The sequence below is a fragment of the Vibrio sp. MM46 genome (genome assembly GCF_027587135.1).
Lineage (GTDB): Bacteria > Pseudomonadota > Gammaproteobacteria > Enterobacterales > Vibrionaceae > Vibrio > Vibrio harveyi.
In genome coordinates, this window is sequence record NZ_JAPPTO010000003.1 from 230687 (window position 1) to 345333 (window position 114647).

A 114647-nucleotide genomic window follows, 5' to 3' on the forward strand; every position below is an offset into this window, starting at 1 on the left:
GTAGATGTAGAACGGGATCATTGGTAGATCGTTCGTGCTGTATGACGTTGCTGCTGCAACCCATGAAGCCATTGAACCTAGTTCGTTGATACCTTCTTGTAGAACCTGACCTGAAGTTGCTTCTTTGTAGTAAGAAACGATGTCGCGATCTTGAGGTGTGTAGTTCTGACCGTGCGGGTTGTAAATACCGATCTGACGGAATAAACCTTCCATACCGAACGTACGAGCTTCGTCACAGATGATAGGAACGATGTTCTTACCAATATTCTTGTTCTTAAGCAGGATATTAAGAGTACGAACGTAAGCCATTGTTGTAGAGATATCACGCTTCTGCTCACTTAGTAGCGGAGCGAACTCTTCTAGCTCAGGTGTTTTGAATTCTTGAGTGAACTTAGGTAGACGCTGTGGCGTGTAACCTTTTAGTTCTTTACGACGAGCGTGTAGGTATTCGTACTCCGCTGTACCTTCTTCAAGTTTCAGGTATGGAAGTTCTTTCACTGCTTCGTCAGTTAGGATGTCTTGAAGACCTAGACGATCACGTAGGTGTAGTACGTGAGTCATATCCATCTTCTTAACTTGGTGCGCGATGTTCTTACCTTCAGCGGCTTCACCCATGCCGTAACCTTTAACAGTCTTCGCTAGGATTACTGTTGGACGACCTTTAGTTTCTGCTGCGTTTTTGTAAGCTGCGTACAGTTTAGAAGACTCGTGACCACCGCGCTTAAGTGCGAAGATTTCGTCATCAGTCATGTCTGCAACTAGTGCAGCAGTCTCTGGGTACTTACCAAAGAAGTGTTCACGTACGTAAGCACCGTCTTTAGATTTAAATGTTTGGTAGTCACCATCTACAGTTTCGTTCATCAACTGTAGAAGCTTGCCTGTTGTATCTTTAGCAAGTAGAGCATCCCAGTTGCTACCCCAGATAACTTTAACAACGTTCCAGCCAGCGCCTTTGAATAGACCTTCTAGCTCTTGGATGATGCTACCGTTACCCATTACAGGACCGTCTAGACGCTGTAGGTTACAGTTGATTAGGAATGTTAGGTTGTCTAGCTTCTCACGCGCAGCGAAAGAAAGTGAACCACGTGATTCTGGCTCATCCATTTCACCGTCACCTAGGAACGCGTATACACGCTGTGCAGACGTGTCTTTCAGACCACGACCGTCTAGGTACTTAAGGAAACGCGCTTGGTAGATCGCAGAAATTGGACCAAGACCCATAGATACTGTTGGGAACTGCCAGAACTCAGGCATCAATTTAGGGTGCGGGTATGATGGGATACCTTTACCGTCTACTTCTTGACGGAAGTTGTCTAGCTGCTCTTCAGTTAGACGACCTTCAACGAATGCACGAGCGTAGATGCCCGGAGAGATGTGACCTTGGTAGTAAACTAGATCGCCACCGTCCGTCTCGTTTGGAGCACGGAAGAAGTGGTTGAAACAAACTTCGTAGAACGCCGCTGCTGACTGGTAAGAAGCCATGTGACCACCTAGGTCTAGGTCTTTCTTAGAAGCACGCAATACGATCATGATTGCGTTCCAGCGAATAATCGAACGAATACGACGCTCAAGAGTTACGTCACCAGGGTAAGCTGGTTCTTGTGCTGCTGGAATAGTGTTGATGTAGTTTGTGTTGATGCCAGTTGGCATATCAACGCCGTCTAGACGTGCTTTTTCTAGAACGGTTTCTAGTAGAAACTGTGCACGTTCTACACCTTCTTCACGAACAACTGATTCAAGGGCTTGTAGCCAATCTTGAGTTTCCAGTGCATCTACGTCATGCTTCATGTCAGACATGGCGATCTATCCTTCTGTTGGTTGGATCTACTTATTTAAGTAAGCGGTTCTTGTATTAAGAATCGTTACCTTGCTGAATTCGACGCAGAGAACGCTCTCGTCGAGACTCTTCTCGAGTCAAATCCAACAATGTTTCTTCAATATAAGCTAAATGTGAGTGAGACATTTCACGTGCCTTTTCAGGCTGACCAGAAACAATCGCATCCACGATATTAGCTCTGTGTTTACTTACTTTATCGACCACTTCATCGCGGCGATGTAAGAGCTTTAGATTCTGTAGAACATTTTGCTCAAGCAAAGGCGCAAGGCTGCGAACAATATGAAGCAGGACGACATTGTGTGCCGCTTCAGTCAAAGCAATCAGAAACTGCATCACTGCAGCGGCTTCTGCCTCAACGTTATCGCCTTTTTGCTCTTCGCTAATTTGATTCAAACAAGCTTGAATGCGTGCAAAATCTTCATCGGTACCACGCAAAGCTGCAAAGTACGCTGAAATCCCCTCCATCGCATGGCGCGATTCAAGTAGGTCTAACTGCGTTTCTGAGTGAGTCGACAACAAGTTCAACAACGGATCTGAAAAGCTTTTCCAGATGTTTTCACTAACGAATGTGCCACCGCCTTGACGACGAGTAAGCAAACGCTTTGCTTCTAAGCGTTGAATGGCTTCACGGACAGATGGACGAGACACATCGAACTGCTTAGCGAGTTCGCGCTCTGGTGGCAACTGCTGCCCCGGAGACAATGTTCCTTCCACAATCAACCTTTCTAGCTCTTGTTCAATAACATCAGAGAGCTTTGGCTGACGAATCCTTTGATAAGCCATAATTTATTGTTCTTCTACTCTTGCAGGTAATTGGTAATACCAATTTTAAGATGGTGCAGAAATTAACATAATTAAAACGCCACTGTCCAGCCAAAAATTGACCTAAATCATAGAATGGACTTACAACCAACACTCTGATAACAATCGACTATTAAAACAGCAATAAAATTGGTCTTACCAATTACATAAACAAAACAGATGGGAGCTCTGCGTGCTAGTAATTTTGATCAACAAAAACAAAAAATGACAAAATTATCCGTACATTTTTTCACCAACCGCTGTTTTGAGCGTTCAAAATGTAGTTAACTTTTAACAAGCATTCATATTTCTCGTATCAAAAAAAGGCATACTTGAGTGTATGCCTTATTTATTTCTGTTTTTTGAATTTACACTTTCGCTACAAGTTAGCGTTGTATTTGTTGCCTGAACTTGACCCAGTCAAAGCTTAGACCAGGATCGGCTTTTCTCAAGGGAGCGATATACTGATGCCCCGTGATTCGGGGTAAGGTGATTTTGGGGTAAGAATGCATGACCGCATGAGCCAAAGCTGTAAGTGATTGATATTGCTCTTCTGTATAAGCCACAAACTCAGTGCCTTCTAACTCAATACCAATCGAATAGTCATTGCAACGTTCACGACCAGCAAAGCTAGATTGCCCTGCATGCCAAGCTCTATCTAAAAACGAAACAAACTGAACAATTTCGCCATTACGCTTTATTAAGCAATGTGCCGAAACGCCCATTTTGTGAATTACTTCAAAAAATGGATGTGCTTTAGGATCGAGATTGCCAGTAAAAAAGTCCTCTATATATGAACCACCAAACTGGCCTGGCGGCAAACTGATGTTGTGAACCACCAGCAGAGAGATGTCATCTTTGTCTGAACGAGCATCAAAGAATGGCGATGGAACATGCTTTGCTTGCGTCAACCAACCATTCTCGATTTTTAGGCACATATCAACCTCTCTACTTTGCAAATTAACTGCTGAAATTATTGACACCGGAGAGTATCATTCGTTGCCATCTCCCTTTCAAGACAAGATTTGCGATGAAGAACACACACAACAGCCAAGAACGCCTAGAATACCTTAAGCAACAGCTTCCATTAGAAATCACTCGCGCCGTAGCCGATACCCTAAAAGAAGACCTAGGTGGCACATTGGATGCAGACAAAGACGTCACCGCATCGCTTATCCCAGCAGACGCTATTAACACAGCAACCATCATTACTCGTGAACACGGTGTATTTTGTGGTCAAGCATGGGCAGATGAAGTATTTAAACAACTGGGTGGCAAAGTCGCGATCGAATGGCATGTAAAAGATGGCGACAAGGTTGAACCAAACCAAACACTTTGCACACTGACTGGTCCTGCTCGTGATTTGCTCACTGGCGAGCGCAACGCAATGAACTTTATTCAAACCCTTTCAGGTTGCGCGACTATTACCGCTGAGTACGCAGAGAAAATTGCTCACACTGAGTGCCGTCTATTAGATACTCGTAAAACCATTCCGGGCTTACGTAGTGCGCTAAAATACGCAGTAGCCTGTGGCGGTGGTTTCAACCACCGTATCGGTGTATTCGATGCCTACCTTATTAAAGAAAACCACATCATTGCATGTGGCGGGATCACTCAAGCGATTACCACAGCAAAATCATTGAACCCAGGTAAACCAGTTGAAGTGGAAACGGAAAGCTTGGACGAGCTAAAAGAAGCGATTGAAGCAGGTGCAGATATCATCATGCTCGATAACTTCACCACAGATATGATGCGTGAAGCAGTCGCTATCAACGCAGGACGCGCTGCGTTAGAAAACTCTGGCAACGTGACTCTAGAAACCATCGCTGAATACGCAGAAACGGGCGTAGATTACATCTCGGTGGGCGCTTTAACTAAGCACCTAAAAGCGATGGATCTTTCGATGCGCTTCAAGTAATCCAAACTAAATAAGCAAAAGTAATTCTCGTTAACTCATAGAGTTACTCCATTAAACACCAACAAAGAGCCGCACGGCTCTTTATTTTTATCCACATAAAAAATAACACCACTCGCAAAACCTTGCATGCAATATGCAACTTGAGTGTAAAGATTTTTATCTCAGTCGAGAGCTTCTCCCTTCCCAGTTTTCTCTTTCCCCTACTCTTTTTACTCTTCTGCCCCATGCATAAGCATTAACTAAATTTATCTTAAGGAAACAAGATGAAAACGAATAAACAGAAGAAGCAGCAGGGTTTTACTCTAATTGAATTGATGATCGTGGTAGCGGTTATTGGTGTTTTAGCAGCGATTGCTATTCCACAGTATCAGAATTATGTAAAAAAATCAGAGGCTGCAGCTGGGCTTGCAACTCTTCGTTCACTAACTACAAATATTGATACCTTCATTGCTGATACTGGCACCTTTCCTGCTGATGCCGACGCACCCACGTTAGGTGCTGCTGTTGATATGAACAAACTTGGAACAATTTCTTTTGCAGATAGTGGTGCATCGGGAGCGACAGCAACGTTTACTTTTGATGGTACAGCTAGCGCACTAGCTTCTACTGATACCGTTGTCCTTGCGAAGGATGCAACTACCGGACTTTGGACCTGCTCTCATAGTACTGGCGTAACTCTAAAAGGCTGTTAATGCTAACCAACCTCTCAACGGTTCTTCGTCAAGCGGGAATACTGACCTTTTCCCAAGAAGAATCGTTACTTGAGCAAGCAAAAGCTTCTGGCATTTCGATGCCGGAGGCTTTACTCAGTTCTGGCTTTTTCCAATCACATGAATTGACTGAGCACCTTAGCTCCATCTTTGGGCTTTCCTGCACATCACTCAGTCAGTATGAGTACTCGTCGCTGTGTCAAAAGCTTGGCTTGCGCGATCTGATCACTCGACATAATGCCTTGCCACTCAATCGCACATCTTCGACATTAATACTCGCAGTTGCAGACCCAACTAACTTGCAAGCGGAAGATGACTTTCGTTTTGCTACCGGTTTACAAGTCGAGCTTGTTCTGGCGGACTTTAAAGAACTCACCGCAGCCATTCGTCGTTTATATGGTCGTGCACTCGGTCAAGAAAAGTCCGGTCTTAAAGAAATCAACCAAGATGAACTGGCAGGTCTCGTTGATATTGGTGAGGACGAAATTGAGAACATTGAAGATCTCAGCCAAGATGAATCGCCTGTCAGTCGTTATATTAACCAAATTCTGCTCGATGCCGTTCGTAAAGGGGCTTCTGATATTCACTTCGAGCCCTATGAAAACATGTATCGAGTGCGTTTGCGTTGCGATGGCATCTTGATCGAAATTCAACAGCCTCCGAGCCATTTAAGCCGTCGCCTCTCAGCCCGAATAAAGATCCTATCTAAGCTTGATATCGCTGAGCGCCGTTTACCACAGGATGGTCGTATCAAGCTCAAATTAAACCAAGACACCGCGATTGACATGCGAGTCTCCACGCTGCCAACTCTGTTTGGGGAGAAAATCGTACTGCGTTTGCTCGACAGCAGTTCTACAGCATTAGATATCAATAAACTCGGATACAGCGATCATCAAAAGCAATTGTATTTAGAAGCACTGCGCCGCCCACAAGGCATGATCCTAATGACGGGACCAACGGGCAGCGGCAAAACGGTTTCTCTTTACACTGGTTTGAGCATCCTCAATAAAACCGAGATCAACATTTCCACCGCTGAAGACCCCGTTGAGATCAACTTACCCGGCATTAACCAAGTTCAAGTTCAACCTAAGATCGGCTTTGGCTTTGCAGAAGCGCTTCGCTCTTTCTTACGTCAAGATCCCGATGTAGTCATGGTGGGTGAGATCCGAGATCTCGACACGGCAGAAATCGCGATCAAAGCGTCACAAACCGGACACTTAGTCCTTTCTACCCTGCACACCAACTCCGCCGCCGAGACGGTCATTCGCTTATCAAATATGGGGGTAGAAAGCTTTAACCTCGCATCCTCTCTTAGCTTGATCATCGCTCAGCGTTTAGCACGAAAGCTTTGTCCACATTGCAGACAACCTCAAGAACCTAACAGCCAACTTCAACATATTGGAATTACCAGCACTGAAGATATCTTCCAAGCGAATCCTGATGGTTGTAACGAATGCACCCAAGGATACTCTGGCCGCACTGGCATTTACGAAGTGATGAAGTTTGATGAATCCCTATCAAATGCGCTCATCAAAGGCGCTTCAGTACACGAATTAGAAAAGCTAGCGATTGCCAATGGTATGCAGACTCTACAAATGTCCGGCATTGAAAAGCTCAAACAAGGTGTCACCAGCTTTAGTGAGCTGCAACGTGTTCTCTATTTTTAACTTCTCAGATTTTATTAGGCAGTTACTTACACTATGAAAACCATCGCTCCACAACTTAAGAACTACCGTTGGAAAGGCATTAATAGCTCGGGTAAAAAAACCTCTGGTAATGTGCTCGCAATGACAGAAGTCGAGGTAAGAGAGCGCCTTGATGCTCAGCACATCAAGATAAAAAAACTCAAAAAAGGCAGTATTTCTTTTATCACCAAGATAAGTCATCGAGTAAAAGGCAAAGACATTACGGTGTTTACTCGTCAAATCGCCACCATGTTGATGACTGGCGTCCCTATTGTTCAGGCACTCAAGTTAGTTTCAGAGAACCATAAAAAAGCTGAAATGAAGTCGATTCTAATGAGTGTGACGCGAGCGGTAGAAGCAGGGACACCGATGTCGAAAGCCATGCGTACCGCTAGCACGCACTTTGATCCACTTTACACCGACTTAATAGCAACAGGTGAGCAGTCCGGTAACTTATCCCAAGTCTTTGAGCGTCTGGCAACCTACCGAGAAAAAAGCGAGCAGTTGCGTGCAAAGGTTATTAAAGCGCTCATTTACCCGGCGATGGTGGTATTAGTAGCACTTGGGGTTTCTTATTTAATGCTGACAAAGGTTATTCCTGAGTTTGAAAAAATGTTTACAGGTTTTGGTGCCGAATTACCCGCCTTCACCCAGATGGTACTCAACCTTTCTGCTTGGACCCAAAATTGGGGTCCCTTCATTGGGCTGAGCTTTGTGAGCTTACTCATTTCTGGCAAAATCATGTCACAACGCTCCGACTCATTTCGTCTTTTGACTGCACGGTCGAGTTTAAGAGTACCTATTTTAGGACCAGTTTTATCCAAAGCTGCCATTGCGAAGTTTAGCCGTACTTTGGCGACCAGTTTTAGCGCAGGTATTCCTATCCTAACCGCCTTGAAAACTACCTCAAAAACCTCTGGTAACATGCACTATCAATTGGCAATCGAAGAGGTATATCGAGATACTGCCGCTGGTATGCCAATGTACATTGCCATGCGTAACTGTAACGTCTTCCCAGAATTGGTATTGCAAATGGTCATGATTGGTGAAGAGTCAGGTCGCTTAGATGACATGCTCAACAAGATAGCCGCTATTTATGAGTTCGAAGTCGATAACACCGTCGACAACCTAAGTAAGATTTTGGAACCGTTGATCATTGTTTTTCTGGGTGTCGTTGTCGGTGGTTTGGTGACAGCAATGTACTTACCAATCTTTAACTTGATGAGCGTATTGGGATAGAATGATCCTTTAGCAAATTAATTCTATCAAAACAGCACCTTGCTCGTTTGATTTACCGCTCAAGAGACTGATATGGAAGTATTCCAGTACTACCCATGGCTATTCGTTGTATTTACCGCTATTTTTGGTTTGATCGTGGGTAGTTTCCTCAACGTAGTTATTTACCGTTTACCTAAGATCATGGAACTAGAATGGCGACGCGAGTGCGCTGAATCATTCCCTGAATACAAGATCGAGCCACCAAAAGAGACATTAACCTTAAGCGTGCCACGTTCATCTTGTCAGCAATGCGGTACACATATCCGCATTAGAGACAATATCCCTGTTATTAGTTGGCTATTACTAAAAGGTAAATGCCACAACTGCCAATCACCTATCAGTGCCCGTTACCCTCTTATCGAACTGCTTACTGCTTTTTGTTCGGGTTTTATCGCTTTTCATTTCGGTTTTAGCTACTTCACTGTGGCGCTGGTTTTCTTTACCTTTGTATTGATTGCTGCCACATTTATCGACCTTGATACCATGTTGCTGCCAGACCAACTCACACTGCCATTGATGTGGGCGGGTATTGCTCTTGCTCTTGCCGGTATCAGCCCTGTGAGTCTTCAAGATTCTATTATTGGAGCAATGGCAGGCTACTTATGTCTTTGGAGTGTTTATTGGTTATTCAAACTCCTCACAGGCAAAGAGGGAATGGGCTATGGTGACTTTAAACTCCTTGCTGCATTAGGAGCTTGGCTGGGCTGGCAATCTCTGCCGATGATCATTTTACTTTCTTCGGTAGTAGGCGTCATTTTTGGTCTTATCCAGCTGCGCTTGCAAAAGCAAGGTATCGAAAAAGCCTTTCCTTTTGGTCCTTACCTTGCAATTGCAGGATGGGTGAGCCTAATTTGGGGCAATCAAATCCTCAACTGGTACTTTACGTCGATTCTAGGAGTGTAAATGGCTTTTGTTATTGGCCTAACCGGCGGTATTGCGAGCGGCAAAACCACCGTGGCAAACCTATTCAAACAACAGTTCAAAATAGACATCGTTGACGCTGATATTGTGGCTCGTGAAGTCGTAGAGCCAGGCACACCTGGACTTAATGCCATCATTGAGCACTTTGGCACTGATATTGTCCGAGATGATCAAACACTTGATAGAGCCAAATTGAGAGAAAAAATCTTCTCTAACCCAGAGGAGAAAGCATGGGTGAATGGGTTATTGCACCCAATGATTCGCGAAAAGATGATCGAAGACTTGGAGCAAGTCACATCAGACTACGCTCTTTTAGTTGTACCTTTATTGGTAGAAAACAAGCTCGATAGTTTGTGCGATCGTGTACTTGTTGTTGATGTCGAGTCACAAACCCAGATCTCAAGGACGGTGAAACGCGATAACGTGAGCGAAGAGCAAGCAAAAGCTATCTTGGCATCTCAAGCATCTCGTGAACAACGACTTGCTCTGGCTGATGATGTGGTTAAGAATAATCCAAATGACCCAGATCTTTTGCTTCAAATCACAGATTTACACGAAAAGTACCTAGCCATGTGTAAGAAAAATCTGCGAAAATAGGAATGAAACTCACCAAGGCTACTGTCGATGACCACGCACAAATTTGAACATCCGCTAAATGAAAAAACTCGTATTTATTTAAGAGTTGAGTCTTTGTTGCGTCAGACTCATCTAGCCTCTGGTTTTGCTGACAATCATCAGTATCAACTGTTCTTCCGTGCACTCTTCGATATGGTCGAGATCTTTGAGCAAATTCAATTAAAAAGCGAACTGGCAAAAGATCTTGAAAAGCAACGTTTAGCTTATCGCAATTGGCTTAATGTCGATGGTGTCGATCAGCAAGCCCTTAGCGAACTCTTAAAAGAGATCGACGTGGTCCATAGCCAACTGATGACTGCTGAGCGTTTTGGTCAGGCACTTAAAGAAGATCGCTTCTTAAGTTCAATTCGCCAACGCTTTAACTTACCTGGAGGGTCATGTTGTTTTGATCTTCCTGCGTTGCACTACTGGCTTCATTTACCTATTGAGCGTAAAAAACACGATGCAGAACAGTGGCAAGCGAGTTTAAAACCTTTGTCTGATGCCTTAGCACTCTGGCTCAAGCTGACTCGCGAAACAGGACATTTCAAAGCACAAATCGCTCGCACTGGATTCTTCCAAAGCGATGCGGACGAAGCCAACATCCTGCGTTTACACATTCCAATGGAATACGGTGTCTACCCGATGATCTCGGGTCATAAAAACCGTTTTGCCATCAAATTCATGGCTTTTGAAAGCGGTCAAGCTTGTACTCAAGACGTTGAGTTTGAACTCGCTGTTTGTAGCTAAGCGCAACTCGCACTACTATTGCCATAACACCTTTGAACACCGAATAAATAGGACGAATGACGATGTCTAAAATTACAGTCGTTCCATGCCCACAATGTGGTGCCGACGTAGAGTGGGGAGAGCAAAGTCCTCACCGCCCTTTCTGTAGCAAACAGTGCCAAATGATTGATTTTGGCGAATGGGCTGACGAAGAAAATACCATTCCTGGCGCACCAGATATGTCGGACAGTGATGGTTGGTCTGAAGACCAATACTAAGAAGCTAGAACTCAGAAACGAGAGCACCACGCTTCGAGAATAAAAAGAAGGGTTGATGTGAGAACATCGGCCCTTTTTGTTTTTTATTACGCCGAAAGAGAGATTCCGACAATGCGCATTCGTCGCTTTCGGGAATGACACCGTTTGAGTTCATTTGTTTTTTATTCGTCATCCTCAAGAGGGAGGAACGAGCGAGTTGGGGATCCCTTTTTTACTCTCTCGCAGGACAAATGCCGCTCACTAACCGAAGCACTCCACTATATCAGAGCAAGTATTCCTGATTCTCGAAGCATAACGTCCTTTTTCGCGCATAAAAAAACGGAGCCCAAATGGGCTCCGTTTACTATGAGAACGCTAGTTATAGCATTACTTCTTAGCAAGTTTCTCTTTGATACGAGCAGACTTACCAGAACGCTCACGTAGGTAGTACAACTTGGCACGACGTACTGCACCACGGCGTTTAACTTCGATGCTATCAACGATTGGAGAGTGTGTTTGGAACGTACGCTCAACACCTTCACCGTTAGAGATCTTACGTACAGTGAAAGCAGAGTGAAGACCACGGTTACGGATTGCGATTACAACGCCTTCGAAAGCCTGTAGACGCTCACGGTCACCTTCTTTAACTTTAACCTGAACTACAACAGTGTCACCTGGTGCAAATTTAGGTAGGTCTGATTTCATTTGCTCTTCTTCAAGAGCCTTGATGATGTTACTCATTTTTTAAATTCCTAGAATAAACTGATACTAAATAAATTAGGTTACTTTGCACTATGTTCACTAATGAACTCAGCAAGTAATTGTTCCTGTTCGTCAGTCAGAGCTAGGTTTTCCAGGAGCTCTGGTCTTCTAAGCCAAGTTCGGCCCAGCGACTGTTTTAGTCGCCATTGACGAATGTCCTTGTGATTGCCTGACATCAGTACCGCTGGTACTTCTTTGTCATCCAATACTTCTGGACGCGTATAGTGAGGGCAATCTAACAAACCATTTGCAAAAGAATCTTCTTCTGCTGACGCGAAATCCCCTAGTACACCCGGAACAAACCGAGAGACAGAATCGATTAACGTCATGGCAGGTATCTCACCACCCGTCATCACAAAATCCCCAATCGACCATTCTTCGTCGACTTCAGATTGAATGATGCGCTCATCTACCCCTTCGTAACGACCACAAATCAGAAGTAAATTCTCATTCGTTGCCAGTTCTTCAACGCCTTTCTGGTCGAGCTTACGACCTTGAGGAGAAAGGTAAATGACTTTCGTCTTACCCGGTGAGGCTGCTTTCGCGGTATGAATGGCATCGCGCAAAGGCTGAACCATCATTAACATACCAGGACCACCACCGTAAGGTCGGTCATCGACAGTGCGATGTTTGTCATGAGTGAAATCACGAGGATTCCAAGTCTCAATCGACAAAAGACCTTTTTTAACCGCTTGACCTGTTACCCCAAAATCAGTAACAGAACGGAACATTTCAGGAAAAAGGCTAATAACGCCAACCCACATGTTTATCTCGCTCTGTAATTTTGGAGATTAGAATCCAGGATCCCAGTCAACTTCGATCCGTTGAGCTTCGCGATCAACTTTGATGATCACTTGCTCTTCAAGGAACGGGATTAATCGTTCCTTTTGCCCGAAAGCATCTTTTAGATTTGCTTTAACAACCAGAACATCGTTTGAGCCAGTTTCTAGAATGTCAGATACGACACCGAGATCGTAACCTTTAGTGGTTACTACTTGCATCCCAAACAATTCACGCCAGTAGAACTCATCTTCTGACAATTCAGGTAGTACCGCAGGGTCAATAGCAATCTCAAAGTTCGTCAGTAAGTGTGCGTCTTCACGAACTTCCAGACCTTCAAGCTTAGCCACCATACCTTTGTTATGGCGCTTCCAGCTTTCTACTTTGAACTCAACCCACGTACCCTTTTGGTTAATAAACCAAGGGCTGTAATCGAAAATGCTTTCAGCATTGTCTGTGTAGGAAAAAACTTTAAGCCAACCACGAATGCCGTAAGTAGCACCAAACTTGCCTACAACAATCTTTTCGTTGCTCATTGTTTCTTTACCTTTCATCGACATAAACTAGTTTCTACTTCTAAAGTAAAAATTAAGCCGCTTTTTGAGCGTCTTTAACTAGCTTAGCAACGCGGTCAGATAGAGACGCGCCTTGACCAACCCAGTGGTTAACGCGGTCTAGGTCTAGACGTAGACCTTCTTCTTGACCTTGTGCAGTTGGGTTAAAGAAACCAACTTTCTCGATGAAACGGCCAGTTGCAGCGTTGCGGCTGTCCGCTACTACGATTTGATAAAATGGACGCTTCTTAGCGCCGTGACGTGCCAAACGAATGGTTACCATGTCGTCCTCTTTGCTTTCTCAAAAATAAAATTAACCCCAACAATCATCCAAAAAACTGAATAATCTGGGGTCTCGTGCCAAAATAAAGCTCCGGAATTTTACTCTTATCCCGGAGCAATGCAAGGGGTTTAGTTATTTTTTCACCAACATAAATTGAAATCCAAGTTTGTGACGTAGCTAACACCCTGAAACTAAAGTCTAGGCAATCGTTTAACGACCAAATGGGTTGAAGCCACCGCCTCCGCCCATGCCACCCATCATGCCTTGCATGTTACGCATCATGCCTTTCATGCCGCCCTTCTGCATTTTCTTCATCATCTTCTGCATTTGGGTGAACTGTTTCAGCAGACGGTTAACGTCTTGAACCTGAACACCAGAACCCGCAGCGATACGTTTCTTGCGCGACCCTTTGATGATTTCTGGGCGTTGACGTTCTTTCATTGTCATTGAGCTGATGATCGCTTCCATTTGCTTGAACATCTTGTCATCAACTTTGTCTTTCACGTCTGATGGTAACTGAGACATGCCTGGAAGCTTGTCTAGCATGCCCATCATGCCACCCATGTTTTGCATTTGACCCAGCTGTTCACGGAAGTCTTCAAGGTCGAAGCCTTTCTTCTCTTTGAACTTCTTCGCTAGCTTCTCTGCTTTGTCTTGGTCAACATTGCGTTGTAGGTCTTCAATCAGTGACAGTACATCACCCATGCCTAGAATACGCGATGCAACACGATCAGGGTGGAATGGTTCTAGTGCGTCGGTTTTCTCACCCACACCGAGGAATTTGATTGGCTTACCCGTAATGTGACGAACTGATAGCGCTGCACCACCACGTGCATCACCATCCACTTTAGTCAGAATCACACCAGTTAGTGGTAGTGCATCACCGAATGCTTTTGCTGTGTTCGCCGCATCTTGACCTGTCATTGCATCAACAACGAACAGTGTTTCAACCGGGTTAATCGCTGAGTGAAGATCTTTAATCTCACCCATCATTTCTTCATCGATAGCCAAACGACCAGCGGTATCGACAATTAATACGTCGTAGAATTTCTTCTTTGCGTGGTCAATTGCTGCATTAGCAATATCAAGTGGTTTTTGATCTGGTGAAGATGGGAAGAAATCGACACCGATGTCTGATGCTAGGGTTTCTAGCTGCTTGATCGCTGCAGGACGGTAAACGTCGGCAGACACAACCAAAACTTTCTTCTTATCACGCTCTTTTAGAAGCTTAGATAGCTTACCTACCGATGTAGTTTTACCCGCACCTTGTAGACCCGCCATCAAAAGCACTGCTGGCGGCTGCGCTGCTAGGTTCAGTGCTTCATTAGATTCACCCATTACCGCTTCAAGCTCAGCTTGAACGATCTTGATGAACTCTTGACCCGGCGTTAGGGATTTAGAAACTTCTACACCTACCGCTTTTTCTTTAACGCGGTTTACAAATTCACGTACAACAGGAAGCGCAACGTCCGCTTCCAATAGTGCCATGCGTACTTCACGTAGGGTTTCTTTAATGTTGTCTTCGGTCAGACGACCTTTACCACTGATATTCTTCAGCGTTTTGGATAATCGATCCGTTAAATTCTCAAACATCTTTGTCTCTTCGCTAAAATGGCGATTAATTAGTGTGAGTATACCTTAGCCAACGTCACAGTCATACCCGAACACGGCTCTTATCCTTAACTTGAGGGCTAACTCGTTAATTTCAATATCTCATCTCTCGTGATTGATGAGGCATAGCCCATAGCCCCAAAGAGTAATGCAAGGTATAATTTTCACCATTGTGCACAATAACTCTTAAGATTCATGGATAGCTTAATTGCCATCGCAGCCGCCATTCTTTACGTTCTGGCAATTGCGACCATCATTCCCGGACTCTCTCAACAGTCAGGAATTAAAGCGAAAACCGTATTTGCCAGCGCGGCATGTGCGTTGGTTTTTCACGCTTGGATTCTGAGTGATCTGATTTTCGACGGTTCAGGGCAAAATCTCAGCATTCTTAATGTCGCCTCTCTTATCAGCTTTATTATCTCACTGGTGATGAGCGTTGCGATGTTGAAGAACCGCTTGTGGTTCCTTCTTCCTGTGGTTTATAGCTTTGCTGCCATCAATTTAACTGCTGCTACTTTCTTACCAAGCACTTTTATTAAGCATTTAGAGAACGACCCTAAGCTACTTATACACATTTCATTTGCGCTCTTTTCCTACGCAACTTTAACTATCGGTGCCCTATACGCACTGCAACTTGCGTGGCTCGACCACAAACTAAAAACCAAGAAGTCGTTAGCAATTAATCCGAATTTGCCACCTTTGATGATGGTAGAGCGTCAACTGTTCAAGATTATTTTGATTGGTAACTTGCTCCTAACGGGAACCTTGATTACTGGTTTTGTTTTTGTACAAGACATGTTTGCTCAAGGAAAAGCTCATAAAGGTATCCTTTCTTTCATCGCTTGGGTTGTGTACTCAATTCTACTTTGGGGGCATTACCAGAAAGGCTGGCGAGGCAAGAAAGTGACATGGTTCGCGGTAGCAGGGGCGACCTTGTTAACCTTAGCGTACTTCGGTAGTCGCTTTGTGAAAGAAATCATCTTAAGTTGATGTTCTCCATCTATAAAATGCAATTAATAAGGAGCCTAGGGCTCCTTATCCTTTATATTAAAGGGCAAATAAAATAGAGTAACCCTTATTGCATTGACTTAATGGCCAAGCTCGGTCATAAATTAACCAAACACATACAAGGAACAGCAGCGTTTTGGACGACATATCTACGGGTATCTTATTTGCGCTACTCGCGTGTCTTATCGTCATATCAGGTTACTTCTCCGGTTCAGAAACAGGGATGATGTCTTTGAACCGATACCGCTTAAAGCACTTAGCCAATAATGGGCATAAAGGGGCGAAGCGAGTCGAAAAACTACTAGACCGCCCAGATCGACTGATTGGTCTTATTCTTATCGGTAACAACCTCGTCAATATTCTCGCGTCTGCCATCGCGACCATTTTAGGTATGCGGTTATACGGAGACTTAGGGGTTGCGATTGCCACTGGCGCACTCACCATGGTTGTCCTTGTGTTTGCAGAAGTCACACCGAAGACCATCGCCTCGCTTTACCCTGAGCGCGTCTCTTACGCGAGCAGCATTCTCCTCACCATTCTAATGAAAATTCTGTCACCTTTGGTGAGGTTAGTTAACTTCATTACTAACGGCTTTATCCGTTTGATTGGTGTGAAAGCCGATCACACCACAGAAGATCATTTAAGCTCAGAAGAACTGCGCACCGTCGTTAACGAAGCAGGCGGTCTTATCCCTCGTCGTCACCAAGACATGCTCGTATCGATTCTGGATCTAGAACACGTCACCGTTAACGACATCATGGTGCCACGCAATGAGATCACAGGGATCGACATCAATGATGATTGGAAATCTATCGTCCGTCAGCTGACTCACTCTCCTCATGGTCGCATTGTGTTGTACCGTGATCAGATTGATGAAGTCGTTGGTATGCTGCGCCTACGTGAAGCATACCGATTAATGCTAGAGAAGAATGAATTCAACAAAGAAACACTACTGCGCGCTGCTGATGAGGTGTACTACATCCCAGAAGGTACGCCACTGAATGTGCAGATGTTGAAATTCCAGCGTAACAAGCAGCGTATCGGTTTGATTGTCGATGAGTATGGTGACATTAATGGTCTCGTCACTTTGGAAGATATCTTAGAAGAGATTGTTGGTGAATTTACGACTTCCATTGCACCAAGCTTGTCAGAAGAGATTACTCCTCAAGGTGACGGCAGCTTCCTGATTGAAGGTAGCGCCAACATTCGTGACATCAACAAAGGCTTGAAATGGAAACTACCAACCGATGGTCCACGCACTTTGAATGGTCTGATTCTAGAGCATTTAGAAGACATTCCTGAAAGCCACTTGAGTGTGCAAGTTGCCGGACATCCAATGGAAATTGTCGATATTGAAGAGAACCGCATCAAGCTGGTGAAGGTGTACCCAAAGCTCAAGAAGAGCGGTTAACTTCACCACTTTGAATATTCTAATCAACAAAAAAATAGCCTGACAGTGTCAGGCTATTTTTTTGTTTTCAGAGATCTAAACTCAACGCTAAGTTAGTCGATACGTAACTCTTTCAGCATAGATTCTGGCAGTGCCAAATCATCATTCTTATTGACTGCAACGCCCGCTTCTAGAATGTTTTTCGCGATTTGCTTTGCCTCATCTAAAGAGTGCATTGCAGCTGTACCACATTGGTATTCATTCAGCTCAGGGATCTTGTTTTGACTTTCTACTATCAATACGTCTTCCATTGCTGCAACCCAAGCATCCGCCACTTGCTGCTCTGAAGGCGTACCAATCAAGCTCATGTAGAAACCGGTACGGCAACCCATTGGTGAGATATCGATGATCTCAACGCTATCACCGTTTAAGTGGTTGCGCATAAAGCCAGCGTACAAATGCTCTAAAGTGTGAATTCCCTTCTCAGAAAGGATGTCTTTGTTCGGTGCAGTAAAACGTAAGTCAAATACTGTGATGGTGTCTCCCTTTGGAGTTTGCATCGTTTTAGCCACACGAACTGCTGGCGCATGCATACGTGTGTGGTCTACGGTAAAACTGTCTAATAAAGGCATTACATCTCTCCTGATTGTAACCTCCAATACTTACACGTATTGGTCATTATTTCTGTTCATTTCCCCTCTGACTATTAGGGGGAGACTAAAAGAACCAGCTGCTGTTGTCTTCTAATTCCTGACGACATTGCTTCAGCTGCCAGCCATAAGTCTTGGCGGTTTGCTCCACGCGTCTTGCAACTTTAACTAAGCTAGGTTTGCTTTTATAGGTCCCACGCTTATAGCCACCACGTCCTTCATGGTACGCAAGATACTGGTTGTAAGGGTCCCATAACGAAATGCCTAATTGACGACGAGTCTCATGGGTATACCAACCGACAAACATCATTGAATCGTCAAAATTGGTGCGTGAACCACCTTGTCCTGTCGCTTTTTGAAAATCTTCCCAAGCAGGGTCTTGAGCTTGAGCATAACCGTAAGCACTGCTGACACGTCCCCATGGAATAAAACCGAGAATGTAATCTTTTGGCGGTCGAGCATCATGACGAAAGCTACTTTCTTGCTTAATGATCGCCATGGCTACATTTATCGGTGTGCCCCACTCTTCTTCCATGTCTTTGGCATCTTCGTACCAACCGGATTTTTCTCGGAATATTTCACATAGGTTATCTTGTTGCTTTGGGGGCGCAGTTGCACAACCGGCTAACATCACGCTCCCAAGCACAGACACCACTAACGCCTTAATGTCCAATCCCTGCCCTTACTGCTGGTTATTGTTTTAAGTAAGCAAAGTAATCTTCTAGGAAATCATCGAACGATAGAGTATCGCTTTGCTCTGCTTGTTTTTGTTTCTCTACCGATGTTGCAACTTCCGTTTCCATTGCATCGGCTGAATATTGTTCATAGTTGTGTGCTAGGTTTTCTTCGCGGAATTTCATGCCAAGCGCACACCCCACTTTACCTAAACCACCATGCTCTTTTGTCAGCTCAAGCAACTGACCAGAAATGGTTAGCTCTGGCTCATCAATCCAAGACTCAAGTTTGTCACAAACTGCTTGGTACGCATTTCCACCAGCAACCGAGTCCATTTCAACCGCAATCTGACGAAGGTCAGCAAACACACGATGTGCCCAGTCTTGTAGAGACAGGCGCTCACCTTGGCAACCGATTTGTAGCATCAAACCTTTCTCACGACCAGACACAATGACCTTGTTCCAGTTGTCACGCCAGCATTCGAGCTCACAGTTGTCCATAGGGTCAGAATCTGAAAGTGCCGCCCAAGTAAGGAATAGATCAAGGAAGCGAACCTGCTCTTCACTCACACCAACGGCGCTGAATGGGTTCACGTCTAGCGAACGAACTTCAATGTACTCTACACCGCTACGTTTAAGCGCTTCAGAAGGTTTTTCACCGCTCTTAGTTACACGTTTAGGACGAATTGGCGCGTACAGTTCGTTTTCAATTTGCAGAATGTTCGAGTTAAGTTGACGGTATTGACCATCCACTTTTACCCCAATCTGAGCAAACTCTTCCGATGGGTGACGAATTGCATCATCTAGACCATCAAGATACTGCTCGATAGAGTTAAAGCCAATCTTAAGTACGCTTTGTGCGCTGTTGGTGTAACCGAGATCACTTAGGCGCAGCGACGTCGCTTTAGGCAAGTATAGAGTGCCGCCAACTTTCTCAAATGGTAGGTCAGTTTCACGACCTTGAATGAATGAACCACAAAGTGCTGGTGACGCCCCAAAGAAGTACGGAATCATCCAGCCAAAACGGTAGTAGTTACGAATCAGCGCAAAGTACGCAGCAGATTTCGTTTCTTGGTGTGCTTCTTCATCTTGTTCGCCATGCAGAGCGTCCCAGAATGATTCAGGAAAAGAGAAGTTAAAATGCACGCCCGAGATAATTTGCATCAGGCTACCGTAGCGGCGTTTTAGACCTTCACGGTAAAGCGTTTTCATTTTAGCTGAGTTCGATGAGCCATATTGTGCCAGCTGAATATCATCCTCTGAGCCCACGTAACATGGCATTGAAAGTGGCCACATTTTCTCTTCACCCATTTTGGTTTGAGTGAAGTGATGGATATCTTTCAACTGCCCCATTAATTCAGGGATCTCGTGCGATACAGGAGTGATGAACTCCAGCAGAGATTCTGAAAAGTCGGTCGTAATCCATTTGTTTGTGAACGCTGAGCCCAAACCCTCGGGATGAGGTGTTGTTGCTAGGTGTCCATCCTGACGATAGCGCAAAGTTTCTCGCTCAACACCGCGTCCAAACTGCTTAAATACTTCTGGGTTTGATGCAACTTGTTTTAGTCGCGCAGCAAAATCAGTCAAAATGAGGTTCGCTTATATTGGGAGCAGGACACTCGCCAAGCGTGGCAAGTGAAAGCTAAGTTGTTGATATATAATCCATCTAGATAAATAACCCATCAAAAAGTCATTTATCTAGTTAGAAACGAATAGCGGAGAGTCTCCTCTCCGCTATTAAATGTGTACTCTATCGAATGATTTCAAGCTCTTCCACGTCTTTCCCTAACTTTTCTAGTTGAGGGCGAAGGGATTTCGCGTCCCCGACAACAACTATCTGGTAGTCATTCGGGTCGAACCATTTCTGTGCTAGAGCGTTGAGAGTCTGTTTGTCGACAGTCTCAACAATAGCGTTTCGTTGCTGTAAGTAGTCTTTGTCTAAGTTGTATTTCAAAATATCACTGATGAGTTTGCTTTTCTGTGTAGGCGTCTCATATTTCAGTGCATCTTTTTGACCGACTGCTTGGCGCATAAATTTCAATTCATCTTCAGTCATGCCAGATTGTGAGAACTCATTCAACTCATTCTCCATTTCTACAATAGAGGCAATGGTCGAATCCGCACGCACTTGCGCTGTAAATACAACAGAACCCGTTTCTACATTTCCAGAGAAATAGCCATAAGCACCATAAGTGTAGCCTTTGTCTTCACGAAGGTTTTGGTTGATACGACTGTTAAAGTTACCGGCTAAGTTGAAGTTTGCTAACTGACCCAGATAGAAATCTCCCGTCGCATCATAAGGCATGCCTTGACGGACCATCATGACCACACTTTGCGGAGCTCCTGGCTTATCCACCAAATGAACTTTTTGTGGACCTAGCGGAGCAATGGCTTGAGGGGCATACAAAGGTGCCGCTTCATCTTCCCAATTTGCCCAAAACGACAATTGTTTCTCAACGTCAGCTTTGCTGATATCACCAACCGCAATAATTTGCGCACTTTGAGGTGTGTAGTGCTTCGCATAGAAATCACGCACGTCATCGAGAGTCAGAGCTTGGAGCCCCGCTTTGGTGCCATCTTTTGGACGAGCAAAAATAGAATCTCCGTACAATACTTGACGGCTAGCTTGCGACGCCATCCAACTTGGTTTTTGATGCTCATACACCAAACCTTCTAACGCTTGCGTCTTAACTCGGTCAAAGTCTTCTTGCTTAAATGCCGGAGACAACAACATCTCTTCGACAATCTTAAGTGTTGGCGCTAGATTTTTCTTCAGGGCGGAAACACTAATGTCTGTTGTGTAACCTGTCGCATCGACAGAAATAACACTACCTAACTTATCAAGTTCAGCTTGAATCTCTTCTACCGAACGTTTGGTTGTTCCTTCTTGCAGCATAGCGGCAGTCAGTTGAGCCAAACCTTCCTTACCAGCTTCAACGAAACGTGTTCCAGCTGGTAAACTAAACTGCATGGTGACGGTTGGTGTTTCACTGCTTACTGTACCCAGCAACTCAGAACCATTGTTGAAGTGGATGTCATACAACTTCGGCATGGTTGCCTCAACAGGCTCACCCACTGGCGGTTGAACAGAACGGTCAAAGTTGTCAGTTGCTCGGCGGTAAGCCAATTGATCGTCTGAGATTTTTTCATACTCAGGAAGAGTGCGTTTTGGTGTCACGAATGTCACTGGTTTCACAGCAAGCTCTGTTTTACCTTTTGGCACAACACTCAAGGTGACCTTGTTCTTACCTTGAATAAAATCACTGTATGCTTTTTCTACCGACTCAGGCGTTACAGCACGAAGTTGCTCAAGCTGTTCCTCAATCAAATCTGGCTTGCCGAAGAAAGTTTGATTCGATGCTAGCTGTGTCACTTTACCTTTCACACTTTCTAAAGCGAAAATCGCATCGGCTTCAGATTGACCTTTAAGTTGCTCCAAACGATCTTTCGTCACCCCGTCCTTCGCAAACTTACCCAACGATGTCATCAGCTCATCATATAGCTTGGTGAGGTCGCCTTTATCACCAGAATCACCCATCGCGTAGACGTAAAAATTACAAGAAAGCTCAGCACAGTCATGGAAAGAACCTGCATCTACTGCTTTTTGTGTTTTTACTAGGTCTTGGTAAAGCACGCTGTTAGTACCACTACCTAACACGCTTGATAGAGTATCAAGTGACGCTTGAGTGGCTTCGCCATTGTAGGTTGTCGGCCATGCCACCATAACCATTGGTTGCTGGATACGATCTTCTAAGGTGATGAACTTGCTTTCTGCTAGCTTTGCAGGCTGCTTAGGTGCATTTTCCACTTCAGGTCCGCGAGGGATTGAACCAAAGTACTTATTCACCCACGCTAATGTTTGCTCAACATCAATATCACCACCAATGGTTAGTACTGCGTTGTTTGGACCATACCAACGTAGGAAGAAGGCTTTCAGATCGTTCACATCAACGCGGTCAAGATCTTCAACGTAACCGATCGTTTGCCACGAGTATGGATGACCTTCTGGGTACAGCGCCTCTGCCATGCGTTCCCAAATCAAACCATAAGGACGGTTGTCATAACGCTGCGCGCGTTCGTTTTTAACTGTTGAGCGTTGAATTTCAAACTTATGCTGTGAGACGGCATCGAGCAAAAAGCCCATGCGGTCTGACTCAAGCCACAACATTTTTTCTAACTGATTAGCAGGAACAGTTTCAAAGTAGTTCGTGCGGTCACGGTTAGTCGTGCCGTTTAGTGTACCGCCAGCTTCTGTAATGATCTTAAAGTGCTCTTGGTCACCAACGTTCTCAGAACCTTGGAACATCATATGCTCGAAGAAGTGAGCAAAACCAGATTTGCCAATTTCTTCACGTGCCGAACCAACGTGATATGTCACATCAACGTGTACAAGTGGATCCGACGCTTCAGGTGCCAGAATGACCGTCAAACCATTGTCCAACTGATACTTCTGGTATGGAATTTTCACTTTGCCTTCTTCCGCTTTTGATGACTCTACGAAAGTAACTCCATCAGGCAATGATGATACAGGGGAGTTTGATGCACAGCCCGTGATCACTAATAGTGAACACGCGCTAACCCAAAACATTCTCATGCGCTTTCCTTAAAATAAACCGAGATAGATGGCGGCCAACAAGCTATACCTTGCGGCTTTGCCTAAAAATATAAGAACCAAACACGGCAGAAATTTCATCCTTAACCATCCTGCCGCTAAACATAGCGGGTCGCCAATCACTGGCAACCAACTAAAAAACAATCCCCAATACCCGTATTTGGACAGCCACTTCAATGCGGTATGCCCATGCTTCTCATCCTGAGTTCTATTTGGAATCCACAAACCCAACCAATAGTTGGTGAGACCGCCCAAGGTATTACCAATGGTGGCAACAATAATGATGGAAGAAACCGAGTATTGGTTTAACGATAAGGTGGCAATCAATCCAGCTTCAGAGCCACCTGGCAATAGAGTGGCACTAAGAAAACCAGTAATGAATAGCACCCACAATGCGGAGTCAGAAAACCATAAAGCTAAGTTTTCAAAGGCAGCATTAAATGCCTCTAACATGTCATATCAAGCAAGATCTTGCCTCGCGTCCGCCCCGATTCGACTTGTTTGTGAGCTTCAATAACATCGGTCATCGGATAGACGTGTTGTACTTCAGTTTTTAACAGCCCAACGCCAACCATGTACAACAAAGTGTCAAGTTGTTCACGGTCAGGTTCGACTAACATACCGCTGGCTTCAAAACCAAGTAACTTGGCTTTTTCACAAATCAGTTCTGCAGTAATCGTTGGAACAGTAATGACTCGAGCGTTATCTGTCAGGCATTTGAGTGCGTCTAAAGCGGCATCGCCACCAACAAGATCAATCAAAACATCCACATTTTCAACACGTTCTGACACTGGTGCAAATTGATAGTTCACTGCGTGTGCACCTAAAGTAGCGAGGTAGTCCAAATTTCGTTCACTACAGGTGGTAAACACTTCTGCTTTGGTCGCAACTGCAATTTGCACGGCTAAGTGACCAACACCACCCGCTCCGGCAAGTATCAATACACGGTCACCTTCAGTCACATTAGCTTTACTCAGCGCTTGAGCCGCAGTTTGACCTGCAAGTGGCAATACTGCCGCTGCCTCTAAGGCGACCGAATTGGGAACGTAACTTAATTCAGATTCAGGAACACAAACGTATTGGCTGTAACCGCCTCCTCGAATAGGGAAACCGATAAAGCCAGCTACCTCATCCCCCTCTTGAAAACGAGAGGTATCTTCGCCACATGAAACGACTTTCCCCGAAATATCATAACCGGGTACCCAAGGTAAGTTGTCTTTGTTTTGTGCCGCAGCCCAACCAAGCCCCGCTCGCGTTTTGACATCAATAGGGTTAACGCCAGAGTATGCCACTTTAACTAAGACTTCCCCTGTTTGTGGGGTTGGTGTTGAGGTGGTTTGAATTGCAAGAACTTCTGCGTTGCCGAATTCGGTAATAGCGATCTGTTTGTGTTCCATAACCCATTCCCTGAGAGAAAACAAAAAGGGATGCAAGAGCATCCCTTTGACTATAAACCATTTTGTTTACCGAAGTTAATCGTCAATTTGTAAATTGGTAGATAATTCTATTTCACCAATTTTCCAACAAACAACTCAAGATGGTGTACTACCCCACCAATGCCAGTAAGATACCAGCGGCAACCGCCGATCCAAGAACACCGGCTACGTTTGGCCCCATTGCGTGCATCAGCAAGAAATTTTGTGGGTTTGCTTCCAAACCGACCTTGTTCACAACACGCGCGGCCATTGGTACTGCAGAAACGCCTGCAGCACCGATAAGTGGGTTGATGTCTTCTTTCGAGAACTTATTGAGAAGCTTCGCCATCAAAACACCTGCCCCAGTACCGATACTGAATGCGACTGCACCGAGTCCCAAGATACCTAGCGTTTCTAGATTCAAGAACTGCTCAGCTTGCAGCTTAGAGCCCACACCAAGACCTAAGAAGATCGTTACGATATTGATCAGCTCGTTCTGAGCGGTTTTCGATAAACGATCCACCACGCCAGCTTCACGCATCAAGTTACCCAGACAGAACATACCAACCAACGGTGTCGCGGAAGGTAAGAACAAAATCGTCATCAGTAACACAGCAAGCGGGAAGATCACTTTCTCCCACTTACCAACGTGACGAAGCTGGGCCATCTTGATCTGGCGTTCTTCCTTCGTGGTTAGGGCTTTCATGATCGGCGGCTGAATGATCGGCACCAGTGCCATGTAGCTGTATGCCGCCACGGCAATCGCACCTAACAGGTCTGGAGAGAGCTTACTCGCTAAGAAGATCGCCGTTGGACCATCCGCACCACCGATAATCGCGATAGACGACGCATCCGCCATGGAGAACTCCATACCCGGAACATAGTTAAGCAGAATCGCCCCAAACAGCGTCGCGAAAATACCAAACTGCGCCGCAGCACCTAGCCACAAGGTTTTTGGGTTTGCAATCAAAGCACCAAAATCAGTCATCGCCCCCACGCCCATGAAGATCAGCAGCGGGAACACGCCCGATTCGATACCAATGTAATAAACGTAGTAGAGCAAACCACCTGGTTCGGTAAAGCCAGCATTGGGAATGTTCGCTAAAATGGCACCAAAACCAATAGGTAATAACAGTAAGGGTTCAAAGCCTTTTTTGATCGCCAAAAACAGCAAGGTGCAACCAACCAGCATCATACAGATTTGGCCGAACTCAAAGTTAGCGATCCCTGTTTCTGACCATAAGGTCATCAATCCGTCCATGATACTCCCTTACGCCAGACTCAGCAGCGGTGAACCAACAGTAACGGCATCACCTTCTTTCACGTTCAGTTCTTGAACCACCCCACCGCGCGCAGCACGAACTTCAGTTTCCATCTTCATAGCTTCTAGGATGAGTAGAACGTCACCTTCCGCTACTTCAGCACCGGGCTGAACATTCACTTTAAAGATGTTACCAGCAAGAGGTGCAGGAACCGCTTCAGCAGCACTATTAACAGGAGCATTTGGCGCTGCAGGTTGAACCGGTGCGGTTGCCCCACTTGGCGTTACCGATGTTAATTGCCCCTGCGGACCTACTTCAACTTCATAAACTTGCCCATCAACTCGCACGCTGTATGTTTCAACACCACCAGCAGCAGCCTGTGTTACTTGTGCAGCGGCAGGTTTCGCAGCTTCTAACGTTGGTGCTGGCTCAAACGCATCTGGGTTGCCACGGTTTTTCAGGAATTTCAGACCAACTTGAGGGAATAACGCGTAAGTTAATACATCATCGACACGTTCGCTCGCAAGCTTAATGCCTTCAGATTGCGCTTTCTCCATCAAATCAACAGTTAGGGTTTCCATTTCCGCTTCAAGCAAGTCCGCTGGACGACAGGTAATTGCCTCTTTACCATCAAGTACTTTCGCTTGTAATTCAGCATTAACTGGCGCAGGAGCGGCACCGTATTCACCTTTTAAAACACCTGCCGTTTCTTTGGTGATGCTCTTGTAGCGCTCACCTGTCAGAACGTTGATTACCGCTTGAGTACCAACAATCTGAGATGTCGGCGTGACCAGTGGAATAAAGCCAAGATCTTCACGTACACGTGGGATCTCTTCCAATACTTCATCAATTCGGTCCGCAGCGCCTTGCTCTTTTAACTGACCTTCCATGTTGGTCAGCATGCCCCCTGGAACTTGGGCGATTAGAATGCGTGAATCCACACCTTTTAGCAGACCTTCCCACTTCGCGTATTTTTTACGTACTTCACGGAAGTAAGCCGCGATAGGCTCGATTTGGTCTAGTTTCAGATTAGTATCTCGCTCAGTGCCTTGCAGCATCGCAACCACGGTCTCAGTAGGCGTATGACCGTATGTACAACTCATCGAAGAAATCGCAGTATCAAGAATATCGATACCCGCTTCTACAGCTTTCACGGCAGTAGCAGTAGATAGACCGGTCGTTGCATGACAGTGAAGCGCTAGTGGCACATCACAAGATGCTTTGATGCGTGTGATCAGCTCTTCCGCTTCATAAGGTTTAAGCAGACCAGACATATCTTTAATACAAAGAGAGTGACAACCTAAGTCTTCAAGACGTTTAGCAAGGTCAACCCATGTGTCTGCGTTATGCACTGGGCTCGTGGTATAAGACAATGTTCCTTGCGCATGTGCACCAACATCAACAGTGGCTTTCACCGCTTTTTGGAAGTTACGTACGTCATTCATTGCATCAAAGATACGGAATACATCCATACCATTCACGTGCGCACGCTCAACAAACTTCTCTACTACGTCATCGGCATAATGGCGGTATCCTAAAAGGTTTTGACCACGCAGTAGCATTTGCATTGGTGTATTTGGCATTGCTTTTTTCAATTCGCGTAGGCGCTCCCATGGGTCTTCACCCAAGAAACGGATACACGCATCAAATGTTGCGCCACCCCAGGTCTCTAACGACCAGTAACCAACCTTATCTAACTCAGCTGCGATAGGCAGCATATCTTCGATACGCATACGCGTAGCAAACAGGGATTGATGGGCGTCACGAAGGACCACATCAGTGATAGCTAGTGGTTTAGACATGCTCTTAAACTCCTTTTTAATCCTATCTTTCGGCTACTTCGCGACTGAGGCGCGATGTTTATGAATCGCAGCCGAGATCGCCGCCACTACTTGTGGACTAACAGCTGAAGAGGTTGATTGAACGTTGGTATTTGTTTTCGGCGCTGGTACTTCTTCTGGCACCAATTTAGACATTAGCCGAACGAGATAAACTAGAATGGTGAGGAAAATAAATACGACCGCCATCCCTGTTAGCATCAGGGTGGCCGCATCTACTAGCAGGCTTCCTATATTCGTCATGTTGCTTCCTTTCTTTGTCATCCTGACAATGCGCAGGACTTTAATAGCGTCAAATCCCGACCAATGGATTATCTCGATTGGTTAAATTTTGTCAATTTTGTTTAAGGAAGCTTTTAAATAATCTCTAACATTGATTATTTATTCACTACTCAGATCACAAATTGCACTAAAATTCACTTCCCTAGTGGGATCGCTCAACATATAACCACACTAAATTAAAGTACTTGCAAAAACTGCGATTGGGATTTCAAAATGAAAAGAGGCTTTAAGAATAAAGTAAAATAAAAACAAAAGGATAGAACAAATTAACACTCCAAGAACACGACATTAACAATAATAAAACATTAGTTTTATTATCGATGCTTGGATGGGGTTCTCTACCATCGTAAATCAATCAGGCTCGAGAAAGCGCAAGGTGGAGCTTTAAGATGACTATTTAAGCGAAACAAGCGTATTAGCGAAAATAGCTCAGGATCAGGCGCTTGAAGCAGAATCTAGCGCGAAGAGGCGGTGTGATAAATACGCAAGAGAGACACAATATCTTAGCCAAGCAGCAGATACAAAAAAGCCTCGCATAAGCGAGGCTTTTTTAAAGAGTGGCGCGTCCTGGAGGATTCGAACCTCCGACCGCCTGGTTCGTAGCCAGGTACTCTATCCAGCTGAGCTAAGGACGCACGGTTTTCGATATCAGTATTACCAATACAGGAGTTCACAAGGAAACCCTAAAGAGTGGCGCGTCCTGGAGGATTCGAACCTCCGACCGCCTGGTTCGTAGCCAGGTACTCTATCCAGCTGAGCTAAGGACGCGCAGTTTTCGATATCAGTATTCCCAATATCAGGAGTTCACAAGGAAACCCTAAAGAGTGGCGCGTCCTGGAGGATTCGAACCTCCGACCGCCTGGTTCGTAGCCAGGTACTCTATCCAGCTGAGCTAAGGACGCGCAGTAATCTTTATTTTACTTTGTATAACCCGTTTATCAAACGAATTATTAAATAGTGGCGCGTCCTGGAGGATTCGAACCTCCGACCGCCTGGTTCGTAGCCAGGTACTCTATCCAGCTGAGCTAAGGACGCGCAGATCTTCTTGCTAGGAAGTTGTGAAGTAAATCACATTCATTTCTTACGAAACAAAAAAAAGGCCGTCGGGCCAGTCAATGAATGGCGGTGAAGGAGGGATTCGAACCCTCGATACGGGATAAACCGTATACTCCCTTAGCAGGGGAGCGCCTTCAGCCTCTCGGCCACCTCACCGTTTTCATTGTTATATCTCAAAAGAGATATGGCGCGTCCTGGAGGATTCGAACCTCCGACCGCCTGGTTCGTAGCCAGGTACTCTATCCAGCTGAGCTAAGGACGCACTTTTTGTTGATTTCTCAACGTTGCAAGAATGGCGGTGAAGGAGGGATTCGAACCCTCGATACGGGATAAACCGTATACTCCCTTAGCAGGGGAGCGCCTTCAGCCTCTCGGCCACCTCACCGTCTTGCGGAGGCACATATTACGTTTTACCGAAAATATGTCAAACACTTTCTTTGAAAAAAAACGCAAAAATCGCTTAACCGATGCGGATTTAATCAAAGTGACTATTAAACAAACTTTACCACCCTATTATGATGAAAAAAAGAGAGTCTTCTCTTAAAAAATGACATTAATCAGAAACTAAAAAGGCTAGCCCTTCGGCTAGCCTTTTTCATTCAAACTAAGCTCTGTAAACAGGAGCAGCTTAGTAGTTACCAGAAGCAACGTTACCATTGCCTTTTTCAGCTTGAATGCGCATGTAGATTTCTTCACGGTGAACAGAAACCTCTTTCGGAGCGTTAACGCCGATACGTACTTGGTTACCTTTAACACCTAGTACAGTTACAGTCACTTCATCACCAATCATAAGTGTTTCGCCTACGCGGCGAGTCAAAATTAGCATTCTTTGCTCCTTGAGTAATCTCTAAATTTTCTTGCTACAAAGCTATTATCCAACAAAAGTTATATTTTCGTAAACTACCTTGTCACTGAAAATTAGCCCAAAAAGGCATGTTTTTGCTGAATGTTCAATGCTTCACTAGATGTAACGTAAGCATCATGAAGAATGTTTGCTGCTGCATCCACACACATAGGTGGTAAGACTAGCATCATAGTGAGTGCATTCGTTGAACAGAAATTGATTGCAATATCTTGCTGTGCCAACAATTCACAGGCATGGTCAACCATTCCATTGGCTTCTAGCCCCACAGCGGTCAACAGGCTTACAGCTTCACTATTACGGATTTTATCGCTGAACACCAGATCCAACTTGGCACATGCATCTTGTTTTATCATGATACCTGTTCGTTCTGTTTCCTCGATCACATTCCAAATGTCGATACCCAACATCTGACATTGCTTTGTAATGCTAGACAAATGTTCGTTGTCGACTTCAATAATGGCAAGGTCACGTTGAATAGCTATACCAGAGACGGCTTTTGAGCCTGCTTCCCCTTTTACCAAACTGCCTTCGTTCAAATCAAATGTCGAAAGCACGCGTAGCGGTACATTGTTCTTCCACGCATACTGCACAGAAGGAAGATGTAATACCTTTGCTCCGCGGCTAGCCATCGCTTCCATCGAAGGAAAATCAATAACTGCCATCTTTTGAGCGTTTTTTACTACACGTGGGTCACAAGTATAAATACCATCAACGTCGGTAAAGATTTGACACTCATCAGCGCTTAACGCGCCAGCCAGTGTCACTGCGCTCGTATCTGAGCCACCTCGACCTAATGTGGTGATATCCCCATTTTCATTCACACCTTGGAATCCTGCTACGATCACGATTTGGTCTTGTTCAAGTAAATCCAGAATCGTAGAAGTATCAATGTGTTTAATCGTCGCGTCATTGTGTTGATTGTCCGTCACAATGTTCGCTTGTGCTCCGGTAAGTGAGCGTGCAGCGTAACCCAATTTATTCAGAGTCATTGCTAGCAGTGCCATCGACACTTGCTCACCAGCAGAGAGCAAAACATCAAGTTCTCGAGCAGTTGGAACGCTATCTACTTGCTTAGCCAGTTCCATTAGTCGATTTGTTTCGCCTGACATTGCAGACACAACAACGACAACTTGATTACCATCATTCTTCGCCTTAATGATGTGTTCAGCTACCTGGTGGATTCTTTCAATTGAACCCACAGAGGTTCCACCAAACTTTTGCACGATAAGGGGCTTTTTCACCAGTCTTCACCTTCCCAAGACCAAAGTCTCATTAGGACCACTCATACTCCATTGAGATAAATTATATAAGCGGTAGTTACAACAAAAACCAAGCAGCGTAAATGACCTGGTTAAAATACGGTCAATTAAACCACTTGGTTACCATAAAAAAATTACGCCCAATCAAAGAAGCTTGATTGAGCGTAAATCATTTTTTAAAAGCTTATAGGCGTTCTTCTAGCCAAGGCTGTACAGACTGAATCGCCGCAGGTAGCGCTGCAACATCAGTACCACCTGCTTGCGCCATATCTGGGCGACCACCGCCTTTACCGCCAACTTGCTCAGCAACCATCTTAACTAGGTCACCCGCTTTCACTTTGCCGATAAGGTCTTTGGTTACACCTGCAATCAGACCGATCTTGTCATCGTTCACGTTTGCAAGAAGGATAACGCCGCTACCGACTTGGTTTTTGATGTCATCAACCATAGTACGTAGGTTCTTGTTATCAGCGCCTTCTAGAGCAGCAATCAGTACTTTAGTACCGTTGATGTCCTGAACTTTGCCCATGATGTTTGCGCTTTCTGCCGCAGCCATCTTGTCTTTCAGTTTCTGGATTTCTTTCTCTAGAGATTTTGCTTTCTGTGCTGATTCAGCCAGTTTCTCTTCGTACTTAGCCGCTTGAGCTTCGATTGCATCTAGTGCACCTTCACCCGTTACCGCTTCGATACGACGGATACCTGCTGCGATACCACCTTCAGATGTGATCTTGAATAGACCGATATCACCTGTGTTTGAAGCGTGGATACCACCACAAAGTTCAGTAGAGAAGTCGCCCATAGACAGTACGCGTACTTCGTCGTCGTACTTCTCGCCGAATAGTGCCATTGCGCCTTTCTTCTTCGCAGACTCAATGTCCATCACGTTAGTTTCAATCGTGTGGTTGCGACGAATTTGCGCGTTGACTAGACGCTCTACTTCTTTCAGCTCTGCTGCAGTTACGGCTTCTAGGTGTGAGAAGTCGAAACGTAGGCTGTCAGCTTTCACTAGAGAGCCTTTCTGCGTTACGTGCTCACCAAGAACTTGGCGAAGTGCTGCGTGTAGCAAGTGCGTTGCTGAGTGGTTTAGAGAAATAGCTGCGCGACGCTCTGCGTCAACGATAGTTGCTACTTCGTCACCTTTCGCTAGAACGCCTTCTGCCATTACACCGTGGTGTGCGATTGCGTTACCTAGTTTTTGAGTGTCTTCAACACGGAATACACCAGACTCAGTGCGGATTTCACCAGCGTCACCACACTGACCGCCTGACTCTGCGTAGAATGGTGTTTCACCAAGCACGATGATTGCTTTGTCGCCTGCAGATAGAGATTCTACTTCGTTGCCTTCAACGAACATCGCCGCTACAGAGCTAGAGCCTTTAGTGCCTGCATAACCACAGAATTCTGTTTGCGTATCAACTTTGATTGCTGCGTTGTAGTCAGTACCAAAGTTACCAGCTTCACGCGCACGTTGACGCTGCTCTTCCATCGCTTTCTCGAAACCTTCTTCGTCGATTGCAAACTCACGTTCACGTGCAACGTCGTTAGTTAAGTCAGCTGGGAAGCCGTAAGTATCGTAAAGTTTAAATACGGTTTCGCCGTCTAGAACTTTACCGTCTAGGTTGTCTAGCGCTTCGTTTAGAATCGCCATACCGCGCTCAAGTGTACGACCGAAGTTTTCTTCTTCGATACGCAGTACTTTTTCAACCACAGCTTGTTGACGCTTCAGCTCTTCACCAGCCGTACCCATGATTTCCGCTAGTACACCAACCAGTTTGTGGAAGAATGCACCTTGTGCGCCTAGCTTGTTACCGTGACGAACTGCACGACGGATGATACGACGTAGAACGTAACCACGACCTTCGTTTGAAGGCATAACGCCATCAACGATCAGGAATGAACATGAACGGATGTGGTCAGCGATAACGCGTAGCGATTGGTTTGATAGATCTTCGTAGCCAATCACTTCAGCAGCAGCTTTGATAAGAGCTTGGAATACATCGATTTCGTAGTTTGAGTGAACGCCTTGCATGATTGCAGAGATACGCTCGATACCCATACCAGTATCTACCGATGGTTTTGGTAGCGGTTCCATAGTGCCGTCTGCGTGACGGTTGAACTGCATGAATACGTTGTTCCAGATCTCGATGAAACGGTCACCATCTTCTTCAGGTGTGCCAGGACGGCCACCCCAGATGTGCTCACCGTGATCGTAGAAGATTTCAGTACATGGACCACAAGGACCTGTGTCACCCATTTGCCAGAAGTTATCTGACTCGTATGGTTTACCACCTTTCTTGTCGCCGATGCGAATAATGCGGTCTGCTGGAACGCCTACTTTTTTGTTCCAGATATCGAATGCTTCGTCGTCTGTCTCGTAAACTGTTACAAGTAGACGGTCTGCTGGCAGCTTAAGGGTTTCTGTTAGGAATTCCCATGCGAAAGAAATTGCGTCTTCCTTGAAGTAGTCACCAAAGCTGAAGTTACCTAGCATTTCAAAGAAAGTGTGGTGACGAGCTGTAAAGCCAACGTTTTCCAGGTCGTTGTGTTTACCACCAGCACGTACACAACGTTGAGCCGTAGTCGCTCGAGTGTAGGCTCGTTTTTCTAAGCCTAAGAAACAATCTTTAAATTGGTTCATACCCGCGTTTGTGAACAGCAGGGTTGGGTCGTTATGTGGAACTAACGATGAACTTTCTACGATTTGGTGTCCTTTGCTCTCAAAGAACTTGAGGAACGCGTTACGAACCTCATCAGTGCTCATGTACATGCAGCTCTTCCTGAAAATAGTCGAGTTAGAATTTTGCCGTATTGTAGATCATGCAATCAGCTACGACTAGTTTTCTTGCGGAAAAGAGGCATTAGAAGAAAAAATTTGAAGCAAAACAAAAAACAGTGCGAACGGTTGACCGCTAATCTTCGTCCTCAAAGCTCAGCGCATAGCTAATTTGGTCAAAACTGTAGCCACGATATTGCAGAAATCGCACCTGTTTAGCGTACTCTTTCTGGTCTTTGGCTTTTATTCCTTTGAATTTCTTCTCTGCAGCCATTCTTGCCAGTTCAAACCAGTCTTGGGGCTCTTCTGCCATCGCCATATCTATGATGGATTCTGCAACACGTTTTTGGTTCAGTTCTTGGCGAATGCGGCGCTCACCGTGACCTTTGTAAACATGCTGGCGCACTTGGCTTTTGGCGTAACGCAGGTCATCTAAATAGTTGTGGTCGAGACAAAAATTGATTGCCGATTCTATGTCTGCCTCTTCATAACCTTTTAGGGCCAGCTTTTGGTATAACTCGTATTGCCCATGGTCTCGACGGCTCAATAATTGAATAGCCGCTTCTTTGCTAGATAGAGCCGGCGCTTGACGCTTTTGGTACATGGTGATCCTAAAACTGTTTTTGCTGTACAGGGTTTATCTCAATCGTAGTAAATAACCGCTCACTCTAACCTACTAACACGCTAGTTCTGATCGCTTGCCTACCCTAGTTGATATAAGCCCAGCCTTTGTTTTTTCGATTTTTATTTCAGCAGATACAACAAAGCCCCGCATAGCAGGGCCTTGTTCAATATGACTCAGTAAGAAGATTAAAACTCTTCTTCTTGCTCTGATTTTTCACCTGATTCTGGTGTTTCAGGTAGTGCTGGTGAAAGTAGCATTTCACGCAGTTTAGTATCGATAGTCTTACCGATTTCTGGGTTTTCGCGTAGGTAGTTACAAGCGTTTGCTTTACCTTGACCAATCTTGTCGCCTTGGTAGCTGTACCATGCACCTGCTTTTTCAACTAGCTTGTGCTTCACGCCTAGGTCAATCAGTTCGCCTTCGCGGTTGAAACCTTGGCCGTACATGATTTGCGTGTTTGCTTCTTTAAACGGTGCAGCAATCTTGTTCTTAACAACTTTGATGCGCGTTTCGTTACCTACTACTTCGTCACCTTCTTTGATTGCGCCAGTACGACGGATATCTAGACGAACAGAAGCGTAGAACTTAAGTGCGTTACCACCAGTCGTTGTTTCTGGGTTACCGAACATCACACCAATCTTCATACGGATTTGGTTGATGAAGATACACATACAGTTAGATTGCTTTAGGTTACCCGTTAGCTTACGCATCGCTTGAGAAAGCATACGTGCTTGAAGACCCATGTGGCTGTCACCCATTTCGCCTTCAATTTCTGCTTTTGGTGTTAGTGCTGCAACTGAGTCGACAACCATAACGTCGATAGCACCAGAACGTGCAAGTGCGTCACAGATCTCTAGCGCTTGCTCACCCGTATCAGGCTGAGAAACCAATAGTGCGTCGATATCAACGCCAAGTTTCTTCGCGTATACAGGGTCTAGCGCGTGCTCTGCATCGATAAACGCACAAGTTTTGCCTTCACGTTGCGCAGCAGCGATCAGCTCAAGAGTTAGCGTTGTTTTACCTGAAGATTCTGGACCGTAGATTTCTACGATACGACCCATTGGTAAACCACCAGCACCCAAAGCGATATCAAGAGAAAGGGAACCCGTTGAGATGGTTTCTACGTCCATTGCGCGGTTATCACCAAGGCGCATGATAGAGCCTTTACCGAATTGCTTTTCAATTTGACCTAGCGCAGCGGCGAGCGCTTTCTGTTTGTTCTCGTCCATTACTTTCTCCGATTTATTCATCTTGTTTTGGGCGACGAATAGTAATTCATTTTTCTTAAGCAGAAGAACTGCTCAGCAATGAAAGCCATTATACTGTTGATTCATACAGTGTCTATACCTGTATGAAAAAAATTTGACTGACCTAAAGTCATGATTTGCTCTAGCCCTTATCAAATCTGGGCTAAGGCAATTTCACAAATTCTAAATCAGATGTTGATACAATTGAGTCAGTGCGTGTTCGACCGCTTTTTTGCGAACTTGAGCACGGTCACCAGTGAAATGCATGGTATCCACTTGCTGCCAGTTTTGGTTATCAGCGAAGGCAAAACAGACCGTACCGACAGGTTTCTCTTCACTGCCTCCTCCTGGTCCAGCAATACCACTGATGGACACGCCGATAGTAGCATTCGAATTACGAATGGCACCTTGTACCATTTCAATCACGACAGGTTCGCTCACCGCACCATGTGCTTCCAACGTTGAAGCTTGTACACCAAGCATCTCCATTTTGGCTTCATTACTGTAAGTGACAAACGCCCGGTCAAGCCACGCAGAACTGCCAGCAATATCAGTAATAGCAGTTGCAACACCGCCACCCGTGCATGATTCTGCCGTCGTTAAAACATGTCCATGCTTAGCCAATAATGCACCTAAATCGGCACTCAATTTTGTTGCTCGTTCCATAGCCAAAAATGCCCTTTGTCTCTTTTTACTTGATAGGGATTCACGTATCCTAAGCCGCTACGGAAATAAACAAAAGTACTTACCTGTGAAAGCTGAACAAAAACACACTCCGATGATGCAGCAATATCTCAAGCTAAAGGCTGAGAACCCAGAAATCTTGCTGTTTTACCGCATGGGCGACTTCTACGAACTCTTCTACGACGATGCTAAACGCGCATCTCAATTGCTTGATATTTCGTTGACTAAACGTGGTGCATCGGCAGGTGAACCTATCCCGATGGCTGGCGTTCCATTCCACGCCGTTGAAGGTTATCTAGCCAAACTTGTTCAGCTTGGTGAGTCTGTCGCGATCTGTGAACAGATTGGAGATCCTGCAACAAGCAAAGGTCCAGTTGAACGTAAAGTAGTACGCATTGTTACACCAGGTACAGTAACCGACGAAGCACTGCTGTCAGAGCGTATCGACAACCTGATTGCGTCTATTTACCATCACAATGGTAAGTTCGGTTACGCGACATTGGATGTGACTTCGGGTCGCTTCCAATTAGTTGAGCCTGAAACCGAAGAAGCAATGGCTGCTGAACTGCAACGTACTGCACCTCGTGAATTACTCTTCCCTGAAGATTTTGAACCCGTACATCTGATGTCGAACCGTAACGGTAACCGTCGTCGTCCTGTCTGGGAATTTGAGCTAGATACCGCTAAGCAGCAGTTGAACCAACAATTTGGTACGCGCGACTTGGTAGGCTTTGGGGTTGAGCACGCTTCACTGGGTCTGTGTGCTGCGGGTTGTTTGATCCAATACGTAAAAGATACTCAGCGTACTGCCCTACCACACATTCGTTCATTGACGTTTGATCGCCAAGATCACTCAGTCATTCTTGATGCGGCAACACGTCGCAACTTAGAGTTGACGCAAAACCTATCTGGTGGGACCGATAACACGCTAGCCGAAGTACTCGATCACTGTGCGACCCCAATGGGCAGCCGTATGCTGAAGCGCTGGTTACATCAACCAATGCGCTGTGTCGATACTCTTAACAACCGTCTTGATGCAATTGGTGAGATCAAAGTTCAGAGCTTGTTCACCGACATTCAACCAATCTTCAAACAAATTGGTGACATCGAGCGTATCCTAGCCCGTTTGGCGCTGCGCTCAGCACGTCCGCGCGATATGGCTCGTCTACGCCATGCGATGCAACAGTTGCCAGAGTTGGAAGCAGTCACTTCTTCTCTAGCTCACCCATACCTTAAAAAGTTGGCTCAATTTGCTGCGCCAATGGATGAGGTATGCGACTTACTTGAGCGCGCAATCAAAGAAAACCCGCCAGTAGTTATTCGCGAGGGAGGCGTGATTGCAGAAGGCTACAATGCGGAACTTGATGAATGGCGAAAGCTTGCAGACGGCGCAACCGAGTATCTTGAAAAACTCGAAGCAGACGAGCGAGAACGTCATGGTATCGACACCCTAAAAGTTGGCTACAACGCTGTACACGGTTTCTTCATTCAGGTTAGCCGTGGTCAAAGCCACTTGGTTCCACCACACTATGTACGTCGCCAAACACTGAAAAATGCAGAACGCTATATCATTCCAGAGCTGAAAGAGCACGAAGATAAAGTTCTGAATTCAAAATCAAAAGCGCTAGCAGTTGAGAAAAAACTGTGGGAAGAGCTATTTGATTTGTTGATGCCAAACCTTGAGAAGATGCAAAACCTTGCTTCGGCGATCTCTCAGTTGGACGTACTACAAAACCTAGCCGAGCGTGCAGATTCACTTGATTACTGTCGCCCAACATTGGACAAAGAAGCGGGCATTAGCATTCAAGCGGGTCGTCATCCTGTCGTGGAGCAAGTAACAAGCGAACCATTTATAGCTAACCCAATTGAACTGAGCTCAGATCGTAAGATGCTGATCATCACCGGTCCAAACATGGGTGGTAAATCGACCTACATGCGCCAGACTGCATTGATTGCTTTGATGGCTCACATTGGTTCATACGTTCCTGCAGAATCAGCTCATATTGGCTCTCTAGACCGCATCTTTACTCGTATCGGTGCATCTGATGATTTGGCATCTGGCCGTTCAACCTTCATGGTAGAAATGACTGAAACAGCCAACATTCTTCACAACGCCACTAAGAACAGCTTGGTGCTGATGGATGAAATTGGTCGCGGTACCAGTACTTACGATGGTCTGTCTTTGGCATGGGCAAGTGCAGAATGGCTTGCAACTCAGATTGGGGCAATGACTCTGTTCGCAACGCACTACTTCGAGCTGACTGAGCTGCCAAACTTGCTGCCAAATCTCGCTAACGTTCACCTTGATGCGGTAGAACACGGTGACAACATTGCCTTTATGCATGCAGTTCAAGAAGGCGCGGCAAGCAAGTCTTATGGTCTAGCGGTTGCTGGTTTAGCGGGCGTTCCAAAACCAGTCATCAAGAATGCACGTCACAAACTGTCGCAGCTTGAACAATTAGGTCAAGGTAATGACTCACCTCGTCCGAGTACCGTTGATGTGGCAAACCAACTCAGCCTGATCCCTGAACCTAGTGATGTTGAACAAGCATTGTCGAATATCGATCCTGATGATTTAACGCCACGTCAGGCACTGGAAGAGCTATACCGCTTGAAGAAGATGCTCTAGTTCTTGGGCGAACTGGTATAGTAAAACGCAAAAAGGCTATGGTCACCCATAGCCTTTTGTTTATTCTGATCTAGCCTCTATCGCTGCCTACGTTTAGTCGTCTTCTACGTTGAACAAGTTTTCCATGTTCAGACCTTGTTTAATCAAGATCTCGCGTAGTCGACGTAAGCCTTCCACTTGGATCTGGCGAACACGTTCGCGTGTTAAACCAATTTCACGTCCCACTTCTTCAAGCGTTGATGGCTCATAACCAAGCAGACCAAAACGACGTGCCAGCACTTCTTTCTGTTTTGGATTCAGCTCTTCTAGCCAATGGATCAATGAAGATTTGATGTCATCGTCTTGAGTGGAAACTTCAGGATCCGAGTTGTTTGCATCAGGAATAATATCCAGTAACGCTTTCTCGCCGTCACCACCGATTGGAGTATCGACAGAGCTAATACGCTCGTTAAGGCGAAGCATTTTACTTACGTCTTCTACTGGGATATCTAACTGTGCAGCAATCTCTTCTGCTGTTGGTTCATGGTCGAGCTTCTGAGAAAGTTCACGCGCTGTACGCAGATAAATGTTCAGCTCTTTAACCACATGAATTGGCAGACGGATTGTACGAGTTTGGTTCATCAACGCACGTTCGATCGTTTGGCGAATCCACCACGTCGCGTAAGTTGAGAAACGGAAGCCTCGTTCTGGATCAAACTTCTCGACCGCACGGATCAAACCTAAGTTACCTTCTTCAATAAGATCAAGAAGCGCAAGACCACGATTGCTGTATCGGCGAGAGATCTTCACTACAAGACGCAAGTTACTTTCGATCATGCGTTTGCGAGCGGCTTCATCGCCACGCAGTGCACGTCGTGCATAAAGTACTTCTTCTTCTGCAGTAAGTAGAGGTGAGAAACCAATTTCACCTAGGTAAAGCTGAGTCGCGTCTAGGCTCTTGCTGCTCGCATCAAACTCTTCGCGTGCTGCTGTTTTGGTTCCGTTAGATGGTTTTTCAAGTCCGTTAGAAATGCCTTCCGATTGTGCATTATCATATTCGAACTCTTCAACTTTGGTTACTGTGTTGCTGATACTCATAACGCCTCCCCCTGGCGAGTTAGCAAGACATGACAACTCAATATGTCGCTAAATGATGTCGCAAGTTGTTATTCAAAGTTCTACGGTAAATAGCGCTTTGGATTCACTGATTTACCTTGATAGCGAATTTCAAAGTGAAGTTTGACGGATTTAGAACCAGAACTACCCATGGTCGCTATTTTTTGTCCGCTCTTAACACTTTGTCCTTCTGAGACCAGCAATCTGTCATTGTGTGCGTATGCGCTTAAATAATTGTCGTTATGCTTCACTATAATTAGGTTGCCATAACCTCGTAGCGCATTACCTGAGTACACGACTGTGCCGGCTGCGGTTGAAACGATTGGCTGACCACGCTGTCCTGCGATGTCTATGCCTTTATTTCCTTGTTCTCCCGCTGAGAAGTTCTTGATTACTCTCCCTTTTGTTGGCCATAACCACTTCGATACTTTATCGTTTTTCGCGGTAGTTACTGGCGGTTTCGGTTTAACATTCTGATTACCTTTTGACCCAACATACTCCTTTGGTTTGGATTGTTCAACCTTCTTTGGAGGCTGTTTTTGTGCAACTTGAGTCTTAGTCGGTTTAGGTTTTTGAGTAGAGCTTTTACTTGAATTTGACGGCTTTGACGCTGTTGATGTTTTAGTCACTGGAACAGGTTTCGCCGCAACTACAGGAGCAACAACGGGTTCCACTTTATGACCATATTTAGGCGCAACATATTTCGGAGCCCAAAGTTTTAACTTCTGCCCCGGGAAAATCGTATAAGGCGCAGACAATTCATTGTAACGAACAAGATCATTTACATCCTTATCTGTGACGTAGGCAATAAAATAAAGGGTATCACCTTTCTTTACTTCGTAATAACTCCCTCTATAACTACCACGCTCAACCGTCGAGTAATCTTTATTTAGGCTTGAAACAGGTGCAGGTGAATGAGCCGCGCAACCAACCAGTCCCGCAGCCAATAAACAGCTAATACCAAAACGACGTAATAACTTCTTCACCTAGTCTTTAACCCTTAAGCTAAATCACCTGCAACTAATGGCACAAATCTTACCATTTCTACCACGGTCGACAGATATTGTTCACCCTGACGTTCAATTTTTAATAGTTGTTGTTCATCTTCACCAACAGGAATGATCATCTTACCGCCCTCTTTCAGCTGGGATAGAAGTGCTTGGGGAACACTTTCCGCTGCCGCAGTGACAATAATCGCATCGAATGGACCTTTCGCTTCCCATCCAAGCCAACCATCTCCATGTTTGGTAGAGACGTTATAAATATCCAGTTGTTTCAGACGACGCTTAGCATCCCATTGCAAAGACTTAATGCGTTCAACGGAATAGACATGATCGACAATTTGCGCAAGCACTGCAGTTTGGTAACCCGAGCCCGTGCCGATTTCTAAAACATTACTGTCCGATTTTAGATCAAGCAGCTCTGTCATTTTTGCAACGATATAAGGCTGAGAAATAGTTTGTCCCTGACCAATCGGCAGCGCATTGTTGTCGTACGCTTGGTGCATCATTGCTTGTGAGACAAAGCTCTCACGTGGTAGTCGATAAATCGCATCCAACACACGTTGATCACTGATGCCACTGGAGATAAGAAACGCTATCAACCTGTCAGCATGTGGGTTACTCATTAACTCTCTTCCTTTAACCAACTGTCCATTGCGCGCAGCGACTCATGAGCGGTGAGATCGACTTGCAGCGGCGTGATTGAAACAAAACCATGTTCAATGGCATAAAAGTCCGTACCGATGCCAGCATCTTGCTCTTTACCCGGAGGACCAAGCCAATAAATATCATGTCCGCGTGGATCTTTCTGCTTAATCATATTCTCAGCGTGATGACGCGCACCCAAGCGAGTCACTTCTATCTCACCAAGTTCTTCAAACGGAAGATCAGGGACGTTTACATTCAATAGACGGTTGGTTGGAATTGGGCGAATCAAATGCTGCTCAACCAACTGGCGAGCAATTTTAGCAGCAGATTCAAAATGTTGTTTACCGACTAGAGAGAAAGCAATCGCCTGCACGCCAAGGAAGTGTCCTTCCATAGCAGCAGCCACCGTGCCGGAGTACAAAACGTCATCACCTAGATTTGCGCCATGATTGATGCCTGACAGCACAAGGTCTGGCAAATCATCTTTCATCAACTCATTCAGCGCAAAGTGTACACAGTCTGTTGGCGTACCTTGCACAGAGAATGTCTTTGGCGCAATCTCGGTGACACGCAGCGGTTGCTCCAGCGTCAATGAGTTAGATGCACCAGAGCGGTTTCTGTCTGGTGCGACAATCGTTACTTCGGCAATGCTTCTCAGCTCATCAGCAAGCGCATGAATTCCTTGAGCATGAACACCATCATCATTGCTGAGCAGTATTCTTAATGGCTTCGCGTTGTGTGAATCCATTTCCATTAATATTCTCTTTCTACCTTTTCTTCGATGACCAGCTCACGCACGATTGAGGTCGCAAATGAACCCGCATCCAGCGAGAATGTCATCGTGATGTTATTACCATCGACCGTCCAAGCTAGGTCTTGTGGCTTGAGTGCGATATCGCGGCGGTCGTGACGCATACGGTTACCGCGAATCAGTGCCATCAAATCTGGTTCTTCATCTAAGAACGGTTGTTCTAAGGTTAGCGCATCCGCTTGAGTTGGTAGTGCGTTATCGCCCGCCATTGCCGCGGTGATCGCTACTTCGCCTTGAGCAAATTGTGCTTGTAACTCGGCAATGTTGCTTGCATCAACTAACTGAGTGCCAGAAGCTGTCTGCGCAACATCACCGTCGATGAACTTGTCAAATACACCATTCTCTAGGCGAGCTGAAACAATGCGGTTGAAGATCCACGAACGAGCCGCTGACAGATACATGCTGCGTTTGTTTTGATTGCGGGTACGAACGTTCTCGCGTCCCCATCGACGTGCTTCTTCAAGGTTGTTGCCATCGTTACCAAAACGCTGACTACCAAAGTAGTTTGGCACACCCACTTGTTTCACTTTTTCAAGACGTTGTTCAACATCCGCTATATCTGTCACTTCAGACAAAGTAACCACGAACTCGTTCCCTACTAAGTCACCAGGGCGCAGTTTTTTATTGTGACGATCAGTTGCTAGGATCTCGATGCTCGGGTATTGCGCCAAAAATGCTGAAAAATCTGGCGTTTCACCTTTTGGTAAATGCACACTTAGCCACTGTTCAGTCACAGCATGACGGTCTTTAAGACCCGCCCAGCTAACGTCTTTCGACTTAACACCACAGGCTTTTGCTAGTTCGTTAGCAACGAAACTGGTGTTCTCACCTGTTTTACGGATACGAACCATTAAATGCTCGCCTTCACCCGTAAAGGCAAAACCTAAATCTTCGCGAACCTGAAAGTGCTCTGGCTGCGCTTTGATTTTTGCAGATGCAACTGGCTTACCTGTTAGGTAAGCCAATGAAGATAAAATGTCTGACATGATGTATTTCCGCTGATATCACAGCTTAGAGGAGCAAATTGCTAATTATTGCTTAAACAGAAGTACAACTGCTTCCGTTGCAATGCCTTCTTTGCGTCCAGTAAAACCAAGACGTTCTGTCGTCGTTGCTTTTACGTTAATGTTGCTAATGTCGGTTTCAAGGTCTTCGGCAATAGCAGCACACATTGCGTCAATGTGCGGCGCCATCTTCGGCGCTTGTGCCATGATAGTGACATCGGCATTACCAAGACGGTAGCCTTGCTCTTTGACTCGGCGATAAACGTCTTTCAGTAGTTCACGACTGTCTGCACCTTTCCATTTTTCGTCCGTATCAGGGAAGTGACGACCAATGTCGCCTGCAGCAATAGCGCCAAGCAGGGCATCCGTTAACGCATGCAGCGCTACATCACCGTCAGAGTGTGCAATCAAACCTTGTTCGTAAGGGATCGCTACACCACCAATGATTACCGGACCTTCACCACCGAATTTATGTACGTCGAAACCATGACCAATTCGAATCATTTTCTATCCTTTCTTTATTCGCCGCGCTCACGGCTTAGATAAAACTCGGCTAACGCAAGATCTTCTGGCTGAGTAATTTTTATATTATTCGCATTCCCTTGAACAAGTGCCGGCTTTTCACCTAACCATTCCAAAGCCGAGGCTTCATCAGTGATGGTTGCACCTTGTTCTAATGCGTCAGTCAGTGCTTGAGTAAGCTGCTGAGTTTTAAACATTTGTGGAGTTAATGCATGCCACAATGCTTCTCTATCTACCGTATGATCAATATCTTGTGCTGCGTTTGCTCGCTTCATTGTGTCTCTCACTGGAGAGGCAAGGATGCCACCCGTTGGGTGTGCGCTACAAACGTCGATCAAATGGTCAATATCGGATGTTAATACACACGGTCTTGCAGCGTCGTGGACTAATACCCACTCGCTTTCCAGATGTGTACTTACATAGTTTAGCCCTGATAACACAGAGTCTGCCCTTTCTTTACCACCAGCCACGCGAATCACATCAGGGTGCTGAGCAATGGAGAGTTCAGGGTAGTATGGGTCGCCGTCGGTAATAGCCACGACAACCTTAGAAATTTTTGGGTGAGAAAGCAGTTTCTCTACGGTATGTTCCAGTACCGCTTTGCCGTCAATCAACAGGTATTGTTTTGGGCGATCTGCCTTCATGCGGCTGCCAACACCTGCGGCTGGCACGATAGCAATATGGGTTGGAGTGTTAGTATCCAACATATTAATGCTCTTCCTCATCGACAATTCGGTAGAAGGTTTCGCCATCTTTAACCAAACCAAGTTCATGACGTGCACGTTCTTCGATTGCATCAAGACCTTGTCGTAAGTCATCAATCTCAGCGAACATCTCGTTATTACGAGCTTGCAGCTTGCTGTTTACTTGCTGCTGCACTTCAATTTCATCTTCTACTGTGTAGTAGTCAGACACCCCGTTTTTGCCAAACCAGAGGGTATATTGAAGCCAGCCAAACAGTAACGTAAGGGCTATAACAAAGATTCGCATATCGTTGCTAACATTCTGTACCGGAAGGGATTAGATAAGGTGACATATATAGCATAAATGCGTGGTTGGCTCTAGGGTAGAAAAAGAGACTCACACGCTCCTTACAGGAAAAAAGCAGCAAAATGAAACAAAGAGATTCCCTACTCTCTCCTTCGTCGTTCTAGGGAATGACAAATCAACGTGAGCGAAAGACAAAGTCAGTCCTCATATCGCCAAGTGAAGTGCTCTCGAAGAGCCAAGTCCGCTCCTACCTTTCGAAGAGAAGCGCTCCCGAAGGGCGAAGCCCGTTCCTGCCTCTCGAAGCATAGCGTTCCCATATGTCAGATACAAAAACGCCCCGCAAGTGCGAGGCGTTTTTAAAAGCTTTAAGTTAAGCCGTTAACTCAGTTAAGAATTAAGCCTGGCCTTTAACTTCTTTGAGACCGCTTCCTTGAAACATGGAGGAGCGCGCTCACTTAGAGCTTCCGTCATATAAAAAAACGCCCCGCAAGTGCGAGGCGTTTTCAAAAGCTTTAGGTTAAGCTGTTAATTCAGTTAAGAATTAAGCTTGACCTTTAACTTCTTTAAGACCGTTGAAAGGAGCGCGCTCACCTAGAGCTTCCTCGATACGGATTAGTTGGTTGTACTTAGCAACACGGTCAGAACGGCTCATAGAACCAGTCTTGATTTGGCCTGCAGCTGTACCTACCGCTAGGTCAGCGATAGTTGCATCTTCAGTTTCGCCAGAACGGTGAGAGATTACTGCTGTGTAACCTGCGTCTTTAGCCATCTTGATTGCAGCTAGAGTCTCAGTTAGAGAACCGATTTGGTTGAACTTGATAAGGATAGAGTTAGCTACGCCTTTCTCGATACCTTCAGCAAGGATCTTAGTGTTAGTAACGAATAGGTCGTCACCTACTAGTTGAAGCTTGTCACCTAGTAGTTCAGTTTGGTGCTTGAAGCCAGCCCAATCAGACTCGTCTAGACCGTCTTCGATAGAAACGATTGGGAATTGGTTAGCTAGCTCAGCTAGGTAGTGGTTGAACTCTTCAGAAGTGAAAGTTTTACCTTCGCCTTTCATGTTGTAGATGCCAGCTTCTTTGTCGAAGAACTCAGATGCTGCACAGTCCATAGCTAGAGTAACGTCTTTACCTAGTTCGTAACCAGCAGCTGCAACAGCTTCTGCGATAACTTCTAGAGCTTCAGCGTTAGACTTAAGGTTTGGAGCGAAACCACCTTCGTCACCAACTGCAGTGCTGTAGCCTTTAGACTTAAGAACTTTAGCTAGGTTGTGGAATACTTCAGCACCGATACGTAGACCTTCTTTAAGAGTCTTAGCACCAACTGGTTGGATCATGAACTCTTGGATGTCAACGTTGTTGTCTGCGTGCTCACCGCCGTTGATGATGTTCATCATTGGTAGAGGCATAGAGAACTGACCTGCTGTACCGTTTAGCTCAGCGATGTGCTCGTATAGAGGCATGCCTTTAGCCGCTGCAGCAGCTTTAGCGTTTGCTAGAGAAACAGCTAGGATAGCGTTCGCACCGAACTTAGATTTGTTTTCAGTGCCGTCTAGTTCGATCATTACTGCGTCGATTGCAGCTTGGTCTTTAGCGTCTTTGCCAACTAGAGCTTCAGCGATTGCGCCGTTTACAGCTTCAACAGCTTTAAGAACACCTTTACCTAGGAAACGTGCTTTGTCACCGTCACGTAGCTCAAGAGCTTCGCGAGAACCAGTAGATGCGCCAGATGGAGCTGCCGCCATACCTACGAAACCGCCTTCTAGGTGTACTTCAGCTTCTACAGTTGGGTTACCACGTGAGTCGATGATTTCACGACCTAGAACTTTAACGATCTTAGACATTAATGTTTCCTCTCGTTCAAATATAAATGTCAATTTTAAAGGGCAGCAGCACAACCTTCGCCGCCGCCCGTATCCTTTTACTTCTCGAATTCGCCGCGAGCGTTTTGACCAGCAGCTTTAACGAAACCTGCGAATAGTGGGTGACCATCGCGAGGAGTCGAGGTGAATTCTGGGTGGAATTGAGCCGCTACAAACCATGGGTGAGCTGGGTTCTCAATCATTTCCACTAGTTTCTTGTCCGCTGATAGACCAGATACTTTCAGACCTGCTTTTTCGATTTGCGGACGAAGAACGTTGTTTACTTCGTAACGGTGACGGTGACGTTCGTGAACTGTCGCGCTACCGTATAGTTCACGAGCTTTCGTCCCTTTCTCTAGGTGACATAGCTGTGAACCAAGACGCATCGTACCACCTAGGTCAGACGTTTCAGTACGTTCTTCAACTTTACCTTCGCCGTCTACCCATTCAGTGATCAAACCTACCACAGGGTACTTAGTGTCTTTGTTAAATTCTGTTGAATGTGCACCTTCCATACCCGCTACGTTGCGCGCGTATTCGATCAGTGCTACTTGCATGCCTAGACAGATACCTAGGTAAGGTACTTTGTTTTCACGAGCGTATTGTGCTGCGCGAATCTTACCTTCGATACCACGGTCACCGAAGCCACCAGGTACTAGGATTGCATCTAGACCTTCAAGTACTTCTACGCCTTTCGTCTCAACATCTTGAGAGTCTACGTATTTAATTGTGACGTTTAGACGGTTTTTCAAGCCTGCGTGTTTAAGTGCTTCGTTTACTGACTTGTAAGCATCTGGTAGTTCGATGTATTTACCGACCATACCGATAGTTACTTCGCCAGTTGGGTTCGCTTCTTCATAGATAACCTGTTCCCATTCAGACAGGTCAGCTTCTGGTGCGTTGATACCAAAGCGAGCACAAACTAGGTCATCTAGACCTTGAGACTTAACAAGTTGAGGGATCTTGTAGATTGAATCTACGTCCTTCATTGAGATTACCGCTTTCTCAGGAACGTTACAGAATAGCGCAATTTTCTTACGCTCGTTCGCTGGGATCATACGATCAGAGCGGCAAACAAGAATATCTGGTTGGATACCGATAGATAGCAGCTCTTTAACAGAGTGCTGAGTTGGCTTAGTTTTCACTTCACCAGCAGCGGCTAGGTAAGGAACTAGCGTTAGGTGCATGAACATTGCGCGCTCACGACCTAGTTCTACAGCAAGCTGACGAATAGCTTCCATAAATGGTAGTGATTCGATATCACCTACCGTACCACCGACTTCAACGATAGCAACATCATGGCCTTCAGAACCTGCAATTACGCGGTCTTTGATAGCGTTAGTGATGTGAGGGATAACCTGAATGGTTGCACCTAGGTAATCGCCGCGACGTTCTTTACGTAGTACGTCTGCATAAACACGACCAGCAGTGAAGTTGTTACGCTTAGTCATCTTGGTGCGGATGAAACGCTCGTAGTGACCAAGGTCAAGGTCAGTCTCTGCGCCATCTTCCGTAACGAACACTTCACCGTGTTGAGTTGGGCTCATTGTGCCTGGATCAACGTTGATGTAAGGGTCAAGCTTCATCATAGTCACTTTAAGACCACGAGCTTCTAGAATAGCTGCAAGAGATGCTGCTGCAATACCTTTACCTAGAGAGGATACAACCCCGCCAGTAACAAAAATGTAATTTGTCGTCATGTTTAACCTGAAATTGGTTGAATGAGGGAAATGGAGTGCTTCTGGACGGGACGTAAATATACCAGAAGCTCCTAACCGCCACAACGTGAAATCTATCACACCGTAATTTTTTATTTTTTGCTTCAAATCAAAGTCGAGTATTCATGCAATTTCAGCTTCGCTCTTCTCGTTTCACTTCATCCCACATGGAATCGAGTTCATCTAGAGTAAAGTCTGTCAGCTGTTTACCGTGCGCTGCAACTTTAGTTTCCACGCCTTTAAAGCGTTTCGAGAACTTTAAGTTGGCTTTTGCCAGTGCCACTTCAGGGTCTTTCCCTAGGTGACGAGACAGGTTCACGGTAGCAAATAAAAGATCGCCTAATTCGAGTTCAACTTTCTCCTCATCCGGAGTAATTTGAAGCACTTCTTCCATTACCTCTTCAATTTCTTCCTGCACTTTTCCGACAACGGGACCAAGCGAGCCCCAATCAAAGCCGAATTTTGCGCACTTTTTCTGGATCTTTGTAGCACGCGAAAGTGCAGGTAGAGAGTTTGGTATTGAGTCTAGGATACTTTCTTCAGCTTTGCCTAATTGTGCTTTCTCTTTGGCTTTTTCCGCTTCCCAGTTGGCGTTAATCGCTTCTTCAGAATCGAATTCTACTTCTGAAAAAACATGCGGGTGACGACGCGTCAGCTTCTCGTTAACGGTTTCCACCACATCAGAAAACTCGAACAATCCCTGCTCTTTCGCCATTTGGCTGTAGAAAATCACTTGGAACAATAAGTCCCCCAACTCTTCTTGCAAGTTCGACCAATCGCGGTTTTGAATAGCATCCACCACTTCGTAGGTTTCTTCAATAGTGTGAGGAACAATGGTGTCGAAGGTCTGCTTTAAGTCCCAAGGGCAACCGCTTTCTGGGTCACGCAACTTCGCCATGATTTGTTCTAACTGTTCAATTGGATGACTCATTTTCTGTTCCTTTAAACCTTTCTATCTAAAGAAAAAGGTGAGCAGCCAAAACCACTCACCTTTAATTTGTTTTCTAACTGTTTTTACTAAGTAGTTGGTTCTTCTGGCAAGGCAGCAAACTTATGAGACCCATGAGCATAGCTTGTCTATGAGATGGGTCTGGGCCAGCATTCCGGATATAAGTGCAGCTAACGCCGCTAGAAAGCCAAATACGACGTAAAAATTAGCCTAAGCGTTTCACCGACATAACATCCTTGATCTGCTCAACACGTTTCGAAACGCGTGAGAACACCTCAAGGTTGGTCACTTCAAGGTCAAAGTCCATGATCGACATTTGCGTGCGGTAATCGACGCGACTCTTCATGCTGGTGACTTTGATTTTCTCGTTCGCAAATAGCGTTGTGATGTCTTTTAGTAGACCACCACGCTCCATCGCTTCAACACGAACCGTCAAGATGTAAGAGCCGACAAAGCCGCTCCCCCAGACGGTATCAATGATACGTTCTGGTGCGTGATGACGAAGTTCTTCTAGTTGCTCACAGTCACTACGGTGCACCGAAATACCACGACCTTGAGTGATGTAACCTGAGATCTCATCACCTGGGATCGGCTGACAACAGCGCGCTAGGTGCGTCATTAAGTTATCGACACCTTCTACCACAACGGCATCTTTCTTCGGACGGCTTTGCGCTGGCGCGCGATTTTCTGCTTCTTGCAGTTTTTCCAGCGCTTGCTGGTCTTCCTCTTCCGCGGTTGGCTTGTTCACTAACGCGTTGATGTGGTTGATGATCTGGTTAATGCGCAAGTCACCACTACCAATACCAACATACAATTCATCGGCGCTATTAACGTTAAAGCGTTTTAGTGCGTAGTGATCTGCGTCTTTCAGTGTCGCGCCGATTTTCGCCAATTCGTGCTCTAGGATTTCACGACCCGCTTCTAGGTTCTTCTCACGACTTTGTTTGCGGAACCATGCGTTGATTTTCGCACGTGCTCGGCTCGACGTCACAAAGCCCAGAGTCGGGTTCAACCAGTCACGTGAAGGGTTTGGTTCTTTCTGGGTGATGATTTCAACCTGATCACCCATTTGCAGTTTATGGGTGAACGGTACAATACGACCCGCAACTTTAGCGCCGATACAACGGTGACCCACTTCGGAGTGAATGTGGTAAGCGAAATCGAGCGGTGTTGCGCCCATTGGTAGGTCGACAACATCGCCACGTGGGGTAAAGGCATACACGCGGTCATCAAATACCTGACTACGTAGCTCGTCCAACATCTCGCCAGAGTCAGACATCTCTTCTTGCCAATCGAGTAGCTTACGTAGCCATGTGATCTTCTCATCGTAACCGCTGCGGCTGCTTGCACCTTCTTTGTATTTCCAGTGCGCAGCAACACCTAGCTCAGAATCTTCGTGCATCTCTTTAGTACGAATCTGGATCTCAATGGTCTTGCCTTCAGGTCCAAGAATCACGGTATGGATAGACTGGTAGCCGTTTGGTTTCGGGTTCGCTACATAATCGTCGAACTCGCTTGGTAGGTGTTTGTATTTGGTGTGAACCACACCTAGAGCGGCATAACAGTCTTGAAGTTTGTCAGCGATGATACGTACTGCTCGTACGTCAAATAATTCATCAAACGCCAGACTCTTCTTCTGCATTTTGCGCCAGATACTGTAGATGTGCTTTGGACGACCACTGACTTCTGCGTTGATGCCGCATACGGTCATTTCTTGGGTAAGGTCGTCGACAAAGTCTTTGATGTATTGTTCACGGACAATACGACGCTCAGCCAATTGCTTCGCGATTTGCTTGTAGGTTTCTGGTTGTTGGTAGCGGAAGGCGTAATCTTCGATTTCCCACTTCAACTGACCAATACCAAGGCGGTTTGCCAGAGGCGCATAGATGTTTGCACACTCTTTTGCCGCAGCACGACGAACTTCGTCCGGCGCTTTTTTTACTTCAATCAGGTTGCAGATACGTTCCGCCAGCTTGATGACCACGCAGCGGAAATCATCCACCATTGCCAACAGCATGCGACGAACGTTATCTACTTGAGACGAGGCAGCACCACCATCCATTGTTACATTTAGTTGACCAATTGCCGCCATTTCGTCGACACCATCGATCAGCTTAATGATTTCTTTGCTGTATTTTTCCTCAAGGAGCTCTCTATCAAAAGCACCACTTGAGACCAAAGGGAACAGTTGCGCCGCGACAAGTGTCGCTTTGTCCATCGACAAGGTGATCAAGATTTCGATCATCTCTCGTCCACGCCACAACAAAAGCTCCGCCTGTTCGTTATCCGCCAAAACAGATTGGCAGTCACGATACACTTCGGTTAAGCGTTTCGCTGTGTTCTTCTCTTGACCTAGGCTAGCCACCCAGTTTTCAAGTTCAAACTGTTCATCTTGGTTTAAATGCGCGCTTCTTACCGCAACCATCTCATCATCCTAATTATTATATTTGTGTGGTTTGACTAACACCATCCAGGTTAGTTCTTTCGCCAAGCTTTAAGCGTTGGCTTATTGACCACCCACCACGTGTAAGTGATCAACAAAGTCCCAATTATCAGGACTTTTCAAACAGTGCCATCGATTCTAGATGGCTGGTATGAGGGAACATGTCCAGCATACCTAATTTGGTCAATTGGTAGCCTTGCTCCAGCAAGCTCTGGCTATCCCTTGCAAGGGTAGCAGGATTACACGAAACATAAACTACACGCTGTGCGCCAAGCGCAGAAACTTGATCGATGATCCCACTCGCGCCCGCACGTGCCGGATCAAGCAGCACTTTGTCGAATTGTTCAGCCGCCCAAACTTGCCCTTCAAAATCCTGCTCAAGGTTAGCGTGATAAAATTGCGCGTTATTGATTTGGTTCAAAGATGCATTATTTGCCGCCTTTTCCACCATTTCTGCCACGCCTTCTACGCCAACCACGTGTTTTGCACGTTTTGCGATTGGCAAACTGAAGTTACCTAAACCACAGAACAAATCTAACACTCGCTCGTCACTTTGTGGGTCTAACCACTCCACTGCCTGAGCGACCATTTTCTGGTTTACCGCTTGGTTCACTTGAATAAAGTTATTTGGCGTAAATGGTACGGTGACACCTGCTTCTTGATAGAAAGGCACTTCACCTTCAATCAAATCAAGCTGATCCGTTTCTGGCATCAGGTAGAGCGATGCATGGTGACGCTTCGCTAATTCCACCAAGGTGTTGGTTTCTTTTTCAGTCAATTTGCTCAGATGACGCAATGTTACGCATGGACCATTGTCGCCTAGCACCAACTCTACGTGACCAAGTTGCTCTGGCTTCTTAAACGCTTTTAACGTCGAGTAGATTTCTGGCAATAGCACATTCAACTCAGGCGCGAGCACTGGGCAGTCTGTCACTTGCGCGATTTGCTTACTCTGTTTCTTACGGAAACCAAAGTGCAACTGACGAGTCTTTTTATCCACGAACAAGCTCACACGAGCACGGCGACGGTAGCCAAGAGATTCACCCAACACAGGCGCATCCAACTCGATATCACTGCCGGCAAATTTTCTCATCAACTGACGAAGCGTTTGCTGCTTGTGCGTCAATTGTTGGTCATAGTTCAGATGCTGCAGGTCACAGCCACCGCATTCATGGTAATGCGGACAAAATGGCTCCACGCGAGCTTCACTCGGTTTAAGGATTTTAATCAACTTACCGCGAGCGAACTTGCTCTTTTCTTCCACCAATTGGGTTACCACTTCCTCACCCGGTAGCGCACCATCGATAAACAATGGTTTCTTCTTAAGGTAAGCAATGCCTGCGCCGTGGTGATCCAAACGCTCTACTTGCACCGCTTGGTGGCGGGTATTCAGTTGCGTTTTCTTTTTAGGTTGAAAGATACGTGCCATGCTCTGTGCCTGATTTGTGTCTAATTGCTCTACTGCTTCACTATTCTTGATTGCAGCCGTTGTGTGATTCGAGTGACTTGATTATGCTTACCGTTTATCCGGTGACGTCACTTCTTTGCTCAAGGCTTTATCGTGCGCTTGAGAAATAATGCGTTATTTTCCCATATCCAGACTCCGATGTAATTAGATAACATGACCAGATATGGCTTAAGAGCACGTGTAATTACACTAACTCTCGCTCCCACTCTCATTATTGGTTTATTACTGAGCGGCTTTTTCTCATTTAACCGCTACCAAGACCTCGAGAAACAAGTTATCACCACAGGCAATAGCATTATCGAACCGCTTGCGATTGCCAGTGAAACTCACCTACTTTCCGAAAGTCGCGAAGCCGTTCGTCGTCTTATCAGTTACGCCCATCGCAAAAACTCGAAACTGGTTCGTAGTATCGCGGTGTTCGATGAAAATCATGAGCTTTTCGTCACTTCTAACTTCCATCCCAATTTTGAAGCTCTGATGTTCCCGAAGGATAAGCCGATCCCTCAGTTAGGGGACTCAGAAATCTTCGATAACTCGCTTATTCTGCGCGTGCCGATTCTATCTGAAGGTCACTATCTTTCGGAGCTCTCAAATGAGAATCAGGGCACAAAAGCCATCGGCTACATCGCAGTGGAAATGGATCTTTCGTCACTTCGATTGCAGCAATACCAAGAAGTGTTCTCTGCGTTCTTGGTGTTGATCCTCGGTCTTGGTCTCGCGAGTGTGTTCGCCTCTCGTCTAATGCATGACGTAACCCAACCGATCACTCACATGAAGAACGTTGTTGACCGCATTCGTCGTGGTCACCTTGATGTACGTATCGAAGGTAAAATGCACGGTGAGTTGGACCAGTTGAAAAACGGTATCAACGCCATGGCGGTCTCGCTGTCGGAATACCACGTTGAGATGCAGCACAGTATAGACCAAGCGACATCAGACTTGCGTGAGACTCTGGAACAGCTAGAGATTCAGAACGTGGAGTTGGACATCGCGAAGAAGCGTGCCCAAGAAGCAGCACGTGTGAAATCCGAATTCTTGGCGAACATGTCTCACGAACTTCGTACTCCGCTGAATGGTGTGATTGGCTTTACCCGCCAGATGCTGAAAACACAGCTATCGAACAGCCAAACGGATTACTTGCAGACCATTGAGAAGTCCGCAAACAACCTACTGAACATCATCAACGACATCCTCGACTTCTCGAAACTGGAAGCCGGTAAGCTAGCACTGGAAAACATTCCGTTTGAATTCAGAGAAAGCTTAGAAGAAGTAATCAACCTACAAGCCACCAGCGCGCACGAAAAAGGATTGGAAATCACCTTGAAAGTGGATCCGAAGATCCCGCAAGGCTTGGTGGGTGACCCACTTCGTATCCAACAAATTCTCACCAACTTGGTCGGCAACTCCATCAAGTTTACTGAGCGCGGTAACATCGACATCAGCGTTGAGATGCGCTCACAATCTGGTGATTCGGTCGAACTGCAATTCATGGTGCGCGATACTGGTATTGGTATCTCCGAACGTCAGCAAGCGCAGTTGTTCCAAGCGTTTAGCCAAGCGGATGCGAGTATTTCACGTCGCTATGGTGGTACCGGTCTGGGTCTGGTTATCACTCAGAAACTGGTGAGCCAGATGGGCGGTGAAATCAGCCTAACCAGTCGTCTACACCAAGGTTCAACCTTCTGGTTTACGGTTCGCTTGCACTCAACTGAAATGCCAATGAGCGATCTGATTGAAGTAGAGCTATTGACTGGCAAGCAATTGTTGTTGGTTGAACCGAACATGCAAGCGGCGTCAGTGACACAGCAGATCCTGAGCCAAGAAGGCATTCTGGTGACCTACCGCTCTTCGTTGCCAGAAAACGACGAGAACTACGACTACGTATTGTTGAACTTGGCTGCCAACCAAACCTACGATGATCAATCGGTAGCGGCTTGGATTGAACAAGCCAAACGCATGGCGCCGAGTGTGATCATGGGTACGCCAAGTACCGAACTAGCACTGGCAGATCAAGTGATGAACGACCATCAGATCCAATGTCTGACCAAGCCACTATCGCGTCGCAAGCTTCTACAAAGTCTGATCACAGATCATGTCGAAACGCCTCAAGCGGTAATTGCTCCAATTGAGCCTGTAGTGAATGAACGCTTACCACTGACGGTACTTGCGGTCGACGATAACCCAGCTAACTTGAAACTGATCTCTGCGCTATTGAAAGAGCGTGTAGAAACGGTAACAGCGTGCAGCAATGGTCAGCAAGCGGTGAATCTTGCGACTGAGAAGAAATACGATCTGATCTTCATGGACATTCAAATGCCATTGATGGACGGCGTGACGGCTTGTCAGCATATTAAAGAGCTAGAGCTGAACAAAGACACCCCAGTGATTGCGGTGACCGCGCATGCCATGGCAGGCGAGCGTGACCGACTATTAGCAGCGGGGATGGATGACTACCTAACCAAACCAATCGAAGAGCATGTGCTGCAACAGGTTTTGGTTCATTGGAATCCAAATACCTGTACTGAGAGTGTCGACAAAATCGCGCCATCCTATGTCGAACCAGTTGTGGAAACTGCGCCATCAGCGCCAGAAAAGCCACAGCAAGATGTCATCATCGACTGGCAAGCGGCATTGAAACAAAGTGCCAACAAGGAAGACTTAGCCAAAGACATGCTGCGCATGCTGATTGATTTTATTCCTGAGGTGGAAGAAGTGGTCGATCAAGCATTAGAACAAGAAGACTTCTCGCGTGATGATCTTATCCATGTGGTACATAAACTTCACGGCAGCAGCTCTTACTGTGGCGTGCCGAGATTAAAGTCTCTGTGTGCAACCTTGGAACAAGCACTGCGCTCAGGCGCTGACATCGAAGACATCGAACCGGAAATGTTCGAACTGCAAGATGAGATGATTAAAGTCACCACGACGGCGAAACTCTATCTTGAACAGTAGAAAATAACGGATTAAATCAGAGACATAAAAAAGCCAGAGCATCGACTCTGGCTTTTTCGTATTCGATTATTGATCCGTAATCAGGCTAAGTTAGGATTCAAAAATCACCGTCGCGACCGCGTAATGACGTTCATCCGAAATCGACAGATGAACATGATTGACGCCCATCGACTCGGCGATTTGCTTCGCCACACCGGATAAGGTCAATATCGGTTTACCGAACTCATCATTCGAAACTGTAAAATCATGGAAGGTCACGCCTTTTGCGATGCCTGTACCTAGCGCTTTTGAGGCAGCCTCTTTTACTGCGAAACGCTTCGCAAGGTAGCGCCCTTTTTGCTTCAATTCAGCAAACTTTACCATTTCATCTTGCGACAAAATGCGCTTTGCGAAGGGCTCACCCGTTCGACCGAGCGCTTTTTCAATGCGCTCAATCTCTGCGATGTCAGTGCCTAATCCTAAAATTGCCATGCTTAAATCTGATTACTTACGAGCCGCAACCATGATGGCTTTCATTTCTGCCACAGATTTTTCTAAACCATCGAAAACGGCACGACCAATGATCGAGTGACCGATGTTAAGCTCGTAGATTTCTGGCAGTGCCGCGATTGGTGCAACGTTGTGGTAAGTCAGACCGTGACCTGCGTTTACGATGATACCTAGGTCATCAGCGTAGCTTGCGCCTGCTGCAATCTTCTTCAGTTCATCTTGCTGATCTTCTTCTGTTGTCGCATCTGCGTAGTGACCTGTGTGAAGCTCAATGTAAGGTGCGCCACAAGCTTTTGCCGCATCGATCTGTTGACGGTCAGCATCGATGAATAGAGAGACTTTAATGCCCGCTTCAGTTAGCTTTTGCGTTGCCGCTTTCACTTTCTCAAGTTGACCGACAACATCCAGACCACCTTCTGTTGTCAACTCTTCACGTTTTTCAGGAACCAGACAAACGAACTCAGGCTTAGTTTGTAGCGCAATCTCAACCATCTCGTCCGTTACTGCCATTTCAAGGTTCATACGAGTTTGAATGGTTTCACGTAGGATGCGAACGTCACGATCTAGAATGTGGCGACGGTCTTCACGTAGGTGGATGGTAATACCGTCAGCACCTGCACGCTCTGCGATCTCAGCAGCATGAACTGGATCTGGGTATTTAGTACCACGTGCATTACGTAGAGTGGCAATATGGTCGATATTAACGCCTAAGTAGATTGAGCTCATTTTCCGTTACTCCGTGCTCGATATGTCTGAATGAATAATTCGCGACTTTTTAAAGGTTTGCCGCCAAGATACGGCTTTAATGCCATACGTGTAAAGCGTTTCGCCGCTTTTAATTGCTCTTTAGTGACGAATCGCCGTTCGCTAATCGCAATCAATTCATTACCTAAAAATGTCAGGTTGTCGCGCCTTACTGAAGCTATGAATCCCTTTTGCTCACGATAACGGTAAGTCATCTCAGGATCGACTGGCTCACCCGTCCCGGCACAATGTAAGAAATCGACGCCATAGCCCATTGAAGACAGCAGGGCCAATTCAAAACGACGCAACCCCGGTTCAGGGTTATCACTCTGAGCCAATTCCGTTAGTGCATGCAGGTAATCATGAAATAGCGCAGGCATCGGCACTTCCGCCATTAACACGCGTCCGACTAATTCATTTACGTACATCGCGGAATAAAGGTTTATCCCGAACAACGGCAAGCCTAAACTGATTGGCTCAGCCTGACGTAAGGTTTTCATCGAACCTTTGCCGGACCATTTCAGCAATAGTGGCGTGAAAGGCTGTAATGCCCCTTTCAGATTGGAGCGTTTGCTGCGCGCACCTTTCGCCATCAACGTGATACGACCATACTCCTCGCTGAATACATCAAGGATTAAGCTCGATTCACTGTAAGGGCGTCGGTGCAATACAAAGCAGCGCTGGAAGCCTTCTGAAGACTGGTTGCTCATTTCAATCAGTGTGCCTAAGTCGGTAATAAAAAATAAGGAGCCAAGTGGCTCCTTATTTTAATCGATATTATATTTTAGTCGATGTTGGAACGAAGTATCTTCGTTACCAAACTTACAAGCAACCAAACTTATAGGTCGTCGATGTAACCTAGTGAGCGCAGTGCACGTTCGTCGTCTGCCCAACCAGATTTCACTTTTACCCAAGTCTCTAGGTAAACCTTACGACCGAATAGCTCTTCCATATCTAAGCGCGCTTCACGACCAATTGTCTTGATCTTCTCGCCACCTTTACCAATCACCATTTTCTTCTGACCATTACGTTCAACAAGAATCAGGGCGTTGATATGGAAACCGTCCGTTTCTGGGTTGTAATCGAAACGCTCAATCTCAACCGTTACTGAGTATGGCAGCTCTTCACCAGTAAAACGCATCAGTTTTTCACGCACGATTTCAGACGCCATGAAACGCTGAGAACGGTCTGTTACGTATTCTTCTGGGAAGTGGTGCGTTGCTTCTGGCAAGTGATCGCGAACGTGCTTGCGCAGTACGTCGATGTTCTTACCTTGCTTTGCAGAGATTGGCACAACGTCAACGAAGTCCATCTTCTTCGACATGTCGGCCATGTGCATCATCACTTCGTTACGATCTTGCACGTTGTCTACCTTGTTCACACAAAGCACAACAGGGAAGTTCGACTTTTGAAGCTTAGTCAGCACCATCTCATCGTCTTTGGTCCAATGCGTACCGTCGACCAAGAAGAATACTAGGTTCACATCACTTAGAGATGAGTTGGCTGCACGGTTCATCAAGCGGTTAATCGCGCGCTTCTCTTCAATGTGAAGTCCCGGTGTATCTACGTAGATCGCTTGGTAATCACCATCGGTATCCACGCCCATGATGCGGTGACGCGTCGTTTGCGGTTTACGAGACGTGATCGAAATCTTCTGACCCAAGATTTTGTTCAGAAGCGTCGATTTACCTACGTTTGGACGACCAACAATCGCAATGAAGCCACAGTGTTGGTTCTCTGGTGAACTTACTTCACCATGTGATGCGAAAAACGCATCGATGTCGAATTCGTTATCAGCCATTCGTTAATTGCTCAAGTGCCGTTTCTGCAGCCGCTTGTTCTGCCTTGCGGCGGCTGGTGCCTTTACCGATTACAGGCTTATCCACACCTGCTACGTCACACTCAACCGTGAACTCTTGGTTGTGCGCTTCACCTTTAATATTAGTCACTGTGTAGACAGGCAGCGGTTTTCTTCTGCCTTGCAGGAACTCTTGTAGGCGAGTTTTTGGATCTTTTTGTGATACACCAGGCTTAATCGCCTCAAGACGCGAGTTGTACCAGCTCAGTACGATACCGCGAACTTGTTCAATATCACTATCAAGGTAAATCGCACCAATAATGGCTTCTACCGCATCGGCTAGAATAGAGTCTCGGCGGAATCCGCCACTCTTCAATTCACCTGGACCTAATTTTAAATAATCTCCTAGATCGAATTCACGACCCAGTTCCGCCAATGTGTGCCCACGAACCAAGGTCGCGCGCATACGGCTCATGTCACCTTCGTTCACTTTCGGGAAACGATGGTACAGATCATCAGCGATGACAAAACTTAAAATTGAATCGCCCAGAAACTCAAGACGTTCATTGTGCTTACTATTGGCGCTGCGGTGAGTCAGCGCCAAGTTGATAAGCCCAGCATCCTTAAATTGGTAGCCGAGCTTTCTCTCTAGTTTCTCAATTGGAGAATTCATACTCTCTCGATATGTAATGGTTAGTGAATGCCACCGACGCGGTTAAAACGCACACCAGTTGGAATCCATGAAGGTAGAACACTATCTGCGCCACGATCAAACTCGAAGCTGATCCAGATCGCAACAGCTTTACCGACTAAGTTTGCTTCTGGAACAAAGCCCCAGTAACGGCTGTCTGCACTGTTGTCACGGTTATCACCCATAACGAAGTACTGACCTTGTGGTACAACCCACTCGTTAACACCTGGGCGTGGTTGGTAGTTCTGCACGCGGTCACGAGTTAATGGGTTCACCAAAATTTGGTGCTCAACGTCACCCAGTTTTTCATTCATCTGAATCAGAGGAATACCGTTTTGGATGAATTGACTTTCTTCAACATTGTTCAGCTTAACTGGCTTACAAGATGACTCACCTTTCGATTGAATACATACCTGCTTATCGGCAGAGTAACGAACGGTATCACCAGGCAAACCTACCACACGTTTAATGTAGTCAACGTTTGGCTGTGGTGGGTACTTGAATACCACGATGTCGCCACGCTCAGGCTTGCCAGTTTCCACTAGCTGCGTGCGCCATACCGGATCTTTCAATCCGTACGCGTATTTCTCCACCAAAATGAAGTCACCTACTAGTAGGGTTGGCATCATTGAGCCTGAAGGGATTTGGAACGGTTCATAGATAAAAGAACGTAATACCAATACGAATGCAATCACTGGGAAGATAGAAACGCTGTTCTCTACCCACCACGGTTGGCTTTCTACTTTTTGTAGCGTCACCGCATCCAGACCATTGGTTGTTTGCGCTTGGATCTCCGCTACTTTCGCTTGACGTTTTTTCGCAAACACCAGCTTTTCTAGTAGCCAAACTACGCCAGTTACCAAAGTCACGATAACTAGAATCAGTGAGAATGTATTCGCCATTAAATTCCCTTATCTAAAAATACGAAAGTGAAAGAGCCGAAACCCTTTCACTTATTTTACTATCTAACGTCTTATGACAGACAAGAGCACGAGATAGTTCAACTCTAGTCTTTACCAACGTGAAGAATTGCTAGGAACGCTTCTTGAGGCAGCTCTACGTTACCGATCTGCTTCATACGTTTCTTACCTTCTTTCTGTTTCTTCAGAAGTTTCTTCTTACGGCTCACGTCACCACCGTAACATTTCGCGATTACGTTCTTACGTAGCTGTTTCACTGTAGAACGTGCGATGATGTGGTTACCGATAGCCGCTTGGATCGCGATGTCGAACATCTGACGAGGAATGAACTCTTTCATTTTCTCAACAAGCTGACGACCACGAGTCTGAGACTGATCTTTGTGCGTAATCAGCGCTAGCGCATCCACTTTGTCGCCGTTCAGTAGTACGTCTACACGTACCATGTTCGATGCTTCAAAGCGTTGGAAGTTGTAATCCAGAGACGCGTAGCCACGTGATGTCGACTTCAAACGGTCGAAGAAGTCCAGTACCACTTCTGCCATTGGGATGTCGTAAGTGATCGCAACTTGGTTACCGTGGTAAACCATGTCCACCTGTACGCCACGCTTCTCAACACATAGTGTGATTACGTTACCTAGGTAGTCCGCTGGTACTAGGATGTTACAGCGCGCGATAGGCTCACGGATCTCTTCGATGTCGTTAACCGCTGGCAGTTTTGCAGGGCTATCAACGTACAGAGTCTCACCGTTAGTTTGTTCTACTTCGTAAACTACCGTTGGTGCCGTTGTAATCAGGTCGAGGTCGTATTCACGCTCTAGACGCTCTTGGATGATTTCCATGTGCAGCATGCCTAGGAAACCACAACGGAAACCAAAGCCTAGTGCTGCTGAGTTTTCTGGCTCGTAGAATAGCGATGCATCGTTTAGGCTAAGTTTACCTAGTGCGTCACGGAAGTTTTCGTAATCATCAGAAGATACTGGGAACAGACCCGCGTATACCTGAGGTTTTACTTTCTTAAAGCCTGGAAGTGGCTTCTCGCTGCCGTTTTTCGCTAGCGTCAGCGTATCACCTACTGGTGCGCCTAGGATGTCTTTGATACCACAAACTACCCAGCCTACTTCGCCAGTACGCAGAACATCAGTGTCCACTTGCTTAGGCGTGAAGATACCTAGACGATCCACACCCCAAGTTTGACCTGTGCTCATTACTTTGATCTTGTCGTTTTTCTTCAGTGAACCGTTTTTAATACGAACCAAAGAAACAACGCCAAGGTAGTTATCGAACCATGAGTCGATGATCAGCGCTTGAAGTGGCGCCTCTGGATCACCTTCTGGTGCTGGAATTGCTGATACGATGTTTTCTAGAACGTCGTCAACACCTAGACCTGTCTTCGCAGAACAGCGGGTTGCTTCCATTGCATCGATACCAACGATCTCTTCAATTTCTTCCGCTACACGCTCGGGATCGGCAGCTGGTAGGTCAATCTTGTTCAGGATTGGCACAACCTCTAGATCCATTTCGATTGCGGTGTAACAGTTAGCTAGGGTTTGAGCCTCTACACCCTGACCTGCGTCAACCACCAGTAGCGCGCCTTCACAAGCAGCTAGAGAACGTGATACTTCGTACGCAAAGTCAACGTGTCCCGGAGTATCGATGAAGTTCAACTGGTACGTTTCGCCGTCTTTAGCGGTGTAGTTCAGCGTCACACTCTGAGATTTGATGGTGATACCACGCTCACGTTCAAGATCCATAGAATCCAGAACCTGTGCGGCCATTTCACGATCGCTTAATCCACCACAAACTTGGATTAGACGGTCAGATAGGGTCGACTTACCATGGTCGATGTGGGCGATAATCGAAAAGTTACGAATGTGCTTCATAGATTTATGGGTGACTAACTCTTTACAAATAGGGACAGTAAGAAAGCCGTCTGTTGACGGCATTTCAATCAAGTTGGCAGATTCTACCCAATTTCGTTAACGGGCGCACCTTATTTAAAGTCTAGAACTTATTGAATAGGTTCACCGAGAACTCTAATGAGAGTGACTTGGCGTTTTGATTCATCTTCTAGTGGGCGTGACACACGTTTTGCGAGCCACATACCACCAGCTGCGAACAATACCGAAGCTAGGATGGTGATGACCTCACCGCCCGCGGTTAAAGGCACTAGCAGGAAGTTGCCAATTACAGCACCGAGAATCAAACCAAACAAAGGAAGAAGGTAGACCGCCATAGCTGATTTGATCAGGCTTGCTTCGGGGAAACCAATTTCCACGACCTGACCAACTTTGACGGATTTTGGGGTACGCAAATGCCACGACAGCGTTTTGTTACCGATCGCTTTGGTAACCACGCCTGTGCCGCAGCTTTTTTGCGATGAACAGCTGCTGCAACTGGTCTGTTGCTCGCAGCTGATATCGACATCATATTGCTGACCGTGACGGTGAACGCCCGTTACGGTAGCCAATGCAGTCATCATTGCACTTCACTCTTTGTTACATTAAAAGTGACCGATTGTGCGATACGCTGAGCCGTTGCCGGCGGAATATCACCAACAACTGAGATTTCATGGTTTCCGCTGACAAAGCTGTGCAATGTACGGCGACCTTGACGAACCAGTTGACCTTTCAACGAGTGCTCGTCTTTGTCAGCTACATACACTGAAAAGCTAAATAGTCCATCAGAGTAAAGTTGGCTTTCTACCATTTGGTCAGTCACTGCCATGCGGTAACGGTTCAGTTCATTGGGATGGAACCCTTCCGGTGTCCAACCCACGGTCCAGTTACTGGTACCGATATCGCCTTTTGGCATTGTCAGAACCGCGGGTAATTGAACCTCTTCTAAACCACTCATCAGTTCACCAATCTTAGGGTTCACTGAGTAAGAAATAGTACGGTACTGCTCAAGCATTTCACCATCACGATCAACGAGATCAGCACGCAGTGGCAGTTTACTCTTCTCATCAATCCACAATACGTAAGAGTAACGTAGCCCATCTTTGGGCACGATGCGTAGCACTTGTGTTGGAACACCCGCTTCACGGGCACGACCTACTTTTACGTAGTCGTAGTACAAGTTTAGCTCGTCGATGTTAGCGTTCAGCATCGGCATGATTGGAGCAACCATTTTACCCGATTCGATGGTAAACGGTTCTGCGCCAGTTTCGATATAGCTTACTTCTGTGCCGCGACGGATCACTTCACGTACAGGACCACTCAAATACACAAGATGTGCGTACTGGTCTTTGTCGTGAGTCGCGTGACGATACAGCAAAGGTTCAATGCTGTTCTTTTTGATAAGGATATAAGAGAGTTCGTAGCTTAAATTCTTGCTCGCCTCGCTCATTTGATGCAATAAAGCCTCCGCTGGCTTATCACCAGCAAAGGCTTGCGAAGACATCAGACTGAACAGAGCGCAAGCGCTGATCAGAAATTTTTTCATTCAATATCCGGTGTCAGATGTGCATCTTGTTGAGACGCATCACTGTTAATTCTTAGCTGCAGTTCGTAGTCACGAAGCATAGCATGAACGCGTTTGCGTTGCTCTTGCATATTTGCTTCACCAACGGAACGCTCTACGGATTCACGCGTCAAGCTTACTGGTTCAGCGCTGCCCGCAAATGGCACAGTCTGAAGCACAGGAAGTTGGTCAGCTTGCGGCGACATTGGGTCGCTACCGCCGTACTGTTGAACGCCTAATATCACAACAAGTGACACACACGCAGCAACGGCAACTTGACCAAACTGAGTCAACCATGCAGGCAACTGGCGTTTCGCTTTTTGTGGCTCTGGTTGCGACTCTTTTGGCGCGTCGTTAATTGAAATTACGTTAGCACTGCGCGAATCGATAGCACGATGCACAGGCTCGTCTTCTAACGCTAACGCTACGCTTTCAGCAATATTCCACTCAGGCTTTGCTGGCGCTTCGCCTCGCATCACATCACCAATCAGGTGATAGTTCTGCCAAGCATCACGGCTCTCTTGGTCTTGCTCTAATTCTTGAATTAAAGCCTTATCGACCAATTCTCCATCCATGAGAGCTGAAAGTTTTTCTTTGTCAGCCATTATTTTCACCATAGTTATCACTTGTACTAGCGCTGCAAAAGAGGTTTGATTTTCTTTTCCACCGCCTCACGAGCACGGAAGATACGCGATCGTACCGTTCCCACCGGGCAATCCATTACTTCAGCAATTTCCTCGTAGCTCAAGCCATCAAGCTCGCGCAGAGTCATTGCGGTTTTTAAATCTTCAGGTAAGGCTTCGATTGCACTGAACACTACCCGTTGCAATTCTTTGGACAACGTTAAGTTCTCAGGGTTCGAAATTTCTTTAAGTGCATTACCTGTTTCGTAAAATTCAGCTTCTTCAGCATCAACGTCTGTTGCAGGTGGTCTACGACCTTGAGCAACGATGTGATTTTTCGCAGTATTCACTGCAATGCGATACAGCCACGTGTAAAACGCACTCTCCCCACGAAAACTAGGGATAGCTCGGTAAGCCTTGATAAACGCTTCTTGTGCTACATCTGGAACATCGCCAGGATTACTTACGTATCTGGAGATAAGGTTACATACCTTGTTCTGGTACTTTGTTACCAGCAGGTTGAATGCTTGCTTATCGCCATTCTGAACTCGCTCAATCAATACTTGATCGGTCAGCTGCTCGTTCATTCGAGCGGATACTCCTATTTGTTATGCCCCTACTCTTCTCAGATATGGGTACTAATTATGCAAAACGTAGTATTGACACCACTGCTTACTTGAGCACTATTGTGACCCTGACGTGAATGAGAAAGTTCCATGGTTTCTCAAATTTTTTGTCATTGTTTTTTCACAGTGTGATGTCACTAGCCAAATCCCGCTCCTCGTCCGACTTAAGTCTCGTTTTGACAAGCGAGCATACTGGTGGGGAAATGGGTATAATGGATGATCTCTGTCCCAGATTGTGCTGGGTAGAGCATAGAAAAGCAATGGCATTGACAAACTATTACTTTTCATTTGCATGGCTAATGGCTATCAGAACATCGCGTTACAAACAAAACTCAGGAAGCATCTGCATGCCCAAGGCATGGCAAAATAAGAGTGGCTGAAGTCACCAAGGTAACGCCGATTTCGATACGTCTCCCAACTTAGCCCTTAGCGACGGATGTCGCGTTAATGGAATGCACATGGTGTGCAAAATATACACAAGGTAGCCTTGTTACCTTAGCTTGGGATTGTAAAAGTAATATGAACACAAATCGTGAACATGAATGTGATGTGTTAGTGGTAGGGAGTGGCGCCGCGGGCTTGTCGTTGGCTTTGCGTGTCGCAAACCACTGTAAGGTAATGGTTCTAAGTAAAGGACCGCGCAGCGAAGGCGCAACGTATTACGCGCAAGGTGGTATCGCTGCCGTATTTGATGAGTCGGACACCATTGAGTCTCACGTTGAAGATACGCAAATTGCTGGGGATGGAATCTGTGATGAAGAGACTGTTAAGTTCATCGCGGAAAACTCAAAAGAGTGTGTACAGTGGTTGATTGATGGTGGTGTACCATTCGATCGTGAAGATGATGATTCTGACGATGAGCCACGTTATCACTTAACTCGCGAAGGCGGTCACAGCCGTCGACGTATTTTGCACGCTGCTGATGCCACTGGCATGGCAATGCAAACCTCTCTACAAGACAATGCACACAGCCACCCAAACATTCATGTTCTTGAGCGCCATAATGCTCTGGATTTGATCACCGAAGATAAAATCGGCGGCGACAAAAACAAGATCATTGGCGCTTATATTTGGAACCGCAACGAAGAACAAGTTGAAACTGTTCGCGCTAAATTTGTTGTTCTCGCAACGGGCGGCGCTTCCAAAGTTTACCAATACACTTCTAACCCAGACGTGTCATCTGGTGATGGTATCGCAATCGCGTGGCGTGCAGGTTGTCGTGTTGCAAACCTAGAGTTCAACCAATTCCACCCAACCTGTCTTTACCACCCAGAAGCACGTAACTTCTTGTTGACTGAAGCATTGCGTGGTGAGGGGGCGTATTTACGTCGTCCAGACGGTTCACGTTTTATGCCGGATTTCGACGAGCGTAAAGAGCTTGCTCCACGTGATGTCGTGGCTCGCGCGATCGACTTCGAAATGAAGCGCTTAGGTGCTGATTGCATGTATCTCGATATCAGCCATAAGCCTGCGGATTTCATTACTAAGCATTTCCCAACTATCTACTCTCGTTTGATGGATTTGGGTATCGATATGACTAAAGAGCCGATCCCAATTGTACCTGCGGCGCACTACACATGCGGCGGCGTCATGGTCGATCAAAATGGTCATACCGACCTGAAGAACCTCTATGCGATTGGTGAAGTGAGCTATACAGGCTTGCACGGCGCGAACCGTATGGCATCGAACTCACTACTTGAGTGTGTGGTTTACGCATGGTCGGCAGCCAAAGACATTCTTAAACATCACAGCGAAGTAGAACTAGCATCGCAGGTTCCATGTTGGGATGAAAGCCAAGTGACCAACAGTGATGAAGAAGTGATCATCCAACATAACTGGCATGAGCTGCGCCTATTTATGTGGGATTACATGGGTATCGTTCGTACCGATAAACGTCTTGAACGCGCACTGCGTCGTATTCAGATGCTGCAACAAGAGACGCATGAGTACTACAGTCACTTCCGCGTATCAAACAACTTGCTAGAGCTACGTAACCTGCTGCAAGTCGCAGAGCTAATGGTGCGTTGCGCGATGCAGCGTAAAGAGAGTCGTGGTCTGCACTACACCTTGGATTATCCAAATCAGCTAGAAAATAGTGGTCCAACAATTCTTACGCCAAACAAATAGCACTGACACTAAAAAGTAAGAGTCAGATATAAGATCAAATGGGAGCTTCGGCTCCCATTTTCCATTGTCGTAATATCAAACACAGTTGACGATATGCCACGTCTTCACAACTGTCTCGCCAAATCGTGACTTTTTCACCCGACGTTAATTCAAACGTGACTTTGAACATCGCCGCCGACACATCAACGCTCGATAATGTAGAGGTTTGCTTGTCATTACGTACCGTGCCATCACGATGTAAATACCAGCCACCACGAGCAGAAGGCACGACAAAACCGCCCTGCATTTGGCAGCGAAGAATCAGTAATAACAGATAAGTTGATAAGACGAGTGGGATAGCAGAGCAGATAAGCGCCCAAACGCAACCTAGGAGAAGAAGTTGGTTGGCAATTTGGGCGTACAGAGAAGTGTTAACCTTGAGATTAACGAACCTTGCTGAGGTTGTGCGCGACAATTTTATCAACCATCGATGCATGACCTAGGTTTTCGCTGCGACCGTGACCCATCACCCAAGTAAACAGATCTGGGTCATCACATTCTAATAATGAGACAAAATCACGCTGCTCTTGTTCATTCAGTGCTTCAAAGCACTCTTCAAAAAACGGCATAATCACCACGTCAAGCTCAAGCATGCCACGACGACAAGCCCATTTAATACGCGCCTTTTCTTCCGCAGTGTACATTCAGTATTCCTTCATAGATGTCTTGTTCTTAGTGCGGAGTGTAACAAGGGATGTGCAACGTCACTAGTGTGCGGGTCACAATATGTAGCCAAGTCGCTGCAAATCCTGAACGCATTTAATAAACAAACGTTCAGCAAAGCCAAACACCTTAAAATTGCGTGGTTATACCCAAATGACTTCATGATGCAGGATTCAGAGCGTTGTCATTGATTTGAGGTCAAGGAAAACAACGCAGCGTAATAGCCAGCTCTTTCCAAGTTGTTTGACGTAGCAATCGAGTCAATGACACGCTCCCAAAGGGCGAACTGCCTTGGCTTGTATACTTTGTTGCCGATTCTTGATTTAGACCCACTAGACCTTTAAATCGCCGCCGCGTATACAAACCAAGTCATTCTCGCTGAACCTAGCATCTCGAGGTTATTTGGGTATATATTGAGTGCTGACAAATGCCAATTCTGCAATTAACATAGCTGAAAAATATCTTCAAAAGGCATTGTAATCATGGAATGGCAAACTCGCTTTTCACCGCTGAACCTATCGACACAAGACGCACTACCTGAGCTGTCTATCTCGCTATTGGATAATCTGGGCATGATCACCATGGTCGGGGACGACAAAAAGTCATACCTACACGGTCAAGTTACCTGCGATGTGGTTTCTCTTGAGAAAGACCAATCAATGTTGGGTGCCCATTGTGATGCAAAAGGTAAAGTATGGAGCGTCTTCCGCCTATTCCACCATAACGATGGCTACGCAATGGTTCAGCCGAAATCAGCGATTGAAGTAGAACTGAAAGAAATCAAAAAGTACGCGGTGTTCTCGAAAGTGACCATCGAAGAATCAAACGACATCGTGCTGGGTGTTGCAGGTGAGAATGCAGATGCGTTCATCTCAACATTAAATGCTGATTCTGGCGACGTACGTACAGTTGAAGGCGGCACGGCAGTCAAAGTGACTCCAAACCGCTGGTTGCTTGCGCTTACAGCAGAAGCAGCACAATCGTTATTAGAAGACAGCAAAGCAACGCTGACTACTCACGAGCTTTGGACTCGTTTCGATATTGAAGCAGCACTACCATACGTGGCAGCTGATGCGCAAAACGAGCACATTCCACAAGCACTAAACGTACAAGCGCTGGGGGGCATCAGCTTTACGAAAGGTTGCTACACAGGTCAAGAAACCGTAGCGCGCGCGAAATACCGCGGCACCAACAAACGTGCAATGTACATTGTTAAAGGTGCAACTGCTGAAGCCTTAGGTGAAGGTGCGATTGAACTGGAGCGTAGCGTTGGTGAAAACTGGCGTTCAGTAGGCGCATTGCTCACGCATTGCCAATTCAGCGACAACCAAGCGATAGGACTCATTGTATTGCCAAACAACCTAGACGATGACACTCGTCTGCGCTTGGTTGCTCAACCAGAGTGTGAATGGGAAATCGCAGCACTGCCGTACAGCCTTGACGATGAGTAATACCATTCATACCCCTTTGATGCAGTTTTTGGCGGACCAGAACATCGAGTTCCGTCTTCTTCCTCATCAAAGACCAGCAACAACTATTGAGGATGCCGCGCAACAACGCGGCATTCGCCCTTCTCAAATGGTCAAAGCGATTCTTTTGCGCGATATGGGGAATCAATATGCGCTTGCTTGTGCACCAGGTGATCGTAGTGTTGATCCAAAGAAGGTGCGCGCATTACTGCAGTGCCGTCGTATGACGTGTGTTGATCAAGCAGACGTAGAAGCGATTACCGGATACAAGATTGGAACTGTCACACCACTACTCTTAAAACGCTACATGCCGATCGTATTTGACCCAAGTTTGCTTGAAGAAAAAGAAATCACCATAAGCAGTGGAGATCGCATGGCAGGCTTAGCGCTATCCATCGATGATCTAATCCAATTGTGCCAACCAACCGTGGCTGATATCTGCCGCTAACATGTAATCAAGCGCAGGATTCTCACTCCTGCGTGATCTCACTCATATCTCTCCGATTACACTCAAGAATTTTTAATCATTTTTAAAACATAAATAGTCACAAATGAAAAACTCGTATATGCTGAATTCGTTGGTTAAGTTTTCAACAACGACTCAGCCAACGTAAAGTGAATCTGCTGACTTGTATGACAGCGTTCATTAAGTCAGTCGTCCACTTTTGTGTAATGCATCTGTGACTATTCGCCCGCCGAAGCGGGCTTTTTTTTTTGCGTGGAACTTTTTTCCTTTTCCTTCCTCTAACTCTATGAAAGCAATGCATTTGAGGTTTCAACCTCGTCAAAACGAACAAAATGCAACCCATTGAGTAAAAACATTTAGCAAACAATCATTTTCCTTCTATTCTTATTTCTGTAACAAAACTGTTGCTTAATGCACCACGTAAGAACAGGAGAGCTCAAGGACTGGTTCCTTCGACAATGATTTTTTGAGGTAATCCTCACGCTATTTGAGATATGACTCTGTCAATTTGTCTAAGGCAGCACAAATCTCTAAAGCCAAGTACCTCAACTGCACTTAATACTATTGCTGTCACAATAATTTTTACGCGAAAAACGTAGAATAACTGGGCTAGGTAAGAGATAAGGAAGAGTAAATATGAGACTGTTTAAGCGCTATACACCAGGTATGATTGCTAAACACATAAGTCGTCTTTTTAAAGGAAGAATCTATATTTACGGAGTCGGTAAGTTCGAGTTTGATAACGGAAAATTGATGTTGCCAGAGAAAGCTGAGAAACGTCACTTTCAGGCAGTAAAAGAGATTAACCAAGAGATTATGAAGCTCAGATGCGCATACGCTTAGCTTAAACATCGATGTAAAAAGAAAGGCTGGATTAACCAGCCTTTTTTGTATCTTTTGTTTGCGAAGCGAAGAACGTATTTATTGACGCGCTAGCTCCGGCAGGTTGCCTTTCAAACCTAATGCACGCTTCATGATTTCATCTTTCGCACCCGGCAGTTGTCCTGCTAGGCTCAAACCAATACCACGAACCAACTTCTTGGCAGGATTCTCACCAGAGAACAGATCACGGAAGCCTTGCATTGCCGCTATCATCTTCGCCGCTTCGGCTTTACGCCAACGCTCGTAACCACGTAGATTACGTTTGGTGCCAATGTCTTGCCCTTGCTTCCACAGTGCCAACACTTCTTGCGCTAAGCTTGCTGCATCTAATAAACCAAGATTCACACCCTGCCCTGCCAGCGGATGAATGGTATGGGCAGCATCGCCAACTAACGCCACGCGTTCAACCACAAAGTCACGCGCATAACGCATCTTAAGTGGGAATGCTGCACGTTCGCCAACTACTTCACACATGCCTAAACGTGCATCGAATTCGCTAGTCAGTGCTTTATTAAACTCTTGCTCGTTCATCGCCAGCAGTTGCTCTGCGCGATTTGGATCGGTAGACCAAACAATCGAACACATGTGAGGATCAGACATTGGAAGGAAAGCTAATGGACCTTGCGGTGTAAAGATCTGACGCGCAACACTGTTGTGTGGGTCAGCGGTTTTCACGTTCGCAACAAGCGCGCTATGACCGTAATCCCAATGCGTTAGTGGGATATCCATTTGGTTACGCAGCCAAGAATTTGCACCATCAGCGCCAACCACTAACTTCGCTGTCATAGCTTGACCATTATCGAGCGTTAGCCAGCTTTCTTGCTCACCCACCGCAAGCGTTGCACAACGAGCAGGCATAAACAGCGTCACGTTATCGAGCTTTTGAACTTGCTCTAGCAGCGCCAATTGAATTACGCGGTTTTCAACGATATGACCAAGATCCGGTTGAGCCATGCTCTGCGCATCAAATGCGATATTCGCGAAGCTGTCTTGCTCCCACACTTCCATCGCATGGTATGGTGAAGCGCGACGCCGCTCGATACCTTGCCAAGCACCAAGCTTGCGAAGGATGGTTTCACTTGAACGGCTCAACGCCGACACACGTACATCTGGCAGTTCATTTAGGGTGTCGTTTGGCACTGCACCTTCGATAACGGCTACTCGCAGGTCACTGTCCTTAAAAGCGGCAGCTAATGCTAAACCCACCATTCCACCACCGATGATGGCGATATCTACACTTTGCATCATTGCTTTTGTTACCTAATTCGTTGCCGTTTATCGTTTCACTAGACCAAGTGTATGGCGTAGCAGCGGCTGCTTAAAAGTAGAAAGGTTATCCATCGTTGCGAGAGCAAGGTTACGCCCAATTCGCATCGCCGGTAAATCATTTGAGAAAATATGCACGAGAGAGCTAGTTAACCAAATCGTTTCGCTGCGATCATCTTCACGGCGCTGGCTAAATCGCATCAAACCTTGGTAGCGACCGGCATCTTCAGCTTGCTTAACCACCTCTTCCGCTAATGATGCCACATCACGAATACCAAGGTTGAAGCCTTGCCCAGCAATCGGGTGAAGCGTTTGTGCAGCATTGCCGACAATAGCAAAGCGGTGCGAAATGTTCTGCTTACGATGACGCAGAAGAAGCGGATAGCTCGCGCGTTGTCCGACTTTCTGCATCGCACCTAGTCGCCAACCAAAATCGTTCTGCAAGCGCTCAAGAAACTCTGCGTCAGACAAGTTCACGACGCTTTGCGCTTCTTCAGGACGCAGACACCATACTAACGACATACGGTTATCACTCATCGGCAACAGTGCGACTGGACCATTCTCTGTAAAGCGTTCAAAAGCGCGACCTTGATGAGGCTCTTGCGTCACAATATTCGCGATCACTGCCACTTGGTCGAAATCATGCTCAGACAGCTCTAAACCGATTTGCTGGCAACATTGCGACACAGCGCCATCAGCAGCCACTAGCAACTTAGCTTCCAGCTTCTCACCGCTGCTCAACTCAATGTGTGCTTTGTCTTGCTCACGCTCGATGTTCGCAACCGAATCAGGGCAAAACAGAGTGATTGCTTTGCTCTTATCCAAGAGCTCTTGGTAGACACGACCTACATCGGCAAGTTCCACTACGTAGCCAAGGGCTTCAACGCCAACTTCGTGCTTGGTAATCTCAGTCATGCCCGCATGAGAGCGGTCAGAAACATGAATATGTTCAATTGGAGTTGCACAAGGCTCGATAGCAGACCACAACTGCAAGTGACGCAGAATGTTAACGGTACCGTAGGACAAAGCAATCGAGCGCGAATCAAAGCCCGGATGTTGATCCGATTGAGCTTTAAAAGGCTCAACAACCGCAATTTGCAGCGCGCCTTTAGATAAACGGTCGATTGCCAACGCAAGTGTGGCACCTGCCATGGCTCCACCAGCAATTACAACGTCATATTGCCTCATGCTAACCTCTAGAAGCTATTCGATAATGGGAAACAAGTGATTAATGAATCGTTGGTTTGTTTTCGTTGCTTTCAGGACGAGCACCAAACTCTGCATGAATAGTTAATACGCAGGCTTTAACGTGTTCGATTACTTGCTCTAACAATAGTGCTTGCTCGCCTAGATCATCATCTTCATCAATGCCCAGTTTGGCAATTTCTTCTAGATCCGCTAAGGCTTCTTTTGCATCGTCTGACGCTTTATCAATCGCAATACCCGCTAAACCCATTCCTGAGATAAAGTGGTTCACAAAATCAGACACACCATCAGCTAGTGCGAACAAACCTTCTTCACCCGTTTCATCAGGAAGCAGCAAAGATAACTCCATAGAAGTGCCAGTTAGCTCGTTAACGGTTACTTGGTACACGCTTTGTGCCAGTGCTAATGCGCTTGATGGCCAGCCCATACCTTCGTTGGTGTAATCAAACAGAATTAGTTGCCAGGTTTGGTCGTTAATCGCCAATCCACCACTGAGCATGCCAACAAGTAGACCATGCAACTCTGCTGGTGTCACAGCAAGGCTTGCAGATTTCAATTCGGCAGCAATAGATTGGTATTCAGGAAGGGTGATTTCACTCATAATCTTGGCTCATTCTTGCGTAATAATGTATCGACATATCCTACCATCAAGCCTAGTCGGCTGAAACGGCTATCAAATTCAATTTTGGACACCATTTGAGCAATTTGCCCAATTCCTGTGTGATCACTTCACCATTTTTCTTTCTGTGAAGGGAAATGCTTGAATCTTAATAGCGGTTTTCCTATAGTTTCCTCCTCGGTAGTTGTATAACGCAACGCCTTAGATAGCGCGAATATAGAGTTTATTCATCATGAGCAATCAAGCGATCGACGTTGAAATCCTTGGCAAAATGACACGAGTGAATTGTCCTGCGGGGCAAGAAGAGTCACTAATTACAGCGGCTAAAGATCTTGATCGTCGATTGAAAGAGATGAGCGAGCGTACTAAGGTAACCAATGAAATTCAGCTACTGACCTTTGCTGCATTGAACATTTGCTATGAATTGCATACCAAATCATACGAATCTAACGGTCAGCAACAAGAAATTACTGAGCGAATGGAAAAGCTCACCGCGTCTTTAGAAAGCGCGCTTAGTAAAGTGAAGCAAGGATAGCAGTAGATACCAAATTTACCCTGGGGTGTGCGTCAGTTGGATTTAAGTCCCTGAGCCGATAAGCAATACCAAAGGGTTAGTACTTGATAGCTATTGAGCAAGCTTGGCATGCACCGAGAAGCCTACGGTTATCATTGCTGATCCGCCTTGAACCAGCTGGTTCAAGGGCCACAATCCTCAACGGCACCCTGGGGTATCCTCTCTATGTCTGACCTATCTCGACAAGAATTCCGCAAACTTATCCGCGAAAAACGCAACGCACTTTGCAGCGATACTCAGTTTCAAGCTGGACGTGATCTCGTTCACCAGTTTTCGCAGTTACCAGAAATAAAAAGCGCACAGCACATTGCTATCTATTTGTCTGCCGATGGCGAGTTAGACACCAAACCTCTGATTGAATCACTATGGCAGCAAGGTAAGTCGATTTACCTGCCCGTCATTCATCCTTTCTCTAAAGGTCAATTGCTCTTCTTGCAGTACATCAATGATGAACAGTTGATATACAACAAATACGGAATCTTAGAACCTGCGCTTGATATCCGTTTCCTCAAACCAGTTCGTGAGCTTGATGTCATTTGCACGCCACTAGTCGGATTTGACAGTGTTGGGCATCGCCTAGGAATGGGCGGAGGCTACTACGACCGGACGCTTTCACGTTGGTTTAGTACTGGAGAAGGCGCAAAACCTATCGGCATCGCCCATGATTGTCAGCATGTCGAGCATCTTCCCGTCGAAAGTTGGGATATTCCATTACCTAAGATCGTGACTCCAAGCCAAATCTGGCAATGGGAAAAGTAACGCTTAACCGCTATAATCACGCCGCAAACGTTAACGAACATCTATTCAGGAGATTGGCATGACTCAAGATGAAATGAAGAAAGCGGCTGGTTGGGCAGCACTTAAATATGTTGAGAAAGGCAGCATTGTCGGTGTTGGTACTGGCTCTACCGTGAATCACTTCATCGATGCCCTAGGCAGTATCAAAGATGATATCAAAGGCGCAGTGTCTAGCTCTGTTGCTTCTACTGAGCGTCTAAAAGAGCTTGGTATCGAGGTTTACGAGTGTAACGACGTAGCAATGCTAGATATCTACGTTGATGGTGCAGATGAAATCAACGCAGCGCGTGAAATGATCAAAGGTGGCGGTGCTGCACTGACTCGTGAAAAAATCGTTGCGGCTATTTCAGAAAAATTCGTATGTATCGTTGACGGCACAAAAGCCGTTGACGTACTTGGTCAGTTCCCACTTCCTGTAGAAGTTATCCCAATGGCACGCTCTTACGTGGCTCGTGAATTGGTAAAACTAGGTGGTGACCCTGCATACCGTGAAGGTGTAACAACGGACAACGGCAACGTGATCCTAGACGTACACAACATGCAAATCACTAACCCGAAAGAACTTGAAGACAAGATCAACGGCATTGCAGGCGTAGTAACGGTGGGTCTATTCGCTCACCGCGGTGCAGACGTGGTTATCACTGGCACACCAGAAGGTGCGAAAATAGAAGAATAAATCATTAGATGATTTAAATTTTCTGTTATTTCATTACAGACGGCGCCCTAGGGCGCCGTTTTTTCTTCCTTTTTCTAAGAAAAGCATGCCTTATTCCGTAATTTTCTTACCCAAAGCAAAAATTTTTTGTTACTTTATTGAACAGAAGACGCACAAGGAAACGTTTGTCTTCCGACAAAACTGTTAATTATCCCCTTTTTAATGGTTTTGCTTTATGTGCGCCACATTAGCCCACCTTTCCATTTTAAGGACGAGAAAAATGGCCAAAGTTTCACTGGAAAAAGAAAAGATTAAGATCCTCTTGCTAGAGGGACTCCACCCTTCTTCAGTTGAAGTTCTTCAAGCAGCTGGCTACAGCAACATTGAATATCACAAAGGTTCCCTTCCGGAAGAAGAACTGATTGAAGCAGTAAAAGACGTGCACTTCATCGGTATCCGTTCCCGAACGAACTTATCAGAAGAAGTGATCAATGCAGCGAACAAGCTAGTTGCAATTGGCTGTTTTTGTATTGGTACCAACCAAGTTGATTTAGGCGCGGCAGCAAGCCGTGGTATTCCTGTTTTTAATGCACCATTCTCAAACACGCGCAGTGTTGCTGAACTAGTATTAGGTCAGATCCTACTCCTTCTTCGTGGTATTCCGGAAAAGAACGCGCTAGCGCACCGTGGTATTTGGAAGAAGAGTGCAGACAGTTCTTACGAAGCACGTGGTAAGCGTCTGGGCATCATCGGTTACGGTCACATCGGTACTCAGTTGGGTATCATTGCAGAAAACTTGGGGATGCGCGTTTACTACTACGACATTGAAAACAAATTGTCGCTAGGTAACGCTACGCAAGTGTTCACTATGAGTGAGCTTTTGAACAAGTGTGACGTGATTTCTCTACATGTACCAGAAACACCAGAAACCAAGAACATGATGGGCGAAGAAGAGTTTGCTCGCATGAAGCCGGGCGCTATCTTTATCAACGCCGCGCGCGGTACCGTGGTAGACATCCCTGCTCTATGTCATAGCTTAGAATCTGGTCATATCTCAGGAGCAGCGATTGACGTGTTCCCTGTAGAGCCGAAAACTAACGCCGATGCGTTTGAGTCTCCACTGCAGAAGTTCGACAACGTAATCTTAACTCCGCACGTCGGTGGTTCAACGCAAGAAGCGCAAGAAAACATTGGCGTTGAAGTTGCTGGTAAACTAGCGAAATACTCTGACAACGGTTCAACCTTATCAAGTGTGAACTTCCCAGAGGTATCATTGCCTGAGCATCGTGAATGTTCACGTCTATTACACATCCACAAAAACCGCCCTGGTATCCTGACGCAAATCAACACCATCTTTGCTGAAGACGGCATCAACATCGCAGGTCAGTACCTACAAACTGCCGCTGAGATCGGTTACGTAGTTATCGACGTTGAGACTTCTCGCGCAGAAGAAGCACTAGTGAAACTAAAAGGCATCGAAGGCACAATCCGTGCTCGTATCCTTCACTAATCTATTTGAACAAACACAAAAGGCAGGGATTCCCTGCCTTTTTTCGTTTTATTCGTCCGTATTTACTTAAGCATTATTTCAGCCTGTAAACCACATCCACTTGGTCACGAATCACGAGTGTAGAGTCTTGGTAACTGTTTGTACTTTCTCTTGCATCCATTGCCATTGAACGCATCAATACCGGGCGAGCATGCATTTGGTTATAGTTGATCTGCCAAACGTCTCCTAACTTCTTATCAAATCCGGTCGCTAATGAGGCAGCTTTACTCTGCGCGTCTTTAATCGCTGCCATGCGTGCCTTTTGCTGATATTCAGACTGGTTGCTCACTTTTAACTGAATATTGTCGACTTGGTTGATGCCGGCTTTCAGCGCCATGTCCAAGTACTCATTCAAGTTCGCAAGATCATTGACCGTCACGTCAATGCTACGTGATGCACGGTAACCCACAAGTTCCGCCTTGCCCGATTTTGGGTAGTGATATTGTGGAGCCAAGTATAAGTTTGAGCTAGTAATGTTATCTTTTGATAAACCTGCATCTGCAAGGCTCTTAAGAAACGCATCAACTGTATTGTCGACCGATTGCTTCGCTTGCTCTGCTGTCATTGTCGTATCAACTACCTTCACAGAAAAAGTAGCCATATTTGGTGTTGCAACTACCTCACCGTAACCAGTGGTTGATACATGGGCAAAACTTGGTACATCGCTCGCAAACACAGAAATACTGGTAAGGCTTAATGCAGACGCCAATAAACATGAAGACAGTTTCATTCGACAAATCCATCCGTTTTGAAAGATTGAGGTCACTCCAGTGCCAGATTTCATCTCAAGAGACTCGGTGAACACTGTAGCAACTGAGTTGGTATCCTAGCTTCAACGAGGAGAGACACCAATGAACTGGAGTGTATATAGACTCATCATAGAAACTTCTGCCAATTATCCAAGCGCCCTAAGCGACTTCTAACACAACTTTGACTGTGTTACTTCGCAGTGATTTCAACTTAAAACGCGAGCCAACTGGGAACTTATTGCGGTAAATGTTGTTGAGCGTAACCAATAATCGCTTGTGAGATTTCTTGAAGAACCCCCGTTTCTAACTGCCAGTGGTGCCAGTAAATTCGATAGGACATCAAAAAACCCGGCGTAATATCAATCAACTTACCATTTTCTAATTCATCGGTGATCTGTAATCGAGGAATCAAACAATAAGCCACACCTGCTAACGCCATCTTGAGGAAAGCTTCTGAGCTACTAATGTTGTGATGAATGACACTGTCAGGTCTTACGTTGAAATGTTCAGTCAAAAACTTCTTATGCAGATCATCATATTGGTCGTAAGACACCGCCGGCGCTTTCGCGAGTGTTTGATTGTTAACCCCTTCAGAAAAATAGCGTTGATAAAATTCTGGGTTGGCGACACAGACATAATCGATGCGACCGAGATAGTCTGCACGACAGCCCGGGATGGCTTGAGATTCCAAACTGATAGCCCCTGCAACCTCACCACTTCTTAGCTTTTCAATTGAGCGCGATTCACCGTAGATGGTTAACTTAAGCTCCACTTGGCGATGCTTCATTACATCCTGCAGCGCAGGTAACAACCATGTTGCGAGGCTATCTGCATTCGTCGCCAAGGAGAGTTGTACAGGGCGAGTGGTAGTGTCGTTCTTCAGTTCAGGGAGGATTTCATGCTCAAGAAGTCTAACGCGGCGATATAGTCCAAGTAACTTCTTACCAATCGGGGTCGGCTTTGGTGGTTGCTCACGGATAAGCACAGGTTGAGCAAGATACTTTTCGAGCTGTTTAATTCGCTGGGAAATAGCTGATTGTGAAACAAATAAGTGTTCTGCTGCTCTGTCAAAACTGCCTTGATGCACGACGGCATCTAAAGCTTCTATCCATTTATAATCCAATCCTCGCACGTGCTTTTCCTCCCTAACAAACGCCAAACACACAAGATAATTAACACTAATAATATATTAAAATCATTAATTATACTTATTTCAATAAAAGCTATATCTTCCATTTCTCTGTTGTTCTATTGCTAATTTTTGAGGTGTGTTGTGAGCTTTTGGGTGTTATTACAAGGATTCGGTTTAGGTGCGACGATGATCATTCCAATCGGTGCGCAGAATGCGTACGTCCTTAACCAAGGTATTAAGCGTCAACATCACCTGACAACTGCGACTATCTGTAGCATCCTAGATATGATCTTCATTTCGCTCGGTATTTTCGGCGGCGGTGCGATCCTGTCGCAAAATGAAATCCTACTGACATCGGTGACATTAGGTGGTATCGCTTTCTTGAGCGTTTACGGTTTGCTGTCACTAAAGAGCGCATTCAAACCATCTGATGCATCGGAGTCAAAAAGTGAAGTAGTCGCACGCGGTCGTCGCACTGTAATTCTTGGCGCACTTGCCGTCACCGTTTTGAACCCACACCTATACTTGGATACTGTGGTGATCTTGGGATCCATCGGTGGTCAGTTCGAAGGCAACGATCGCATCGCATTTGCAATGGGAACCATCATGGCATCATTTGCGTGGTTCTACACGCTGTCATTAGGTGCGGCGAAATTAGGTCCGACGCTCTCAAAACCAAAAGTGAAAAAAGGCATCGATATTGCGGTTGCCGTTATGATGTTTACTATCGCTTTTGCTCTCGCAAATGAGCTAATCACCCAATACTGGTAAAGAAAAAATAGGAAAGAAATACGACATGGAGTCACTGCAGAAAATCTACCAACTCAATCGAGAGCGGTTTAGTGCGCTCTCCATCCCCTTTCGAGAATGGCAGCATGAAGCCATTCTCGACTTTGAAACCGATATCAAAGTTGCCGCTGAACTCGGCTGGACAGGCACTCACACAAAGAGCCTTTTTCTCAAACTGAAAGGGTTAGGTTACGCCATATACTTGACCGACAAAGACTCGCGTTTAGACTCTAAACAAATCAAAACCATTACCGGCAAACGACCTTCAATTTGTAGTGATGATGAAATGATCGAACAACTAGGCTGCGTACCCGGTGCGGTTTGTCCGATAGGGTTACCAGAGCATGTCACTATCATTGTGGATACTGCACTTTATCAACATGAAGAATTGCTCTATACCCCGGGTTTACCCGAATCGACTTTCGGTTTTGCAGGCAAAGAACTCAAGCGACTACTCCTAGCCGGCAGTAATACTTTATTAGAAATATAAAAGCCCTAGAGATAAAAAAAGCGAGGCAAACGCCTCGCTTTTTATGTTCTCAATCGAAGTGATTAAGCTTCTACTTTGTTCAAGTGAACATCCATTTGTGGGAATGGAATTTCGATGCCTGCTTCGTCTAACGCTTCTTTGATTGCTTGAGTAGAATCGAAGTAAACGTCCCAGTAATCCGCTGTTTTACACCATGGGCGAACCACAAAGTTTACTGAAGAGTCAGCTAGAGCCAGCACACCAATTTGGATTGCTGGATCTTTAAGGATACGCTCATCTTTTTCTAGCACATCACGGATAACTTGCTTAGTTTGTTTAAGGTCAGCGCTGTAAGAAACACCGATAACTAGGTCTACACGACGCGTAGCGTGGCGAGAGTAGTTAGTGATTGCACCACCGATAACTGATGAGTTCGGTACAACAACCATCTTGTTGTCAGGTGTTTTTAGTACAGTTTGGAAGATTTGAATTGCTTCAACACTACCCGCTACACCGCCAATTTCTACGTAGTCACCAGACTTGAATGGACGGAATGCAACAATCAGTACGCCCGCAGCGAAGTTAGATAGTGAACCTTGTAGAGCAAGACCAACAGCAAGACCTGCCGCACCGATTACCGCAACTACAGATGCAGTTTGAACACCGACACGACCTAGTGCCGCGATAAGTACGATAACGAATAGAAGGTAACGAACTAAACCATTGACGAATTCAACAACAGCTTTGTCCATCTTTTTCTTTTCAAGCACTTTTGAAACGCTGTTTGCTACCGCTTTAACGATAATGTTACCGATAAATAGGATCAGCAATGCAGAAATGATGTTCACACCGTATTGAATAAGAAGATCTGAGTTGTTATTTAGCCATGTTTCAGCTTTGCTCAAACCATCTGTTAAAGAGGTATCGATACCCATCGATTCACCTGCCATAATTCGTATCCTCAAAATAAAGATATTAAATCTAATTGCCGTTAATTTATGAACCTTGTTTTTTATAGGTTCTTATTCACAACAACATCCCTATTGTTTTCCTGAACAGTGTCAGATTTTTGGCACAATATCTCAAAACTGAAATTTTGCAAAGTCAGAGTTTAGCAAAGACCTACAAAACAAAGCTTTATCAGAATTTTCTGATACCGGCATGTTACAGAGTACGCAATGGATTTACATTCCGCCACACTTTTTACTTGGTTTTCTGCCACTTGATGCGGAAATGCGCTGAGTTTCGAAATTTGTACCAACATGAAGAGATATGAAGTGAGGCGATCATATAGCAGCTGACTAAGTTATCAATTGCACGCAGAGGAAGAATAGGATTTGTCTCATTGTTTAGACATAAAAAAACCCGCTCTAAGAGCGGGTTTTTAGAAACTCAGTTGAGACGAATTATAGTACGTCTACTGCGTTTAGGTCAGCAAATGCTTTCTCTAGGCGAGCTACCATTGAAGCTTGACCAGCACGTAGCCATACGCGTGGATCGTAGTACTTCTTGTTTGGAGCGTCTTCGCCAGTTGGGTTACCGATTTGACCTTGTAGGTAATCGTGGTTGTCAGCTTCGTACTGACGGATACCATCCCAAGTTGCCCACTGTGTATCAGTATCGATGTTCATTTTGATAACACCGTAGCCGATAGACTCTTGGATTTCTGCTTCAGTAGAACCAGAACCACCGTGGAATACGAAGTTTAGAGCGTTTGGTGCGATACCGAACTTCTCTGCACAGTATGCTTGAGAGTCACGTAGGATAGTTGGAGTTAGAACAACGTTACCTGGCTTGTAAACGCCGTGTACGTTACCGAAAGAAGCTGCGATAGTGAAGCGGTGTGAAACAGCGCTTAGTTTCTCGTATGCGTAAGCAACGTCTTCTGGAGAAGTGTATAGCTCAGATGCGTCCATGTGAGAGTTATCAACGCCATCTTCTTCACCACCAGTACAACCAAGTTCGATCTCGATTGTCATGTTCATCTTAGCCATGCGCTCTAGGTACTTAGCACATGTTTCGATGTTTTCTTCTAGAGACTCTTCAGAAAGGTCTAGCATGTGAGAAGAGAATAGAGGTTTACCAGTTTGAGCGAAGAACTCTTCACCAGCGTCTAGTAGACCGTCGATCCATGGAAGAAGTTTCTTAGCAGCGTGGTCAGTGTGTAGGATTACTGGCACACCGTAAGCTTCAGCTACAGTGTGAACGTATTTAGCACCAGCTACAGCACCAAGGATTTGAGCACCTTGACCTTCAAGTTTCACGCCTTTACCAGCGAAGAAACCAGCACCGCCGTTAGAGAACTGAACAACAACTGGAGCTTTAACTTTTGCAGCTGCTTCTAGTACTGCGTTTACAGAATCAGTACCAACAACGTTTACTGCAGGAAGAGCAAATTTGTTTTCTTTTGCTACTTCAAATACTTTCTGAACGTCATCGCCAGAGATAACACCTGGTTTTACGAAGTCGAAGATCTTAGACATGGATGTAATCCTATTTATCTGTCGTTTTTTAAACAAAACTTGTTAAATTGAAAAATCTTGCAAACGTTTGCTCACAACTGAGGCTATTCTAGCAGAGTTCCACTCTCGTTGCAGCAAACAAGAAAGCGGGAGATGACTCCCCCGCTTTGCGATTATTACTTAGCGCGTGCTTCTAGCATTTCAACTGCTGGAAGTACTTTACCTTCTACAAACTCAAGGAAAGCGCCGCCGCCAGTAGAGATGTAAGATACGTCAGCTTTGATACCGAACTTGTCGATAGCTGCTAGCGTGTCACCACCACCTGCAACAGAGAAACCTTCAGAAGCTGCGATAGCTTCAGAGATACCTTTAGTACCTGCTTCGAAGTTCTTGAATTCGAATACGCCTACTGGACCGTTCCAAAGGATAGTCTTAGCGTTCTTAAGGATTTCTGCTAGTTCAGCAGTTGAATCTGGACCAAGGTCGAAGATCATGTCGTCGTCTTGTACTTCAGAAACGTGCTTGATTTCAGCTTCTGCGTTCTCATCGAATGCTTTCGCACATGCAACGTCAGTTGCTACTGGAATTGCACACTCGTCCATTAGCTTCTTCGCTGTTTCAACTAGGTCTGCTTCGTATAGCGACTTACCAACGTTGTGACCAGCAGCTGCGATGAATGTGTTAGCAATACCACCGCCAACAACTAGTTGGTCAGCGATTTTAGATAGAGACTCAAGAACAGTTAGCTTAGTAGAAACTTTTGAACCACCTACGATAGCAACCATTGGACGAGCAGGCTTGTCCATTGCTTTACCTAGTGCTTCTAGTTCGTTTGCTAGTAGAGGACCAGCACATGCTACGTCTGCGTGCATACCAACACCGTGAGTAGATGCTTGTGCACGGTGAGCTGTACCGAATGCGTCCATTACGAAGATGTCACATAGAGAAGCGTACTGCTTAGATAGTTCTTCTTCGTTTTTCTTCTCGCCTTTGTTAAAGCGAACGTTTTCAAGAACGACTAGTTCACCAGCGTTTAGCTCTAGACCGTTTAGGTAGTCTTTCGCTAGTTTAACTTCGCAGTCTAGTGCGTCGTTTAGGTAGTTAACTACTGGTTGTAGAGAGAACTCTTCTGCGTATTCACCTTCAGTTGGGCGACCTAGGTGAGAAGTAACCATAACTTTAGCACCAGCTTCTAGACAGTGCTTGATAGTTGGAAGAGATGCGATGATACGTGCATCTGAAGTTACTTTACCGTCTTTTACTGGCACGTTTAGGTCAGCACGGATAAATACACGTTTACCTGCAAGATCCAGGTCAGTCATCTTGATTACAGACATGATGTGTCCTCTCAAATATTAAATAATTAAAGTTTTTAAAAACTCGGCAATCCTGCCAAGCCCGTTAATTCTTCAAACTGGTTATTGATATGGAGATACGTCAGATTTATTTCAAGGCTTGAAATAAAAATTTTCTCCATCGCTTATTCACTCTTATTGCTCCACCTGTGAAGAAGCTTGCATTGCTAAAGCGGTATCCAGCATCCGGTTAGCAAAGCCCCATTCGTTATCGCACCAAACGAGCATTTTTACGAGTTGCCCGTTACTCACTCTTGTCTGAGTTCCATCCACAATTGCACTATGGGGATCGTGATTAAAGTCGATGGAAACGAGTGGCGATTCAGTATAGTCAACAATGTCACGTAATGTACACTGAGATGCGTTAACAATGGTTTGATTTACGTCATTAACTTTCACATTTGTACTAATTGTGACACTTAAATCCATCGCAGTGACGTTAACTGTTGGAACTCGAACCGAAATTGCTTCAAATTTGTTAGAAAATTTCGGGAAGATTCTTTCAATTCCTTTATGCAACTTAGTGTCCACCGGAATAATCGATTGGCTGGCAGCACGAGTGCGACGTAAATCATTGTGATAAGCGTCGATAACCTGCTGATCGTTCATTGAAGAGTGAATCGTTGTGATAGTACCCGACTCTATGCCGAACGCCTCATCCAAAACTTTGATGATAGGGACAATACAGTTGGTGGTGCATGAGCCGTTCGACACCACGCGGTGTTCGTCTTTGAGAGTTTCGTGGTTCACACCATAGATAATGGTGTTATCGAGATCGCTTGCGCCAGGGTGTGAGAACAGAACTTTATGAGCCCCCGCTTCAATATGGGCTTGTCCGTCAGCTTGTGAGCCGAAGACGCCAGTACAATCCAGTACGATATCGACTTCTAAGTCACGCCATGGCAAAAGTTCGATTTCAGCAAGGTGGAGGATTCTAATTGGATCGTATTCGCCACTGTCGTGGTGAACGTAGAGGTGTTCTTGGTCATGCGAGATTTTCTTTCCGAAGCGACCATGACTAGTATCATACTGAAGAAGATGTGCCATCGCTTCTGGTTGAGCCAGTTCATTAACTGCAACAACCTTGATCTGCTGGTGCTTACCGCTCTCGTATACTGCTCGCAGTACATTACGACCGATACGTCCAAATCCATTGATCGCAACTTTTAGCATTTATCCTTCGCCTCACCAAAAATTCGTGTCACAGATAGTACCTGATACGAAGACTGAACGCATTAAGTAAGTGATCTCCCTCGCGGTAAACTATCTTTTCACTTCCCGAAATATTCATTTCACTAATATATTGATTTCTGACATCGCATGTTTCGCTTGGCATTTTAACTCCTTGTTTGACCACCAAAAGGAAATGCGTATGTCAGGTTTTCCCACTGCTCACTTTTGCAAGCGATGCAATAGAGAAACACCACACTCAGAGGTGCTGGTCCGTAAACCAAGCAGTTACGATACGGATAAATCGATTCTTGGAACCTTAAAACTTTGGGCTCATACACTGATAAACGGCGGTCACTATTACGATATGGATCGTTATGTCACTTGTAAGGAATGTGGACACAAAGAGAAGGATAACTGGGGAAACGAATTTGAATAGGCACAAAAAAACCGAGCACTAATGCTCGGTTTTTCATTTCTAGCGCTAAATTACGCTAACAGTTCTTTTGCTGTGTTCACTACGTTTTCTACAGTGAAACCAAACATTTCGAACAGTTGGTCAGCCGGTGCTGATTCACCGAATGTTGTCATACCGATGATACGACCGTCGAAACCAACGTACTTGTACCAGAAGTCTGCAATGCCAGCTTCTACAGCGATACGTGCAGTTACGTCTGATGGCAGTACTGATTCACGGTAAGCTGCGTCTTGCTTGTCGAATGCATCTGTTGATGGCATTGAAACAACGCGCACTTTCTTACCTTCAGCGGTTAGTTGCTCAGCCGCTTTCACTGCTAGTTCAACTTCAGAACCAGTTGCGATTAGGATTAGCTCAGGCTTGCCATCACTGTCTTTCAGGATGTAAGCACCTTTCGCGATGTCCGCTACTTGCTCAGCCGTACGCTCTTGTTGTGCAAGGTTTTGACGAGAGAAGATAAGTGCAGATGGTGCATCTTTACGTTCAATCGCCAGTTTCCATGCTACTGCAGACTCAACTTGGTCACATGGACGCCATGTGCTCATGTTTGGAGTCAGGCGTAGAGACGCGATTTGCTCAACTGGTTGGTGAGTTGGACCATCTTCGCCAAGACCGATAGAGTCGTGCGTGTAAACTTGGATGTTCTGAACTTTCATCAAAGCAGCCATACGCATAGCGTTACGAGCGTATTCCATGAACATTAGGAATGTTGCACCGTAAGGAACAAAACCGCCGTGTAGTGCGATACCGTTCATGATCGCTGTCATACCAAATTCACGTACACCGTAGTGGATGTAGTTACCAGAGAAGTCGTTCGCTTCTAGAGACTTAGAACCAGACCACATAGTTAGGTTAGAAGGCGCTAGGTCAGCAGAGCCGCCCATGAATTCTGGAAGCATTTGACCAAACGCTTCTAGTGCGTTTTGAGATGCTTTGCGTGATGCGATGTTCGCAGGGTTTGCTTGAAGGTCTGCAATGATTTGATTTGCTTTCTCTTCCCACTGCGCAGGAAGTTCGCCATTTAGACGACGCTTAAGCTCTGCTGCTTCTGCAGGGTAAGCCGCTGCATATGCTTCGAACTTCGCGTTCCAAGCCGCTTCTTTCTCAGAACCTGCCGCTTTAGCATCCCACTCAGCGTATACGTCCGCAGGGATTTCAAATGCTGGGTGTTCCCAACCTAGGAATTCACGCGCTGCTGCGATTTCTTCAGCACCTAGTGGCGCACCGTGACAGTCGTGAGAACCAGATTTGTTTGGAGAACCAAAACCGATGATAGTTTTAGTACAGATAAGTGTAGGGCGTGGATCTGCTTTCGCAGCGATGATTGCTGCGTTAATCGCTTCAGAGTCATGACCATCTACAGCAGGGATTACGTGCCAGCCGTAAGATTCAAAACGCTTAGGCGTGTCGTCAGAGAACCAACCTTCAACGTGACCATCGATAGAGATGCCGTTGTCATCCCAGAATGCGATCAGTTTGCCAAGACCTAGCGTACCAGCAAGAGAACATGCCTCGTGCGAGATACCTTCCATCAGACAGCCATCGCCCATAAACACGTAAGTGAAGTGGTCAACGATGTCGTGGCCTTCTTTGTTGAACTGAGCCGCTAGTGCTTTCTCAGCCATCGCCATACCAACAGCGTTAGTGATGCCTTGACCTAGAGGACCCGTTGTAGTCTCGATACCAGGTGCGTAGCCGTACTCTGGGTGACCAGGAGTCTTAGAGTGAAGCTGACGGAAGTTCTTAAGATCGTCGATAGATAGCTCGTAACCGCTCAGGTGCAGTAGAGAGTAAATCAGCATAGAGCCGTGACCGTTAGACAGTACGAAACGGTCGCGGTCAGCCCACTCTGGGTTAGCTGGGTTGTGGTTTAGGTGAGAACGCCAAAGAACTTCAGCGATATCAGCCATACCCATAGGTGCGCCTGGGTGGCCAGAGTTAGCTTGTTGAACACCATCCATGCTAAGAGCGCGGATTGCATTTGCGAGCTCTTTGTTTGAAAGAACGTTACGAGAAGACATGTCTGCTCCTGAGTGCATTAAGCGAATTGATAAAGGAATGTGGGCACATTAACCGAGTAAACTGGGCATAAAAAGTGCGGACAACATTCTCTCAAAGCCAAAATCCGACTGCAAACGTTTTACTCACCATTTTTGCGGTTTTAACTCAATCTTTTCGCACTTAATAGGTAATTTATTAGAAATTCACCCCATCAAAAGCAAACGATTGGGAAATAAGCTAGGCGAATTCAAATCGAAAAAGAGCTTGTAATTCGACTGTGGGAAATTAAAATAGACGTCTAGATGTAGAAACACCTACAAACTGTATTGTATTTTTCGTGGCAAGCTTGCGTTAGTTAGCCATGAGTAAACCTTAAGATTGGAGCTATCATGGCTAAGCACCTGTTCACTTCTGAGTCGGTATCAGAAGGTCATCCAGATAAAATCGCAGACCAAATCTCTGACGCAGTTCTTGATGCAATTCTTGAGCAAGACCCGAAAGCACGTGTTGCTTGTGAGACTTACGTTAAAACCGGCATGGTTATGGTTGGTGGTGAAGTAACGACTTCTGCATGGGTTGATATCGAAGAAATCACTCGTGAAACTGTTCGTGAAATTGGTTACGTTCACTCTGATATGGGCTTTGATGCGAACTCGTGTGCGGTTCTAAACACCATCGGTAAGCAGTCTCCAGACATCAACCAAGGTGTTGATAAAGCAGACCCTAAAGAGCAAGGCGCAGGCGACCAAGGCATCATGTTTGGTTACGCTACAAACGAAACTGAAATTCTAATGCCAGCTCCAATTACTTACTCTCACCGCCTTGTTCAAAAACAAGCTGAAGTTCGTAAGAGCGGTAAACTAGATTTCCTTCGCCCAGATGCGAAATCTCAAGTAACTTTCCAATACGACCAAGGTAAGATTGTTGGTATCGATGCTGTTGTTCTTTCAACTCAACACTGTGATTCAGTAACAACACCTGACCTACGTGAAGCGGTAATGGAAGAGATTATCAAGCCAGTATTGCCTTCAGAGTGGATCACTAAAGACACGAACTTCTTCATCAACCCAACCGGTCGTTTCGTTATCGGTGGCCCAATGGGTGACTGTGGTCTAACTGGTCGTAAAATCATCGTAGATACTTACGGCGGCGCAGCTCGTCACGGTGGTGGTGCGTTCTCTGGTAAAGATCCATCGAAAGTAGACCGCAGCGCAGCTTACGCAGCACGTTATGTAGCGAAAAACATCGTAGCAGCTGGCATGGCTGACCGTTGTGAAATCCAACTTTCATACGCTATCGGTGTTGCTGATCCAACGTCTATCATGGTTGAAACGTTCGGTACTGAGAAAGTATCACACGAAATCATTATTGAAGCGGTTCGTCAACACTTCGACCTACGTCCATACGGTCTACAAGAAATGCTTAACCTGCTTCAACCTATCTACAAGCAGACGGCAGCATACGGTCACTTCGGTCGCGAAGAGTTCCCATGGGAAGCAACGGATAAAGCAGCTATCCTACGCGATTTCGCAGGCATCAAGTAATCGAGCCACGCAAGAATCGATAAAGCCCTCGCCTCTGGCGGGGGCTTTTTGTTTCTGCCCCTTCTTCTCCTTCTCATGTCTTCTCTTGAACAAAAATTCAGCAATTATTTGTAAATTGCCCCATCTCTGCCAATAGTTAACATAATGTTAAATTCACTTTTCGATGTATATAACGTAAAGAACTATGATGCAGGCTCACGTGGCTAATAGAGTCATGAAAAACGTCAGCCAAACATCTTTATATGGCCTAGGTGCCACCGTGGGAATAAATCAAGGAGGAGTTATGCCTCGTACCGTGAACCCATCTGACTTCCAAGGTAAACGAAAGGAAGTTCCAGATAATGAATACGCCAGAACCATTCCGTGCAATACCGTTAGCTTATCGGCACCATTCCATTGGCTCGCGTTGGGTCTGCATGACTTTGTCCGCATGCCGCTCATCAGCGCCTTCTACGGCATCTGCTTTATGGCAGCTGCGATTGGTATCGTGCTTCTGGTTCAATGGCAAGGCACGCATCTTGTCGTGATGCCAAGCCTGATTGTTTACATGTTAATCGGGCCATTCTTAGCCCTCGGCTTATATGATGCAAGTTGGGAGAGAGAACGCGGACACAAACCAAGCTTATTCCATTCAATGAAAGCCATTGGACGCAACTCTAGCTCTCAGTGGGCATTTGCTGTGATGCTCGCGGTATGTATGATTTTCTGGATGCGAATTGCTGCCCTGCTCCATGCTCTATACCCTTCTGTACAAGGCGCTCCACTGACTGAGTTCTTGCCTTTCTTAGTTATTGGTTCGCTAGTAGGTTTTGTCTTGGCTTGCGTGGTATTTAGCATTTCAGCTTTCTCAATTCCACTCATGATGGAACGTCGCGTCGATATGATGACTGCCGTTTTCACCAGCTTTAACGCCGTGAAATCCAACATCCCTGCGATGATCGTATGGGCAGCCATAATTTGTGGTGGTATCTTAATCGGCTTCGCGACGTACGGTATTGGTATGCTCTTCACCATGCCAATCCTAGGTTACGGCACATGGCATGCGTACCACGCGACAATTAAGAAAAAACACACGCCTTAGAAAACTGATGCTATGATCCAGCCCTCGCAAACGCGGGGGCTTTTTTATTGAATAAACGGAGTGAGTTGTGGATATAGAACTGAGCTACAAAGCCAAACAAGTGATGGCAGATTGCATCGCGATGGCAGAGCAAGCATTCAAACGTTCTTTTATCATCCCTTCTCTGACTTTCAATGTTCGTGGTAAAGCAGCCGGCAAAGCCTACTTGCAGTCGAATGAAGTTAGATTGAATCCGAAGCTCTTTAAAGAAAATCCTCAAGCTTTTCTTGAAGAAGTGATTCCACATGAAGTCGCGCATCTCATTACTTATCAAGTGTACGGTCGCGTTCGACCTCACGGAAAAGAGTGGCAAGGCGTGATGGAAGCGGTATTTAAAGTTCCAGCTAAAACCACTCACAGCTTTGATGTGGCTTCTGTACAAGGTAAAACTTTTGAATACCACTGTGCTTGTATGACTTACCCACTTTCAATTCGTCGTCACAACAAAGTGCAGCGCAAAGAAGCGATGTATTCTTGCCAAAAATGTCGCCAACCGCTGAACTTTACTGGTATTCAGCTCTCGTAACACCCATCCTTTTCCTCCCTTAGCCTTCAAAAAATAGAGACATACGCACTCAAATTGCTGCTTTTTACTCACTATTGTCAGGTTACTCATCACTAAAGCTCATTTATGCGTGTTAGAATGAATAAAGTCATACTTTATAAAGACTTTAATCATGAAATACCTGTTCTCTCTATTCCTATTTGCGCTTTCTAGTACAGCGATTGCTGCGCCTCCAAGCTCTTTTTCCGCCGCTAAGCGTGAAGCGGTAAAAATCTACGCCGATCACCCAACCAGCTTCTACTGTGGTTGTGACATTAAATGGCAAGGCAAAAAGGGCGTGCCGGATCTCTCTTCTTGTGGCTATCAAGTTCGCAAGCAAGAAAAACGCGCATCTCGCATCGAGTGGGAGCATGTGGTTCCTGCATGGCAGTTCGGCCACCAGCGTCAATGTTGGCAAAATGGTGGGCGCAAAAACTGCACAAGAAACGACAAAGTCTTCAAATCTATGGAAGCCGATCTCCACAACCTAACTCCGGCTATCGGAGAGGTAAACGGTGACCGCTCTAACTACAACTTCAGTCAGTGGAATGGCATGGATGGCGTCAGCTACGGTCGTTGTGAAATGCAAGTGAACTTTAAGCAGCGTAAAGTCATGCCACCCGATCGCGCACGAGGTTCGATTGCCCGCACTTACTTGTACATGAGCAAAGAATACGGTTTTAAACTTTCGAAGCAGCAGACTCAATTGATGAGTGCTTGGAACAAAACCTACCCTGTAGATAAGTGGGAATGTGAGCGTGATGAACGCATTGCTAAGATTCAAGGCAACCACAACCCATTCGTTCAAGAGGCTTGTCGCGCACTGTAATTCTTCCCGTAATTACCGCAGTACACCTCCACTATTCGAGGCGTTGTCATTTACTGGAATGGAAACGCCTCTTGCCCCTTGTTTTTTCGGTAGAAAGCATCCATGTTAGTGTCTAAACACTCGCGTATGCAGGAAATCGAAACACTATGCGTATCCCTCGAATTTATCATCCAGAAACCATTCAACAACTTGGCATCATTGCTCTAAGCGACGATGCAGCAGGTCACATTGGTCGTGTGCTTCGCATGAAAGAAGGTCAAGAAGTCCTATTATTTGACGGCAGCGGTGCTGAATTCCCAGCTGTCATCAGCGAAGTCAGCAAAAAGAATGTGATGGTTGAGATCTCTGAACGCGTAGAAAGCAGCATTGAGTCACCGCTTGACCTTCACCTTGGTCAGGTCATTTCGCGTGGCGATAAGATGGAGTTCACCATCCAAAAATCAGTAGAACTTGGCGTGAATACAATTACACCGCTGATCTCTGAGCGTTGTGGCGTGAAATTAGACCAAAAACGTTTCGAGAAGAAGCTAGCTCAGTGGCAGAAGATTGCGATCAGTGCGTGTGAACAGTGCGGTCGCAACGTAGTACCTGAAATTCGCCCTATCATGAGCTTAGAAGAGTGGTGCCAAGAAGAGTACGACGGCTTGAAGCTTAACCTGCATCCACGTGCGAAGTACTCAATCAACACCTTGCCAACACCTGTTGAAAAAGTTCGTCTATTAATTGGTCCTGAAGGCGGTCTATCTTCTGACGAGATCGACATGACTCGCGAATATCAATTTGAAGAGACGCTACTCGGCCCTCGTGTTCTGCGTACCGAAACAGCGGCTCTGACAGCAATTACAGCCTTACAAGTTCGTTTCGGCGATCTTGGTTAAAACGGAGAAAAATAATGATCAAACTCGGTATCGTAATGGACCCAATCTCGTCCATTAACATCAAGAAAGACTCTAGCTTTGCCATGATGCTTGAAGCGCAACGCCGCGGCTACGAAATCCACTACATGGAAATGAATGATCTGCACCTAGACCAAGGTAAAGCAATCGCAGACACCAAAGTGGTTGAGTTAAAAGAAGATCCAACGGGTTGGTACGAATTCAAATCAGAGCAGACCATTGAACTGTCTGAACTTGATGCTGTGCTAATGCGTAAGGATCCTCCGTTCGACACAGAGTACATCTACGCAACTTACATCCTTGAGCGCGCTGAAGAGCAAGGCGCACTGATCGTTAACAAGCCACAAAGCCTACGTGACTGTAACGAGAAACTGTTCACAGCTTGGTTCCCAGAGCTAACACCAACCACTATTGTGACGCGTAAAGCTGAGAAGATTAAAGCCTTCCGTGAAGAACACGGTGATGTGATCCTAAAACCACTTGATGGCATGGGCGGCGCATCTATCTTCCGCGTGAAAGAGAACGATCCAAACGTATCAGTTATCATCGAGACACTAACAAACCATGGTCAAAACTACGCGATGGCGCAAACCTTCGTGCCAGATATCAGCAATGGTGACAAGCGCATCCTAGTGGTTGATGGTGAGCCAATGCCTTACTGCCTTGCTCGTATCCCTGCAAAAGGTGAAACACGTGGTAACCTAGCGGCAGGCGGCACAGGTGAAGCTCGCCCACTTAGCGAAACTGATATGAAGATCGCTCAAGCGGTTGCACCGACCCTAAAAGAAAAAGGTCTTATCTTTGTGGGTCTTGATGTGATTGGCGACAAGCTAACGGAAATCAACGTAACGAGCCCAACCTGTATTCGTGAAATTGAAGCGGCTTTTGATATTTCAATCACAGGCAAGCTAATGGACGCGATTGAGCGCCGAGTGAAAGGCGAATAACTCAAACTGTATTACAGTTAAATAAGAGCGTTGTGGATTAACTTAAGCAAACTCATGCACATACCCGTACAGGTGAAAACATGGGGTTTGCTTAAGTATTTTTAATAGCCTTATAAGGTCGAGATGAGAATGAACCTCACAAACCATTTCTTAGTTGCCATGCCGGGAATGAAAGATCCCTACTTCCAGAATAGCGTTATCTACGTCTGTGAACACAACGAAGAAGGCGCTATGGGGTTGATGATCAACGCACCTGTCGATATCACGGTTGGTAGTATGCTCAATCAAGTCGAAGTGCAACCTGTGCACCCTCGCCTGTTTGAAGCAAGCTTAGATAGACCAGTGTACAACGGCGGTCCTGTTTCTGAAGATCGTGGTTTTATCTTGCACAAACCAAAAGACTACTACGAATCAAGCATTCAAATGACTGACGAACTGGCAGTTACCACGTCTAAAGACATCTTGTCAGTACTTGGTACAGAAGCGGAACCAAGCGACTATTTAGTGGCACTTGGATATTCCGGCTGGAGTGCAGGTCAATTAGAAACTGAGTTGGCAGAGAATTCTTGGCTGACCATCGAAGCGACGCCAGAGATCATTTTCGATACTCCAATTATCGATCGTTGGAAAAAAGCAGTCGAGAAATTAGGTATCGATCCAAGCCAGCTATCTTCGGATGCAGGGCACGCTTAACGCGCTTCCACACTCAACCTATTTTATTTAGTTAGATTCGAGACACATTATGTCACGCACAATCATGGCCTTCGATTTCGGTACCAAGAGCATTGGTAGTGCTATCGGGCAAGAAATCACCGGCACGGCTTCCCCACTTAAAGCATTCAAAGCGAATGACGGCATTCCAAACTGGGACGACATCGAGAAACAAATTAAAGAGTGGCAACCAGACCTATTGGTGGTGGGTTTGCCAACAGACTTGCACGGTAAAGACTTAGAAACCATCACGCCACGAGCGAAGAAGTTCGCCAATCGCCTGCACGGTCGTTACGGCTTACCCGTTGAATTGCATGATGAACGCCTATCAACCGCAGAAGCACGCGCAGAGTTGTTCAGTATGGGTGGCTACAAAGCGCTATCGAAAGGCAATATCGACTGCCAATCAGCGGTCGTGATTCTTGAGAGTTGGTTTGAAAACCTTTGGGGTGAGTAAACGCTTCAAGCACAATGAAAAAGGTTGGTTTCGCCAACCTTTTTCGTTTCTGAATTGGATTAATCCATATCGATCTTAACGTTCGCCAAACTGCCCGTAGAGAATGCTTCACCACGTTGCGTCTTCAACATCAAACGCAGATCGTTGGCAGAGTCCGCACTGTGCAATGCATCTTCTTCACTGATCTTACCTTGCATCACTAACTTGTAGAGCGATTGGTCGAAGGTCAACATCCCAAATTCATTGGATCGAGCCATGGTTGCTTTCAACTCATGAAGATCGCCTCGACGGATCAGATCGGATACACGCGGGCTATTTAATAAGATCTCAAACACGCCATGACGCCCCTGACCGTTCTTATCACGGATCAACTGCTGACCTACTACGCCTTTTAAGTTCATCGACAGATCAAACAAGAACTGATCTTTCTGGTCTTTCGGCACCAAGTGCAAAATACGTTCAAGCGCTTGGTTTGCGTTGTTGGCGTGCAATGTAGCCATGCACAAGTGACCAGTTTCAGCAAAGGTCATTGCGTATTCCATCGTTTCTCGGCTTCGGATCTCACCAATCAAAATCATGTCTGGTGCCTGACGCAACGAGTTCTTCAACGCCACTTCATAGCTGTCAGTATCCAAGCCCACTTCACGCTGAGTCACAATACAACGTTTATGCTCATGCACAAATTCAATTGGGTCTTCTACCGTAAGAATATGACCAGTCTTGTTGTTGTTGCGATAACCCGTCATCGCAGCCATGGTGGTCGACTTACCAGAGCCTGTCGCACCAACCACCAGCACCAAACCACGCTTGGCAATTGCAAGATCTTGCAGCACCAAAGGCAACTTAAGCTGCTCAAACGTTGGAATATTGGTTTCAATACGACGAATGACGGCTCCCGGTAATTCACGTTGGAAGAAGGCACTGACACGGAAGCGACCGCAATCACGGACAATGGCAAAGTTCGACTCGCGGCTTTTGCGAAACTCTTGTCGTCGCTCCGGGTCCATCGCACTATCAAGCAACAAGGCTACGTCATTTTCGCTCAGCTTATCGCCTTGCGGACGCAATTCGCCATCCACACGAAACAAGATCGGGGCACCGACAGTGATGTATAGATCCGACGCTTTTAACGCCAGCATGCCTTCGAGAAATTTATTCAGATCCATCGTCCGTATTCGCTATTTCCTAAGTAATTCGTTACGAGAATTGCTGCGCTTCAATTTCAACTTTCTTATCCACTTCTTCACGCGATACCATGCCTTGTGCCATCAATTGACGAGCATTCTGCTCCATGGTCTGCATGCCATGCGCCGCACCGGTCTGAATGATCGAATACATCTGCGCGACTTTGTCTTCACGAATAAGGTTACGGATCGCAGGTGTCGCCATCATGATTTCATGACAAGCAATACGACCACCACCATTACGTTTTAACAGTTTTTGTGCAATAACCGAACGCAGCGACTCCGACAGCATCGAACGCACCATGTCTTTGTCACTACCTGGGAATACGTCGATAATACGGTCGATGGTTTTCGCTGCTGAGCTAGTGTGCAGCGTACCGAAAACAAGGTGACCCGTTTCAGCAGCCGTCAGCGCCAAACTGATGGTTTCTTTATCACGCATCTCACCAACTAGAATCACATCCGGGTCTTCACGTAATGCGCTGCGCAGTGCGTTTTGGAAGCTGTGTGTATCACGGTGTACTTCACGTTGGTTGATCAGACACTTATTGTTGGTGTGAACAAATTCAATCGGATCTTCAATTGTTAGGACGTGCTTATTGTGATTACGGTTAATGTAGTCAACAATGGCTGCCAAGGTAGTCGATTTACCAGAACCCGTTGGACCGGTAACCAGTACCAGGCCTTTTTCAGCATTGGCAATCTTTCTGAAGATCTCTGGGGCTTCTAGCTCTTCCAGTGTTGGAATGCTACTTGGGATGGTACGGAACACAGCCGCACAACCGCGAGATTGGTTGAAAGCGTTGACACGAAAACGGCCAACGTTATGCAATTCAAATGAAAAATCGACTTCGAGTTTTTCTTCGAACTCACTGCGCTGCGCATCGTTCATGATTTCAAAAACCAAACGATGCACTTCTTGGTGTGTAAACGCTGGAATGCCCAGCTTTCTTACATCACCATCAATACGAACCATTGGTGGTACACCTGCAGAAAGATGTAGATCCGAAGCATTATGTTTTACACTAAAATCCAGTAACTCAGTGATATCCATTTAAAATCCTTAAGTCTAAAGTACAGCTATGAGTAGTATTCAACAAAACATTGAACATATCACCTCTCAAATTCGACACGACGAACAAAAATGCGGTCGTGCTCCAGAGTCAGTGCAACTTCTAGCAGTAAGCAAAACTAAACCTGTCGAGGCAATTCTCGAAGCTTACCAAGCTGGCCAAGAGGCGTTTGGTGAAAACTACGTCCAAGAGGGCGTCAGTAAAGTTCAGCACTTTGCCGAGCATTATCCAGATAATCGAATCGAATGGCACTTCATTGGTCCAATTCAATCCAATAAATCACGCCCTGTTGCTGAACATTTCGATTGGGTTCACACCATTGATCGCGCTAAGATCGCTCAACGCCTCAATGACCAGCGTCCAAGCGAGCTAAAACCACTGCAAGTTCTGATTCAAGTTAACACCAGTGGTGAAGAGTCAAAATCTGGCGTTGCTGATGCAGAAATATTCGAACTGGCTGAGTTGATTTCTCGCCTTCCAAACCTCACGTTAAGAGGGTTGATGTCGATTCCTGCCAACGTGCCAGATTACGAATCACAACTTCGCGCATTTAAGCAACTTGAAGAGCTAAAGCAAAAGCTAGCCCAGCAGTACCCGGATGTCGACACGCTATCCATGGGTATGAGCGGAGACATGGATGCGGCAATCGAAGCAGGTAGCACTATGGTGCGAATTGGCACAGCGATTTTTGGCGCGCGCGACTACAGCAAACAGCAATAAAAGCGACTCGTTGTTAGACACTGCGAATTTGAGTCTGAGTGCCTTCTATTTCGGCACTCAGAGCAAAGTGGTGCAATTATACACCTGAGCGCACAACAAATTGTAAGAATTTATATTTGGAAATCAGACATATGGAACATAAAAAGATTGCCTTTATCGGCGCGGGAAACATGGTGCGTGCGATTGTTTCTGGTCTCGTAGCAAATGGCTACCCAGCACAGAACATCATTGCGACCGCCCCATCGGAGACACGTCGCCAACCTCTTGAGCAAAACTTTGGTATCCGTACCACCAGCGATAACATCGCAGCCGCGACAGAAGCGGATGTTGTGGTATTGTCTGTGAAGCCACAAATGATGGAAGAAGTGTGTAAACCACTGCAATCTATCGACTTCAGCAATAAACTGGTTATCTCTATTGCGGCTGGCATCAACTGTTCACGCTTGGATGACATGCTAGCAACTAAGCTCAACTTGGTTCGCGTGATGCCAAATACACCATCACAACTTGGTTTGGGCATGAGTGGTCTTTACGCGCCTGAACATGTGCAAGAACAAGATAAAGCCTTCGCGGCAGAGCTAATGCAAGCCTGCGGTAAGGTATGCTGGGTCGAACAAGAATCTGGCATCAACAATGTGATTGCCGCGGCAGGCAGCGCACCAGCTTACTTCTTCCTGTTTATGGAAGCGATGCAAGCAGAAGCAATTGCTCAAGGTTTCGATAAAGACACGGCTCGCACGTTAGTTCAACAATCCGCACTTGGTGCTGCAAGTATGGTGGTAGAAAACCCACAAACTGAGCTTTCAACACTGCGCGAGAACGTGACATCAAAAGGTGGCACAACGGCAGAAGCACTACGTACGTTCAACGAGCACCAACTGTCTGATATTGTGGCGAAAGCAATGCAAGCTGCGGTTGCTCGCGCTGAAGAAATGGAAAAACTGTTTTAATGACTTGAGTGATACCCACTCTGTGTCACTCACTTACTTGTTAAGGGTACCTTATGAATTCAATGAGTTTTCTCATCTCAACCCTATTTGACCTGTACATCATGGTCGTGATTTTGCGTATATGGTTGCAAGCTGCTCGTGCAGATTTCTACAACCCATTCTCGCAGTTCATCGTCAAAGCAACCCAACCGGTTGTGGGTCCACTGCGCCGCGTGATCCCATCCATTGGTAGCATCGACCTAGCGACAGTGCTGTTTGCTTACGTGTTGTGTGTGCTTAAGTTTGTTGCGCTGATCCTGATCGCTTCTAGCGGGTCAGTTTCATTTAGTATGGACTTCCTATTCCTAGGCTTATTGTCTCTGATTAAAGCCGCTGGCGGCTTGTTGTTCTGGGTACTATTGATCCGTGCAATCCTGAGCTGGGTTAGCCAAGGTCGCAGCCCTATCGAGTACGTATTCCACCAGCTAACTGAGCCAATGCTAGCGCCAATCCGTCGCATCATCCCAGCAATGGGTGGCTTCGACTTGAGCGTGCTTGTGCTGTTCATTGGTCTACAATTTGCCAACTTCCTGATGGGCGACATGATTGGTCCTATCTGGTACCAACTATAATGTCAGAAGCAGTTTGGCATGACGGCGAGGATGTGGTGCTTCGGCTCTACATCCAACCAAAAGCAAGCCGCGATAAGATCGTCGGCTTGCATGGTGAAGAGCTCAAAATTGCCATCACCGCACCGCCTGTCGATGGTAAAGCGAATGCGCACCTAACCAAGTTTTTAGCCAAACAATTTAAAGTTGCTAAAGGTTTGGTTCACATAGAAAAAGGTGAACTGGGACGTCATAAACAAATTCGGATAGAATCCCCAGTACAAATACCAACAGAAATTAAAGCCATCATTTGATGGCTTTTTATTTAGACTAAGCACCTAATTTAAAAGAAAAAAACAAAAAACACTCCCACAAAAAGACCACAACAAAAAAAGACCGCTGTAAAATAGCGGTCTTTTATCTAAATGGCTCCTATACTCAACATATTGTTTATGCTTGATTAAAACGATACAAAAATAGGAGACTTAATGAATCTGAATTTTTATCAAATAGACCCAGACGTTTGTGACGAGTGGGACACTACATTAAACGAACCATTGCTAGTAGTGAGAGATGCAAATTCCACTGACATTCCCTCTTTAGGTGAGTTTTTTGTCCTTCCTGTCGGTTCTTTTCTTTACAAAACAACCAAAATTATTCGACGAGTTGAAGAAAGTCGACCAGATATTTTTACCACAACCGATGTCGATATTATCTTAACGCCAGCACTGATTGATTGAGCGTGACATTTGCCAATTTAATACCGAGCGAGACTCAAGGCTCGCTCACTACAATACAAACATCATAACCCCAGCAGCGCTAACCATTAACGAACAGACACCAACTAAAATAATATTGTCTTTGTATGTGTGTAGCTCTAACAAACGCCTTTCAGCAATTAGTAAATTAGATTTTGCACTATCCACTTCACTCCAATTCTCTGATAAATCTAATGGTTGAGAATTTAAATACTCACCCAATAGCTTTACTTTCATTTCGAGCTCCGATAAAGAGTCATCAGCCCAGATAGACTTAAAACCAACCTTTACCTCTTCTGCATGCGTTGCTAGATTTGAAGAAAACTCAATCAAGTTGTTTTTAGTGATAACTTCCATGCTTGCTCCTGAAAAAGCACTTTCCATTGACTATATTCTAGCGCACTAAATACAACTAAATGACTTTTCTCAATTAGCCTTGTTCTCTAACCGCGTAATCCGTTCATCCATCTTTTCCATCATCAGACGCAGCCACTTAACATCAGTTTTAAGCGTAACGCCTACGCCAATTCCACTGAACAACGCACTTACTGCAGCAACGATAATCGTCTGGTACTCAGCCATTAAACTCATCTCGGATTGTTTCCCACAAGCCAAGCAGCATTGGCGCAGCCACACCAATCAAACCACCCATTTGTACACCTTCCGGCGTCACGCTTGCGGTTAATAGTTCAGGGTGCCCCGTTGCCAATGCAATACCCGCACCGAGTAAAGCAATCCCTTTCTTCGTTGATGGTTGTTTCAAATCTATTTTCATGATGCTGGCTCCTAACCGTTGATGCGCTTCCAGATATAAGCGCTGATTAAAGCGGTCAGAATCCCAACCACTAACTTTTGCATTACTTCTTGTTTGGTCATGCGAGTGCTACCCCTTCGGCGGCATCACTCAGTGAGTAATAACGCCCCACTTCCATAATGGACATGGTATGAACAAGGCGAGCCATAAAGGCATCGTCATACAGGTTCAAAGGTGCATTTCGGTTTACGTTCAACTTGCCGGCCACAAACTGAATGTAGTTATCCGTGTCGTTGTTATCGCTAGCTGGCGCCCATCGGTGAATGATGCCTGACAGCGTATTTAGCCCATACAGGTTCTGATAGTTGCGGATGAGTTTCGCCGCCGCACGAAAGCCGTATTTTGAATCCGAGAAGGTTTCAAATGCCTTATCTTTCGAAGGCGTTACCTTCCCCGTCCAAGCGTTACCACTAATGCGAATGTTGAGCGGGTTGTTATTGCGAATACCGCGATTGAGTTGTGATTTCATAATCTTTTGCCCCTGATACAGAGAGAAAATTAAGATGACAGCAATGATGGTGATAATGAGCTTGCGAGCCATAACACCTCCCTGTTAGTTGGGTACTGGTGAACCCGACTCTGAGCTCGGCTCGCGCGGCACGAACGTCAGGTCTATTGATGACACACCCAAGCCAATAATCACGACATCGCCACTGTGAAGGTATAAATCACTCACAACGCCTTTATTGGTTCTGCCACTGTCAGCGGCGTACACGGGGTCGGCTTGAATTAACAAGTGAGGAAAGACCTTTTGCTTATCTTTGATGGTATCTTTGCCAATCTGCAAAATGCCCGTTTCGTTAACGGTGACACGCTGCCCCAGTTCTGACGCTTTGCCGTGAACGGTTGTACTTTTTAGCTCAAGCTTTCTTAGGTAGCCGTCATTCTCTTTGATGACGTTGCCCTGCTCATCTGCCAGCACAATGTAAAAACCCAATTCGCCTTGGAAGCCTGATAGGCGAGCCATTGCGGAGATATTGAAGAACACTCTTACTAGCTCCCCGTCACTTTCAAGCTTGGGACGGATGAGAGGCATAATGTCCATATCCCCATCTTCAACATAACTCGGCGCATCGTATTTAATGAAAAAGCCGTCTAGGTCAGCATTCCACCCAGTATCATTGTTAGGCACAAATCGCCCTTGAATAATCGGCAATGCGCTACCAGAGCCGGATTCACCTGAGTTCATGTGCTTATACAAAAATTCGATTTTATTTCGGCTGCTACCCGTTGGTAGCGGTGGTAGTGCCATGGTTAATACTCCAATAGTTGCGCGGTATCTGGCGCTTTTCCTGATAACTTGAACGCCGCCGTCGTTTCGATGGTGACCGTTTCGCCTGCTGCAAGCTCAAAGCCCTCGATACTCACAAAACCTGTATTGCTCGATGGCGCTTTGATAATCACCCCTTTGCGGTTGGCATTAGCGGGAATAGGCAATGGCAATTCGCCACGACGCCCAATAAGGTTGTCACCCACGTGAACGCGAACGGTTTGATTATCCGCAAACTCCATCTTAGGAATTTTGGATACCACTACCTGTTGGTTGTCTTCTAACTCAACTTTCGGCATGGCTGTAACTTCGAGCTTTTGCCCTTCGACTGGCGGGGTAAAATCACCGCTACCATGTTCAAATGACAGCTCACCTTCGCCACTGAGTAAGATGCGCCCCATTGGCTTGCCATAGCGAAGCACTGAGCCACTAGGTAGCGTGAACTCTTCGCCCGTCGCATCTAATCGCACCGACAATTTGCCCTGATAGGACTCGATGAATAGCCAGCTCGATTCGACATTGAGCGGCACTTCTTGCCCTTTAATAAGTGTCAGGTTCATTTCTGCACCGCCTTAAACAGGACAAAACCAAGTACGAGCACAATGATTGCCATCAGAATCAACTGCTGTTTGTTTAGCGCGCTTTGTCCGTTGTCTTGTTTGAACTTTGCAAGCTCGGTCAGCTTGTCTAAGTTCTGTGTGTTTTGAGCCGCTTGGTTACCCGCAAGTCCCGCTATCATTTGAAGGTTTTCGCTATTGCTTGAGCTGTACTCTTTGAGTGCGCCATTGGCGAGCTTGAGAGATTCATCAAGCGCGTCACCTGCAAAGTTAAACGACTTTTCAATGCTGCCATGGTCGGTGACCGTGGCATTAATCGTTGAGCCTTCAATACCACTTAGTGCAACCCCAAGGTTGTCGCCGCTAATGGCATTCTGGCTACTGGTATTTTTGGTACTGGTTTTATTGCTTGAACTGGATTTACCACCCATGCGCTAAACCTCCCATCGCAATAATTGGTGGTCGCCTTGCGCCATGGTCGAGACATTGCCAAGGCGTTTGAGCAAACGTGCCACCAATGGAAAATACGTTTTGGTGGTAATCGCATCTAAGCCGCTGTTTTTCACGTAGGCAGCCAGTTCCCGAGAGGCATTCACTGCCCCTTTTCCCTCGACCGCCCACACAAAGTAATCATTGCCGACTACTTCACCCGCAACCGCTAAACGATAGTCATCACCATGAATGAGGTAGATACTGACAAACCCATCTTCAATGGCTTGCTCCATCACCTCGAAGTCATCAGGGCAAGCGCGAAACGCTTCGCGCAGTTGCTCTTTTATGCCTTCGTCATGCGTTACCACCTGAATCATTTGAGTACCTTTAGGGCAACGATGACCAGTATGGCAATAGCAAGGATGAGCCAAGGACTCACGCCACCACCCATGTTGATACCGCCGATAGATTGCCCTGACTGGTTACTGCTTTTCGCTGCCGATGGTCCAGCCGCACCGCCTTGCAGACCACCACCACCCGTTAAACTGGTTAATGAACCCAGCATATCAACCCCTTTTAAGCCAGATAATCAGCGCAAGCACCACCACAATGAGCCACGCTGATTTGTTGATTTCCTTGGCAGTCAAAAAGCCAAGGGTTAATCCAACAATTCCCAGATAGACGATTGGCATCACTTGCCCCCTTTAAGCGCAAATGCCAATCCACCGAACACAACCAGCAGCAGCACCACCACAATGGCAATGGTCTGCCATTGAACACCGTTACCGCCTGTATTCACTGGCTGTCCGTTTGGTTGCTGATAGTTGTTATTGTTGGCGCGGTTTTCGTCTGGACTGGCTGACTTAGCACGTTCTAGCTCGTTACCCATCTTGATACCGAGCCAGTCATTACCGAAGTCGCCCACGACATCGACCGCACCACCAACAAGCTCGCCCGCACCTTCTAAGATGCTGTCAAACCAGTTGCCAGAACTGGCAGCCGCTTTTGCTTGGTCAGGTAAGGACATTGCTCACCCCCTTAATTCGCTGAGATAGTGCCCACTTGCTCAATGGCTTCAATCAGCACTGGCACACTGCCCGTTTGAGACTTATCAAGCTCGAATTGAAGCTGCTTCATGGCATTGGTAGGCAGACGACCTTCCACACCAAAGCCAGTACGAACAAAATCAAGGCTGAACCAGCCGTTATTTTGCTCTAAGCCAACAATGGCAAGGTCAAAAGCGTTATCAGCTTTGTTGACGTTGATTTCTTCGACGCTGTCGCGAAGAACGCGAACACGGTCAATGGATGCGTCTTTGAAGTGAATGCGCTTCAATGACAGCAAAGGTGAGCGCTCAGCAAAATCAAACGGCGTACGACCTGTTGCACTTGCAAACCAAGACAGTGAGTAAATGCGTGGCAAGTAAATACGTTGTGATTGAGCTTGAGTCGTGTGAGAACGTGCGCGGATACTTGGCGCAGCTGTGCCACCCGCTTTTGATGCAAGCTGGATGTAAACAAACCAGATTTCACCTTGCAGAGTCACTAGCTCACCAGTACGCACACCACCTTTTGTACGCAGCGTTAGATCTGCAAAAGGAATAACGTAACGTCCCGCCTGAGTGAACTGTTTGCGGTGCTCTTGAAGGTCAACCAAGTCTTGACCTGTTAGGTTGTAGACTTCTTTGCCGTTTAGCGTGATGCGTACACGCTCAATATCGGCTGGATTAAGGATGTCAGTTACCAACTCGATGGATTGGTAAGTTGGACCACTAACCAAGCGTAAGCTTGCTTGGTTGCCCCAATTCACCCCTTCTACAGGGTCTAAATCGAGTGGACGAGGGTTAAATGGTGTGTTGAGTAGTTCCATAATTAAAACCACCCTGCATTGCCGTTAAGCTGTTCTTTAACTGGCTTAAGTGCGCCAATGTTGTTGATTGCCGCTAACACCAATAGCGCAACGACAACCGTCATCAGCATAGTTTTATGACTTGCTTTCATTTTCATGTTTTCCCCTGATTCGCATCGTTGGAAAGAGTTAAAAGAGCCATTATCAAATCAGACAACCACACGGCGGTCACTGACTTTAAACCTATAGGTTAAACGAATAACCTATAGGTTTAGATGTGAAGTAAATCACTGTCATTTAGCGATAATTTAAACTGAGCTTTGCCCCTGTCGCGCAGTTAAACGCCTTGTGTTGAACGTTACCAATGCCATCGCACACCAATAAATATTCTGCGATAGGCTTATTGATTCGCAGTTTGTTTATCTTGGCAGATTTCAATTGGGCAATGGTGTTCACGTCCAACCCTCGTCTATCCGCTAACCATTGCGCATCTGCCATTGAGTTAACCGCACCAATCCACCAAACGCTTGATTGCTCAGTGACGGTTTTCGGCACTTCTTGCCCCCGTTGAAAAACCGTGTGCACAACCAACCCATATTGACGACCACCGCGAAGCAGCTCACCCGCTCGCCCTTTAAGCTTGCCATTGGTTTCAACACAAGAAGCCAACTCTTCAATGATGATGTGTAGCTTATCAGCGCGACCATTACCCATTGACCACACCACCGATGAAAAGAACTCCAGCTCTTCCGCTGTCGCGCCTTTACTCGGTACGTAAGCCAACTTAAACGGTTTACCACGTCTACGTGCCATCACTAACGCCTTGAGAAAACCGAGACGCGTACTTACCCCAAGGCATCGCTGACCGCGAAATTTCGCCCCTGCATAGTTTCGATACGGGTCAAAAAACACCGCTTGAGCCGATTTGGGAACCAGCCCTAGGTGTTTAACGGCTGAGGTTTTCCCGCCTCCCGTTCCCGCCACATAAATCGTATGCTCAGCATCGTGTGACGGGTTCGAGTTTACAGGGTTAGGCAGTGCCAGAGGTTGAGGCTTTTTCGCCATGCTCCGCCTCCATCTTGCTACGTTGAAGCGCTTCAAGCTGTTTTCGTGATGCGTAGACCAAACCCAAGATAGCAAGAACAAGCGTTGCCTCTTCGATGTAGTCCCCAAACACTGCCATCAGCGTTGAGCCGTGCTTTTCAAACACTGGAATAGCCGCATCAATAACCGCTTGCTTGCTTTTGGCGTCAAACTCAAATTCAACACCAGAAATAACCGTTTCATTTTCGACTTCGATTTTAGGCTCGCTAACCTGTACTGGCGCGGCTTCAAGCGGTTTAAGGTCGCTTAATTCCGCGACCATATTTGCGCTAATAAACTCGCTCCCGCGCTTACTGATTGAGCTGTTACCACACTCAGGACAGCGGTAATACAAAATACCGATATTGCGCCCGTTTTTTGGTGTTTCACCAGTTGCAATCAATTTGCCTTCACCGCATTGGTGAACGGTTGAGGCAGATTGGCAAACCGGACAAGACACATAACCGCGAACTGGGTTTTCGACCTTAGCCATGGCTCACCTCTGCCTCTTCAATACCGTTTAGCGCATGTAAATCAGCAGTGATGCGAGCGCGAAGCTTAGCGCGTCCAACACTGTTGATTTGCTCTAGTTGCTCGATTTGCTCAAACAGGTTTACAGGCAAGCCCAAACCTTCTAGGGAAATGTTGCCGCTCATCAGCATTGGCATGGCGGTTTTCATAATCGACTTTGAGTCCATCCCTTTTAAGCTGGCAATCTGCTTTTTCAGTGATGCCGTTAACTGGTCAGCCGCATCCAGCGCGGCAAGGTCACGCTGACAATCATCAATAGATAGTGTTTTCATAATATTCCCCTGTCTCTCGACGTTAGTTGTTAGTTAAAGATGCCCCTGATTCACATCGTTGGCAGAAGTTAATGAGTCGCCTCTGATTCGCATCGTTGACGAACTTGGTAGGAAGCCTCCAAGTAGGCATATTTGTTTGCCATTGCTAGGTTTATTTCATCCTCATCAGGCTCAGGTATCGGCGGCAAACTATCCAAAACGCTTCGCCAGTAAGCTCGACGCTCTAAAAAGCGCTCACGTTCACTTTCGTATTGCTCCCGAGCAGATTCGCGTAAATCACTCAGGTCTATTTCGTGAGATTTCCCGTAAATCTCTCGCCTTAGAATCTCGTCATGCTGTCCCATCGCACCGATAAGCTCCATTGACCATCCGCGCGCCCCTGTTGCCCACATAAGAAACTTATCCATTCGAGCCTTGGCGTCCTCACCATCAAAGGTGATAGAGAAAGCATTCTTGGTGGACACATTCATCTCACGAGCTTTCATATCTTGCGCTACATTCTTTGCCGCTCTCTCTAAGCGGATAATGCGCGCTTTCAGCTTGTTCAAATGCTCATCAGGCTTGCTTTGCTGCTCAGCAATACCAACCGCCTTCACCGTTTGTGCTTTTTGCTTATTGATGCGAGCGATTGAGCGCTGCATTGGTTTTTTCCATTGCTCCAGCTTGTAGCCAAGCTCTTTGATGACTGCCGTAATGTTATCGGTGTCAAACGTGGCGAGCGTCTCCCAAGCTGGCGCGCGTGAACAACGTGCAATGTTGTAGCGATTACCTCGAATTAACCCTTGGTCTGCATTCTCACCTTTTGCGGCATAACCAAGCGCTTTGATTAAATAGGTGCTGGCTGCCTTGGGCTGTTTTATCCATTCGATGTGCGCCATCCCTTTACCCCAAAGTCCCTCAAGACGTTTAGCCCAATCACGAAAATAAACAGGCTCCACCGACCATCGCATAATGAGGTGAATATGGGGGTTAGGCTCGCCAATGATTTCATTGGTTTGAGGGTCTTTGCTTGGTGGACACTCAGCAACCCAAACATAATGAAAATCAGCTTTTTCCCTGTCTGGACCAAATGGCGAAGGCTTGGCTTTATAGTGTGGATTTATCTTTTCACCCGCCTCAGTTTCCCAACCGCGCTGGTACATCTTTTTGCACCCATCAAGAAAGCGAGAAACCTCTCGCCCCATGGTGGTCTCTGCCGTTTTCACAATGGTGAAAGGCTTTTTCGGTAGTAAGGTGTATTGCCCATCTTTACCGTGAACAATCGTTCCTTTGTCTCGAATAAATTCGATAGGAGTAAATGGTCTGCCTTCGGCTTCCGCTTGTGCGCCAAATAGTGCAAGTCGCTGCTCTTTAGTAAACGTCAGCGTGATAAACGTTGTGAATCCGTCATGACATTGGGCAACGTACGCTCCCGACTCAAATATTTTTGACACGCTACGTTTGGTTAACTGTTCGGTGAAGCGCTCACCTGTATTTGCATCCGGCGCCGAACTAGGTGGCGTTTGTGCCACAACTTGCGCTCGATATTGCCCTGACCATTTCCGGTGCTGGATATGCAAGCTTGAAGGGGCTAATTGTTTCTCAAATTCATAGCAAGGCTTACCAACTGACGGTAACACCCTTGCTTTGTTTCGCTCTGTGGTCGAATACAACGCATCAATGTTGTCATGCCCTAAACGGCTATCAAGCTCCGTCTTTTGCCCCGTAGGGTGCTGTAGCGTTCGCAGACGCTTAGTGATTCGGTGTATTTTTTGGCTCTTTTTCTTGTGTCGGACTTTTGCGCCCTTGGACAAGCCTATTGTCTCCGCGCTATCGCGCGCCGCTTCGCGGATGTGTTTCGTGCGGATGAAATGCAGTTGCTGCGCTTCACGGATTTTTTGGTTCTCAATCTCAGCCCATTCGGAAAAATTCGAATGTTGGTAAAATTTGGAACCTAAAAAACCCGCTTGATAGCAGGCTTCGGCTTCTTTGATTTTATCCAGTGGGCGAATGGCTCCACCCACATGTAGCAACTCTTCAATTTTCATTCTGTCACCAGTGACGGGCTATAAATTCTCTAGAGAAACGTACTTACCTGACTTGGTATCTCGCAGGGTGTTAAAGGTTAAATGGCGATGTTCACAACAAGCTTTTGCCAACATGTGAAACTCACTCTCTCTGTCTTGGGGAACCCATAGAGTGACCTTCTTTAAGCCTTGCGCTTTCTTGGCTGCTTCATACTTGGCATTGCGACTCATACAAAACACATCCCTGAATCGCAAAACCCCGAAAACATATCTATCTGACCATCGAAGAAAATTACTTCGCCAATCGGCACACCTGATTTATGCAACCAAAGGTGCGGATATTCCTTTTGCAAATCCTTTTCGAACTGGACAGCCTTTTCAAAATCCATTGGACAATGGTCTTTCATGTATTGCCATTCTGTATCGTTCCTATTTGGACACATCCAACAAGCGGAGCGGGGAGGCGTAGGCAATCCAGCTTTTTCGACAATGCGAATTGCATCCGAACGAGATAATCTCATCTCGACAAGTGGGTAGCGCTTTTGCCATTTTCCAACGGTGACTTTGACGCGACGCAGTTCATCCGTAGTCATTCCAAGCCACATGTCGAACTGTGATTTAGGGAAGCGCTCATTACATAGCCTACGGACAACCTCACCTTTCCATTTATCACTGCAAAAGCCCGGCTGTTTGTTGCACTGTCCGTTTTTATCCCTACCGTTCCACTCGGTAAAAAATGGCGGTAGCACATTCTTTCCTTTTGGGTCTGTTAGGTCGTATTTGGTGTAATCGCTTTTTGGGACAATGAGGTATTCCACACCCATCTGTTCGCAAAGTGGCGCAATGTGCTCTCTCTGATAATCAAAGACCTCTGACATTTCTCGCTCCGTGTCAGACATGATAATTAGGTCAGGCTTAGGTAGTTTTCCTTGAGAAATAAGCACTATCATGGCATTGGACTGGGTTCCGCCCCCACTAGATAGAATGTTGATTCGCTTGGGGTTGTATTTGAATTGGTTCATTCAATTAGCCTTCTATGTTTGATTGCTTGCAGTTTCGCCGCTTTCCTAAACTCAGCTTGCCCCTTTCTGCTAAAGCGATAATCCTGACCACTGCGCGGTTTTGGCTTCCCAAAATTAGGGAAATACTTGGCTTTGATGCCTTCTATCGTTTCAATCCCTTTTTCAGTTGGCATACTCACCTCAATAATTTTTGAGACGGCTAAGTTGCCCCGTGCGCTTAAAATGTCTTAAGCGCAACTCTATTGCTCCAAAGTTACGAAGCTCTAGATTTCTATCGCTCAAGCAGCAACGCACCAAAGAGACTATGTGTACTTGGTGTACTTCTTTAACTTGGTATTTGCTGAATACTTCGTAATAGCCAAGGAAGCGAGCCGCCCCTTCCATAGTTCGCTCTACGCTATATATTTCGCGAAATGCTTTTTGGGTATCTGACCTATTGCTCATACTTCCCCCTTAAAAAGCTCTAAAAAAGTTATCTTTTGCTTGTTCATCGGCGTCCGCCTTGGCGTGTTCCCACAGAACAAGCATATTGATGTAAACCTTTTTCTCTCCACGCTTTTTCTTTTTGATTGGCAGCCTTCCTTCGTGAACCATATTGCGGACAGATTGAGGTGTAACTCCCCAACGGCGCGCAAATTCATCGACAGGCAAATAAGGCATATCTGGTTGCACTGGTATGTTCATGGTATCTTTCCCTTACATCTAAACGCATCCAAACGCTTCATTGGATTTAAATAAATACAGAATGCCTCCAATTAGAGACACTGTAAACTAGTAAAGGCAAAGTCATGGCGGGTAACATTACTTTTTCTAATCGATTAAAAGAATTAAAAGGTGAAACTTCAGGTAGAAAGTTTGCTGAAAAATGTGGAATATCTCATGCTGTCATGGGTAAATACCTTAACGGCACAACCTCCCCTACACTTGATTCATTAATAAAAATTTCTCAAGCGACCAATGTAAATATCGATTGGCTATCAGGTGCAGGCAATGTCTCTTTTGAAAATGCCCGCTTCTTGGGTGCATCTGATTTTGAAACTATCCCCCTATATTCGGCGGAGGCTAGTGCTGGTTGTGGTAGTTTTCAGCATGACGACTCCATTATTGGTGAGCATTTGATTCTGGTTGAAGACTTAAAGCGCTTAGGAATCAAGAAAGAGGATGCTTGTGCCATAAAGGCGAGAGGCGATTCGATGAGCCCCACCCTAATGGATGGTGACTTGTTGGTAGTAGACACTCAAGAGCATGTCGGCGTCTACGATGGTGTCTATGCCATTTCCATTGACAACCAACTGCTAGTTAAGCGTTTACGTTATGACATTGCGAGCCAAGGCTATCACATAATTAGCGACAACCCCGAGCACAGCAATTTTTTACTAACCAAAGACGAACTAAGCAGACTAAGAGTTAATGGGCGTATTCGTCAGGTGGTGAAAAACCTATGAGCATCAAAAAACAAGGTGATAAATACCTTGTCGATGTTCGCCCGCAAGGTAGAGATGGGAAGCGGTATAGGCGAAAGTTTGAGACTAAATACGAAGCCAGCCAGTACGAAAAACATATACTTGCTACCGCTCACAACAAGGATTGGCTCGAAAAACCAGCAGACCGCAGAACGCTAAAAGAGTTGATTGATTTATGGTGGAAATATGAAGGGCAAAGTAAAAAAACTGCTACTACATACCACCGTATACTGAAGCAAATCGATGTCGAACTAGACAGTCCTAAAGCCTACCAAATAAACCACAAGATGCTTGCAGACTATCGAGTCCATCATCTAGACAATAACAAAGCAATGACTACATTTAATCGCAAGATTATGTGTCTAAGTAATGTTTTTACTGTTTTGATGGAGGCTCAGGAATATAGCGGAACCCATCCAGTTAAAGGCTTTAAGTTAAGAAGACCAAGAGCAAGAGAAATGCAATTTCTGTCTCAAAATGAGATGGATATATTGCTTACTTCTTTGTCTGGCGACGCCCTAAAAGTTGCCAAGCTATGCTTAGCCACCGGAGCACGATGGGGGGAGGCGGAGGGGTTGAAAGGCAGCCAACTTGTTAATGGTCGTGTCACCTTTGTGGATACAAAAAATGGAAGAAACAGAACAGTTCCAATAGATAAGAAGCTCGAACTGGAAATTCAAACAGGCAACAGCGGAAGGTTATTTTCTGATTGCTACAATGAGTTTTATGCAATCCAAAAACGCTGTGATTTTGGATTACCCAGAGGTCAAGCATCCCATGTATTGAGGCATACATTCGCAAGTCATTTTATGATGAATGGAGGCAACATACTTGCCCTACAAAAGATACTCGGACACTCCACCATTCAGCAAACTATGACCTATGCGCACCTTGCCCCTGATTACTTGCAGGACGCTGTTAAATTCAACCCCTTAAGAAGCCCACAAAATGACCACAATTAGTATTAACAACCAAACACATGTAAATATAAACAGTATAAAGAAGCCTTTAAAATAAAGGAATCACCTTATTTTAATAGGATTTAAAAGCCTTCATTTGATGGCTTTTTATTTACGAAATTCGTACCAATAATAAAACGCCCGATTCGAGGAAGTGATAATGAGCAAATGGATTACCGCCCTACTGATCAGCCTGTTGTCTTTACCAAGCATGGCAGGTCAGTTCAAAACCATGAAAGACATCGAGGTCCACTACATCGCGTTTAACTCGACCTTTTTAACTCCCAAGATCGCCCGTAGCTACGACATCAAGCGTAATGGCTACAATGCCGTACTGAACATCAGCGTGCTCGACAGTGCCTCTTTAGGTAAACCTGCCGTTGAAGCTAAAATCAGTGGTCAGGCAAAGAACCTTATCGGTCAAACGCAAAAGCTCACCTTCCGTGAAGTGAAAGAAGGCGATGCGATTTACTACCTAGCAGAGCTCGGTATTACTAACGAAGAAACTTTTACCTTCGATATTGACGTTAAAGCTGGAAACAAAGGCTCAGGTAAGCTTAAATTCACCCAGAAATTTTATGTCGAAGAGTAATTAGGTTGTGATGATCTAAAAGCTTTTAGAACATCATAACCCCAGAACCAATTTAATCAGGGAGAACACTGCGTTCTCCCTTTATCGCTACAGAAAGAGACGACCATGAAAAAGATAGTGCTAGCAACAGGCAACCAAGGCAAAGTTCGTGAGATGGCAGATCTGCTGTCTGACTTCGGTTTTGAAGTATTGGCGCAAAGTGAATTCAACGTATCTGAAGTAGCAGAAACTGGCACGACTTTCATCGAAAACGCGATCATCAAAGCTCGCCATGCCGCACAAGAAACGGGTCTTCCTGCGATTGCGGACGACTCAGGCTTAGAAGTCGATTTCTTGAAAGGTGCTCCGGGCATTTACTCTGCACGTTACGCAGGTGAAAAAGCCTCTGACCAAGAGAACTTAGAGAAGCTACTTAAAGCAATGGAAGGCGTACCAGAAGCAGAGCGCACCGCTCGTTTCCACTGCGTATTGGTTTTGATGCGTCACGAGAACGATCCAACCCCTATCGTTTGTCACGGTAAATGGGAAGGTCGCATTCTAACTGAAGCACACGGTGAAAATGGCTTTGGCTACGACCCAGTCTTCTTCGTTCCTGAAGACAACTGTGCGTCTGCCGAACTTGAGCCAGCACGTAAGAAGCAACTGTCTCACCGCGGTAAAGCACTCAAGTCGTTGTTTGCTCAATTGTCTGAGCAAGTGTCTCAGTAATCTCGAGCGAATTAGACCATGTTAACGCCC

The 114647-nt window shown here is 45.9% G+C and carries 123 protein-coding genes, 7 tRNA genes and 1 other RNA gene (2 of these 131 running past the window's edge); 42 read left to right on the forward strand and 89 right to left on the reverse strand.

Annotated elements, in window-relative coordinates:
• The 3 genes from aceE to ampD all read right to left on the reverse strand — a co-directional run.
• Positions 1-1797, reverse strand: the 5' portion of a protein-coding gene (aceE, locus tag OH459_RS04835; protein WP_005446262.1) for a pyruvate dehydrogenase (acetyl-transferring), homodimeric type. The gene continues 867 nt to the left of window position 1, outside the view; 1797 of the gene's 2664 nt are visible here — the first part of the coding sequence; its start codon is at positions 1795-1797; the stop codon falls past the left edge of the window.
• A gap of 55 nt (positions 1798-1852) precedes the next feature.
• The gene (gene pdhR / locus OH459_RS04840; RefSeq protein WP_005446261.1) at positions 1853-2620 is read right to left on the reverse strand and encodes a pyruvate dehydrogenase complex transcriptional repressor PdhR; all 768 of its coding nucleotides are present in this window, start codon (positions 2618-2620) and stop codon (positions 1853-1855) included.
• A 404-nt stretch (positions 2621-3024) separates the two neighbouring features.
• Positions 3025-3576, reverse strand: a complete 552-nt coding sequence (gene ampD / locus OH459_RS04845; protein ID WP_017189135.1) for a 1,6-anhydro-N-acetylmuramyl-L-alanine amidase AmpD — start codon at positions 3574-3576, stop codon at positions 3025-3027.
• A 92-nt stretch (positions 3577-3668) separates the two neighbouring features.
• On the opposite strand from ampD, the gene nadC reads away from it, so the two are divergent.
• The 8 genes from nadC (at position 3669) to yacG (ending at position 10772) form a co-directional block, all read left to right on the forward strand.
• Entirely contained in the window at positions 3669-4556 is an 888-nt protein-coding gene (gene nadC / locus OH459_RS04850) for a carboxylating nicotinate-nucleotide diphosphorylase (RefSeq protein ID WP_029790346.1), read from the forward strand.
• A 263-nt stretch (positions 4557-4819) separates the two neighbouring features.
• Complete coding sequence (locus tag OH459_RS04855) at positions 4820-5248, forward strand: type IV pilin protein (RefSeq protein WP_009698754.1); 429 nt, start codon at positions 4820-4822, stop codon at positions 5246-5248.
• On the forward strand, positions 5248-6933 hold the full coding sequence (pilB, locus tag OH459_RS04860) for a type IV-A pilus assembly ATPase PilB (RefSeq protein ID WP_009698755.1): 1686 nt from the start codon (positions 5248-5250) through the stop codon (positions 6931-6933). The genes OH459_RS04855 and pilB overlap by 1 nt, the downstream gene beginning before the upstream one ends.
• A 33-nt stretch (positions 6934-6966) precedes the next feature.
• Positions 6967-8190 carry a type II secretion system F family protein gene (locus OH459_RS04865; protein ID WP_005446256.1) on the forward strand — a complete coding sequence of 408 codons (1224 nt, stop codon included), beginning with the start codon at positions 6967-6969 and terminating at the stop codon, positions 8188-8190.
• 72 nt (positions 8191-8262) lie between these two features.
• On the forward strand, positions 8263-9132 hold the full coding sequence (locus OH459_RS04870; RefSeq protein WP_005446255.1) for a prepilin peptidase: 870 nt from the start codon (positions 8263-8265) through the stop codon (positions 9130-9132).
• On the forward strand, positions 9133-9747 hold the full coding sequence (gene coaE, locus OH459_RS04875; protein WP_053052946.1) for a dephospho-CoA kinase: 615 nt from the start codon (positions 9133-9135) through the stop codon (positions 9745-9747).
• 27 nt (positions 9748-9774) lie between these two features.
• Complete coding sequence (gene zapD / locus OH459_RS04880) at positions 9775-10515, forward strand: cell division protein ZapD (protein WP_009698757.1); 741 nt, start codon at positions 9775-9777, stop codon at positions 10513-10515.
• Positions 10516-10577: 62 nt separating this feature from the next.
• Entirely contained in the window at positions 10578-10772 is a 195-nt protein-coding gene (yacG, locus tag OH459_RS04885) for a DNA gyrase inhibitor YacG (RefSeq protein ID WP_005446249.1), read from the forward strand.
• 366 nt (positions 10773-11138) lie between these two features.
• On the opposite strand, the gene rplS is transcribed toward yacG, so the two are convergent.
• The 5 genes from rplS to ffh form a co-directional block, all read right to left on the reverse strand.
• Entirely contained in the window at positions 11139-11492 is a 354-nt protein-coding gene (rplS, locus tag OH459_RS04890; protein ID WP_005379971.1) for a 50S ribosomal protein L19, read from the reverse strand.
• Positions 11493-11533: 41 nt separating this feature from the next.
• On the reverse strand, positions 11534-12277 hold the full coding sequence (gene trmD, locus OH459_RS04895) for a tRNA (guanosine(37)-N1)-methyltransferase TrmD (protein ID WP_005446247.1): 744 nt from the start codon (positions 12275-12277) through the stop codon (positions 11534-11536).
• Positions 12278-12304: 27 nt separating this feature from the next.
• Positions 12305-12853 (reverse strand): ribosome maturation factor RimM, encoded by a 549-nt coding sequence (gene rimM, locus OH459_RS04900; protein WP_005446245.1) that lies wholly within the window; start codon positions 12851-12853, stop codon positions 12305-12307.
• Positions 12854-12881: 28 nt separating this feature from the next.
• Positions 12882-13130 (reverse strand): 30S ribosomal protein S16, encoded by a 249-nt coding sequence (gene rpsP / locus OH459_RS04905; protein ID WP_004410028.1) that lies wholly within the window; start codon positions 13128-13130, stop codon positions 12882-12884.
• A gap of 210 nt (positions 13131-13340) precedes the next feature.
• A complete protein-coding gene (gene ffh, locus OH459_RS04910) occupies positions 13341-14723 on the reverse strand; it encodes a signal recognition particle protein (RefSeq protein ID WP_005446242.1) in 1383 nt (460 codons plus the stop codon).
• 213 nt (positions 14724-14936) lie between these two features.
• Between ffh and OH459_RS04915 the strand changes: the two genes are divergently transcribed.
• Positions 14937-15731, forward strand: a complete 795-nt coding sequence (locus OH459_RS04915; RefSeq protein WP_038897985.1) for a cytochrome C assembly family protein — start codon at positions 14937-14939, stop codon at positions 15729-15731.
• Positions 15732-15885: 154 nt separating this feature from the next.
• Entirely contained in the window at positions 15886-17160 is a 1275-nt protein-coding gene (locus OH459_RS04920) for an HlyC/CorC family transporter (RefSeq protein ID WP_047512919.1), read from the forward strand.
• A 92-nt stretch (positions 17161-17252) separates the two neighbouring features.
• Here OH459_RS04920 and luxS read toward each other — a convergent pair whose 3' ends face one another.
• The 22 genes from luxS to pncC all read right to left on the reverse strand — a co-directional run bounded on the left by luxS (position 17253) and on the right by pncC (position 36363).
• Positions 17253-17771, reverse strand: a complete 519-nt coding sequence (gene luxS / locus OH459_RS04925) for an S-ribosylhomocysteine lyase (RefSeq protein WP_269985998.1) — start codon at positions 17769-17771, stop codon at positions 17253-17255.
• Positions 17772-17856: 85 nt separating this feature from the next.
• Complete coding sequence (locus OH459_RS04930) at positions 17857-18462, reverse strand: transglycosylase SLT domain-containing protein (RefSeq protein ID WP_173364781.1); 606 nt, start codon at positions 18460-18462, stop codon at positions 17857-17859.
• A gap of 19 nt (positions 18463-18481) precedes the next feature.
• Positions 18482-20050: a glutamate--cysteine ligase gene (gene gshA / locus OH459_RS04935; protein ID WP_269985999.1), complete on the reverse strand. Its 1569-nt coding sequence runs from the start codon at positions 20048-20050 to the stop codon at positions 18482-18484.
• Between the two features lie 163 nt (positions 20051-20213).
• Positions 20214-23057 carry a M16 family metallopeptidase gene (locus tag OH459_RS04940; RefSeq protein WP_053052944.1) on the reverse strand — a complete coding sequence of 948 codons (2844 nt, stop codon included), beginning with the start codon at positions 23055-23057 and terminating at the stop codon, positions 20214-20216.
• Positions 23058-23066: 9 nt separating this feature from the next.
• Positions 23067-23528, reverse strand: a complete 462-nt coding sequence (locus tag OH459_RS04945) for a YqaA family protein (RefSeq protein WP_009698760.1) — start codon at positions 23526-23528, stop codon at positions 23067-23069.
• Positions 23522-24472 (reverse strand): NADP-dependent oxidoreductase, encoded by a 951-nt coding sequence (locus tag OH459_RS04950; RefSeq protein WP_269986000.1) that lies wholly within the window; start codon positions 24470-24472, stop codon positions 23522-23524. The genes OH459_RS04945 and OH459_RS04950 overlap by 7 nt, the downstream gene beginning before the upstream one ends.
• A 148-nt stretch (positions 24473-24620) precedes the next feature.
• Entirely contained in the window at positions 24621-25751 is a 1131-nt protein-coding gene (locus OH459_RS04955; RefSeq protein WP_005448436.1) for a sodium ion-translocating decarboxylase subunit beta, read from the reverse strand.
• 9 nt (positions 25752-25760) lie between these two features.
• Positions 25761-27554: a sodium-extruding oxaloacetate decarboxylase subunit alpha gene (oadA, locus tag OH459_RS04960; protein ID WP_269986001.1), complete on the reverse strand. Its 1794-nt coding sequence runs from the start codon at positions 27552-27554 to the stop codon at positions 25761-25763.
• 33 nt (positions 27555-27587) lie between these two features.
• Entirely contained in the window at positions 27588-27833 is a 246-nt protein-coding gene (locus OH459_RS04965) for an oxaloacetate decarboxylase subunit gamma (RefSeq protein ID WP_053052942.1), read from the reverse strand.
• A 597-nt stretch (positions 27834-28430) separates the two neighbouring features.
• Positions 28431-28507 (reverse strand) — tRNA-Arg (locus tag OH459_RS04970).
• 56 nt (positions 28508-28563) lie between these two features.
• A tRNA-Arg gene (locus OH459_RS04975) sits at positions 28564-28640 on the reverse strand.
• 57 nt (positions 28641-28697) lie between these two features.
• Positions 28698-28774 (reverse strand) — tRNA-Arg (locus tag OH459_RS04980).
• A 56-nt stretch (positions 28775-28830) separates the two neighbouring features.
• A tRNA-Arg gene (locus tag OH459_RS04985) sits at positions 28831-28907 on the reverse strand.
• A gap of 85 nt (positions 28908-28992) precedes the next feature.
• Positions 28993-29084, reverse strand: a tRNA-Ser gene (locus tag OH459_RS04990).
• 29 nt (positions 29085-29113) lie between these two features.
• Positions 29114-29190: transfer RNA gene (locus OH459_RS04995), tRNA-Arg, on the reverse strand.
• Between the two features lie 31 nt (positions 29191-29221).
• A tRNA-Ser gene (locus OH459_RS05000) sits at positions 29222-29313 on the reverse strand.
• 243 nt (positions 29314-29556) lie between these two features.
• On the reverse strand, positions 29557-29754 hold the full coding sequence (gene csrA, locus OH459_RS05005; protein WP_004415691.1) for a carbon storage regulator CsrA: 198 nt from the start codon (positions 29752-29754) through the stop codon (positions 29557-29559).
• A 92-nt stretch (positions 29755-29846) separates the two neighbouring features.
• Positions 29847-31034: an aspartate kinase gene (locus OH459_RS05010; RefSeq protein WP_005452123.1), complete on the reverse strand. Its 1188-nt coding sequence runs from the start codon at positions 31032-31034 to the stop codon at positions 29847-29849.
• A gap of 202 nt (positions 31035-31236) precedes the next feature.
• Complete coding sequence (gene alaS / locus OH459_RS05015) at positions 31237-33819, reverse strand: alanine--tRNA ligase (protein ID WP_005452121.1); 2583 nt, start codon at positions 33817-33819, stop codon at positions 31237-31239.
• A gap of 142 nt (positions 33820-33961) precedes the next feature.
• Positions 33962-34429: a recombination regulator RecX gene (recX, locus tag OH459_RS05020; RefSeq protein WP_009698765.1), complete on the reverse strand. Its 468-nt coding sequence runs from the start codon at positions 34427-34429 to the stop codon at positions 33962-33964.
• A gap of 206 nt (positions 34430-34635) precedes the next feature.
• Positions 34636-35679, reverse strand: coding sequence for a recombinase RecA (gene recA, locus OH459_RS05025; protein WP_050907766.1), 1044 nt, complete (start codon positions 35677-35679; stop codon positions 34636-34638).
• Positions 35680-35880: 201 nt separating this feature from the next.
• Positions 35881-36363 (reverse strand): nicotinamide-nucleotide amidase, encoded by a 483-nt coding sequence (pncC, locus tag OH459_RS05030; RefSeq protein WP_009703950.1) that lies wholly within the window; start codon positions 36361-36363, stop codon positions 35881-35883.
• Between the two features lie 85 nt (positions 36364-36448).
• Between pncC and mutS the strand changes: the two genes are divergently transcribed.
• Positions 36449-39010, forward strand: a complete 2562-nt coding sequence (gene mutS, locus OH459_RS05035) for a DNA mismatch repair protein MutS (protein WP_053053788.1) — start codon at positions 36449-36451, stop codon at positions 39008-39010.
• A 93-nt stretch (positions 39011-39103) separates the two neighbouring features.
• Here mutS and rpoS read toward each other — a convergent pair whose 3' ends face one another.
• From rpoS to rlmD, 13 genes are all read right to left on the reverse strand, one after another.
• Positions 39104-40087 carry an RNA polymerase sigma factor RpoS gene (rpoS, locus tag OH459_RS05040; protein WP_005452115.1) on the reverse strand — a complete coding sequence of 328 codons (984 nt, stop codon included), beginning with the start codon at positions 40085-40087 and terminating at the stop codon, positions 39104-39106.
• Positions 40088-40167: 80 nt separating this feature from the next.
• Positions 40168-41091, reverse strand: coding sequence for a peptidoglycan DD-metalloendopeptidase family protein (locus tag OH459_RS05045; RefSeq protein ID WP_009698767.1), 924 nt, complete (start codon positions 41089-41091; stop codon positions 40168-40170).
• A gap of 14 nt (positions 41092-41105) precedes the next feature.
• Positions 41106-41732, reverse strand: coding sequence for a protein-L-isoaspartate(D-aspartate) O-methyltransferase (locus OH459_RS05050; protein ID WP_005452113.1), 627 nt, complete (start codon positions 41730-41732; stop codon positions 41106-41108).
• The gene (gene surE, locus OH459_RS05055; RefSeq protein ID WP_009698768.1) at positions 41732-42508 is read right to left on the reverse strand and encodes a 5'/3'-nucleotidase SurE; all 777 of its coding nucleotides are present in this window, start codon (positions 42506-42508) and stop codon (positions 41732-41734) included. The genes OH459_RS05050 and surE overlap by 1 nt, the downstream gene beginning before the upstream one ends.
• On the reverse strand, positions 42508-43551 hold the full coding sequence (truD, locus tag OH459_RS05060; protein WP_038899661.1) for a tRNA pseudouridine(13) synthase TruD: 1044 nt from the start codon (positions 43549-43551) through the stop codon (positions 42508-42510). Before truD ends, surE begins: the two co-directional genes overlap by 1 nt.
• 45 nt (positions 43552-43596) lie before the next feature.
• Positions 43597-44073, reverse strand: coding sequence for a 2-C-methyl-D-erythritol 2,4-cyclodiphosphate synthase (ispF, locus tag OH459_RS05065; protein WP_009698769.1), 477 nt, complete (start codon positions 44071-44073; stop codon positions 43597-43599).
• Between the two features lie 14 nt (positions 44074-44087).
• Positions 44088-44798: a 2-C-methyl-D-erythritol 4-phosphate cytidylyltransferase gene (gene ispD, locus OH459_RS05070; protein WP_038899663.1), complete on the reverse strand. Its 711-nt coding sequence runs from the start codon at positions 44796-44798 to the stop codon at positions 44088-44090.
• 1 nt (position 44799) lies between these two features.
• Positions 44800-45081, reverse strand: a complete 282-nt coding sequence (gene ftsB / locus OH459_RS05075) for a cell division protein FtsB (protein WP_005452106.1) — start codon at positions 45079-45081, stop codon at positions 44800-44802.
• 541 nt (positions 45082-45622) lie between these two features.
• Positions 45623-46924 carry a phosphopyruvate hydratase gene (gene eno / locus OH459_RS05080; protein WP_005425372.1) on the reverse strand — a complete coding sequence of 434 codons (1302 nt, stop codon included), beginning with the start codon at positions 46922-46924 and terminating at the stop codon, positions 45623-45625.
• A gap of 77 nt (positions 46925-47001) precedes the next feature.
• Positions 47002-48642 carry a CTP synthase gene (locus OH459_RS05085; RefSeq protein WP_005449808.1) on the reverse strand — a complete coding sequence of 547 codons (1641 nt, stop codon included), beginning with the start codon at positions 48640-48642 and terminating at the stop codon, positions 47002-47004.
• Positions 48643-48793: 151 nt separating this feature from the next.
• Entirely contained in the window at positions 48794-49591 is a 798-nt protein-coding gene (mazG, locus tag OH459_RS05090; RefSeq protein WP_239911504.1) for a nucleoside triphosphate pyrophosphohydrolase, read from the reverse strand.
• A 223-nt stretch (positions 49592-49814) separates the two neighbouring features.
• Complete coding sequence (gene relA, locus OH459_RS05095; RefSeq protein ID WP_005449804.1) at positions 49815-52034, reverse strand: GTP diphosphokinase; 2220 nt, start codon at positions 52032-52034, stop codon at positions 49815-49817.
• Positions 52035-52161: 127 nt separating this feature from the next.
• Positions 52162-53481, reverse strand: a complete 1320-nt coding sequence (gene rlmD, locus OH459_RS05100; protein WP_017817666.1) for a 23S rRNA (uracil(1939)-C(5))-methyltransferase RlmD — start codon at positions 53479-53481, stop codon at positions 52162-52164.
• Positions 53482-53673: 192 nt separating this feature from the next.
• Between rlmD and barA the strand changes: the two genes are divergently transcribed.
• A complete protein-coding gene (gene barA / locus OH459_RS05105; protein ID WP_005449799.1) occupies positions 53674-56472 on the forward strand; it encodes a two-component sensor histidine kinase BarA in 2799 nt (932 codons plus the stop codon).
• Between the two features lie 90 nt (positions 56473-56562).
• Here barA and acpS read toward each other — a convergent pair whose 3' ends face one another.
• The 11 genes from acpS to rpoE all read right to left on the reverse strand — a co-directional run bounded on the left by acpS (position 56563) and on the right by rpoE (position 65783).
• Entirely contained in the window at positions 56563-56943 is a 381-nt protein-coding gene (gene acpS / locus OH459_RS05110) for a holo-ACP synthase (RefSeq protein ID WP_005449797.1), read from the reverse strand.
• 12 nt (positions 56944-56955) lie between these two features.
• On the reverse strand, positions 56956-57687 hold the full coding sequence (gene pdxJ / locus OH459_RS05115) for a pyridoxine 5'-phosphate synthase (RefSeq protein ID WP_005426507.1): 732 nt from the start codon (positions 57685-57687) through the stop codon (positions 56956-56958).
• Positions 57684-58415, reverse strand: coding sequence for a DNA repair protein RecO (gene recO, locus OH459_RS05120; RefSeq protein WP_005426504.1), 732 nt, complete (start codon positions 58413-58415; stop codon positions 57684-57686). Before recO ends, pdxJ begins: the two co-directional genes overlap by 4 nt.
• A gap of 128 nt (positions 58416-58543) precedes the next feature.
• Positions 58544-59506, reverse strand: coding sequence for a GTPase Era (gene era / locus OH459_RS05125; RefSeq protein ID WP_005449795.1), 963 nt, complete (start codon positions 59504-59506; stop codon positions 58544-58546).
• A complete protein-coding gene (rnc, locus tag OH459_RS05130; RefSeq protein ID WP_005449793.1) occupies positions 59499-60176 on the reverse strand; it encodes a ribonuclease III in 678 nt (225 codons plus the stop codon). Before rnc ends, era begins: the two co-directional genes overlap by 8 nt.
• Before the next feature lie 20 nt (positions 60177-60196).
• Positions 60197-61096 carry a signal peptidase I gene (lepB, locus tag OH459_RS05135; protein WP_050939062.1) on the reverse strand — a complete coding sequence of 300 codons (900 nt, stop codon included), beginning with the start codon at positions 61094-61096 and terminating at the stop codon, positions 60197-60199.
• Between the two features lie 104 nt (positions 61097-61200).
• Positions 61201-62994, reverse strand: a complete 1794-nt coding sequence (lepA, locus tag OH459_RS05140; protein ID WP_017189112.1) for a translation elongation factor 4 — start codon at positions 62992-62994, stop codon at positions 61201-61203.
• A gap of 128 nt (positions 62995-63122) precedes the next feature.
• The gene (locus tag OH459_RS05145; RefSeq protein ID WP_038898663.1) at positions 63123-63593 is read right to left on the reverse strand and encodes a SoxR reducing system RseC family protein; all 471 of its coding nucleotides are present in this window, start codon (positions 63591-63593) and stop codon (positions 63123-63125) included.
• Positions 63590-64555, reverse strand: coding sequence for a sigma-E factor regulatory protein RseB (rseB, locus tag OH459_RS05150; RefSeq protein WP_005449786.1), 966 nt, complete (start codon positions 64553-64555; stop codon positions 63590-63592). The genes OH459_RS05145 and rseB overlap by 4 nt, the downstream gene beginning before the upstream one ends.
• A complete protein-coding gene (locus OH459_RS05155; protein WP_005449785.1) occupies positions 64552-65178 on the reverse strand; it encodes a sigma-E factor negative regulatory protein in 627 nt (208 codons plus the stop codon). Before OH459_RS05155 ends, rseB begins: the two co-directional genes overlap by 4 nt.
• Before the next feature lie 26 nt (positions 65179-65204).
• Complete coding sequence (rpoE, locus tag OH459_RS05160) at positions 65205-65783, reverse strand: RNA polymerase sigma factor RpoE (RefSeq protein WP_005449784.1); 579 nt, start codon at positions 65781-65783, stop codon at positions 65205-65207.
• Positions 65784-66341: 558 nt separating this feature from the next.
• Between rpoE and nadB the strand changes: the two genes are divergently transcribed.
• On the forward strand, positions 66342-67949 hold the full coding sequence (nadB, locus tag OH459_RS05165) for an L-aspartate oxidase (protein WP_005449783.1): 1608 nt from the start codon (positions 66342-66344) through the stop codon (positions 67947-67949).
• Positions 67950-67983: 34 nt separating this feature from the next.
• Here nadB and OH459_RS05170 read toward each other — a convergent pair whose 3' ends face one another.
• Both OH459_RS05170 and OH459_RS05175 read right to left on the reverse strand, forming a co-directional pair.
• Entirely contained in the window at positions 67984-68424 is a 441-nt protein-coding gene (locus OH459_RS05170; RefSeq protein WP_307718074.1) for a protein YgfX, read from the reverse strand.
• Complete coding sequence (locus OH459_RS05175; RefSeq protein WP_009698777.1) at positions 68372-68632, reverse strand: FAD assembly factor SdhE; 261 nt, start codon at positions 68630-68632, stop codon at positions 68372-68374. The genes OH459_RS05170 and OH459_RS05175 overlap by 53 nt, the downstream gene beginning before the upstream one ends.
• 501 nt (positions 68633-69133) lie before the next feature.
• On the opposite strand from OH459_RS05175, the gene ygfZ reads away from it, so the two are divergent.
• The 3 genes from ygfZ to OH459_RS05190 all read left to right on the forward strand — a co-directional run bounded on the left by ygfZ (position 69134) and on the right by OH459_RS05190 (position 71429).
• Positions 69134-70102, forward strand: a complete 969-nt coding sequence (gene ygfZ / locus OH459_RS05180; RefSeq protein ID WP_269986002.1) for a tRNA-modifying protein YgfZ — start codon at positions 69134-69136, stop codon at positions 70100-70102.
• Positions 70095-70568 (forward strand): aminoacyl-tRNA deacylase, encoded by a 474-nt coding sequence (locus OH459_RS05185; protein ID WP_182053594.1) that lies wholly within the window; start codon positions 70095-70097, stop codon positions 70566-70568. Before ygfZ ends, OH459_RS05185 begins: the two co-directional genes overlap by 8 nt.
• A gap of 654 nt (positions 70569-71222) precedes the next feature.
• A complete protein-coding gene (locus OH459_RS05190) occupies positions 71223-71429 on the forward strand; it encodes a DUF1107 domain-containing protein (protein ID WP_005449772.1) in 207 nt (68 codons plus the stop codon).
• A gap of 78 nt (positions 71430-71507) precedes the next feature.
• Here the strand turns inward: OH459_RS05190 and OH459_RS05195 are convergent, their stop codons facing one another.
• The 3 genes from OH459_RS05195 to OH459_RS05205 are packed head-to-tail and all read right to left on the reverse strand — an operon-like array spanning position 71508 to position 74541.
• On the reverse strand, positions 71508-72716 hold the full coding sequence (locus tag OH459_RS05195) for an FAD-dependent 2-octaprenylphenol hydroxylase (RefSeq protein ID WP_269986003.1): 1209 nt from the start codon (positions 72714-72716) through the stop codon (positions 71508-71510).
• Between the two features lie 27 nt (positions 72717-72743).
• Positions 72744-73922 carry a 2-octaprenyl-6-methoxyphenyl hydroxylase gene (gene ubiH, locus OH459_RS05200; RefSeq protein WP_005449769.1) on the reverse strand — a complete coding sequence of 393 codons (1179 nt, stop codon included), beginning with the start codon at positions 73920-73922 and terminating at the stop codon, positions 72744-72746.
• A gap of 40 nt (positions 73923-73962) precedes the next feature.
• Positions 73963-74541 (reverse strand): YecA/YgfB family protein, encoded by a 579-nt coding sequence (locus OH459_RS05205; RefSeq protein ID WP_269986004.1) that lies wholly within the window; start codon positions 74539-74541, stop codon positions 73963-73965.
• 250 nt (positions 74542-74791) lie between these two features.
• Between OH459_RS05205 and OH459_RS05210 the strand changes: the two genes are divergently transcribed.
• The 5 genes from OH459_RS05210 (at position 74792) to serA (ending at position 78096) form a co-directional block, all read left to right on the forward strand.
• Positions 74792-75094 (forward strand): cell division protein ZapA, encoded by a 303-nt coding sequence (locus tag OH459_RS05210; RefSeq protein WP_005449766.1) that lies wholly within the window; start codon positions 74792-74794, stop codon positions 75092-75094.
• 14 nt (positions 75095-75108) lie between these two features.
• Positions 75109-75293, forward strand: a non-coding RNA gene (gene ssrS / locus OH459_RS05215) — 6S RNA.
• Between the two features lie 5 nt (positions 75294-75298).
• Positions 75299-75892 (forward strand): 5-formyltetrahydrofolate cyclo-ligase, encoded by a 594-nt coding sequence (locus OH459_RS05220; RefSeq protein ID WP_017189105.1) that lies wholly within the window; start codon positions 75299-75301, stop codon positions 75890-75892.
• 58 nt (positions 75893-75950) lie between these two features.
• Positions 75951-76607: a ribose-5-phosphate isomerase RpiA gene (gene rpiA, locus OH459_RS05225; RefSeq protein ID WP_005436473.1), complete on the forward strand. Its 657-nt coding sequence runs from the start codon at positions 75951-75953 to the stop codon at positions 76605-76607.
• A 259-nt stretch (positions 76608-76866) separates the two neighbouring features.
• Positions 76867-78096: a phosphoglycerate dehydrogenase gene (gene serA, locus OH459_RS05230; protein ID WP_005449764.1), complete on the forward strand. Its 1230-nt coding sequence runs from the start codon at positions 76867-76869 to the stop codon at positions 78094-78096.
• A 73-nt stretch (positions 78097-78169) separates the two neighbouring features.
• Here the strand turns inward: serA and OH459_RS05235 are convergent, their stop codons facing one another.
• Positions 78170-78865 (reverse strand): oxidative stress defense protein, encoded by a 696-nt coding sequence (locus OH459_RS05235; protein WP_005449762.1) that lies wholly within the window; start codon positions 78863-78865, stop codon positions 78170-78172.
• A 254-nt stretch (positions 78866-79119) separates the two neighbouring features.
• Positions 79120-80016 carry a LysR family transcriptional regulator ArgP gene (locus tag OH459_RS05240; RefSeq protein ID WP_005449760.1) on the reverse strand — a complete coding sequence of 299 codons (897 nt, stop codon included), beginning with the start codon at positions 80014-80016 and terminating at the stop codon, positions 79120-79122.
• A gap of 141 nt (positions 80017-80157) precedes the next feature.
• Here OH459_RS05240 and OH459_RS05245 point away from each other — a divergent pair, with 141 nt between their 5' ends.
• On the forward strand, positions 80158-80787 hold the full coding sequence (locus OH459_RS05245; protein WP_017189102.1) for a LysE/ArgO family amino acid transporter: 630 nt from the start codon (positions 80158-80160) through the stop codon (positions 80785-80787).
• Between the two features lie 25 nt (positions 80788-80812).
• Complete coding sequence (locus OH459_RS05250; RefSeq protein WP_009698786.1) at positions 80813-81295, forward strand: YbaK/EbsC family protein; 483 nt, start codon at positions 80813-80815, stop codon at positions 81293-81295.
• Between the two features lie 62 nt (positions 81296-81357).
• Here OH459_RS05250 and mscS read toward each other — a convergent pair whose 3' ends face one another.
• From mscS to epd, 4 genes are all read right to left on the reverse strand, one after another.
• The gene (gene mscS, locus OH459_RS05255; RefSeq protein ID WP_005436480.1) at positions 81358-82224 is read right to left on the reverse strand and encodes a small-conductance mechanosensitive channel MscS; all 867 of its coding nucleotides are present in this window, start codon (positions 82222-82224) and stop codon (positions 81358-81360) included.
• 456 nt (positions 82225-82680) lie between these two features.
• Positions 82681-83757 carry a class II fructose-bisphosphate aldolase gene (gene fbaA / locus OH459_RS05260; protein WP_005449757.1) on the reverse strand — a complete coding sequence of 359 codons (1077 nt, stop codon included), beginning with the start codon at positions 83755-83757 and terminating at the stop codon, positions 82681-82683.
• 155 nt (positions 83758-83912) lie between these two features.
• Entirely contained in the window at positions 83913-85073 is a 1161-nt protein-coding gene (locus OH459_RS05265; RefSeq protein WP_005436484.1) for a phosphoglycerate kinase, read from the reverse strand.
• Between the two features lie 153 nt (positions 85074-85226).
• Entirely contained in the window at positions 85227-86264 is a 1038-nt protein-coding gene (epd, locus tag OH459_RS05270) for an erythrose-4-phosphate dehydrogenase (protein ID WP_009698787.1), read from the reverse strand.
• Between the two features lie 199 nt (positions 86265-86463).
• Here epd and OH459_RS05275 point away from each other — a divergent pair, with 199 nt between their 5' ends.
• Complete coding sequence (locus OH459_RS05275) at positions 86464-86700, forward strand: hypothetical protein (RefSeq protein WP_005449753.1); 237 nt, start codon at positions 86464-86466, stop codon at positions 86698-86700.
• Positions 86701-86750: 50 nt separating this feature from the next.
• Here OH459_RS05275 and tkt read toward each other — a convergent pair whose 3' ends face one another.
• Positions 86751-88760, reverse strand: coding sequence for a transketolase (tkt, locus tag OH459_RS05280; protein WP_047512970.1), 2010 nt, complete (start codon positions 88758-88760; stop codon positions 86751-86753).
• Between the two features lie 369 nt (positions 88761-89129).
• Between tkt and metK the strand changes: the two genes are divergently transcribed.
• The 8 genes from metK (at position 89130) to ruvX (ending at position 95788) form a co-directional block, all read left to right on the forward strand.
• Positions 89130-90284 (forward strand): methionine adenosyltransferase, encoded by a 1155-nt coding sequence (metK, locus tag OH459_RS05285; protein ID WP_005449748.1) that lies wholly within the window; start codon positions 89130-89132, stop codon positions 90282-90284.
• Between the two features lie 283 nt (positions 90285-90567).
• Entirely contained in the window at positions 90568-91365 is a 798-nt protein-coding gene (locus OH459_RS05290) for a DUF2189 domain-containing protein (protein WP_005449746.1), read from the forward strand.
• A gap of 67 nt (positions 91366-91432) precedes the next feature.
• Positions 91433-91930: a SprT family zinc-dependent metalloprotease gene (locus OH459_RS05295; protein WP_269986005.1), complete on the forward strand. Its 498-nt coding sequence runs from the start codon at positions 91433-91435 to the stop codon at positions 91928-91930.
• Positions 91931-92081: 151 nt separating this feature from the next.
• Positions 92082-92777: a deoxyribonuclease I gene (gene endA / locus OH459_RS05300; RefSeq protein ID WP_005449743.1), complete on the forward strand. Its 696-nt coding sequence runs from the start codon at positions 92082-92084 to the stop codon at positions 92775-92777.
• Positions 92778-92923: 146 nt separating this feature from the next.
• Positions 92924-93655, forward strand: coding sequence for a 16S rRNA (uracil(1498)-N(3))-methyltransferase (gene rsmE, locus OH459_RS05305; RefSeq protein ID WP_005449742.1), 732 nt, complete (start codon positions 92924-92926; stop codon positions 93653-93655).
• Between the two features lie 14 nt (positions 93656-93669).
• Entirely contained in the window at positions 93670-94620 is a 951-nt protein-coding gene (gene gshB / locus OH459_RS05310) for a glutathione synthase (protein WP_005449741.1), read from the forward strand.
• 129 nt (positions 94621-94749) lie between these two features.
• Positions 94750-95313, forward strand: coding sequence for a YqgE/AlgH family protein (locus tag OH459_RS05315; protein WP_005449740.1), 564 nt, complete (start codon positions 94750-94752; stop codon positions 95311-95313).
• Between the two features lie 49 nt (positions 95314-95362).
• Entirely contained in the window at positions 95363-95788 is a 426-nt protein-coding gene (gene ruvX, locus OH459_RS05320; RefSeq protein WP_005449738.1) for a Holliday junction resolvase RuvX, read from the forward strand.
• A gap of 59 nt (positions 95789-95847) precedes the next feature.
• Here ruvX and OH459_RS05325 read toward each other — a convergent pair whose 3' ends face one another.
• On the reverse strand, positions 95848-96954 hold the full coding sequence (locus OH459_RS05325) for a PilT/PilU family type 4a pilus ATPase (RefSeq protein ID WP_017817653.1): 1107 nt from the start codon (positions 96952-96954) through the stop codon (positions 95848-95850).
• 31 nt (positions 96955-96985) lie between these two features.
• Positions 96986-98026, reverse strand: coding sequence for a type IV pilus twitching motility protein PilT (locus OH459_RS05330; RefSeq protein WP_005425810.1), 1041 nt, complete (start codon positions 98024-98026; stop codon positions 96986-96988).
• A gap of 28 nt (positions 98027-98054) precedes the next feature.
• Here OH459_RS05330 and OH459_RS05335 point away from each other — a divergent pair, with 28 nt between their 5' ends.
• The 5 genes from OH459_RS05335 to OH459_RS05355 all read left to right on the forward strand — a co-directional run bounded on the left by OH459_RS05335 (position 98055) and on the right by OH459_RS05355 (position 101042).
• Complete coding sequence (locus OH459_RS05335; RefSeq protein WP_009697582.1) at positions 98055-98765, forward strand: YggS family pyridoxal phosphate-dependent enzyme; 711 nt, start codon at positions 98055-98057, stop codon at positions 98763-98765.
• A gap of 131 nt (positions 98766-98896) precedes the next feature.
• Entirely contained in the window at positions 98897-99715 is an 819-nt protein-coding gene (proC, locus tag OH459_RS05340; protein WP_050937496.1) for a pyrroline-5-carboxylate reductase, read from the forward strand.
• Between the two features lie 53 nt (positions 99716-99768).
• Positions 99769-100326 (forward strand): YggT family protein, encoded by a 558-nt coding sequence (locus tag OH459_RS05345; protein WP_005425806.1) that lies wholly within the window; start codon positions 99769-99771, stop codon positions 100324-100326.
• Positions 100326-100616, forward strand: coding sequence for a DUF167 family protein YggU (gene yggU / locus OH459_RS05350; protein WP_005425805.1), 291 nt, complete (start codon positions 100326-100328; stop codon positions 100614-100616). Before OH459_RS05345 ends, yggU begins: the two co-directional genes overlap by 1 nt.
• Positions 100617-100790: 174 nt before the next feature.
• On the forward strand, positions 100791-101042 hold the full coding sequence (locus OH459_RS05355) for a hypothetical protein (protein WP_269986006.1): 252 nt from the start codon (positions 100791-100793) through the stop codon (positions 101040-101042).
• A gap of 48 nt (positions 101043-101090) precedes the next feature.
• Here OH459_RS05355 and OH459_RS05360 read toward each other — a convergent pair whose 3' ends face one another.
• From OH459_RS05360 to OH459_RS05460, 21 genes are all read right to left on the reverse strand, one after another.
• Positions 101091-101417: a hypothetical protein gene (locus tag OH459_RS05360; protein ID WP_017190980.1), complete on the reverse strand. Its 327-nt coding sequence runs from the start codon at positions 101415-101417 to the stop codon at positions 101091-101093.
• A 69-nt stretch (positions 101418-101486) separates the two neighbouring features.
• Positions 101487-101642 carry a hypothetical protein gene (locus OH459_RS05365; protein ID WP_017190981.1) on the reverse strand — a complete coding sequence of 52 codons (156 nt, stop codon included), beginning with the start codon at positions 101640-101642 and terminating at the stop codon, positions 101487-101489.
• Positions 101635-101835 carry a hypothetical protein gene (locus tag OH459_RS05370; protein WP_005449722.1) on the reverse strand — a complete coding sequence of 67 codons (201 nt, stop codon included), beginning with the start codon at positions 101833-101835 and terminating at the stop codon, positions 101635-101637. Before OH459_RS05370 ends, OH459_RS05365 begins: the two co-directional genes overlap by 8 nt.
• 97 nt (positions 101836-101932) lie before the next feature.
• Complete coding sequence (locus OH459_RS05375) at positions 101933-102415, reverse strand: phage structural protein (protein ID WP_005449720.1); 483 nt, start codon at positions 102413-102415, stop codon at positions 101933-101935.
• 12 nt (positions 102416-102427) lie between these two features.
• A complete protein-coding gene (locus OH459_RS05380) occupies positions 102428-103126 on the reverse strand; it encodes a hypothetical protein (protein ID WP_269986007.1) in 699 nt (232 codons plus the stop codon).
• Positions 103127-103128: 2 nt separating this feature from the next.
• Complete coding sequence (locus OH459_RS05385) at positions 103129-103704, reverse strand: hypothetical protein (RefSeq protein ID WP_269986008.1); 576 nt, start codon at positions 103702-103704, stop codon at positions 103129-103131.
• Entirely contained in the window at positions 103701-104132 is a 432-nt protein-coding gene (locus tag OH459_RS05390; RefSeq protein ID WP_043037037.1) for a hypothetical protein, read from the reverse strand. The genes OH459_RS05385 and OH459_RS05390 overlap by 4 nt, the downstream gene beginning before the upstream one ends.
• A 3-nt stretch (positions 104133-104135) precedes the next feature.
• Positions 104136-104510 carry a hypothetical protein gene (locus OH459_RS05395; RefSeq protein WP_042602340.1) on the reverse strand — a complete coding sequence of 125 codons (375 nt, stop codon included), beginning with the start codon at positions 104508-104510 and terminating at the stop codon, positions 104136-104138.
• Positions 104507-104698 carry a hypothetical protein gene (locus OH459_RS05400; RefSeq protein ID WP_005449709.1) on the reverse strand — a complete coding sequence of 64 codons (192 nt, stop codon included), beginning with the start codon at positions 104696-104698 and terminating at the stop codon, positions 104507-104509. The genes OH459_RS05395 and OH459_RS05400 overlap by 4 nt, the downstream gene beginning before the upstream one ends.
• A gap of 1 nt (position 104699) precedes the next feature.
• Positions 104700-104825, reverse strand: coding sequence for a hypothetical protein (locus OH459_RS05405; protein WP_017190988.1), 126 nt, complete (start codon positions 104823-104825; stop codon positions 104700-104702).
• The gene (locus OH459_RS05410; RefSeq protein WP_269986009.1) at positions 104825-105160 is read right to left on the reverse strand and encodes a hypothetical protein; all 336 of its coding nucleotides are present in this window, start codon (positions 105158-105160) and stop codon (positions 104825-104827) included. The genes OH459_RS05405 and OH459_RS05410 overlap by 1 nt, the downstream gene beginning before the upstream one ends.
• Positions 105161-105171: 11 nt before the next feature.
• Positions 105172-106002, reverse strand: a complete 831-nt coding sequence (locus tag OH459_RS05415; protein ID WP_005449706.1) for a major capsid protein P2 — start codon at positions 106000-106002, stop codon at positions 105172-105174.
• Between the two features lie 2 nt (positions 106003-106004).
• A complete protein-coding gene (locus OH459_RS05420; RefSeq protein WP_017190990.1) occupies positions 106005-106139 on the reverse strand; it encodes a hypothetical protein in 135 nt (44 codons plus the stop codon).
• Positions 106140-106278: 139 nt separating this feature from the next.
• Positions 106279-107046, reverse strand: coding sequence for a hypothetical protein (locus OH459_RS05425; RefSeq protein WP_269986010.1), 768 nt, complete (start codon positions 107044-107046; stop codon positions 106279-106281).
• Positions 107012-107557 carry a hypothetical protein gene (locus OH459_RS05430; RefSeq protein WP_269986011.1) on the reverse strand — a complete coding sequence of 182 codons (546 nt, stop codon included), beginning with the start codon at positions 107555-107557 and terminating at the stop codon, positions 107012-107014. Before OH459_RS05430 ends, OH459_RS05425 begins: the two co-directional genes overlap by 35 nt.
• Positions 107550-107867 carry a hypothetical protein gene (locus tag OH459_RS05435; protein WP_017190992.1) on the reverse strand — a complete coding sequence of 106 codons (318 nt, stop codon included), beginning with the start codon at positions 107865-107867 and terminating at the stop codon, positions 107550-107552. Before OH459_RS05435 ends, OH459_RS05430 begins: the two co-directional genes overlap by 8 nt.
• Before the next feature lie 68 nt (positions 107868-107935).
• The gene (locus OH459_RS05440; RefSeq protein ID WP_017190993.1) at positions 107936-109894 is read right to left on the reverse strand and encodes a hypothetical protein; all 1959 of its coding nucleotides are present in this window, start codon (positions 109892-109894) and stop codon (positions 107936-107938) included.
• 18 nt (positions 109895-109912) lie between these two features.
• The gene (locus OH459_RS05445; RefSeq protein WP_045491122.1) at positions 109913-110104 is read right to left on the reverse strand and encodes a hypothetical protein; all 192 of its coding nucleotides are present in this window, start codon (positions 110102-110104) and stop codon (positions 109913-109915) included.
• Positions 110101-110895 (reverse strand): hypothetical protein, encoded by a 795-nt coding sequence (locus OH459_RS05450; protein ID WP_269986012.1) that lies wholly within the window; start codon positions 110893-110895, stop codon positions 110101-110103. The genes OH459_RS05445 and OH459_RS05450 overlap by 4 nt, the downstream gene beginning before the upstream one ends.
• Positions 110892-111068 carry a hypothetical protein gene (locus OH459_RS05455; RefSeq protein WP_196297931.1) on the reverse strand — a complete coding sequence of 59 codons (177 nt, stop codon included), beginning with the start codon at positions 111066-111068 and terminating at the stop codon, positions 110892-110894. The genes OH459_RS05450 and OH459_RS05455 overlap by 4 nt, the downstream gene beginning before the upstream one ends.
• A gap of 280 nt (positions 111069-111348) precedes the next feature.
• Complete coding sequence (locus OH459_RS05460) at positions 111349-111579, reverse strand: DNA-binding protein (protein WP_269986013.1); 231 nt, start codon at positions 111577-111579, stop codon at positions 111349-111351.
• Between the two features lie 104 nt (positions 111580-111683).
• Between OH459_RS05460 and OH459_RS05465 the strand changes: the two genes are divergently transcribed.
• The 5 genes from OH459_RS05465 to hemW form a co-directional block, all read left to right on the forward strand.
• Positions 111684-112340: an XRE family transcriptional regulator gene (locus OH459_RS05465; RefSeq protein WP_269986014.1), complete on the forward strand. Its 657-nt coding sequence runs from the start codon at positions 111684-111686 to the stop codon at positions 112338-112340.
• Positions 112337-113320 (forward strand): phage integrase, encoded by a 984-nt coding sequence (locus OH459_RS05470; RefSeq protein ID WP_029789654.1) that lies wholly within the window; start codon positions 112337-112339, stop codon positions 113318-113320. Before OH459_RS05465 ends, OH459_RS05470 begins: the two co-directional genes overlap by 4 nt.
• Before the next feature lie 157 nt (positions 113321-113477).
• Entirely contained in the window at positions 113478-113909 is a 432-nt protein-coding gene (locus OH459_RS05475) for a DUF4426 domain-containing protein (protein WP_005425804.1), read from the forward strand.
• A gap of 105 nt (positions 113910-114014) precedes the next feature.
• The gene (locus tag OH459_RS05480; RefSeq protein WP_009697579.1) at positions 114015-114617 is read left to right on the forward strand and encodes an XTP/dITP diphosphatase; all 603 of its coding nucleotides are present in this window, start codon (positions 114015-114017) and stop codon (positions 114615-114617) included.
• An 18-nt stretch (positions 114618-114635) separates the two neighbouring features.
• Positions 114636-114647, forward strand: partial view of a radical SAM family heme chaperone HemW gene (gene hemW, locus OH459_RS05485; RefSeq protein ID WP_029789656.1) — the beginning only. 1161 nt of this gene lie beyond the right edge of the window; the window shows 12 of its 1173 coding nt (coding positions 1-12); it begins with the start codon at positions 114636-114638; its stop codon lies beyond the right edge, outside the window.

Bases quoted from the DNA above. Each gene is read 5' to 3' on its own strand.
- OH459_RS05440 (WP_017190993.1), bottom strand. From the start codon at position 109,894: ATGAAAATTGAAGAGTTGCTACATGTGGGTGGAGCCATTCGCCCACTG.
- OH459_RS04955 (WP_005448436.1), bottom strand. From the start codon at position 25,751: ATGGACGGATTGATGACCTTATGGTCAGAAACAGGGATCGCTAACTTT.
- rpsP (WP_004410028.1), bottom strand. From the start codon at position 13,130: ATGGTAACCATTCGTTTGGCACGTCACGGCGCTAAGAAGCGTCCATTT.
- mscS (WP_005436480.1), bottom strand. From the start codon at position 82,224: ATGGCAGGTGAATCGATGGGTATCGATACCTCTTTAACAGATGGTTTG.
- relA (WP_005449804.1), bottom strand. From the start codon at position 52,034: ATGGTTGCGGTAAGAAGCGCGCATTTAAACCAAGATGAACAGTTTGAA.
- OH459_RS05190 (WP_005449772.1), top strand. From the start codon at position 71,223: ATGAGACTGTTTAAGCGCTATACACCAGGTATGATTGCTAAACACATA.
- OH459_RS05380 (WP_269986007.1), bottom strand. From the start codon at position 103,126: ATGGCACTACCACCGCTACCAACGGGTAGCAGCCGAAATAAAATCGAA.
- OH459_RS05275 (WP_005449753.1), top strand. From the start codon at position 86,464: ATGTCAGGTTTTCCCACTGCTCACTTTTGCAAGCGATGCAATAGAGAA.
- OH459_RS05415 (WP_005449706.1), bottom strand. From the start codon at position 106,002: ATGGAACTACTCAACACACCATTTAACCCTCGTCCACTCGATTTAGAC.
- lepB (WP_050939062.1), bottom strand. From the start codon at position 61,096: ATGGCGAATACATTCTCACTGATTCTAGTTATCGTGACTTTGGTAACT.
- yggU (WP_005425805.1), top strand. From the start codon at position 100,326: ATGTCAGAAGCAGTTTGGCATGACGGCGAGGATGTGGTGCTTCGGCTC.
- OH459_RS05205 (WP_269986004.1), bottom strand. From the start codon at position 74,541: ATGAGTGAAATCACCCTTCCTGAATACCAATCTATTGCTGCCGAATTG.
- surE (WP_009698768.1), bottom strand. From the start codon at position 42,508: ATGGAAATGGATTCACACAACGCGAAGCCATTAAGAATACTGCTCAGC.
- OH459_RS05425 (WP_269986010.1), bottom strand. From the start codon at position 107,046: ATGGCGAAAAAGCCTCAACCTCTGGCACTGCCTAACCCTGTAAACTCG.
- OH459_RS05475 (WP_005425804.1), top strand. From the start codon at position 113,478: ATGAGCAAATGGATTACCGCCCTACTGATCAGCCTGTTGTCTTTACCA.
- ispF (WP_009698769.1), bottom strand. From the start codon at position 44,073: ATGATTCGAATTGGTCATGGTTTCGACGTACATAAATTCGGTGGTGAA.
- OH459_RS05445 (WP_045491122.1), bottom strand. From the start codon at position 110,104: ATGAGTCGCAATGCCAAGTATGAAGCAGCCAAGAAAGCGCAAGGCTTA.
- oadA (WP_269986001.1), bottom strand. From the start codon at position 27,554: ATGTCTAAACCACTAGCTATCACTGATGTGGTCCTTCGTGACGCCCAT.
- OH459_RS05050 (WP_005452113.1), bottom strand. From the start codon at position 41,732: ATGAGTAACCCACATGCTGACAGGTTGATAGCGTTTCTTATCTCCAGT.
- OH459_RS05315 (WP_005449740.1), top strand. From the start codon at position 94,750: ATGAACCTCACAAACCATTTCTTAGTTGCCATGCCGGGAATGAAAGAT.
- OH459_RS04915 (WP_038897985.1), top strand. From the start codon at position 14,937: ATGGATAGCTTAATTGCCATCGCAGCCGCCATTCTTTACGTTCTGGCA.
- rlmD (WP_017817666.1), bottom strand. From the start codon at position 53,481: ATGGCACGTATCTTTCAACCTAAAAAGAAAACGCAACTGAATACCCGC.
- serA (WP_005449764.1), top strand. From the start codon at position 76,867: ATGGCCAAAGTTTCACTGGAAAAAGAAAAGATTAAGATCCTCTTGCTA.
- OH459_RS05455 (WP_196297931.1), bottom strand. From the start codon at position 111,068: ATGCCAACTGAAAAAGGGATTGAAACGATAGAAGGCATCAAAGCCAAG.
- OH459_RS05370 (WP_005449722.1), bottom strand. From the start codon at position 101,835: ATGAAAATAGATTTGAAACAACCATCAACGAAGAAAGGGATTGCTTTA.
- OH459_RS05400 (WP_005449709.1), bottom strand. From the start codon at position 104,698: ATGCTGGGTTCATTAACCAGTTTAACGGGTGGTGGTGGTCTGCAAGGC.
- OH459_RS05085 (WP_005449808.1), bottom strand. From the start codon at position 48,642: ATGACGACAAATTACATTTTTGTTACTGGCGGGGTTGTATCCTCTCTA.
- OH459_RS05335 (WP_009697582.1), top strand. From the start codon at position 98,055: ATGAGTAGTATTCAACAAAACATTGAACATATCACCTCTCAAATTCGA.
- OH459_RS05220 (WP_017189105.1), top strand. From the start codon at position 75,299: ATGTCTGACCTATCTCGACAAGAATTCCGCAAACTTATCCGCGAAAAA.
- OH459_RS05405 (WP_017190988.1), bottom strand. From the start codon at position 104,825: ATGCCAATCGTCTATCTGGGAATTGTTGGATTAACCCTTGGCTTTTTG.
- pdhR (WP_005446261.1), bottom strand. From the start codon at position 2,620: ATGGCTTATCAAAGGATTCGTCAGCCAAAGCTCTCTGATGTTATTGAA.
- OH459_RS05265 (WP_005436484.1), bottom strand. From the start codon at position 85,073: ATGTCTGTAATCAAGATGACTGACCTGGATCTTGCAGGTAAACGTGTA.
- OH459_RS05365 (WP_017190981.1), bottom strand. From the start codon at position 101,642: ATGGCTGAGTACCAGACGATTATCGTTGCTGCAGTAAGTGCGTTGTTC.
- recA (WP_050907766.1), bottom strand. From the start codon at position 35,679: ATGGACGAGAACAAACAGAAAGCGCTCGCCGCTGCGCTAGGTCAAATT.
- rsmE (WP_005449742.1), top strand. From the start codon at position 92,924: ATGCGTATCCCTCGAATTTATCATCCAGAAACCATTCAACAACTTGGC.
- gshB (WP_005449741.1), top strand. From the start codon at position 93,670: ATGATCAAACTCGGTATCGTAATGGACCCAATCTCGTCCATTAACATC.
- OH459_RS05385 (WP_269986008.1), bottom strand. From the start codon at position 103,704: ATGAACCTGACACTTATTAAAGGGCAAGAAGTGCCGCTCAATGTCGAA.
- zapD (WP_009698757.1), top strand. From the start codon at position 9,775: ATGACCACGCACAAATTTGAACATCCGCTAAATGAAAAAACTCGTATT.
- recX (WP_009698765.1), bottom strand. From the start codon at position 34,429: ATGTACCAAAAGCGTCAAGCGCCGGCTCTATCTAGCAAAGAAGCGGCT.
- OH459_RS05410 (WP_269986009.1), bottom strand. From the start codon at position 105,160: ATGTCCTTACCTGACCAAGCAAAAGCGGCTGCCAGTTCTGGCAACTGG.
- rpoS (WP_005452115.1), bottom strand. From the start codon at position 40,087: ATGAGTATCAGCAACACAGTAACCAAAGTTGAAGAGTTCGAATATGAT.
- OH459_RS05375 (WP_005449720.1), bottom strand. From the start codon at position 102,415: ATGGCTCGCAAGCTCATTATCACCATCATTGCTGTCATCTTAATTTTC.
- rpiA (WP_005436473.1), top strand. From the start codon at position 75,951: ATGACTCAAGATGAAATGAAGAAAGCGGCTGGTTGGGCAGCACTTAAA.
- lepA (WP_017189112.1), bottom strand. From the start codon at position 62,994: ATGAAGCACATTCGTAACTTTTCGATTATCGCCCACATCGACCATGGT.
- proC (WP_050937496.1), top strand. From the start codon at position 98,897: ATGGAACATAAAAAGATTGCCTTTATCGGCGCGGGAAACATGGTGCGT.
- ruvX (WP_005449738.1), top strand. From the start codon at position 95,363: ATGTCACGCACAATCATGGCCTTCGATTTCGGTACCAAGAGCATTGGT.
- metK (WP_005449748.1), top strand. From the start codon at position 89,130: ATGGCTAAGCACCTGTTCACTTCTGAGTCGGTATCAGAAGGTCATCCA.
- OH459_RS04965 (WP_053052942.1), bottom strand. From the start codon at position 27,833: ATGACGAATATAGGAAGCCTGCTAGTAGATGCGGCCACCCTGATGCTA.
- tkt (WP_047512970.1), bottom strand. From the start codon at position 88,760: ATGTCTTCTCGTAACGTTCTTTCAAACAAAGAGCTCGCAAATGCAATC.
- OH459_RS05210 (WP_005449766.1), top strand. From the start codon at position 74,792: ATGAGCAATCAAGCGATCGACGTTGAAATCCTTGGCAAAATGACACGA.
- eno (WP_005425372.1), bottom strand. From the start codon at position 46,924: ATGTCTAAGATCGTTAAAGTTCTAGGTCGTGAAATCATCGACTCACGT.
- OH459_RS05155 (WP_005449785.1), bottom strand. From the start codon at position 65,178: ATGGCTGACAAAGAAAAACTTTCAGCTCTCATGGATGGAGAATTGGTC.
- luxS (WP_269985998.1), bottom strand. From the start codon at position 17,771: ATGCCTTTATTAGACAGTTTTACCGTAGACCACACACGTATGCATGCG.
- barA (WP_005449799.1), top strand. From the start codon at position 53,674: ATGACCAGATATGGCTTAAGAGCACGTGTAATTACACTAACTCTCGCT.
- OH459_RS04855 (WP_009698754.1), top strand. From the start codon at position 4,820: ATGAAAACGAATAAACAGAAGAAGCAGCAGGGTTTTACTCTAATTGAA.
- nadC (WP_029790346.1), top strand. From the start codon at position 3,669: ATGAAGAACACACACAACAGCCAAGAACGCCTAGAATACCTTAAGCAA.
- ftsB (WP_005452106.1), bottom strand. From the start codon at position 45,081: ATGCGAATCTTTGTTATAGCCCTTACGTTACTGTTTGGCTGGCTTCAA.
- OH459_RS05450 (WP_269986012.1), bottom strand. From the start codon at position 110,895: ATGAACCAATTCAAATACAACCCCAAGCGAATCAACATTCTATCTAGT.
- OH459_RS05175 (WP_009698777.1), bottom strand. From the start codon at position 68,632: ATGTACACTGCGGAAGAAAAGGCGCGTATTAAATGGGCTTGTCGTCGT.
- trmD (WP_005446247.1), bottom strand. From the start codon at position 12,277: ATGTGGGTTGGCGTTATTAGCCTTTTTCCTGAAATGTTCCGTTCTGTT.
- endA (WP_005449743.1), top strand. From the start codon at position 92,082: ATGAAATACCTGTTCTCTCTATTCCTATTTGCGCTTTCTAGTACAGCG.
- rpoE (WP_005449784.1), bottom strand. From the start codon at position 65,783: ATGAACGAGCAGCTGACCGATCAAGTATTGATTGAGCGAGTTCAGAAT.
- nadB (WP_005449783.1), top strand. From the start codon at position 66,342: ATGAACACAAATCGTGAACATGAATGTGATGTGTTAGTGGTAGGGAGT.
- fbaA (WP_005449757.1), bottom strand. From the start codon at position 83,757: ATGTCTAAGATCTTCGACTTCGTAAAACCAGGTGTTATCTCTGGCGAT.
- ffh (WP_005446242.1), bottom strand. From the start codon at position 14,723: ATGTTTGAGAATTTAACGGATCGATTATCCAAAACGCTGAAGAATATC.
- OH459_RS05435 (WP_017190992.1), bottom strand. From the start codon at position 107,867: ATGAAAACACTATCTATTGATGATTGTCAGCGTGACCTTGCCGCGCTG.
- acpS (WP_005449797.1), bottom strand. From the start codon at position 56,943: ATGGCAATTTTAGGATTAGGCACTGACATCGCAGAGATTGAGCGCATT.
- OH459_RS05330 (WP_005425810.1), bottom strand. From the start codon at position 98,026: ATGGATATCACTGAGTTACTGGATTTTAGTGTAAAACATAATGCTTCG.
- ygfZ (WP_269986002.1), top strand. From the start codon at position 69,134: ATGGAATGGCAAACTCGCTTTTCACCGCTGAACCTATCGACACAAGAC.
- csrA (WP_004415691.1), bottom strand. From the start codon at position 29,754: ATGCTAATTTTGACTCGCCGCGTAGGCGAAACACTTATGATTGGTGAT.
- OH459_RS05325 (WP_017817653.1), bottom strand. From the start codon at position 96,954: ATGGATCTGAATAAATTTCTCGAAGGCATGCTGGCGTTAAAAGCGTCG.
- yacG (WP_005446249.1), top strand. From the start codon at position 10,578: ATGTCTAAAATTACAGTCGTTCCATGCCCACAATGTGGTGCCGACGTA.
- OH459_RS05430 (WP_269986011.1), bottom strand. From the start codon at position 107,557: ATGGCTAAGGTCGAAAACCCAGTTCGCGGTTATGTGTCTTGTCCGGTT.
- OH459_RS04940 (WP_053052944.1), bottom strand. From the start codon at position 23,057: ATGAGAATGTTTTGGGTTAGCGCGTGTTCACTATTAGTGATCACGGGC.
- epd (WP_009698787.1), bottom strand. From the start codon at position 86,264: ATGCTAAAAGTTGCGATCAATGGATTTGGACGTATCGGTCGTAATGTA.
- OH459_RS05470 (WP_029789654.1), top strand. From the start codon at position 112,337: ATGAGCATCAAAAAACAAGGTGATAAATACCTTGTCGATGTTCGCCCG.
- pilB (WP_009698755.1), top strand. From the start codon at position 5,248: ATGCTAACCAACCTCTCAACGGTTCTTCGTCAAGCGGGAATACTGACC.
- OH459_RS05250 (WP_009698786.1), top strand. From the start codon at position 80,813: ATGGAGTCACTGCAGAAAATCTACCAACTCAATCGAGAGCGGTTTAGT.
- recO (WP_005426504.1), bottom strand. From the start codon at position 58,415: ATGAGCAACCAGTCTTCAGAAGGCTTCCAGCGCTGCTTTGTATTGCAC.
- OH459_RS05355 (WP_269986006.1), top strand. From the start codon at position 100,791: ATGAATCTGAATTTTTATCAAATAGACCCAGACGTTTGTGACGAGTGG.
- mazG (WP_239911504.1), bottom strand. From the start codon at position 49,591: ATGAGTCATCCAATTGAACAGTTAGAACAAATCATGGCGAAGTTGCGT.
- OH459_RS04870 (WP_005446255.1), top strand. From the start codon at position 8,263: ATGGAAGTATTCCAGTACTACCCATGGCTATTCGTTGTATTTACCGCT.
- OH459_RS05235 (WP_005449762.1), bottom strand. From the start codon at position 78,865: ATGAAACTGTCTTCATGTTTATTGGCGTCTGCATTAAGCCTTACCAGT.
- rimM (WP_005446245.1), bottom strand. From the start codon at position 12,853: ATGTCGATGAAAGGTAAAGAAACAATGAGCAACGAAAAGATTGTTGTA.
- OH459_RS05170 (WP_307718074.1), bottom strand. From the start codon at position 68,424: ATGCATCGATGGTTGATAAAATTGTCGCGCACAACCTCAGCAAGGTTC.
- OH459_RS05360 (WP_017190980.1), bottom strand. From the start codon at position 101,417: ATGGAAGTTATCACTAAAAACAACTTGATTGAGTTTTCTTCAAATCTA.
- OH459_RS05460 (WP_269986013.1), bottom strand. From the start codon at position 111,579: ATGAACATACCAGTGCAACCAGATATGCCTTATTTGCCTGTCGATGAA.
- OH459_RS04945 (WP_009698760.1), bottom strand. From the start codon at position 23,528: ATGTTAGAGGCATTTAATGCTGCCTTTGAAAACTTAGCTTTATGGTTT.
- rplS (WP_005379971.1), bottom strand. From the start codon at position 11,492: ATGAGTAACATCATCAAGGCTCTTGAAGAAGAGCAAATGAAATCAGAC.
- OH459_RS04865 (WP_005446256.1), top strand. From the start codon at position 6,967: ATGAAAACCATCGCTCCACAACTTAAGAACTACCGTTGGAAAGGCATT.
- OH459_RS04950 (WP_269986000.1), bottom strand. From the start codon at position 24,472: ATGGAACACAAACAGATCGCTATTACCGAATTCGGCAACGCAGAAGTT.
- ampD (WP_017189135.1), bottom strand. From the start codon at position 3,576: ATGTGCCTAAAAATCGAGAATGGTTGGTTGACGCAAGCAAAGCATGTT.
- alaS (WP_005452121.1), bottom strand. From the start codon at position 33,819: ATGTACATGAGCACTGATGAGGTTCGTAACGCGTTCCTCAAGTTCTTT.
- ubiH (WP_005449769.1), bottom strand. From the start codon at position 73,922: ATGAGGCAATATGACGTTGTAATTGCTGGTGGAGCCATGGCAGGTGCC.
- ispD (WP_038899663.1), bottom strand. From the start codon at position 44,798: ATGTTGGATACTAACACTCCAACCCATATTGCTATCGTGCCAGCCGCA.
- rseB (WP_005449786.1), bottom strand. From the start codon at position 64,555: ATGAAAAAATTTCTGATCAGCGCTTGCGCTCTGTTCAGTCTGATGTCT.
- OH459_RS05420 (WP_017190990.1), bottom strand. From the start codon at position 106,139: ATGAAAATGAAAGCAAGTCATAAAACTATGCTGATGACGGTTGTCGTT.
- OH459_RS05390 (WP_043037037.1), bottom strand. From the start codon at position 104,132: ATGGGTGGTAAATCCAGTTCAAGCAATAAAACCAGTACCAAAAATACC.
- pncC (WP_009703950.1), bottom strand. From the start codon at position 36,363: ATGGAACGAGCAACAAAATTGAGTGCCGATTTAGGTGCATTATTGGCT.
- OH459_RS05395 (WP_042602340.1), bottom strand. From the start codon at position 104,510: ATGATTCAGGTGGTAACGCATGACGAAGGCATAAAAGAGCAACTGCGC.
- rnc (WP_005449793.1), bottom strand. From the start codon at position 60,176: ATGAATTCTCCAATTGAGAAACTAGAGAGAAAGCTCGGCTACCAATTT.
- OH459_RS05185 (WP_182053594.1), top strand. From the start codon at position 70,095: ATGAGTAATACCATTCATACCCCTTTGATGCAGTTTTTGGCGGACCAG.
- OH459_RS05195 (WP_269986003.1), bottom strand. From the start codon at position 72,716: ATGATGCAAAGTGTAGATATCGCCATCATCGGTGGTGGAATGGTGGGT.
- truD (WP_038899661.1), bottom strand. From the start codon at position 43,551: ATGTCAGACATTTTATCTTCATTGGCTTACCTAACAGGTAAGCCAGTT.
- OH459_RS05480 (WP_009697579.1), top strand. From the start codon at position 114,015: ATGAAAAAGATAGTGCTAGCAACAGGCAACCAAGGCAAAGTTCGTGAG.
- OH459_RS05465 (WP_269986014.1), top strand. From the start codon at position 111,684: ATGGCGGGTAACATTACTTTTTCTAATCGATTAAAAGAATTAAAAGGT.
- OH459_RS05290 (WP_005449746.1), top strand. From the start codon at position 90,568: ATGCCTCGTACCGTGAACCCATCTGACTTCCAAGGTAAACGAAAGGAA.
- era (WP_005449795.1), bottom strand. From the start codon at position 59,506: ATGGCTGATAACGAATTCGACATCGATGCGTTTTTCGCATCACATGGT.
- OH459_RS05145 (WP_038898663.1), bottom strand. From the start codon at position 63,593: ATGATGACTGCATTGGCTACCGTAACGGGCGTTCACCGTCACGGTCAG.
- OH459_RS05345 (WP_005425806.1), top strand. From the start codon at position 99,769: ATGAATTCAATGAGTTTTCTCATCTCAACCCTATTTGACCTGTACATC.
- coaE (WP_053052946.1), top strand. From the start codon at position 9,133: ATGGCTTTTGTTATTGGCCTAACCGGCGGTATTGCGAGCGGCAAAACC.
- pdxJ (WP_005426507.1), bottom strand. From the start codon at position 57,687: ATGAGCTCAATCTACTTAGGCGTTAATATCGACCATATTGCCACTCTA.